The sequence below is a fragment of the Paenirhizobium cremeum genome, from assembly GCF_022884085.1.
Taxonomy (GTDB): domain Bacteria; phylum Pseudomonadota; class Alphaproteobacteria; order Rhizobiales; family Rhizobiaceae; genus Allorhizobium; species Allorhizobium cremeum.
Map to the genome: position 1 here is coordinate 161,565 of NZ_JAGGCS010000003.1, position 111,392 is coordinate 272,956.

The following is a 111,392-nucleotide window of genomic DNA, read 5'->3' on the forward strand; positions in this document are numbered from 1 at the left end:
GGGGAGGAGGTCCGGTGAGCGTCATTTTGAGCGACCAGCGACTGGGAGGAGGAGTGTCGCCGGTCAAATCGACGCTGTGCTGGGAGGAGGAGTGCACAGGTCGAAGCTATCTGGTGGATCATCCACCGAACGATCACGGAACCGTTTGATCCTTCGTGATCGTTGTTGATTATTATCTACCGCATAAGATTGGTTTTGTGCAGTGCGATATCTTCATGGAAGCCATGCATATCTTGCATGGACATTGCCTGACATGATCCGGCGTTTTGGTGATTGTCTTTCTCTCGGGCTCGGAACAGACTGTAGGAAAAGAACGGGAACCACTTTCCGGCCGCTTCTCGCTGGATGGTGACAACTGGGGGGATCGATGTATCGGGGACGGTTGACGCGGGATCTTGCGATCTGGGTGGACAAGGGAATGATTCCCTCCGCCACCGCCGAAGCCTTGCTGAAGGAACTCGATTCCCGCAAGTCCTCCTTCAGCGTCGGCGGTGTGCTGATGATTCTCGCGGCCGTGCTGATCGCCGCGTCGATCCTGCTTCTGATTGCCGCCAACTGGCAGGACATACCGCGTCTCACCAAGGTCTTCGGCGTCATTCTGCTGATATGGATTTTCTACCTTTCCGCGGCGCTCGCCTTCAGCCGTGGCGCGGACCGGTTCGGTGCTGCGCTGCTGGTTCTGGGGGCGGCGAGTTTCGGAGGAGCGATCGCACTCATCGGCCAGCTCTATCACCTTTCCGGCGACACGCTCGATGCCATGCTGCTGTGGTTTGCCATGACGGTGGCCTCGGCGGCGGCATTCCGCTCCGCGGCTCTCACCGTTTTCGCAGGCTTTTTGGCCTTTGTCGTTTTTGGCACCTATCTCGAGCAATATGAAGCGGAATGGAGGGGGGGCTATGCCTTCTGGCCGCCCGCCGCAGGCCTTGTACTGGCAGCGCTCGCTCAATGGAGCGGAGCCGAGCGGTCGCGGCATCTCATCTATATTCTTCTCCTGTCCTGGTGCGTGTGGCTCTATTCGCTTCATGCCGACCTGGCGGTGGCGCTTTTGTTCGTGGTTGTGGGTATGCTGGCCTTCCTGGCGGTGGCGCTGCCGCAGTCACCGGTTTCGGCCCTTGCCCGCCGGCGGGGCGCTTCCCCGGCCTTCTACAGCTTCGTGCTGACGTCGCTCGGCCTGGGCCTCCTGCATTTTCACTGGACGGAGGGCGGCGAACTGGCTCTGCTCGCCTTGCTGACTATCGGCACGACGCTGCTCGCCCTTTCGCTGGAAGGACGCGACAACGGCGCCGTTCGCTATCTCGCCTATGTTATCTTTGCGGCGGAGGTCCTTTACCTGTCGTTCGTGACCATCGATTCCATGCTCGGCACTTCCGCCTTCTTCCTGCTGGCGGGACTTGTCGTCGCCGCGCTGGCCTTCGTTGTGGTGAAGCTTGAAAAGCTCTTCGCCCGAAAGGATGGGGAGGTCGCCCGATGACCCGGATGTTCAGCCGTCCGCTTGTCCGTTATCTCGCGATAGCCGCGGTTCTCTCCCTTGTGCAGACGGCGGTGCTGGCTGCGATGATCGAGAAACGCGCTTCCGTCCTGCGTTCGGGAGCGGAGATCCTGCTGAAGACCGCGCCGGTCGATCCCCGCGATCTGCTGCGCGGCGATTACGTGGTCCTTTCCTATGATATTTCCACGATACCCCTCGCCTTGGTGAAGGGCGACAGGCCGGAACCCTATGACTGGGTGGAGATGAATGTTCGCCTCAAGCCTGGAGCCGATGGTTTCTGGGTGGTGGACGAGGCCTCCTTCGCAGAGTTGCCGCTCGTCGAAGGAACGGTTGTCATGCATACCCAGCCGTTCCAGACATACAGGCTGGCCGCTGACACCGAGGGAAGCCTGCGGGTCGATTACGGAATCGAGCGTTATTACGTGCCGGAAGGCGAGGGGCGGGCGATCGAGGAAGAACGCAACGAGGGCGCCGTCTCGGTTGCCGTGCGGGTCGGCGCGGACGGCCTTGGGCAGATCCGTGAATTGCGCATCGATGGCAAGTCGCTCTATGAAGAACCGCTCTACTGAGCCCTCGATCTGCGATTTGTCCGGTCCTGTTCGCGACAATGTTTGGCCGCCGCACCACCGGTGACTGCGGCTGATTCCCGTGGGAGCCGGGCTTTGCCTGTCATTTTTCCTTTGCGTGTATAAAAACGGGTGATATAGAGACGCGCGCTCCGGAGGGGCCATGCTGAGGGCAGCATGCGGTTCTCTTGGACGCGGGTATGGTGAAATTGGTAGACACGCCAGATTTAGGTTCTGGTGCCGCAAGGCGTGGGAGTTCAAGTCTCTCTACCCGCACCAGGTTTGCCGCGCGGGTAGATGCGGAACGGAAAGGTAGCCGTTCACGTCGCTCTCTGCGCCATATTGCCTGGCAGAATGCTTGAGGATTGCGTCGCAGCCACGCCCGGGAAATCTTTGAATTCCGGCGTCGTGCTCAGGGAAACAACCGGCTGTCCGAGCACGGCCGCCACGACATGAAGGTATGAACATGCAGGTTATCGAAACGCTCGCTGAAGGGCTGAAGCGCGAAATCAAGGTCGTCATTCCGGCAAAGGACATGGAAGCTCGCATGAACGAGCGCCTGGCCGAAGCCAAGGACAAGGTCCGCATCAACGGCTTCCGCCCGGGCAAGGTGCCGGTCGCACATCTGAAGAAGATGTACGGCAAGTCCATCATGGCTGACCTCGTCAACGAGATCCTCCGCGAGAAGCCGACCTCGATCCTTTCGGAACGCGGCGAAAAGTCGGCGACCCAGCCGGAAATCGCCATGACCGAGGACGAGGGCGAAGCCGAGAAGATCCTGACCGCCCAGGCCGACTTCGAATTCACCATGGCCTATGAAGTCCTGCCGCCGATCGAGCTGAAGCCGGTTTCCGGCATCAAGGTCGTGCGCGAAGTCGTCGACGTCTCCGAAGACGAAGTCAACGAACAGATCCTCAAGATCTCCGAAAGCGCCCGTTCCTTCGAAACCAAGAAGGGCAAGGCCGCTGACGGCGACCGCGTCACCATGGATTATGTCGGCAAGGTCGACGGCGTTGCCTTCGACGGCGGCACCGACTCTGACGCCGAACTGGTTCTCGGCTCCGGCCGTTTCATCCCGGGCTTCGAAGACCAGCTCGTCGGCGTCAAGGCCGGCGACGAAAAGACCATCACCGTGACCTTCCCGGAAGACTATCCGGCGAAGAACCTGGCCGGCAAGGAAGCCACCTTCGACGTCACCGTCAAGGAAGTCGCAGCGCCTGCCGCTGTCGAGATTAACGATGAACTGGCTTCCAAGCTCGGCATCGAATCGCTCGAAAAGCTCAAGGAAATCGTTCGCGGCCAGATCGAGAGCCAGTACGGCAACGTCACCCGTCAGAAGGTCAAGCGCCAGATCCTCGACCAGCTCGACGCCATGTACAAGTTCGACGCCCCGTCGAAGCTGGTGGATGCCGAGTTCGAAAACATCTGGCGCCAGATCAACACCGATCTCGCCCAGTCCGGCAAGACCTTCGAAGATGAAGACACGACCGAGGAAAAGGCGCGCGAGGAATATCGCACACTGGCCGAGCGTCGCGTTCGCCTCGGCCTCGTTCTCTCCGAAATCGGCGAGAAGGGCGGCGTAGAAGTCTCCGACGACGAAATGCAGCGGGCGCTCTTCGCCCAGCTCCAGCAGTTCCCGGGCCAGGAAAAGCAGATCCTCGACTTCTTCCGCAACACCCCCGGCGCTGCCGCTTCGCTGCGTGCCCCGCTGTTCGAGGAAAAGGTTATCGACAAGCTGCTGAGCGAAATCGACGTCACCGACAAGAAGGTCTCCAAGGAAGAGCTTCTGGCTGACGACGAAGCCGAGGAAGGCGACAAGCCGGCCAAGAAGGCTGCACCGAAGAAGAAGGCTGCTGCCAAGGCTGAAGACGCTGCCGAAGGCGAAGAAGCCGCTCCGAAGAAGAAGGCTGCTCCGAAGAAGAAGGCCGCCGAAGGCGACGCCGAATAATCTTCGAATTATCGAACGGACATGTGGAAAGGCCGCCCGGTGGGGCGGCTTTTTTCGTTGGAGGGCGGCTATGGAGCCGGATGCGGACTGTTCGACGTCAGGGTCTCGAAAGGAGAAGCGGACATCCAAGTATCTGCTGCTGCTGTCTGAGTTCAGCCCCCTAAGCGGCCATCCGCCGTCGGAGCAATAGCCGTAAAGTGTCGCAAATGTCGGTCGCGAAAGGCTGACTTTTGCACCGGACTTTCGCGACAGAAATATCCCTTGAGATTTAGCCGTTGGCCGATTAGGGCAAAACTTGGGATTTCTGCGACTGCATAGCCTCCACGAGCAGCCGAACGCCCAATGCGCCCATGACAGCACCCGCGACCCGGTCGATCCATGTTTTGGAATGGAGATAGACGGCGCGCGGCTTATTGGCAGAAAACGCAAGCGCGACGATCGCATACCACGACGCTTCGACAAAGAAGATCATCGGAGGAAGAGTGAACAGCAGCCATTGCGGCGGGGAAGCCGGCAGCATGGCAGCGAAAATGCTTCCATACACGATAGCAGTTTTCGGGTTGCTGATCTGCGTGGCGAACGCGAAGGTGAAGGATCGCAGCACCGATTTTCTCTCGGAGGTCGTCGCCATATCGACCGAAAGGGGCGCGCTCGCACCGCGCCAGATGCGGATGCCTAGATAGAGAAGGTAGGCCCCACCCATGAGCTTCAGGGTCATGTAGAGCCATTCGACCTGAAGCAACAGCGCGCTTAGTCCAGCGAGCGCCACGGCCCCGAACAAGGCCCCACCAAGCCCCATGCCGAGAGCGGCGGCAAGTCCGTCGAGTCTGGATGCGGTAACGGCGATTCTGGATACGAGAACGAAACTCGGACCGGGGCTGATGGCCCCAATCAGGAGAGCACCGAGAATCCCAAAGAAAACGGTTGTCTCAGGCATGGACATGCTCCTTTCGGTTTTGGAGGATGCCCAGGCGAGCGGCTTTGTGTCTCCGTGCTCCCCGATGGTGTCCCATCTGTATTCGCCAGTTACACGGACGAGCGCATGATCCTGTTTTTAGATTGGCTTGGCAAGTATACCGTTCTCACAAAATTCCCAATTAAAGCGACACTTGTTTTCCTAGTTTTTGCAACGTCGCCCAATAGCGCAAACCAGCCGCCAACTCACGCTTCCTTCTTCAACTCCCCCATCCGGTTCCATGCATCGAGCCCCGCGATCTTGTAGGCTTCGGCGAGCGTTGGATAGTTGAACGTATTCTCGACAAAATATTCGACGGTGCCCTTCAGGTTCAGCACCGCCTGGCCGATGTGCACGAGTTCGGTCGCTCCCTCACCGACGATGTGGACGCCGAGCAGGCGTCGGGTCTTCAGCGAGAAGATCATTTTCAGGAGGCCGCTGTCGAGCCCCATGATATGGCCGCGCGAGGTCTCGCGGAAATGGGCGATACCGCATTCGTAGGGAATGCCGCGCTGCTGGACTTCTTCCTCCGTCAGCCCGCAGGTCGAGATTTCGGGGACGGCATAGATGCCATAGGGAAAATATTGCGGCGGCTCCTGTGCCGGCGCGCCGACGGCATGGCGGGCGGCAATGCGGCCCTGTTCCATCGAGGTCGAGGCAAGGCTCGGAAAGCCGACCACGTCGCCGGCGGCATAGATACCGGGAACCGCGGTCTGGAAGGTCTCCGGATCGACCTTGATACGGCCGCGGCTGTCGGCCTCGAGGCCGCAGGCTTCAAGGTTGAGCAGATCGGTCGCACCGACCCGTCCCGCAGCGAAAAGCACCAGTTCCGCGGTGAGCACGCGACCGTTCTGCAGCATCACCCGACAGCGTCCGCTCGGCTCCTTCTCGACCTTTTCCACCGTCTGGCCGAAGATCAGTTTCATGTTGCGGTCACGCAGCTGATAGGAAAAATCCTCGACGATTTCCTTGTCGATGAAGTCCAGCATCGTATCACGCGGCTCGACGACCGTGACGGCCGTATCGAGCGCGCTGAAGATCGTCGCATATTCGATGCCGATGACGCCGGCGCCGATGACGACCATTGACCGCGGCAGTTCCTTGATTTCCAGAATTTCGTCGCTGTCGAGGATGTTCGTGCCGTCGAAGGGAATATGGGCTGGCCGGTAGGGCCGGGTGCCCACGGCAAGCAGCACGGCTTCCGTCTGCACACGCAGGACCTCGCCGTCCTCTTTTTCCACCTCAAGGGTCTTGGGGTCGATGAAGTGGGCCTTGCCCCGCAGCTGGCTGACGCGATTGCGGGCGAACTGATGTTCCAGGACGTCGACCTCGTGATCGAGGGTAATCAACAGGCGTCGGCGCAGATCCTCGGCGCGGATCTCCTGCTTGACGCGATAAGCGCGTCCATAGAAGCCACGCTCGCGCCAGCCGGTCAGGTTGAGGGCCGTCTCGCGCAGCGTCTTGGAAGGGATCGTGCCGGTATGGACGGAGACGCCGCCGACCCGCGTGCCCTTCTCGATGACCAGCACGCGCTTGCCGAGCTTGGCAGCCTGAATGGCGGCCCGCCGTCCGGCCGGTCCGCTGCCGACGACAACGAAGTCATAACTGTTCATCTGGTGTGTCCCTCAAGCCCCTGAAAGCGAATCGGAAACGGCAAATGCCGCATTGCAGCAGAAATTAGCAGGTCATTCTGACTGTTTCGTTATCGGCGCGGCCGCATGTCCTGCGAAGTCGCAAAGGCTCGCCGCACCGGATGAACTGTGCATAATGCCGGCTTCCCGAGAAGGCGATTCCATGGAACTGACCCAGAGCCGCACCGATCCCCTGTTCGACCGTGAAGGCGCGAAAAATCCGCTCACTGTCCTGAAGCAGGTCTATGGTTATCCCGCCTTCCGCGGCAGGCAGGCGGAGGTCGTCGCTCAGGTCGTCGCCGGCGGCGACGCGGTGGTGCTCTTTCCGACCGGCGCGGGAAAGTCCCTTTGTTATCAGATCCCGGCGCTTTGCCGCGATGGAGTGGGCATCGTCGTATCGCCGCTGATCGCCCTCATGCGAGATCAGGTGGAGGCGATGAAGCAGCTCGGCGTGCGCGCCGCAGCGCTGAATTCCTCCTTGGGCCGGGAGGAATTCGTCGATATCCGCCGGGCGCTTGTCCGCGGCGAAATCGACCTTCTCTACGTCACGCCGGAGCGGATCGTAACGCCGGCCTTCCGGGAGATGATCGGCGAGGCAAGCATTGCGCTGATCGCCATCGACGAAGCCCATTGCGTCTCCCAGTGGGGACATGATTTCCGCCCGGAATACCGGGAACTCGGCCGGCTCGCCGATGACTATCCCGGCGTGCCGCGCATGGCGCTGACGGCGACCGCCGATCCGCATACGCGCGATGACATCATCGCGAGGCTGGGGCTGGAAGCGGCCGCGGTCTTCACCACGTCCTTCGATCGTCCGAACATCGCCTACGAGATTGTCGAGCGCGATCAGCCGCGCCAGCAACTCCTCGGCTTCCTCGGGCGTCACAAGGGCGAGAGCGGCATTGTCTATTGCCTGTCGCGCGCCAAGGTCGAGGAAACCTCCGAATGGCTGAACACGCAAGGCCTGCGGTCGCTTCCTTATCATGCCGGCATGGAGCGCGAGCTTCGCGATGCCCATCAGGACGCTTTCCTGAAGGAGGAGGGGCTTTGCCTCGTGGCGACCGTCGCCTTCGGCATGGGCATCGACAAGCCGAATGTTCGTTATGTCGCCCATCTCGACCTGCCGGGCTCCGTCGAAGCCTATTATCAGGAAACCGGTCGCGCCGGCCGCGACGGCCTGCCATCGGAAGTCTGGATGGCCTACGGCATGGCCGATGTCATCCAGCGTGGCCGGATGATTGACGGCGGTAACGCCGGTGACGACATCAAGCGTGTCGAGCGGGCCAAGCTCAACGCGCTGCTCGCCATCTGCGAGACGGCCGGCTGCCGCAGACAGGCGATCCTAGCCCATTTCGGCGAGACGCATGCCGGCAATTGCGGCAATTGCGATACCTGCCTGAAACCGGTGGAGACCTGGGACGGAACGGAAGCGGCGATCAAGGCCCTGGCCGCCGTTTACCGTACAGGTGAGCGATTCGGTACCGGACACCTGATCGATGTGCTGACCGGCAACGAGAACGAGAGAACGATACGCTTCGGTCATGTCGATATGCCCGTGTTCGGTGCTGGGCGCGATCTTCCGACGAGAACCTGGCAGTCCGTCTACCGTCAGCTTCTGGCAGCCGGGCTCGTACGCATCGATCACGAGGCTTTCGGCGCACTGAAACTGGAGCCGGAGGCCCGCGCGGTCTTCCGGCACGAACGGCAGGTTCTGTTCCGCAAGGACCGTCCGACCAAGGGCAAGGCGGCAAAGAGCGCCGGCCTTCGCGCGGCCAATGCGAGGAATGCGCTCGAAGGGGCCGACATGGAGCTTTTCGAGGCGCTGCGCGCCACCCGTATGGAGATCGCCAAGGCGCTTTCCGTGCCGCCCTACGTCGTCTTCCCCGATACGACGCTTATTGCCTTTGCAACGGAACGCCCGACGAGCCGCGATGCGCTGCTCGGAATTTCGGGTGTCGGGCAGGCGAAGCTCGAACGATATGGCGACGATTTCCTCTCCGTCATCCGTTCGCATCAGCGCTAGGGAATTTTGTCCCCGGCACGCCGTGGCCGCGGTCAGATGAGCCGCAGCCCCTTGAGGCTCGCATGGCCGTCGCGGCCGATGATGATGTGATCGTGCACCGTAATCCCGAGCGGTTTCGCCGTGTCGATAATCATTTTCGTCATGTCGATATCGGCGCGCGACGGGGTCGGATCACCACTTGGATGATTGTGGACCAGGATAATGGCGGTTGCCGAAAGCTCCAGCGCCCTTTTCACCACCTCACGCGGATAGACGGGGGTGTGGTCGACGGTGCCGCGGCCCTGCACTTCGTCGGCAATCAGCGCATTGCGCTTGTCGAGGAAGAGGATGCGGAACTGTTCCGTCGTCTCGTAGGCCATGGCCGAGTGGCAATAGTCGATCACTGATGACCATGAGGCCAGAACCTGTTTGCCGCGCAATTCGCTTTTCAGCATGCGCTGCGCGACGGTGGCGATCAGCTTGAGGTCGTGCGCCACGGTCTCGCCGACGCCCTTGACCTCCTGCAGCAGGGCGGGCGGTGCACCGAGCACGCCGGCCAGCGAACCGAACCGGCCGATCAGTGCCTTGGCGATCGGTTTGGTATCGCGTCGCGGAATGAGCCGGAAGAGCAGCAGTTCGAGCATTTCGTAATCGGCAAGCGCGCCGTCGCCGCCATCGCGGAAACGCGCCCGGAGACGGTCGCGATGTCCGTGATAATGGGTTTCCGCCGTATCGACGACTTCGCTGACCGGCGCGCGCTTTTTGAGGTTGCCGGTCTTGGCCGTCTGCTCGGCGAAAAAGCCGCGCTCATCGGTGATCTCGGCCGTGTCCTCGTCCGCCCCGCTTTCTGTTGCGGCGGAGTTTTGGTTATCCGGCGGATCAGAAAGCGGCGGGCGGGTCATGGTCAGCCTTTGAGGGGCGGCAGGCCCGGGCGGTCGAGCCCGGCGGGTGAGAGCGTGAAGATTTCACAGCCCGTCGCCGTGACGCCGACGGCGTGTTCGTATTGCGCAGTGAGCGACCGGTCGCGCGTGACCGCCGTCCAGCCGTCGGCGAGCACTTTGACGTGCGGCCGGCCGAGATTGATCATCGGCTCGATGGTAAAGATCATGCCCTCCCGCAATTCCGGCCCCTCGTTGGAGCGGCCGTAATGCAGGATGTTGGGGCTGTCGTGGAAAAGCTTGCCGACGCCGTGGCCGCAGAAATCGCGCACCACAGAGCAGCGCTCTGCCTCGGCATAGGTCTGGATCGCCTCGCCGATGGCGCCGGTGCGCACACCCGGGCGAACGACGGCAATGCCGCGCATCAGGCATTCATAGGTGACTTCCAGCAGCCGCTCGGCCGCGCGCTTGATCTCACCGACGGGATACATGCGGCTTGAATCGCCATGCCAGCCATCGACGACATAGGTGACGTCGATGTTGACGATATCGCCTTCGCGCAGCGGCTTGTCGTTCGGAATGCCGTGGCAGACGACGTGGTTGATGGAGGTGCAGACGGACTTGGTGTAGCCCCGGTAGTTCAGCGTCGCCGGCAGGGCGCCGTTGTCCATTCCGAACTCGAAAACGAAACGGTCGATCGCATCGGTGGTGATGCCCGGCTTGACCATGCCGGCCAGCTCGTCCAGGCAGCGGGCCGTCACCTGGCATGCCTTGCGCATTCCTGCGAAGTCTTCCTGGTTGTAGAGCCTGATTGCCCCGGTATTCTTGAGCGGCGCGGTTGCCGCATCGACATAGGTCACCATGCACATGCTTTCGGTCTGGTCTGCGATTTCCGTTCAAGTCATAAAGCAGCAAGGACCGGTTCGTCTATCTCGATCAGTCCTGACGGCGTGATTTCCGCCGGCGAAACGGTACATTTTACCGCATAGGCCTCCACGCCGCAGCTGCTGGCCTCGGCAAAGGCTGCTGCATAGACAGGGTCGAGATCGCCGGAAAGCCGGAAGCGGTCGCAATCGCCGCGCTGGATGAGGAAGACCATGGCGGCCCGGTGGCCGGCCGCGACCATATCGGCCATTTCCCTGAGATGCTTGGCGCCGCGAGCGGTGACCGTATCCGGAAACTCGGCAAGCCGCGGACTTCGGGTAAAATGCACGTTCTTCACCTCGACATAAAGGTCCGGCCGACCGGGCCCGCTGAGCAGGATATCGATCCGCGAGTTCCGGCCATAGCGCTGCTCGCGCCGAAGGATCGGATAGCCGCTGAAATCTCCGACGATCCCTGCGAAAATGGCCTCCTCGGCAAGCCGGTTCGGCAGCGCCGTGTTGACCCCGACCGCCGCGCCATCCACCTCGACCAGCTCCATCGCATGGCGATATTTGCGGTTCGGGCTGTCATGCTCGGAGAGCCAGATGCGTGAACCGGGCGTCGTCAGGCCTAGCATCGAGCCGGTATTCGGGCAGAAACCGGTAATCTCCCGGCCGTCTTCAAGAACGGCATCGAACAGGAAGCGCTTGTATCGACGGATGAGACGGGCAGGGACTAGGGGCGGATCGAAGAGCATGGACAGGGTGTAGCCTGTCGCCGTGATCGCCGCAAATGGGGCGCCGATCTTTGTCGCTTGCCGCCTACTCCCGCCCATCATCCGGCAGTGCGGATTCTAGACCCGCGCCAGAACGTAGGTTCCGGGCGCATTGGCGATCGCGTTCAAAGCGCCACCGCCCGGCGTGCGGGCAGGGACGCGTTCGCTGTCCTGCGCTTCGATCCAGGCTTGCCAGTGGGGCCACCAGGAACCTGCGGTTTCCTTCGCCTTCGCGGCCCAATCCTCATAGCTGCCCACCGGGGCGCCGTTGGTCCAGTATTGGTATTTCGCCTTGTCCGGCGGATTGACGACGCCGGCGATATGGCCGGAACCGCTCAGTACGTATTCGACGGGACCGCCGAACAGCGCGCTGCCGACAAAGACCGACTTGGCCGGAGCGATGTGGTCCTCGCGGGTCGCCAGATTGTAGATCGGGATCGTCACGTCCTTCAGAGACACGGTCTTGCCGGCAAGTTGCATGCGGCCCTGGCTCAGATTGTTGTTGAGGTAGCAGTTGCGCAGGTAGAAGGAGTGGTTCGCCGCCGCCATGCGGGTGGAATCGGAATTCCAGTAGAGCAGGTCGAAGGGCATGGGGTCCTGGCCCTTCAGGTAGTTGTTGACGAAATACGGCCAGATGAGTTCGGAGGCGCGCAGCATGTTGAACGCCGCCGCCATCTTCGAGCCGTCGAGATAGCCGGTCTGGCGCATGCGCTCCTCCAGCCCGCCGATCTGCGTTTCGTCCACGAAGACCTTGAGATCGCCCGCATAGGTGAAATCGACCTGGGTGGTGAAAAAGGTCGCGCTGGCGATGCGGCGATCGCCTAGCTGGGCATGCAGCGCAAGGGTTGCGGCCAAAAGCGTACCGCCCACGCAATAGCCGATGGCGTTCACTTCCGTCTCGCCGGTTGCCTTTTCGACGGTGTCGAGCGCGAAGTCGATCCCTTCCTCGATATAGTCTCCCCAATCCTTGTCGGCATGGCGTTCGTCCGGATTGACCCAGGAGATCACGAAGACGGTGTGGCCCTGCGCCACGCACCATTTGATGAAGGATTTCTGTGGGTTGAGGTCGAGGATATAGAACTTGTTGATCCACGGCGGCACGATCAGCAGCGGTCGCTTGAGAACCGTTTCGGTCGATGGTTCATACTGGATGACCTCGCAGATGTCGCTCTGCGCGATCACCTTGCCGGGCGTCACCGCCATGTTCTCGCCGACAGCGAACTTGCTCGTGTCGGTGTGGCGCAACCGCAATTCGCCGCCTCCGGCGGCAATGTCCTCCGCCAGCATCTGCATGCCCCTGACCAGATTGGCGCCATGGCTTGCGACCGTCTCGCGATAGAGCTGCGGATTGGTGACGACGAAATTGGTGGGAGACAGCGCCGCCGTGATCTGGCGGACATAGAAGGCTGCCTTGTGGCGCGTGTGTTCGTCGAGCCCTTCCGCCTCGTTGACCAGCTTCTCCGCCCATTCACTCAGGATGACATAGGCCTGTCGCAGGAAATCGAAGAACGGGTTGCGTTGCCAGTCCTCGTCGGCGAATCGCTTGTCCTTGACGGGTGGTTCGGGCGGCAGGTCGCTTGCACTGCCGGAGAAGCGCGAAAGCGTGCGCGACCACATGGCGAAGACGCCAGCCATCAGGTGGGTCTGCGCCTCGAGCGTGCGCTTTGGGTCGGCCATCCAGTATTCGGTGACCTTCGACATGGTCTTGACGAGTTCGGCCATCGGTTCCGAAACCGGATCGACGATTTCGCCGCGTTCGCGCGGCGCAAGCCAGACGGAGGCAGCCTTGCCGAGATTTTCGAGCGCCCGGGCGACATTGACGGCAAGCGCTTCCGGGTCCTTGACGATATACGGTTCGATCAGCTTCGGATCGAAACCGGTCGCTCCCGGACCGTTCTGCTGCGCATCTTCGCGTTCGCTGCTCAAGCCGTCCTCCCCAGGATCGTTCTACCGGTGTCTTTTGTAATTGCGCATCCTGCCCGAAAACGACTACAAGTTCCAGCAATACGAAAGCCGGGCTGACATGCAATGCAATCCGGGCTTGCGGCTCTATAGAACCACGACTGTCAGCGGATAGCGATAATGATCGACGATACTTGGACAAACGGAATGGCAGCGCGTCTCGGGATCGGTGCCGCCGCCGCGATTCTGATGTTGTCCGGCTGCACCTCCACGAAAGAGCAGCCCGTCGCTGCATCGTCAACGCCGGCTTCTCTGGAGGTCACGGTCGATGATCCGGATGCGCCTGTTGGCCCGACGGTCTCCTCGACATCGCCCGACGGCTATCCGGATTTTTCCGGTTCCCTGACGGCCGCAAGCGTCCAGATGAGCAATGAGGAGGCCGGCGATCTCGAGCGAAAACTGTCGTCGCTTGGTGCCGCCCGCCGCTCCGGAGCGATCTCGGAAGCCGAATATCAGCGTCGCGTGCAGGAACTGCGCAAGCTCGCTGCCGAGCATGGCGCCGAAACCCAGGCCCAGATTACCAAATAGCGCTTGCGTTTGAGAGTGTTTTTAAGCAAAGCAACGCAGATGCGACCGGCACCGGTTTCCTGAAAGTTTGTCGGCGGTTTTGCGGATTTGCGCCATGATTTGCCGCTACCGCATTCCATGCATTACACTCGTCCTGTCCCGGTTTTGCGGTTCGTTGCGGGATGGGCGATAGCCAGAAGAACGAACGCGCCTGCCGCGGTAGAATCCGCGCGGTCCCCAGGGGTTGAAGATGGAAGAGTTTCACAAAGTCCGGCGTCTGCCGCCTTATGTTTTCGAACAGGTCAACCGTTTGAAGGCGAGCGCGCGAGCCGGTGGCGCCGATATCATCGATCTCGGCATGGGCAACCCCGATCTTCCGACTCCGAAGGCGATCGTCGACAAGCTTTGCGAAGTGGTCCAGGACCCGCGCACGCATCGTTACTCCTCCTCCAAGGGGATTCCCGGTCTGCGCCGCGCACAGGCAGCCTACTACGCCCGCCGATTCGGCGTGAAGCTCAACCCGGACACCCAGATCGTCGCCACGCTCGGGTCCAAGGAGGGCTTTGCCAACATGGCGCAGGCCATCACCGCGCCGGGCGACGTGGTGCTTTGCCCCAACCCGACCTATCCGATCCATGCTTTCGGTTTCCTCATGACGGGCGGCGTGATTCGTTCGATCTCGGTCGAGCCGGACGAGACCTTCTTCCCGCCGCTGGAACGGGCCGTGCGGCACTCGATCCCCAAGCCTTTGGCGCTGATCCTCAACTATCCGTCCAATCCGACGGCGCATGTTGCCTCGCTGGATTTCTACAAGGATGTCATCGCCTTCGCGAAGAAGCACGACATCATCGTCCTGTCGGATCTCGCCTATTCCGAAATCTACTTCGACGGTCCGCCGCCGCCGTCGGTGCTCGAGGTTCCCGGCGCGATGGATATCGCCGTCGAGTTCACCTCCATGTCGAAGACCTTCTCCATGCCCGGTTGGCGCATGGGCTTTGCCGTCGGCAACGAGCGCCTGATTTCGGCGTTGACCCGCGTGAAGTCCTATCTCGACTACGGCGCCTTCACCCCGATCCAGGTGGCCGCGACGCATGCGCTGAACGGCGATGGTTCCGACATCGCGGAAGTCCGCTCCGTCTACAAGCGCCGCCGCGACGTGCTGGTCGAAAGCTTCGGCAAGGCCGGCTTCGAGGTTCCGCCGCCGGCGGCCACCATGTTCGCCTGGGCGAAGATCCCGGAAAAGTTCCGCGCCATGGGCTCGCTCGAATTTTCCAAGCTGCTGGTGGAAAAGGCCGATATCGCGGTCGCTCCCGGCATCGGCTTCGGCGAGCAGGGCGATGATTACGTCCGTATCGCTCTGGTGGAGAACGAGCATCGCATCCGCCAGGCTGCGCGCAATCTCAAGCGCTTCCTCTCGACGGCCGACGATACCATGCATAATGTGATCTCTCTCAACGCCCACCGTTGATATCCCCGGGGCGGCCCGTTCGCGGCCGCCCGACCTCCGAATTCGAAATGTCAGGAAAGAACCATGGCTGATGCCCTGAAAATCGGCATTGCGGGTCTGGGTACCGTCGGTGCCTCGCTCGTCCGGATCATCCAGCAGCGCAGCAACGCGCTTGCGGTTGCCTGCGGTCGCGCGATCACGATCACGGCGGTTTCCGCCCGCAACCGCAACAAGGATCGCGGCGTCGATCTTTCCGGCATTGCCTGGTTCGATTACCCCGTTGATCTCGCCGAGAACGCCGATATCGACGTTTTCATCGAGCTGGTCGGTGGCGCCGACGGCGCGGCGGATCAGTCGGTGCGCGCAGCCCTTGCCCGTGGCGTGCATGTGGTGACGGCGAACAAGGCGCTACTCGCCCGCCATGGGGTGGAATTCGCGCGCCTCGCGGAAGAAAAAGGCCTGCTTATCAACTATGAAGCCGCGGTCGCTGGTGGCATTCCCGTCATCAAGGCCATGCGCGAGAGCCTGACCGGCAATAACTTCTCGCGCGTCTACGGCATCATGAACGGCACCTGCAACTACATCCTGACGCGGATGGAAAAGGAGGGGTTGTCCTTCGAGGACTGCCTGAAGGAAGCGCAGCGTCTGGGTTATGCGGAAGCCGATCCGACCTTCGACATCGAGGGCAACGACACCGCCCACAAACTCGCCATTCTTACCACGCTCGCTTTCGGTTCCGAGATCGCAGCCGACGATATCTATCTGGAAGGCATCAGCAACATCTCGATCGAGGATATCAATGCGGCGGCCGAACTCGGCTATCGCATCAAGTTGCTCGGTGTCGCACAGCGTACCGAAAGCGGCATCGAGCAGCGGGTGCACCCGACCATGGTGCCGCTGGATTCGGTGATTGCCCAGGTCGACGGCGTGACCAATGCCGTGGCGCTGGAATCCGACATCCTTGGCGAACTGTTGATGGTTGGCCCCGGTGCCGGCGGCAATGCGACGGCCTCCGCCGTTCTCGGCGATATCACCGATATCGCCAAGAGCCGGCCGGGCGCCCAGCAGGTGCCGGTGCTTGGCCGTCCCGCGGCGCTGCTTGAACCCTATCGTCAGGCGAAGATGAAGAGCCACGAAGGCGGCTATTTCATCCGGCTTTCGGTGGTGGATCGCGCCGGCGTCTTCGCGAGCATCGCCACCAAAATGGCGGAGAACGGTATCTCGCTGGAATCGATCGTGCAGCGGTCTCAGCATACGACCGCCGATGCACCAGTGACGATCGTGCTCGTAACCCATGCGACGATGGAGAATGCGGTGCGCAAGGCTGTTTCGGCCATCAAGCATGAAGGCTATCTGATCGGTGAGCCGCAGGTGATCCGTATCGAGCGGCCGAAGAGCGCCTGAGCGAACAACGGATTTTCCCCTGTGAGCGGCTGGAACGTTGCCCGTTGCGCCTGGCGCAACGGGAGAAAACGATCATGCCCATAAGTATGAATATTTACATATCATATATAGTGAATATGATCGTGGCATCGGATGGAATAATGCTATAAGTACCATCCATTGGTTGAGCTGGTTCTCGGGGGGAGGGCCCATATGTCATACGCAGGAATGCCGCCGCACACGCCGGCGATGTCTCGGAAGAACACCAAGCTTCAGGAAAAAAGACCGAATGAAGCTTTGATCGAGGATTGGCCGGACGATCCGCCTTCGGAAACGGATGATTTCGAGGGTAGCCGCAACTGGGCGATGATCCTTGTCTTTCTCGCCTTGTCGGTCCTTCCGGTAATCGGTCTCGCGCTCCTGCTGTTTTGAGGGGGAGGGCGAATCGGCATGAGGGCCCTTTCGGGAACCTTGGCGCTCGATGATGAAGAATTTCATGCTGCAACGCGATATAGGAGTTCGGTTTTTCTTCGAATTTCGCTGCAATGCAGTAATATTTTTGTCTTTTTGCAGTATAATTTGAATTTTCACGTGGATATGACCTGAACCCCCTCGCATATTCCTTCGAAGCAGCGTAGCTTTTATGCACACCGATGATTTAGGGGTCTTGGGAGGAGCCTTGAATGATCCGCATGAAAAAATCGGCACATTTGTCGCCGGTCAGGGGATACGATTCTGGCTGGCAGAGCGTTCAGATCGCGCCTTGGAGCGTCGGCGAAGTGAGACGCCTTCAGGACGATGACTTCGAGGGCATGCGCAACTGGGCGATGATTATTCTCTTCGTATCGTTGATGATGATCCCGTTTGCTTCTGTTGCCTGGCTTCTTTCCTGACAAACATCGCTGCGGGATTTTCCGCCTTTCGGGCCTGGGTTTATTCGCCTGGGCCCTATCGTCTGCGTGGAAGAAGTGCGTGGCGTTCGTATTCGGCCAGCGGAAGGGCTGTTCATTTGCCTTGGGACCTGTAGAAGAAGGACAGGTATATTGGGCATTTGAGGCATGGAAGAACCGGTAGATCCCGTCCCGCGCGCATTTTTGGGTGTAGAGCAGTCCGTTTCGGGTCAGCGCTGGGTTTCCCGCCTCGATCAGGCCGGGCAGAACAGGGCGCTTGCAATCAGCCAGCTTCACGGCCTTCCAGATCTTGTCTCCCGCGTGCTCGCCGGTCGGGGCGTGTCGGTCGAAGATGCCCCGGCCTTCCTCGATCCGACGATTCGCACGCTGATGCCCGACCCTCTGCGGCTCACCGACTGCGGCAGGGCGGCTGAACGCTTGGTGAAGGCGATCCGCGACGGCGAAAGGGTCGCCATCTTCGGCGACTACGATGTTGACGGCGCATCGTCATCAGCCTTGCTCCATCGCTTCCTCCACCACTTCGGCATCGAGGCGGAAATCTATATTCCAGACCGCATCTTTGAGGGATATGGACCCAATCCGACCGCGATCGGCCAGTTGATCGACAGGGGCGCGCAGCTCATCGTCACCGTCGATTGCGGCTCGACCAGCGTTGAGGCGCTGGCTGCCGCGGCAGATCGTGCCATGGACGTCGTGGTGATCGATCATCACCAGATGGGCCACGAGATGCCGCCCTGTCTCGCGCTGGTCAATCCGAATCGGGAGGACGATCTTTCCGGGCAGGGGCATCTCTGCGCCGCCGGTGTGGTTTTCCTCGTCCTCGTGGCGACACTGCGCATCCTGCGCGAAGCGGGGCACCCGAAGGCACGTTCGATCGATCTGCTCGGATGGCTCGATCTGGTGGCGCTCGCCACCGTTTGCGACGTCGTCCCGCTCAAGGGTCTGAACCGCGCCTATGTCGTGAAGGGGCTGATTGCCGCGCGACACCAGAACAATGCCGGTCTTGCCGCGCTGCTGCGCGTGGCGGGGATTGGCGGGCCAGTGACGCCTTACCACTTCGGTTTCCTGGTCGGGCCGAGAATCAATGCCGGCGGCCGGATAGGCGATGCCGCACTGGGAAGCCGCCTCCTCACTCTGGATGATGCTGCACAGGCCGACCAGATCGCCGAGAGGCTCGACGAACTCAATCGCGAGCGTCAGGCGATGGAGCAGGTGATGCTGGCGGAAGCCGAAGCGGAGGTACTTGCCGAATACGGAACTGGCGAATCGGCCTCCGTGATCGTTACCGCGAGGGATAATTGGCATCCGGGCATTGTCGGGCTTCTTGCAGCCCGACTCAAGGAGAAGTTCAGGCGGCCTGCCTTTGCCATCGCCTTCGACCCCTCGGGCCGGGGCACCGGCTCCGGTCGGTCGATCAACGGTTTCGACATGGGGCGAATGGTGCGTGCCGCCGTCGATGCCGGCCTGTTGCTCAAGGGCGGAGGCCACGCCATGGCCGCGGGACTGACCGTCGAGCGGGCAAATCTCGGGCGGCTGCGGACATTCTTCGAGGAAGCCTCGGCCGCGCAGGTGGCTTCGCTCTCCGCCAATCGCGCCCTGAAGATTGACGGGGCCCTCGGCGCCTCGGCTGCCACGGTTGCACTCATCGACCAGCTCGAATCGGCCGGTCCCTATGGTTCCGGTCATCCGCAGCCGGTATTCGCCATTCCCGCCCACAGGCTGAAGGACGCAAGGCCCGTCGGCACGACGCATGTGAAGATCACGATTGAAGCGCAGGACGGCTCCCGTCTGGACGGGATAGCCTTTCGCGCCGCAGAAACACCGCTCGGTGATTTCCTGCTCAATGGCCGGGGCGCGCAGATCCATGTCGCGGGGTCACTCAGTGCGGATCACTGGCAGGGCACAAGGCGCGTGCAGATGCGTATCCTCGATGCCGCGAAGGCACCCTAGCGAAAAAAGCTTTCGCCAGCCGCTACACGATCACGCAATAATCTCGGGGAAAGAAGAAGTGGCACGCCCTAGGGGAGTCGAACCCCTCTTCCCAGAATGAAAATCTGGTGTCCTAACCGATAGACGAAGGGCGCGTGCGCTTCGTGGCGCCCTTATAGTCAGGGCTTGAAAAACCCGCAAGCGGAATCTTGCTGTTTTTCCATTCTAATTTCGAAAAAATACCGATGCCGTGAACAACCGTCGAAACGGCGGCAGATGTCCGTTCCCCTGCCAAGAGACGGGCGTTCAGGTGCTCTCTCTGACCAGGATTTATCGGAAATTCGACGGTGAAAAAGAAACAGGAGTGGCACGCCCTAGGGGAGTCGAACCCCTCTTCCCAGAATGAAAATCTGGTGTCCTAACCGATAGACGAAGGGCGCGTGCGCTCCGTGGAGGCCCTTATAGTCAGGAGGATTTATTCCCGCAAGCGGCAAATTTCGATTTTTTGCAAAAAAATGACAGTCGCGGAACGCCTGTGGAAAATGAAGGGATAAATGAATAAAACCAGCATGTTGGCGAACGTGCTGGTTTCCTGCGGTCGGCATTGGCCGGGAAAATGGCCGGATCAGCGGTTCTCTGTCGAGGTCTCGGCGTCTGACTTGTTCTTCTTGCCGCCGGAGAGAAGTTCGGACAGCGAAGGCAGCCACCTGCGCTTTTTCTGCGGAGCTTCCGCGGTCGCCACGTCTTGGCCGTTCGCTTCGACGGGCTTGGCAGACGGCGAGCTTTCGGCTTCCTCCTCGGCGAGCGAAACCGGCTCGGCCGCATCGTACTTCGCCGGAGCCATCGGCTCCTGATAATCCGGCATGACGGCGGTTTCACGCATGGGCTCGACCGGCTCCGGCAGGTCGGCGCTGAACAGGCTCTTGCTCATCGGGCTGACGGCCCGGGAGGGCAGATCGGCGGGAACGATGCTGGACGAGGCGTTGCTGTTCGGGGAAAGCGACGCCATCTCCCCTCCGGTTGCTGGATTTTCCCCCGTCGGCAATTCCGGCATGGCTGCTTCGGGCGGTGGCGAAAAAATGCTGTTTCGGCCGGCCGACACGGTGGTTGGCTGCATGGTCAGCTCGCCGAGATCGGCCGGTGCCGCAACCTGCGGGGCGGGCTCGGCGGATGACGGCTCCTTTGCACGCGAAACGGCGGGGGACTTTTTGCCGCCCGGAACGCTGACGACGAGCGGATCGGTATAGGCGGAAGCGGCGGCGGGCAGGGCGCCCTTGTTCTTCCTGGGAACGGCGGGGGGCGCCTCCGGCGTGGCATCGCCGATTTCCATGCTTTCGACCAGTTGGCTGGTCTGGCATCCGGCGAGCGCCATCAGGCTGGCGCCGATGAGGAGAGAGCGGAGAGCAGGGTTTGCCCTTGCGAAGCGAAAAGCCATGCGCAGATACCTCTTGATCGGCTGCGCGGCGTCAAATGCGGTGTCCCGCTGTTAGTCCCGCCGCGTTCCGAGCGTGGCGCGCCGGATGTGGCGAACCATTCGAAACGCGACCCTAGGGCGATGAACTTGCGCGAGGCGGGTGCGATCTTACCAGGCACCGGTATTGGGCATGGAAAGCCAGGGTTCCATAGGAGGCAGGTTCTCACCCTTTTGCAGGATCTCGATGGAAATACCGTCGGGCGAGCGCACAAAAGCCATATGGCCGTCGCGCGGAGGCCGGTTGATCGTCACGCCTTTGTCCATCAGCTTCTGGCAGATCGCGTAGATGTCATCGACCTCATAGGCGAGATGACCGAAATTGCGTCCTCCGGTATAATCCTCGGTGTCCCAGTTATAGGTCAGCTCAAGGCAGGGCGCCATATGGCTCCGCACGGCATCCAGATCGTCGCGGGCGGCGAGGAAGACGAGCGTAAACCGGCCTTTCTCGTTTTCCATGCGACGGACCTCAACGAGTCCGAAAACGTTACAGTAGAAATCGAGGGATGCGTCCAGATCTTTGACGCGAACCATGGTGTGAAGATAACGCATGAAGCTTCTCCTGATGACTGTACGGGATATGGATCAGGCGACAGTTTCGAGCAAGCCTCATAGCCCAAAAAGCATCTGGGAATATCTGAATCTAGGACTTGCGTTGATCCATTGTGGGAATGTTAATCTGAACGTCAAGAATCGGTTAACTTTACGATGTGACGCGTTTTCGAGGGGCTAGGGAGATGGCGGACAGGATTTCACCGAAAGGGCTCGCGGATTTCGAAGAGCTGTCCGGCGAAGCCGTTGACCTGATCGAGATCACTGGCGTCGTCAAATGGTTCGATGTCGCGAAGGGATTCGGGTTCATCGTGCCGGATAACGGCATGCAGGATGTCCTGCTGCATGTGACCTGCCTGCGTCGCGACGGTTATCAGACGATCCTGGAAGGCACCCGCATCGTCGCGCTGATCCAGAAGCGCGATCGCGGCTACCAGGCGTTTCGCATCCTCTCCATGGATCAGTCGACGGCGGTTCATCCCTCGCAGCTGCCACCCGTGCGGACCCACGTTCAGGTAACGCCGACGAGCGGGCTCGAGCGCGTGCTGGTCAAGTGGTTCAACCGGACCAAGGGCTTTGGCTTCCTGACGCGCGGAGAGGGGACCGAGGACATTTTCGTGCACATGGAGACGCTGCGTCGTTTCGGCCTGACCGAGTTGCGGCCGGGACAGACCGTGCTCGTGCGTTATGGCAATGGTGACAAGGGATTGATGGCGGCTGAAATCCACCCCGACAATCCGGCGCCGGCTGCCCGTGCGCACTGAGGTCCGCGTGGCGATCGTCGAACTGGCAAAGAGCGCCTTTCTGGCGCTTTTTCTGTTTCTGGCGCTTGTACGGCCGGGTGCCGCCGACGACGTCCGTTTTGACAGGGGCCTGTTGCGGATCGAAACGCCTGAAGGCAAGACCCACGAGTTCAAGGTCGAACTGGCCCTCAGCCCGGAGCAGCGGGAGCATGGCCTGATGTATCGCGAGACGCTGGGCGACGACGAAGGCATGATCTTCGACTTCGGCCTGGAGCGGGACGTCATGATGTGGATGAAAAATACGCCGCTTTCGCTGGACATGCTGTTTATCGATGCCGCCGGAACGGTCCGCCGGGTGGCCGGCCGGGCCGTTCCCTATTCCGAATCAATCATTTCGTCCGGCGGGCCGGTGCGATACGTGTTGGAAATTCGGGGCGGCCGCGCCGCCGAACTGGGGATCGGCGCCGGAGCGCATGTCACCATTGCGGTCCCGTGAGCCGTCGCGCGACGCCTCTCGCCGGTGGCCTGGGGCATGATGCGAATACCGGTTTTTTACTGTTGCGGGTCAATGGTGAACCGTGTATTCCGGCTGTGATTGCTGGAACGGAGTGTAGCGCAGTCTGGTAGCGCATCTGGTTTGGGACCAGAGGGTCGGGAGTTCGAATCTCTCCACTCCGACCATTCAGAATTGGCCGCGGCTTTCCGGTTTGCGGCTGGTGCGACGATCAAACGACAGGGAGGGCTTCCTCCCGTCACTCTGGAGTTGGATGCGACCATGTCTGCGAAGATCTACCGCCCGGCAAAGACGGCAATGCAGTCCGGCAAGGCGAAGACCCATGTCTGGATCCTCGAGTTCGATCAGGCCAGCCCGCGCAAGATCGACCCCATCATGGGTTACACCAGCTCCGCCGACACGCGGCAGCAGGTGAAGCTCGTTTTCGATACGCTGGAGCAGGCGGAAGCTTATGCCAGGCGCGAGGGTATCGAATATCGCGTGCTTCAGCCGAAAGAACCGAAGCGCCAGTCCGTCTCCTATTCCGACAATTTCCGTTTCAACCGCCTGCAGCCCTGGACCCACTGACCGACCGCAGGCGACTGGGTGACATCGTCGTATCCCGCCCGCGACGACGGCGGACGGTTCGGCCCCTTAGCTCAGCTGGATAGAGCACCTGCCTTCTAAGCAGGTTGTCGTTGGTTCGAGTCCAACAGGGGTCGCCAAACTTCAAAGCGCATACCACCATTTCGGATTATCGGCCGATTCGATCTTCATCCAGACGAGATCGACCTCGTCGGCCCGTTTGACAGCATCGCTTCTATTGTCGAGAACGAGATCGCCGTTTCGGGTTCTGACGATGACGACTGCATGGCCCCGGCCATCGGGTGTAAGGCCGACGGCAAGACGGATCGCGCGGGCGGGCAGGCCGTGTTCAATGAGCTTTCTGCGTTTGGTCACCGCATAGTCCTCACAATCGCCTGCCCGAGGCGATAGGGTCCAGAGGTCTTGTCCGGGCCTGTCCCGGCGCGGGACAATCGCATGATTGACGCTTCTGTTGATCGCGGCAATGTCCGCTGCAATGTCGTCTCTCACCTCGCCGGCGCCGTGCTTCATGGCACATTCGCTCGGTGCCGCCAGGCAAAATCGCACAAAGGCGAAGGGGGCGAGCGCGGGGGCCTTTTCCTCAAGGAATGCGGGACGGTCGAGGCCACTGCCCTGCACAGCGCCGCCAGGCAATGCCGGCAGGATTGCCGTGGCCAGGACGAGGACGCAAAAGGACGCGGCACGCATGGCATGCCTCCCGAACTGGTCGAATCATCGGCGCGCAGCAAAAGGCCGCAGAACGGCGCTTCCTGCTTCGGCAGAATCATCTGGTGAAAACGGTGCGAAAGGACTCGAGTCGGCTGCGGACAGTATGTCCGGTCAGCGACTAAGCGGTCGTCTTTTCGATTTTGAGGTTTTTGCCTGGTCGTCTTTCCGGCTGAAGCTTATCCCTGGTAAGGAAAGGTTCTTTCTACCGTAGGCGACATCGCGAAAGTTACGCGACATCGGATTGGATCAGGCCACAGTTTTGTTTTTATTTGCATTTTGGCTCCTCCCCACCGCATGCGGTGAAAGGGAATTTGTGCATCTATTTTAGGCATTGTGAAGCCGCCCGATAGGGCTATCGAATGCGATAGCCCGTTCGATTGTTTAGCCGGCAAAATTGGTGGCCAATGTATTCAAAGGGTTAGTGCGGATTTAAGCCCGATGCGTCCACTCCACGCGTGTTCGACGTGAGCCTGGCGGAATCCGGTGGACGGCGGGACCGGTGAGAAAAGCTGTTCAGCAAGTATTTACCAATGCCGCGCACATCCTGAGACATGGTGCGCAAAAGCGTTGAGCGGTTTGCGGCCATGGCATGCGAAGGAACAGGGATCTAAAGCATAGGCCGCGCATCCGCCGGATCGCGACATGCTCTAGCAAGCGAAAGCGCCGCAGACGAGAGGCTTCCATGGCAGGCACGACCCAGACCAAACGCGCCCCGCGAAAACGCAAGAAAGCTGCAGGCAGGCAGAGTTCGGGAAGCCTCTGGCCCTGGCTCGCAGCCTTGCTCATCGTGGCGGGCGGCATCGCCGCCTATGATAATCGTGGGAAATTGCCGCCATCGGTGCTTGCCTATCTGTCCGGCAAGGAGAGGGCGCGTTCTTCCGCATCGCAGACCGAAGCCTCCGCAAAGCCGCTACGCAAGGAGGCACAGACGGCGATGCGCGCCGCGCCTCCTGCGGAAAGGCCGAGACAGGAGGCGAAGCGCGCCGACGGTCCGGTACCGCCGACCCCGGTTGGCGGCGCGACGGTCAGTCCGGTTTCGGCCAAACCCGCGGCTGCCGACATACCCCGGACGGAGACCGTTCTGCTCGGCAAGGGATTTTCGGGGAAGTTCTATTTCTGCGGAACGTCCGGCCTCGATAACTGCGTCGCCAGCGGCGACACCTTCTGGTACCGCAAGACCCGGATCGCGCTCGCCGATATCGTGGCGCCCGAAACCGAAAAGGCTAGGTGCCAACAGGAGCGAGAAAAGGGCTTTGCCGCCAAGGTGCGGCTGCGCGACCTGCTGAATGGCGGTGATCTCGAGTTCTCCACGCTCAAGGGACAGGATGTCGCCGAAACGCGGATCGTCGCCCGCAACGGTCGCTCGCTGGGATCGATTCTTGTGTCGGAGGGACTGGCGCGTCCGCGCATGGGCAAGCAGGAAACCTGGTGCCCGTAGGCCGCTCACCTGCCGAACGGCGAGCACGACATGCCAAAGCCCGCAGGTGCGGACCTGCGGGCTTTATCTTGCGAGCTGGACGGCAGCCACATGCAGCGGCTCTGCTTCCGGCTGGGTTCTTGTTGCACGCCTGCGGAGGTAAAACCGCAGCGTATCTTGCGCGTCGGCTTAGTGCAGGATCTGGCTGAGGAAGAGCCTGGTGCGTTCGTGCTGCGGATTGTCGAAGAACTCCGCCGGTGAATTCTGCTCGACGATCTGGCCCTGGTCCATGAAGATCACGCGGTTGGCGACCTGACGGGCAAAGCCCATTTCGTGCGTCACGCACAGCATGGTCATGCCTTCCTCGGCGAGCCCGACCATGGTGTCGAGCACTTCCTTGACCATTTCCGGGTCGAGCGCCGATGTCGGCTCGTCGAACAGCATGATCTTCGGCTTCATGCACAGCGCACGGGCGATCGCCACGCGCTGCTGCTGGCCCCCGGAAAGCTGGCCGGGATACTTGTGGGCCTGTTCCGGGATCTTGACCCGCTTGAGGAAATGCATCGCGACCTCCTCGGCCTCCTTCTTCGGCATCCTGCGCACCCAGATCGGCGCCAGCGTGCAATTTTCCAGAATGGTGAGATGCGGGAAGAGGTTGAAGTGCTGGAACACCATGCCGACCTCGCGGCGCACCTCGTCGATCTTCTTGAGGTCGTTGGTCAGTTCGGTGCCGTCAACGATGATGTGGCCGCTCTGGTGCTCTTCGAGGCGGTTGATGCAGCGGATCATCGTCGACTTACCCGAGCCCGAGGGGCCAGCGATGACGATACGCTCGCCCTTCATCACTTTGAGATTGATGTCGCGCAGTACGTGAAAATCGCCGTACCACTTGTTCATATTGATGATCTCGACCATCACATCGGTGTCGGAGACGGTCATCTTGGCGGGTTGCGTGTTAGCCATGTGTGTTTCCCTGAATTATCGTTTGTGGCCGGTGTCGAGGTGGCGCTCCATGAAGGCGGAGTAGCGCGACATGCCGAAGCAGAACAGCCAGAAGATGAAACCGGCGAAGATCAGGCCGGTGAGCGGCGTCACCGGTGTCAGCCAGCTTGCATCGCCGAAGCTTGCCTTCACGATGCCGAGCAGGTCGTACATGTTGATGATCGACACCAGCGACGTGTCCTTGAACATGCCGATGAAGGTGTTGACGATGCCTGGAATGACGAGTTTCATCGCCTGAGGCATGATGATGAAGGTCATCTTCTGGCCATAGCTGAGACCGAGCGAATCGGCGCCCTCATACTGACCCTTCGGTATCGCCTGCAGGCCGCCGCGGATCACTTCCGCCATATAGGCGGAGGCGAAGATGGATACGCCCACCAGCGCGCGCAGGAACTTGTCGATATTGTTGCCGGGCGCGAGGAACAGCGGCAGCAGCACGGAGGCCATGAACAGCACGGTAATCAACGGCACGCCGCGCACCAGTTCGATGAAGCCGATGCAGGCCGCCTTCACGATCGGCATTTTCGACCGGCGTCCGAGTGCCAGAAGGATACCTACGGGCAATGAGACGACGATGCCGACGAAAGACAGGATCAGCGTCACCATCAAGCCGCCCCACTGGGTCGTCTCGACATGGGAGAGGCCGAAATAGCCGCCGAGCAGCAGGACATAGGCAAGGATCGGCAGAGCCACCAACAGCAGGATCGCGTTCAGTCCCTTGCGGGGAAAGGACGGTATCAGCATCGTGGTCAGCAGTCCGACGAACAGGATGGCGATCAGGATCGGTCGCCACAGCTGGTCGCGCGGATAGGACCCCACCATGAACTGGGTGAACCAGTCGCCGACATAGGCCCAGCAGGCGCCGCTCCAGCCATCGGGCTGCGTGCCGCCCTGGGCGATTGTCGCGCAGGCCGCGCGGCCTTCACCGGTCCAGACCGCCGAGAGGAACAGCCAGTCCACGCTCGAGGCGAGGAACCATACGATCACGACACCGAACAGGACGCTCATCAGGCTGTCGAGCGGCGTGGCGAAGAGATTCTTGTGCAGCCAGCCGCCGACCGAACTGTCGCTGGTCGGGGCGGGAAGGGCCGGCAGGAAGTCCTGCCTTACGTAGGAAACGGAGTTCTTGTCCATCTCAGCGCTCCACCAGGGCCATTTTGGCGTTGAACCAGTTCATGAACAGGGAAGTCGCCAGGCTTATCGACACATAGATCGCCATCCAGATCGCGATGATCTCGATCGAGTGGCCGGACTGGTTGAGGATCGTGCCGCCGACCGCCACGAGATCGGCATAACCGATGGCGACCGCCAGCGAGGAATTCTTGGTCAGGTTGAGATATTGCGAGGTGAGCGGCGGAATGATGATGCGCAGCGCCTGCGGCAGGACGACGAGACGTGTCGTGAGGCGCGGGCGAATACCGAGAGCGGAGGCCGCCTCGTTCTGGCCCTTCGATACGCCCTTGATCCCTGCGCGCACGATCTCGGCGATAAAGGCCGCCGTATAGAAGGAAAGAGCAAGATAGAGCGACAGGAATTCCGGCCCGATCACGGTGCCGCCGCGCATGTTGAATTTTCCGAGCTCCGGAATGTCGAAGGTCACGGGAAAGCCGAGGACGGCAAAGACGACAAGCGGCAGGCCGACGATCAGCGCTATGTTGACCAGCAGGACCGGCGGGCGTCGGCCGGTCAGCAACTGCTGCTTGTTCGCCCATCTCGTGTAAGCGATGGCCGCAACGATACCGACAGCCAGGGCCGCGAGTATCATCCAGCCGCCTTCACCGAACATCGGTGCAGGCATGTAGATGCCGCGATTGCTGACGAAGATCGAGAGCGGCAGTTCAAGAGAGGCGCGGACGTCCGGAAGCAGCGACAGCACGCCCTTGTACCAGAAAAAGATAACCAGAAGGGGCGGGATGTTGCGAAAAACTTCCACATAGACGGTCGTCAGGCGGGCAATCAGCCAGTTGTGCGACAGGCGACCGATGCCGACGAGCAGGCCGATGATCGTGGCGGTAACGATACCGCAGCCGGCGACGATCAAAGTGTTGATGAAACCGACGAGCAATGCCCGGGCGTAAGATTCATCGCTCGAGTAGCTGATCGGGGTCTGCGCGATGTCGAAGCCCGCACGACCGTTGAGGAACTCGAAACCGGCCGTCATGTTGGCTTTTTCGAGGTTCGCTATTGCGTTCGAACCGGCAAACCAGAAAAGCCAGACGATCGCCAGCACCGTCAGCGCCTGATATACGAACTGCCGAACGGTCGGATTGTAAATGAAGGATTGTACCGGGCGGCCAGCGCCGTCTCCGTTCGTGGCGACCACTGCCATGCGTTATCCCCTATTGCGACCGTCTTCGGCCGTCTTCTCATTCGTTGTCGGTGGGAAGGCACCCGGAAGGCGCCTTCCCAAGTCTGCTTGGCGCTTAGCGGATCGGCGGGGCGTACTGCAGGCCGCCCTTGGTCCACAGGGAGTTCAGGCCGCGCTGGATCTTCAGGTTCGAGCCTTCGCCGACGTTGCGGTCGAAGCTTTCGCCATAGTTGCCCACCTGCTTCACGATGTTGTAGGCCCACTTTTCGTCAACGCCGAGGTCCTTGCCGATGGTCTGGTCCTTTTCGACGCCGAGGAAGCGCTTGATGTCCGGGTTGGCGGAGCTGGTCATCTCGTCGACGTTTGCCGAGGTGATGCCGAATTCCTCAGCCGCCACCATGGCGTAATGGGCCCAGGTCACGATATCCAGCCACTTCGAATCGTTCTGGCGGACGGCCGGACCGAGCGGCTCCTTGGAGATGATTTCCGGCAGGATGACGTGATCGGCCGGGTTCGACAGCGACAGGCGGATCGAATAGAGGCCCGACTGGTCGGTCGTATAGACGTCGCAACGGCCGGACTGATAGGCGGCGTCGACTTCTTCCTGCTTCTCGAACACGACCGGCTTGTATTCGAGGTTGTTGGATTTGAAGTAGTCGGCGAGGTTGAGCTCGGTGGTGGTGCCGGCCTGGACGCAGACCGCGGCGCCGGAAAGCTCGAGAGCGGACTTCACGTTCAGGCTCTTCGGAACCATGAAGCCCTGGCCGTCATAATAGTTCACCGCGCGGAAGTCGAAGCCGAGCTGCGAATCGCGGCTGATGGTCCAGGTGGTGTTGCGGGCAAGCATGTCGACTTCGCCGGACTGCAGCGCCGGGAAGCGGTCTTTCGCAGAAAGGGGCGTGTATTTGACCTTGGTAGCGTCGCCGAAGACGGCGGCTGCAACCGCGCGGCACAGGTCGACGTCGAGGCCGGTCCAGTTGCCCGAGGAGTCCTGCGCGCCGAAGCCGGCAAGATTCGAGCCGTTAACACCGCACTGGACGAAGCCTTTGGCCTTCACGTCGTCCAGAGTGCCGGCGTTCGCCGCCGCTGCGCCGAAACCGAAAACCGTGGCGCCGAGAACGGCGGACAGAATCGTCTTGTTCATTTTTCCCAACCCTTATCTTGTTGTCTTTTGACTCACAGCGAGTTGCGTACGGGTGCACAGTTATGCTCGCCGGTCCGCGAGCCTCCCGGAGCGGACGACTTATCACAGTCGTAAATGGGTGTGTGGTCAAGTCTTGATGATTGAAATCAGACATAAAAGCGGCAATTTGCTAAAACCGGTTGAAAATGAGGCAGATTTCGGTGCGCTGAGGCAGGGTCTTGAACAAAAAAACATCGGCCGCAAACGCTTTGGATTGCACTCTGTGCATATCGTCCGCCAGTCGCATCCCCCTTGACCGGCCAAATGCGGGCGGTCACAAATGACGGTCGAAAGACCCTCCTCAGCAAAGGTACCATCTCCCATGAAGAACCGGAAAGAAACGCTGGCCAAGGCCGGTACGGACACGAAGCTTTGCCATATCGGCAATGATCCGTCGGAGTTCTTCGGGTTCGTCAATCCGCCCGTGGTGCGCGCCTCGACGGTGTTGTTTCCCGACACCCGGACCATGGAAACGCGAGCGCAGAAATACACCTACGGTACCCGCGGCACCCCGACGACCGATGCCCTGTGCATGGCGATCGACGAACTCGAGGGTTCGGCCGGCACGATCCTCGTCCCGTCGGGTCTGGCTGCGATCACCGTTCCGTTTCTGGCTTTCCTGTCTGCCGGCGACCATGCCCTGATCGTCGATTCGGTCTATTCGCCCTGCCGCCACTTCTGCGACACCATGCTGGCACGCCTCGGCGTAAGCGTGGAATATTACGACCCTGCCATCGGGGCTGGCATCGAGGCCCTGATCAGACCCAACACCAGGCTCGTGCATACCGAGGCGCCGGGTTCGAACACCTTCGAAATGCAGGATATTCGCGTCATTGCCGATGTTGCCCACAAGCACGGTTGCGTGGTGACGATGGACAACACCTGGGCCACTCCCCTTTATTTTCGCCCGCTCGATTTCGGAGTCGACATCTCGATCCATGCGGCGACGAAATATCCTTCTGGCCACTCTGACGTGCTGTTCGGCACGGTCTCGGCCAACGAGGCCCATTGGCGCGCGCTTGACGATGCGAGGATTACCCTCGGCGTCTGTGTCTCACCGGATGATTCCTATCAGATCCTGCGGGGGCTGAGGACCATGGGCTTGCGTCTCGAGGCGCATCAGAAGAGCGCCCTTGCCGTGGCGCAGTGGCTGGAGGGCAGGGCGGATGTCGCCACCGTTCTGCATCCGGCCTTGCCGAGCTTTCCCGGGCACGAGATCTGGAAGCGCGACTTCAAGGGCGCAAGCGGCATCTTTTCCTTCGTCCTGGCGGTCGACGATCCGGCCCAGTTTAAACCCAAGGCGCGCGCCTTCCTGGACAGCCTCGATATTTTCGGTCTCGGCTATTCATGGGGCGGTTACGAGAGCCTTGCCGTCATGGTCAATCTCGACGACCGCAAGATCTGCAAGGCGCCGAAGGAGGGGCCTGTCATCCGCCTCCAGATCGGCCTGGAAAATGTCGAGGACATTATCGCGGATCTTGAGAAGGGCTTCGCCGCCGCAGCGGCGATCTGAGTTCAGCCTTTTGCCCGGTAGCCGTAGAGCCAGTCCATATCCGCGGCGAGGCTCTGCGGCCGGCGCAGCGACAGGACGATGTCGCGCGCGATGCGAACCGGACCGCGGGCGTGATAGGCGAATTTGTTGAACGCACCGCGATCCCTCACTCGGCCGGCGCGGGCCTTGCGATGGGTCTCGAAGGCGGCGAGGGCGTCCGGCAAGGCAGACTGACCGGAGACATGACCAGCGAGTTCGAACCCATCCTCGATGGCCATCACCGCACCCTGGGCAGAAAACGGCATCATCGCATGGGCGGCATCCCCGATCAGCACGGTATCGCGACCATTCTGCCAACGCCCGGCCGATGCTTCGTAGAGGGGCCAGAAGGTCGCCTGCTTCACACCCGCGAGAAGCGTAAGGATCGAAGAATTCCAGCCGGAAAACTGTGCCAGCAGCATGCCGCGCTGGACGTCGCTTCCCTGGGCCGCCCAGGTCTCGCCAGGGTTCATTCCGGCCGCGATGGCGACCAGATTGAAGCCGTCGATCTCTTTGAGTGGATAGCAGACCAGATGCGTCTTCGGGCCGAGGAAGGCGGTAACGCAACGCTCCCCGAGGAAGGCCGGCGCGCCGGCGCTTTCGATCGTCAGGCGCCAGGCGATATTGCCCGAAAAGCTTATTGTCGGGCCGCCTTCGATCAGTTTGCGCGCCGGCGACCATGCCCCGTCGGCGCCGACCACCAGATCCGGCCTTGTCCCGGTGATCGCCTCGACCGCCGAAGCCGTCGGGTGTTCAATGCGCTGGCCGAGTTGGAGCCTGCACAGGGAATTGCGGATGACCGCAGTCAGCAGTGCCTGTTGCAGCGTCGAGCGGTGAAGGACGCCATAGGGCGCTCCCCAGCGCTCGCGGGCGAAGCGGCCGACTGGAACGGCGGCAAGCGGCTTGAGTGTCGCGCCCGACGCGAGCCGAATCTCGTCCGGCTCGATCCAGTGACGTTCTAGATCCGCCAATACGCCGAGTTCGGCGAGAATGCGGGTGGCGTTGGGCGAAAGCTGGAGGCCGGCGCCCACCTCACCGAGTTGCGGGGCCTGTTCCAGGATATCGACATGGATGCCATGCCGTGCGAGCGAAAGCGCAGCAGTCAAGCCCGCCACGCCTGCTCCGATGATGGCGGCGGTCTTGATGGTCATGGAACTGGCCGATCAGGACGCCGCTCAGGCCGCCTTCACGTGATAGACGCAGCCCGGCGGGTTGGTCTGTTCCGCCTTGAGGGACGGGTTGTACTTGTAGAGCGTCGAGCAGTAGGAGCAGACTTTTTCGTCGTCATGCCCCATGTCGATGAAGATATGCGGATGGTCGAAGGGGGCCGATGCGCCCGTGCACATGAATTCCTTCACGCCGATCTCGATCACTGCGTGACCGCCGTCGTTCTGGAAATGGGGAATGCTGTGCCCGGCCATGTTTTTCTCCGCTATGCCATTCGAAAGTGCCCGGACATTATCTTCCTTCCTCGAAAAAGGGTAGAGCCAAACACGATGCGGAGTCACAGAAAAACACACAGAAAGGGGTTTGAGGACGCCGCCGCCTTCAATATTGTCTCCCCACGATACAGCCGACAGGAATGACCGATGAATCTCGATGCGCCTCCCTTCTCTTCCTTCATCCATGATGGTTTCCAACTGGCCTATTTCGACGAGGGAGATCCGACAGGTGAACCGGTGTTGCTGATTCACGGCTTCGCCTCGACGGCAAACGTCAATTGGGTCTATCCGGGATGGCTGAGGACCCTGGGCGAGGCCGGCTACCGCGTCATCGCCATCGACAATCGCGGCCATGGCGCAAGCGACCGGCCGCATGAGCCGGACGCCTACTACCCCTCGCTGATGGCGGGGGACGCAGCGGCTCTGCTGACCCATCTCGGTATAGAGCAGGCCCATGTCATGGGATATTCCATGGGCGCGCGCATTTCCGCCTTTCTGGCAATGGAGCATGCCGACCGCGTCCGCTCCCTCGTGTTCGGTGGCTTGGGGATCGGCCTTTGCGACGGTGTCGGCGACTGGGACCCGATCGCCGATGCTCTTTTGGCTCCATCGCTCGATGATGTGACCCATGAGCGTGGCCGTATGTTCCGCCAGTTCGCCGAACAGACCCATTCGGATCGTTTCGCGCTTGCCGCCTGCATCAGTACTTCACGGGAGTTGGTGAGCCGCGCGGATATCGCAAAGGTCGATGTCCCGGTCCTGATTGCCGTCGGGACGAAGGACGATATCGCAGGCTCGCCGCACGAACTGGCTGCCCTGATGCCCCATGCGCAGGCGATCGACATTCCGAACCGCGATCACATGCTCGCCGTCGGCGACCGGGTCTTCAAGAAGGCCGTGCTCGATTTCTATCGCGGGCTGAAGGCGTAGATCTTATTGCGGTGACGCCTCGCGCAGTGCCGCCATCGTCTTCGGTCCCGCGATACCGTCGGTGGCGAGACCCTGGCGAAGCTGGAATTCGATGACGGCGGCGCGGGTCGCCGGACCGAAGATGCCGTCCTCCTCGACGTCCAGACCGTAGAGACGGTTCAGTCGCTCCTGCACCCATTCGACGTCCGGACCGCGGTCGCCGAGTGCCAGCCTGTTCGCCTCCGCAGGCAATTCCGCCTTCTCGCCGAGGAGGCCGCCCTCATGCCACTCGAGCAACTGTTGACGGCAGATCTCGAAGTGCATGGCATCCTCGGTGCTGAATGCGGCACCCCAGAAGAAGCCATGGGCGTTCATGATGGGATGAATGGCGATCAGGCCCTTCTGCGCCTTGCCGTCGCCGCGTGAATCCAGCCTGCCTTCCAGCGTAAGGTCGATCGCACATCCCCAGGAATGGTTGCTGATCGAGGCTCTGCTGCCGCGCACATAGCGGCAGCAGAGCATGCCTGCATTGCCGAGCGCGGCATGGATGGCCGGTTGCTTCTGCCTGATATCCGCGAAGGCAAGCTTCAGACGCTCGACCACGGGCTTCAGGCCGGTCACGGAAAAGGGGCCGACATCCGCCGTGACGATGAGCCGGTTTATCCTGGGATTGGTGACCGGACGACAGGTCTGGTCATAATTGCCCCGCGGGCTTCCCAGCACGCGCAGCATGACACTGTTGGTCAGGGGGTGGAGATCGCCATTCAGTTTCTGGCGGTCTTTCAGGATCTCGGTTTCACTTATCCAACTCATTGTCATCCCCCGGTTGATGAGGAGATGATATGAATTCCATCTTAAATTGCAACAAACTGAAATGCAACCTAATAATGTAGACGGGTGTGCCGTTCAACGGCCGGAAAAGACCGGACGGCGCTTTTCGGCGAAGGCCGCCCGTCCCTCGGCATAGTCGGCACTGTCGAAGGTTGCCGCTCCGATGACCTCCGCTTCGCGCAGCAGGTCGTCATCATTGGTTGCGACGGCGCGCAGAGCGAGCTTGGACGCCTGCACGGAAAGCGGCGCATTGGCCGCGATGATTTCGGCGAGCGACAGCGCGGCTGCGTCGAGCGCCGCCGGTGCGGTGATCTCCAAAAGGAAGCCTGCCTCGCAAAGCTCGGAGGCCCCGACCGCAAGGCCGGTGAACAGCATTTTCCGCGCAAGCTGAGGACCGAGCGCATGGAAAAAATCCTGCACGGCGTCCGCCGGATAGGCAAGCCCGAGCCGGGCGGCAGGCACAGCAAAAGCGGCATCATCGGCGGCGATACGCAGGTCCGCCGCGGCCGCCAGCCCGAAACCTCCGCCGTAACAGATGCCGCGGATCGCGGCGATCACCGGAATACGGGCATTACGGATCGCAGAGAAGGCGGCGCTGTTGTCGCTCTCGTAAACCCGCGCCGTTGCCGTATCCTTGCGCACTGTCGGGAATTCGGAAATGTCGGCGCCGGCGCTGAAATCCTTCGTGCCGCCACCGGTCAGCATCACCACGCGCGCGCCTGCGTCGGAAACGAGCCAGTGCATCGCATCCGGAATGGCGCGCCACATGGCCGCGTTGATTACGTTTTTCCGCTCCGGATTGTCGATCGTCAGGATGCCCACGCCGTTCTGGCAGGTGGCGAGGATCTTGCCGGCGGCGAATTGGCTGGTGTGTTTCATTTCTCGGAGCCCATTTATGTTGAATCGAGGATGGACTATATAATGACGTTAGAAATGAAACGAGGAGACCGGCGATGGCCGCAAAGAGCGAATTCCTCAAGCGAGAGCATATCATGTCGATGGACCCGATCTGGGATAGTCTCCAGGGGGAGGCGCGCTCGGCCGCCGAGCACGACCCCCTGCTTGCGACTTTTCTCTATTCGACCATCCTCAATCATCGCTCGCTCGAAGATTGCGTCATCTACCGGATCTGCGAACGCCTCGATCACCCGGATATGCAGGCGATCCTGCTGCGCCAGGCCTTCGATGAGATGCTGCGCGACTGGCCGGAATGGGGCCAGATCGTGCGCGTCGACATTCAGGCTGTCTACGACCGCGACCCGGCCTGCACGCGCTTCATGGAGCCGGTCCTTTATTTCAAGGGCTTCCATGCCATCCAGACCCATCGCCTGGCCCATTGGCTGTGGAACCGAGGCCGGCGCGATTTCGCGCTCTATCTGCAGAGCCGTTCCTCCAGCGTCTTCCAGACCGATATCAATCCGGCCGCTCGCATCGGCAAGGGCATCTTCCTCGATCATGCGACCGGTCTCGTCGTCGGCGAAACGGCGCGTATCGGCGACAATGTATCGATCCTGCACGGCGTGACGCTCGGCGGCACCGGCAAGGAAGGCGCCGACCGTCATCCGAAGATCGGTGACGGCGTGATGATCGGAGCCGGAGCCAAGGTGCTCGGCAATATCGAGGTCGGCTGCTGCTCGCGCGTCGCTGCCGGCTCGGTCGTTCTGAAGCCTGTGCCGAAGGGATCGACGGTCGCCGGCGTTCCGGCCCGCGTGGTCGGGGAGGCGGGTTGCGCGGAGCCGGCCCGTTCCATGGACCAGATGCTCGCCGCAGACGACTGATTCATATCGGGCGCCGCCGGCCTGCGAGGTATCGCCGGCCGGTGGCGTTCATGCCGTTTGCGTCTTTACATCTGCTGACGGCACATGCGACAAGCGGGCCAAATTGAATCGACATGGAGAATTTCAGTGAAGCCCGAAGAAATCAAGAAACTCGACGCCTATTTCAAGCGGATGTTCGGTCCGAGCATTTCGGTCAAGGCGCGTCCGCGCAAGAACGATTCCGCCGAAGTCTATGCCGGCGAGGAGTTTCTGGGCGTGGTGTTCAAGGACGAGGAAGACGGCGATCTTTCCTATAATTTTTCGATGGCCATTCTCGACGTCGATCTCTAATCCGAGAGTTGCATAGAGACTGATATATGTTTTCCTTTTCAAGGAATGGGAGGTCGGCCGTGTTGCGGTCGGCTTTTTTGTTTTGGTCGCAATTGCAACCATAAGAGGATATTGCGGCGCACAAGACTACTTGACCAAATTTGTGCATCTGCTATCGTCCGCTGCATTCAAAAAGGGCACGAGCAGGAGGAATTGCACATGTTCAACTTCGATGAGGCCAATAAGAAGGGCAAGGAAGCCATGGATACCATGCTGAAAAATTATGCAGAAATCAGCAAGGGCTTTCAGGCGATCGCGACGGAAGCGTCCGAGTTCTCCAAGAAGTCCTTCCAGGACACGGCGGCCTTCATGGAATCGCTCGCTGGCGTAAAGAGCATCGAGAACGCGTTCGAGTTGCAGTCGAATTTCATGAAGTCCTCCTACGAGTCCTTCGTGGCCGAGGCAACCAAGATGAGCGAAATGTATGCCGATCTCGCCAAGACGGTCTACAAACCCTACGAATCGACCATCTCCAAGGCAACGTCTTCGACGCCGTACTCGGCTGCGGCCTGATCTCTTTCGAACAGTCCAGTTCCGGATTTTCGGACCGGCCGCACCTTGGTGCGGCCGGTCTTGCGCTTTTAAGGGGCTGATATACGCTTTGACTCTTTTCAGGCTTTTCGGTGCGTCGCCGCGATTCTGTTTGCAGTGAGCGTCGGGGGGCTTAAAATCACCGGAATATGAACTACCTTACTGTCCTGAGTGTTCGTCCGTCGCATTGCATCTTCGGCAAATCGGCCGGACAATGGAGAATGAACTGAAATGATCGCCAAGCCGGTCTTCATGCAGAGCAATGGGCGCGATGGGGACAATGCCAATCGTGGCACGTCCGTCATCACGCGCACAAAGCCCAAGACGAAGAAACCGAACCTGTATCGCGTCCTGCTGCTGAACGATGACTACACCCCGATGGAGTTCGTGATCCACATCCTGGAGCGCTTCTTCCAGAAGGACAGGGAAGCCGCCACCCGCATTATGCTGCATGTGCACAATCATGGTGTGGGGGAATGCGGTGTCTTCACCTACGAAGTCGCCGAAACCAAGGTAAGCCAGGTGATGGACTTCGCAAGACAGCATGAACACCCGCTGCAATGCGTCATGGAAAAGAAGTGAGGATCTGACGTGCCAACATTTTCTCCCAGCCTCGAAAAGGCGCTGCATCAGGCACTGACCTACGCCAACGAGCGGCACCATGAATACGCCACGCTCGAGCACCTGTTGCTTGCGCTGATCGATGATGCGGATGCGGCGGCCGTGATGGGCGCCTGCAATGTCAATCTGGATGTTCTGCGCAAGACCGTGATCGACTATGTCGACAATGAACTCGCCAATCTCGTCACCGGTTACGACGAGGATTCAAAGCCCACCTCCGGTTTCCAGAGGGTCATCCAGCGCGCCGTGATCCATGTGCAGTCGTCGGGTCGCGAAGAGGTGACCGGCGCCAACGTCCTCGTTGCGATCTTCGCCGAGCGGGAAAGCCATGCGGCCTTCTTTCTGCAGGAGCAGGAGATGACCCGCTATGACGCCGTCAACTACATCTCCCACGGGATTGGCAAGCGGCCGGGCTCGGCCCAGGTCCGTCCGCCGCGTGGTGCGGAAGAAGGCGACGGCGAAGCCAAGCAGGCCCGCGAGCAGGAAGAGGGGTCCGCAAAGACCAAGCAGGAAGCGCTCAAGGCTTACTGCGTGAACCTGAACGAGAAGGCCAAGAACGGGCGCATCGATCCGCTCATCGGCCGTAACGACGAGGTCAACCGGACGATCCAGGTGCTTTGCCGCCGCTCGAAGAACAATCCGCTCTATGTCGGCGATCCCGGCGTGGGCAAGACGGCGATTGCCGAAGGCCTGGCCAAGCGGATCGTCGAAGGAAAGGTTCCGGAGGCGCTGGCGGATGCGACCATCTTCTCGCTCGATATGGGCACGCTGCTTGCCGGCACCCGTTACCGCGGTGATTTCGAAGAACGCCTGAAGCAGGTCGTCAAGGAACTCGAGGACTATCCCGGTGCGGTGCTCTTCATCGACGAGATCCACACGGTGATCGGCGCGGGCGCCACCTCGGGCGGCGCGATGGATGCGTCCAACCTTCTGAAGCCGGCGCTGTCCTCGGGTGCGATCCGTTGCATCGGCTCGACCACCTATAAGGAATATCGCCAATTCTTCGAGAAGGATCGGGCGCTGGTTCGCCGCTTCCAGAAGATCGATGTCAACGAACCCTCGGTCGACGATGCCATCGAGATCATGAAGGGCCTCAAGCCCTATTTCGAGGACTATCACAAGCTTCGCTATACCAACGAGGCGATCAAGTCGGCCGTCGAGCTTTCGGCGCGCTACATCTCGGACCGCAAGCTGCCCGACAAGGCGATCGACGTGATCGACGAGACGGGGGCGGCCCAGATGCTTCTCCCCGCTTCCAAGCGCCGCAAGCTGATTACCGAAAAGGAGATCGAGGCAACGATCGCCACCATGGCCCGCATTCCCCCGAAGACGGTGTCCAAGGACGACGAGATGGTGCTCGCCAACCTCGAAAAGGAACTCCGTTCGGTCGTCTACGGCCAGGACAAGGCCATTGAGGCGCTTTCCACTTCGATCAAGCTGGCCCGTGCCGGCCTGCGCGAACCGAACAAACCGATCGGCTGCTATGTCTTCTCCGGTCCGACCGGCGTCGGCAAGACCGAGGTTGCCAAGCAGCTCGCCGCTTCGCTCGGCGTGGAACTGCTGCGCTTCGACATGTCGGAATATATGGAGCGGCACACGGTTTCGCGTCTGCTCGGCGCTCCTCCCGGTTATGTCGGCTTCGACCAGGGCGGTCTCTTGACCGACGGCGTCGACCAGCATCCGCATTCGGTCGTGCTGCTCGACGAAATCGAGAAGGCGCATCCGGACATCTACAACATTCTGTTGCAGGTGATGGACCACGGTTCGCTGACCGACCATAACGGCAAGAAGATCGACTTCCGCAACGTCATCCTGATTATGACGACAAATGCGGGCGCTTCCGAAATGGCGAAGTCGGCCATCGGTTTCGGTTCGTCCAAGCGGACCGGCGAGGATGAAGAGGCGCTGAACCGCCTGTTCACACCGGAGTTCCGCAACCGTCTCGATGCGACCATTCCGTTTGCCCCGTTGCCGACGGAAGTGATCCATCAGGTCGTGCAGAAATTCGTCATGCAGCTCGAAGCCCAGCTTTCCGAGCGCAACGTCACCTTCGACCTCGCGCCGGAAGCCATCGCATGGCTCGCTACGCGCGGTTACGACGAAAAGATGGGCGCCCGACCGCTGTCGCGGGTCATCCAGGAGCACATCAAGAAGCCGCTCGCCAACGAGATCCTGTTCGGCAAGCTCCGCAAGGGCGGGGTGGTCAAGGTCGGCGTCAAGAAAGGCGAAGATGGCTCCGAGATCCTCGACCTCGAGGCCGTTGCCGATGCCGCACCGGTAAAGCCGAAGCCTGAGGCCGAACTTGTCGAGGTCGCCGCGGAAGCTGCGGAAGCAGTGAAGAAGCCGCGCAAGGCCAAGGCAAAGGCCGAGAAGACGGAAGCTGTGGTTGAAGTGCCGCCGAAGCGTCGCAGTTCGGTGCCGAAAGTGCCCAAGAAAGGCTGAGGCCTCGGCATTGATCTGGCTTCGGATGATTTTATTGATGAAAGCCCCCGGATCGACGATCCGGGGGCTTCTTTTTCGGGTGATGACGATCGCGTGATCGGAGCACCTATCCTTTCGATGAGGTTGCGGCGGGTTGCGACCGCGCGTAGCCTTCAATGAAGTGCATGGCTTGAGACAGGCGATCTTGATGGATACGGATGCGGGCGACGATGCCCGGTTCACCGATGAGCAGCGGGAGTTGTGGGATCACGTTGCGGCCTTGTGGGAAGTTGCCCGGCGGCGGGAAACCGAGCCGGTTCGCAAGCTCCTGCATCGCGAATACTCCGGCTGGGTGACCGGCACCGATGCGCCCCATGACTACGAAGCGGCGATTGCCTCGGTCGGTCCCTATTCGCCGCGTGTCCTGCGGTACCGTCTGAAGCCCCTGAAGGTTACGGTCTTCGATCACGAGGTGGGTGTGGTCCATTACAGCTACGAGGCTGCGGTCGAGACACCGGACACCGGCGCAAAGTCCATTTCCGGCCGCTGGACGGAGGTCTACAAGAAGGACGGCGACCGATGGCTGATGATTTCGGTCAGCGGCGGGCCTGACGGTATGCGTTGAAACGCGGTCTGTCCCGCGGTCTTGCCGCGGGACCGGTGAACGGTGTAGGTCTGTTGCGCGTCTCCCGCGCCCTCCTGTTTCGCTTTGGCCTTTGTTGAATGATCCAGCCTCTTCCTCAATTCACCTCGCTGCGCTGGGCGGCAAAAGGGGCTGCGGGCATTTTCAGCCTGCCTGCGATCATCCTGATGACGTCCTTCGTCGGTTTCGCCGCCTTCGCGCTCGAATCGGGTATTTCCCGCGAGCAGGCGATGCTGATGACCCTGATGGTGTGGGCCTTGCCGGCGAAGATGATCCTCATCGGCATGATGGCGAGCGGGGCGAATATCCTGGCGATGTTTCTCGCCGTGTCCCTGTCTTCGATCCGCATGATGCCCATGGTCGCCTCGCTCGTTCCGGAGATGCGCAACGAGCGAACGCCGACCTGGCTGCTGCTCTTTCTCTCCCATTTTGTTGCGATTACCGCATGGGTCTTCGCCATGGGCACTTTGAAGAGTGTGCCGCGGGAAGCGCGCACCGCCTATTTCGCGGGCTTCGGTCTGACGCTGGTGCTGGTCAACACGATACTCGTGGGGTTGAGCTATGGTCTCGTGGCCGCATTTCCCCCACCCGTTGCCGGAGTATTGTTCTTTCTGACGCCGGTCTATTTCGTTGCGTCGATCTGGGCCTCGGCTCGCCATTCCGTGGTCAGGATCGCTTTTGTGGTCGGCGTTATCGGCGGTCCACTTCTGGCGCTTGTGGCGCCGGGCTTCGACATTCTGATCGTCGGTCTTGGAGGCGGTACCCTGGCCTATCTGCTCGACCGCCATGTGGTCCGCGCGAGGAAATTGCGCAACGAAGGAAGCGGGCCATGAGTGTCGGCGACTGGTGGCCCTATGTCGTGATTCTGGTTGCCGGCTGGTTGGCGACCGATATCTGGCGCTGGCTTGGCGTGGTGGCCGGGAACCGCCTGGCCGAGGGTTCGGAGGCGCTTTTGTGGGTGAGGGCGGTTGCCACCACTCTCGTCATGGCCGTCACCGCAAAGCTCATCGTCTTTCCGACCGGCAGTCTTGAGCACACGCCGCTATGGATGCGGCTGGGCGCAGCGGGCATCGGTTTTCTGGCCTTCCTGCTGGCGGGCGAGCGTGTCGTCGTCGGGGTCGTCGTGCCGCTTGCGCTGCTGGCGCTCGGAATCAGCCTCTATTGATAGGGCCGCCGCATGGACGGACTGCGATACCCACCGGGATTTCACGAAGAAAGCTGGCCTGAATTGCGGGTCTCCGAAAGCAGCCAGTCGCGCATGAGCACGGCCTCCTGTGTCGGTCGATCCGCCTCGAGGAGCCAGTAGTGCTTTTCCGTGTCGCTCGCGCGCTCGAAAAGGATCTGCAGTTCGCCACGTGCCAGTTCGTTGGCAATCAGTGCGCTCGGGCAGAGCGCCACCCCCAACCCCGAAGTCACCGAGCTGACAAGCAGGTTGAAGTCTGCGAACAGCGGACCGGATTCCGTCGGCGCCACGATACCCCCTTCGGTAAACCATCGCCGCCACGCCGCCTTGTCCTCGTCATGCAGCAGGTCCGCGCGGGCGAGATCGGCCGCATCGGGAAACGGGCCTTTCCGTTCGACATAGCTGCGCGCTGCGGTCGGGCGGGTCGCTGCGCTGAGGATCGGCAATGCTTCGGGAGATGGCCGGGCACCATGCCGGATCAGGAGGTCGGCCTTCGCCTCCGCGGGCGTTTCTGCGCCGGCGGAATAGCCGATCGTCACCTGTATGCCGGGATGCGCTGCCCGGAAGGCAGGAAGGCGAGGGGCGAGCCAGTGCGATACCACCGATGGCAGGCAGGCAAGGCGCACCTGCCGCGGCCGGCGCGCAGCGGCAAGTTGCTCCGCTGCGGCAGCAATCGCCCCGAGGCTTGCCGATACGGTGCCGCTGAAATCCCGCCCTTCCGGGGTGAGCCGGACACCGCGCGCGCTGCGTTCGAAAAGAGCGATCCCTAACCAGCCCTCCAGCGCCCTGACATGCTGGCTGACGGCTGCTGCCGTCATGCCGAGTTCGGCTGCGGCATGGCGGAAACTTTCCTTGCGGGCAGCGGCCTCGAAGGCGCGCAGACTGGGGAGCGGCGGGAGCTTCATACCTCCATGGCTAAGCCATGCTTGCTCTTGAGGCAAGAAGAAGCCGTCTTGCCAGAGCCCTTGCCGGCGTGCAGTTTCCGACGGACGATCATCCTCAACCCGCAGCAAGACGGAGGATTTCCATGAACATCAGGCCACAGATCGCCGCTCCCGCGGATGCCGCCGCACGGCGTGCCGTCAAACCCGTTGTCGTCTATCCCAACGGGACGTTGCCGACGCCGGATATGGCGCTGCTGAATGAGGCCCGGAGCAATCTCGAAAAGATCGACGAAGTCGTCGTCCCGCCACGTGACGGGCGGACGTTCAACGTGCCGAAGGGGCATTTCTTCCGGATCGTCAGCGTCGAGGGCGCGCAGGTCGGTGATCTCAACCTGTGGAACGCCAATGACCTTTCCGAACGGTTCTTCAGCGGCAAGACCCGTGCGCTGCATGCCACCCACGTCACGGTCGGCGACCGTCTGTGGAGTACGCTTCCCTATCTGCGGCCGATGGCGACGATCACCCATGATACGCTTTCCTGGTACGGCTTCGATGACGATGGCGGCGGCGTTCACGATGTTATCGGCACGCGCTGCGACCCCTATACCAACAGGCTGCTGTCCGGTGGCGACTATCACAATTGCTGTCATTCGAACCTGACACGAGCGCTTGCCGGCGCGCGGGGGCTGAGCTTCGCGGAGGCCGAGCCCCATGTGCACGACGTGCTCAACGTTTTCATGTGCACGGGCTTCACCCGCGATACCCACCAGTATTTCATGAAGGCGAGCCCGGTCCGGCCGGGTGATTTCATCGAATTCTTCGCGGAAATCGATCTTCTCGGCGGCCTGTCGGCCTGCCCGGGCGGCGATTGCAGTTCCGAGCATTCGAGCGATGTCGCCGCCTGCTATCCGTTGAAGGTGGAGATCTTCCGTCCTGATGCCGAGTTGCTGAAGAACTGGCCGTTCCCGGAGAGGAACGGCTATGTCAGCCCCGAAGCGTGAGGGGCGTTAGCCGATCAGCCAGAAGAAGCCGCCGCCGATGACGACAAAGGCGATGACGAGCCCGAGAAGCCGGCCGAGACCTTCGTTCGTATTCGTGTTGTGTCCGACGATGGCGTAGTAAAGATTGTCATTCATCTCGGTGCTCCTTCTGAAGATGCGGCGGCTGGCTTGCCGGTCAGCCAGTCGGATACCAAGTCGGCTGCGTTTCGCCGCATTGTATCGAGGTCGAGTTCAGAGTGCGGCCCTGATCTTCTCCGCATTGGCTTTCAGCACTTCGATATCCTCCATCTTGCCGGAATGCGGCTTGAGCGGCACGCCCTCATGACGCGGAATGACGTGGAAGTGCAGGTGGTAAACGGTCTGCCCGGCTGCCGGCTCGTTGAACTGGGCAACGAACACGCCATCGGCTTCGAAGGCTTCCTTGGCGGCGACCGCGAGTTTCTGCACCACCGGTATCAGCTTGGCGAGAACGGCCGGATCGGCATCGAGGATGTTGCGTGAGCCGACCTTGGGGATGACCAGCAGGTGACCGGTCGCCTGCGGCATCACATCCATGAAGGCGAGGGTGTCGTCGTCCTCGTAGAGCTTCACGGAGGGGATATCCCCTTTCAGGATCTTGGCGAAGATGTTGTTCGGATCGTAGGCCGGGCTGGTCATGGGTATCTCCTCGTTGTCGGCGCCACTTAATGCGATCACTCGCTTGGGATCAAGGATGGCTTCGGTCGCTCAGTCGTCCTCGCGCTGCTGCCTCTCGCCCTTGCGGAAAGGCGTGTGCTCGTCGAGATAGTCGCCGATCTGCGCGACCTCCCGTCGTTCGTGCTCCAGATAGTCGGAAACCGCGCGCCTCAGCCCCGCATGGGCGATGTAGTGAGCGGAATGGGTGGTCACCGGTTGGTAGCCGCGCGCGAGCTTGTGTTCGCCCTGCGCGCCGGCCTCCACCTTCTTCAGGCCTTTTGCCAGAGCGAAATCGATCGCCTGGTGATAGCAGACCTCGAAATGCAGGAAGGGGTGATCCTCGACACAGCCCCAATGGCGGCCGAACAGCGTATCGGCGCCGATGAAATTGATGGCGCCTGCAATATATCTGCCGTTGCGCTTTGCCATGACCAGCAGGATGTCGTCAGCCATCCGTTCGCCGATCAGCGAATAAAACAGCCGGGTCAGGTAAGGCTTGCCCCATTTGCGGCTGCCGGTATCCATGTAAAAGGCGAAGAACTGGTCCCAGATATCCTCGGTCAGATCCGATCCGGTCAGCCAGTCGATGGTGATGCCGTTTTCAAGCGCGGCGCGACGTTCCTTTTTCAGCGCCTTGCGCTTGCGGGAGGCGAGCGTTTCGAGAAACGCCTCGTGGTTGGCATAGCCGTCGTTGATGAAATGGAACTGCTGGTCCGTGCGGTGCAGGAAGCCTTCCGCTTCGAAGACCCGCATTTCATTGTCCGGCACAAAGGTCGCGTGCGCCGAGGAAACGCCGAGCTCGTCCGCGACCTGCCGCAATCCGCCGGCCAGAACGCCTTGAATGGCGCTGTCATCCTGACCGATGGCCGCCATCAGGCGCGGCCCTGTCGCGGGGGTGAAAGGAATGGCGCTTTGCAGTTTCGGATAGTATCGGCCGCCGGCGCGTTCAAAGGCATCCGCCCAGCCGTGGTCGAAGACGTATTCGCCCCGGCTGTGGCTTTTGAGGTAGCAGGGCACGGCGCCGATAAGTGCGCCATCGCCGTTTTCGAGGAGAAGGTGATGGCCGAGCCAGCCGGTCTGCGCTGCGGCCGATCCCGATTCCTCCAGAGCGGACAGGAAGGCATGGGAGTTGAAGGGATTATAGTCCTTCGATCCCCGCCGGGCGCCGCAGAGTTGCGCCCAGCGTTCCGGTGCGATCGCACAAAAGGATCTTTCGATCCGGATTGTCATGTCTCCTGTCATGCGTCTCCCGTCAGGCGGTCGCAACCGGCGTCTCGCGCGGATCGAAACCCTCGAAGGTCATCTGGTCCGCATACTTATAGGTATGCTCGCGCATGATTTCATCCCTGACCGTCCAGGTGATGACCGGAATGCCTTTTTCCCGGAGAGCCGTGACAAAGCTGTTCGGCAGGTGGGGCGCGCAGTAGGAGACGAAATCCAGCCCGAGTTGCATGGCCTCGTCATGCACGAAGAACCGTTCGGGATCAGCGCCTTCGGCAGTCAGGCCGACCGGGTAAGGGCAATCGAGGGACTTGAGGTTCTTCAGCAGCCAGTGGTCGAAGCTCATCAAGGCGACCTTGCCGTCATAGCCTTCCAGCACATCGAGCACGGCTTCCGCGAGGCCGTCATCCTCCTCGGCACTGATGCCCTTGAGTTCGATGACCAGCGGCACGCGCCCCTTGACGAGTGCGAGCATCTGTTTGAGCGTCGGAATGCGGTCCGCGGTGCCGCCGATCGAAAGCATGCCGAGTTCACCGGCTGTGCGTTCCCGCACTTCGCCCTTGAGCCCGCAGAGGCGCTGCAGGTCGTGGTCGTGAAAGACCATCGGCACGCTGTCGGAAGAAAGCTGAATGTCGCATTCGATGGCAAAGCCGGCGTCCACCGCACGCGAAAAGGCCGAGAGCGTATTCTCCCAGACCTGGTTGTTCATGTCGTGATAGCCGCGATGGGCGACCGGGCGCTCCTTGATCCAGTCTGCCGAGGTCACGCCTTGATCTCCAGGATCGCGTCGATCTCTACGGCGGCGTTGAGCGGCAGCGATGCCATGCCGACGGCTGCGCGGGCATGTTTTCCGGCCTCGCCGAGCACGTTTGCGATCAGGTTCGAAGCGCCGTTCATCACGAGGTGCTGCTCGGTGAAGTTAGGGGCCGAAGCAACGAAACCGTTGAGCTTGACGACGCGCGTGATCCGGGAGAGATCGCCGCCGAGTGCCGACCTGGCCTGGGCCAGGATGTTGATGGCGCAGAGTTCGGCTGCGCGCTGGGCGTCGGCAAGCGTCACATCGGTGCCGACGATGCCGGTCACCGCGAGCTTGCCGCCTTCGATCGGCAACTGGCCGGAGAGATAGAGAAGGTTGCCGCTGATGACATAAGGCACATAATTGGCGGCGGGGGCGGCTGCTTCCGGCAGCTGGATGCCCATGGCTGCCAGACGACCGTCGATGCTATCGGACATGTGTGTTTCCCGGATCTGTTAGTAAGTTGAAAAAGAATCCCGTGGTGACCAAAGCAGGTCTCGCTTTTGCCGGATCTGTTCTTATAACATCGCAAAAGAGTCCAACAGGAGGATATCGATGTTTCGTTCGTCATTTGCGGTTGCGTTGGCTGCCTTCGGTACGCTCAGCATGACGGGTGCATCGGCGAATGCTGCGGTTGCGGGCGGCCTTGTGCCGCATCGCGCAGTCTACGATATCGAACTGAAACAGGCGTCGGACCGCTCCGGCATCGAGGGCATGCGCGGCCGCATGGTCTACGAGTTCAGCGGTTCGGAATGCGCCGGCTACACGACGAATTTCCGCTTCGTTACCCGCATCGACACCGGAGAGCAGGTTCGCGTCACGGATCAGCAGAGCTTCACTTTCGAGGATCTCGTGAAGGGCAAGTTTCGTTTCGAGACGAAGTCCTTCACCGACGATCAGCTCGACAAGGATGTGAGCGGGGCGGCGGCCGACGAGGACGGCAAGGTGAAGATCGAGCTTTCGGAACCCGCCAAACGCGCGGTCGAACTGGCCGATAGCCGATTTCCGGCCGAGCACATGCTTGAAGTCATCGAGAATGCCCGCAAGGGTCGCACCTTCTTCGAGGCCCGCATATTCGACGGATCCGAGGATGGCGACAAAAGCTATCTGACCACCACGATTGTCGGTCCGGAGCGCAAGCCCGGCGAGGACGCGCAGAAGGACAAGACGTCCGAGGCGCTCGCCGGAACGGCCTACTGGCCAGTGTCCATCGCCTACTACGACGAGAAGGCCGTCGGCGACGTTCTCCCGATCTATACCCAGTCCTTCAAGCTCTACGAAAACGGCATCACGCAGGATCTGACGCTGGACTACGGCGATTTCATCCTGAGCGGCAAGCTGACGAAGCTTGAGGTGCTGGGATCGGGCGACTGCAAGGCCGATTGAGGTCCGCTCGACGGACGCTCCCTCGATTTTGTCACGCAATACTCTTGATTTCCAAGGGCAAGCCCTATATGGGCAGCTCCATTCCACACGCGAAGCTTGGGATCGACCGGGAGAAATCCGGCCGTTTCCGCCGGTGGCGTCGAAAAAGGGCGCTGTTTGTTTCGCGGGGGTTAAACCGGAAAAGGAGTAAAAGGCATGGCATTGCCCGACTTTAGCATGCGTCAGCTTCTGGAAGCTGGCGTTCACTTCGGCCACCAGACGCATCGCTGGAACCCGAAGATGAAGCCGTACATCTTCGGCGATCGTAACAACATCCACATCATCGACCTGGCTCAGACCGTTCCGATGCTGTCGCGCGCCCTTCAGGTCGTGTCCGACACCGTCGCCCGCGGCGGCCGCGTCCTGTTCGTTGGCACCAAGCGTCAGGCTTCCGAGCTGATCGCTGACTCGGCCAAGCGTTCGGCCCAGTACTACGTCAACTCCCGCTGGCTCGGCGGCATGATGACCAACTGGAAGACCATTTCGAACTCGATCCAGCGTCTGCGCAAGCTCGACGAGATCCTGTCTTCGGAACAGTCCGGCTACAACAAGAAAGAGCGCCTGAACCTCGAGCGCGAGCGTGAAAAGCTCGACAAGGCTCTTGGCGGTATCAAGGACATGGGCGGCACGCCGGACCTGATGTTCATCATCGACACCAACAAGGAAAAGATCGCGATCGACGAAGCCAAGCGCCTCGGTATCCCGGTCGTTGCGATCATCGACTCGAACTGCGATCCGGACCTGATCGACTACCCGATCCCGGGTAACGACGACGCTTCGCGCGCAATCTCGCTCTACTGCGACCTGATCGCCCGCGCCGCCATCGACGGCATCGCTCGTCAGCAGGGCGCTGCTGGCCGCGACATCGGCGCTTCCGCCGAAGTTCCGGTCGAGCCCGCTCTCGAAGACGAAGCCGGCGCCTGATTCGAAATGGCGGGTTTGCCCGCCATCGCAGTATAGTTGCAATCGGCCGCCACTCAGCCAATCGGGTTGGCGGCCGGTTCCGTTTTTGAAGGCCGGCCCGGCCGCGGGTGATAACCTCCAGCCGAGGCGAATTCGACGTGATGGTTCGGCTTCATCACGATGTCACACTTCCGGGTACAACTCGTGCCCCAAACAGGCGCCGGTCCCACGGCGTCGCGTGAAACGATAAGAGGCAAACAATGGCTGAAATCACTGCTGCACTGGTGAAGGAACTGCGCGAAAAGTCTGGCGCAGGCATGATGGATTGCAAGAAGGCTCTGACCGAAACCAACGGTGATATTGAAGCTGCAATCGACTGGCTGCGCGCCAAGGGTATCGCCAAGGCCGACAAGAAGTCTGGCCGTACCGCAGCCGAAGGCCTGGTCGGCATTGCCAGCGCCGGCCACAAGGCCGTCGTCGTCGAGCTCAACTCGGAAACCGACTTCGTCGCCCGCAACGATGCCTTCCAGGATCTCGTCCGCGGCATTGCCAGCGTCGCGCTGAACACCGACGGTTCCGTCGACGCCATCTCGGCCGCCACCTATCCGGCAACCGGCAAGTCCGTCGCTGACACGATCAAGGATGCGATCGCCACGATCGGCGAAAACATGACCCTGCGTCGCGCTGCCAAGCTCGAAGTCGAGCACGGCGTTGTTGCCACCTACGTTCACAACGCTGCCGGCGACGGTATCGGCAAGCTCGGCGTTCTCGTCGCCCTGAAGTCGGTCGGCGACAAGGAAGTGCTGACCTCGATCGGCCGTCAGGTTGCCATGCACATCGCCGCAACCAACCCGCTCGCCATCCGCGCCGAGGAAGTCGACGCAACCGTCGCCGAACGCGAACGCAACGTCTTCATCGAGCAGTCCCGCGCTTCCGGCAAGCCGGACAACATCATCGAGAAGATGGTCGAAGGCCGCATGCGCAAGTTCTTCGAAGAAGTTGCCCTCCTGTCGCAGGCCTTCGTCATCAACCCCGACGTCACCGTTGGCCAGGCTGTCAAGGACGCTGAAAAGCTCGCTGGCGCATCGATCGAAGTCGTCGGCATGGCCCGCCTGCTGCTCGGCGAAGGTGTCGAAAAGGAAGAGACCGACTTCGCTGCCGAAGTCGCTGCGGCCGCCAAGGGCTGATCTCCAGTTGGTCGGCAGACCATGTTAGGGAAAAAATCGGGCATCGCGTGACAACGCGATGCCCTTCGTGTATCCGGCATCAGACCAATCCCTAGGAGCCAGCATGTCTTCCAAGCCTATCTTCAAGCGTGTTCTTCTGAAGGCCTCCGGAGAAGCCCTGATGGGCAGCCAGGGCTTCGGCATCGACGTTGCGGTCGCCGATCGCATTGCTGCTGATATCGCCCAGGCGCGTTCCATGGGCGTCGAAGTCGGCGTGGTCGTCGGCGGCGGCAACATCTTCCGCGGCGTGGCCGTTGCGTCGAAGGGCGGCGACCGGGTGACCGGCGACCACATGGGCATGCTCGGCACCGTCATCAACGCCCTGGCGCTCGCCACCTCGCTGCGCAAGCTCGAAGTCGATACCGTCGTGCTGTCGGCCATTGCCATGCCGGAGATCTGCGAAAGCTTCTCCCAGCGCGGCGCGCTGCACCATCTCGCACAGGGGCGGGTGGTGATCTTCGCCGGCGGCACGGGCAACCCCTTCTTCACCACCGATTCGGCTGCTGCGCTGCGCGCCGCCGAGATGGGCGCCGAAGCGATTTTCAAGGGCACCCAGGTGGACGGCATTTATTCGGCCGATCCGAAAAAGGATCCCGCGGCGACCCGTTTCGACAAGCTCACCCACAGCGAGGTTCTCGAAAAGGGTCTCGCGGTCATGGACGTGGCCGCCGTCGCGCTTGCACGCGAGAACGCCATTCCGATCATCGTCTTCTCGATCCACGAGAAGGGTGGTTTCTGCGATATTCTGTCGGGCGCCGGTCGCATGACCATCGTCACGGATCATTGACATACGGCTTTCCTTCCCGGGAACGTCGAACGAAGAATAAAGGGAGTTCATCATGAGCGAAGGCATTGATCTCAACGACATCAAGCGCCGCATGGACGGCGCCATCAACGCGTTCAAGCACGATATAGCGTCGCTGCGCACCGGCCGCGCATCCGCCAACATTCTCGATCCGGTGACGGTCGAGGCCTACGGCTCGCGCATGCCGCTGAACCAGGTGGCGAACGTCACCGTTCCCGAGCCGCGCATGCTCAGCATTTCCGTCTGGGACAAGTCGATGGTGAACGCCGTCGACCGCGCCATTCGCGAAGCAAACCTCGGCCTGAACCCGATCATCGACGGCCAGAACCTGCGTATTCCGCTGCCGGAACTCAACGAGGAGCGCCGCAAGTCGCTGGTGAAGGTTGCCCATGACTATGCCGAAAAGGCCAAGGTGGCGATTCGCCATGTTCGCCGCGACGGCATGGACGGCCTTAAAAAGGCCGAGAAGGACGGTGTGATAGGGCAGGACGACAGCCGTGCACAGTCCGAGAAGGTGCAAAAGATGACCGATGACACGATTTCCGAAGTCGACCGCTTGCTCGTCGACAAGGAAAAGGAAATCATGCAGGTCTGATACGGTTCGCCGCCCCGTACGTGATGTTCAAACCGGAACCTTCAATGTCGAAAGCCGAAAACCGCCGCGCTCCCGAGCATGTCGCCATCATCATGGACGGCAACGGGCGTTGGGCAAATGCGCGTGGCCTGCCGCGTGCGGTCGGTCATCGCAAGGGTGTCGAAGCCGTGCGGGAAATCGTGCGCGCCGCCGCGGATGCGGGAATAGCCTATCTGACGCTGTTCGCCTTCTCGTCGGAGAACTGGCGCCGGCCCGAGGCCGAGGTCAACGATCTCTTCGGGCTGCTGAAGATGTTCATCCGCCGCGACCTCGCCGAACTCCATCGGGAGAACGTCCGCATCCGCATCATCGGTGATCGTGTCAACCTGCAGGGCGATATTCTTTCGCTGTTGCTGGAAGCGGAGGAGACGACGAAGGACAACAGCGCGCTTACGCTGGTGATCGCCTTCAACTACGGGGCGAGGGACGAGATGGCGCGCGCCATGGCGGCCATCGCGACGGACGTCGCGGCAGGTCTGCTGAAGGCTTCCGAAGTCAACAGCGCGCTGATCGACAGTCGTCTCGATACTGCGGGCATTCCCGATCCCGACCTGATTATCCGCACGAGCGGCGAGGAGCGCCTTTCGAACTTCCTGCTCTGGCAGGCTGCCTATTCGGAACTGATGTTCGTGCCGGAATACTGGCCTGATTTCAGCCGCGAGGTCTTCTTTGCCGCCCTGGAACGTTACGCCGCCCGTGACCGCCGCTTCGGCGGGCTTTCGGACAAGGCGGTAGCGCTCGGATCGTAGCCCAGCCGATGTCCCGGGAACTAACGCTCCGCATCTATTCGGCGATCGTTCTGGCCGCCATCGTGCTCACGGCCACCTGGATCGGCGGTTTTGCATTTCGCCTGCTTTCGGCGCTTATCGGCCTTCTCGTCTATTACGAATGGTCCAGAATGACACAGCTTGCCGAAAGCAGCATGCGGGGCCATGCCTTCGGCTGGTTTTCGCTTGTTGCCGTCAGCGCCAATATGCTGTTCGGCTCCGCGGACATGACTGTGCCGCTCTTCGCCGGGCTGGTGGTGACGGCCATTCTGCCTTCAATCGTCGGAAACTGGCGCTGGTGGCAGGCGGGCGGCATCTTCTATTCCGGCCTCAGCGCCATTTCGCTGGCCGCGATCCGGGGCGAGGATTCGGTTGGATTCGCCGCCATGCTCTTCGTCTTTGCGGTCGTATGGTCGACGGATATCCTCGCCTATTTCGTGGGGCGCGCCATCGGCGGGCCGAAGCTTGCGCCGAGGATTTCTCCCGGCAAGACCTGGTCCGGTGCGATTGGCGGCACGATTGCCGGCGTACTCGGCGGCTCCGCGGTGGCGCTTGCCTATTTCCAGTCGGTCGGCTTGTGGATTCCGGCCGTCGCCCTGCTGCTGTCGGTTGCGGGCCAGATCGGCGATCTCTTCGAGTCCTTCATCAAGCGCCGCTTCGGCGTGAAGGATTCGAGTCACCTCATTCCGGGCCATGGCGGTGTCATGGATCGGGTTGACGGACTTGTTTTTGCCTGTTTTGCGGCTTTCTTTCTTGCTGTAGGGTTCTCCACGGTCGGCGAAGGAGCGGTAACATCGCTCGGAGCGTTCCTGTTTGGTCTGTGATCGCAGCCGGAACGCCATGAACGGGATGGAATGATGGATCAGATTACCGCGTTTTTTGGCTTTCTCGTCGGCTATATCCTGCCTTACGTGATCGTTCTTTCCTTGCTCGTCTTCGTGCATGAACTCGGGCACTATCTCGCGGGACGCTGGTCCGGTATTCGCGTTCTCGCTTTCTCCGTCGGTTTCGGGCCTGAGCTGGTCGGCTTCACGGACGGCCACGGAACCCGCTGGAAAATTTCAGCTATCCCGCTCGGCGGCTATGTCCGCTTCTTCGGCGATGCGGATGCAGCAAGCCGTCCGGACGGCGAGGAAGTGAAAGAGCTGACGCCCGAGGAAAAGGAGCAGACGCTTGCGGGAGCCAAACTCTGGAAGAGGGCCGTCACGGTTGCCGCCGGCCCGATCGCCAATTTCGTCCTGGCAATTGCCATATTCGCCATCCTTTTCGGCACCATGGGCAAGCCCGTCGCCGACCCGGTTGTCGCGGAGGTCAAGGCTGACAGCGCGGCCGCCGAGGCGGGCGTGCAGCCAGGCGACGTGCTGGTCGCGCTCGACGGTGAAACAGTCGAGACCTTCGACGACGTTGTGCGCTACATCAGCATGCGACCCGAAATTCCCGTCGTCGTCACTGTGCGCAGGAACGGGAGTGAACTCGGCCTGAACATGACGCCGCGGCGGGTGGAAACCACCGACCGTTTCGGCAACAAGATGGAAGTCGGCCAGATCGGCATCGTCACCAACCAGCAGTCCGGCAATTTCCGTATCGTCGAACTGACCCCGGTGCAGGCTCTCGGCGAGGGCGTGCGCCAGACGTGGCATATCGTCACCGGCACCGTCGATTACATTTCGAATCTGATCGCCGGCCGCATGAATGCCGACCAGCTTGGCGGTCCGGTGCGGGTGGTTCAGGCCTCCGGTCAGATGGCGACGCTCGGCGTCGTCGCGCTTGTCAATCTGGCGGCCGTTCTGTCCGTTTCCCTTGGACTTCTGAATTTGATGCCAATTCCGGTCCTTGACGGCGGCCATCTCCTCCTCTACGCGCTTGAAGCGTTGCGCGGGAAACCGGTGGGGCCGAATGCACAGGAGATCGCGTTCCGGATCGGATTGGCGATGATCGTGTCTCTCATGGTCTTCGCCACCTGGAACGATATCAGCAGGTTGATCGGCTGAGGGTCGTCTTGCCAATTTTGGAAGGATTTGTTTACGATGTTTCAAACTGATAGTGGCGATTGGGCCACGCCTGCAAACGAAGTAAATAGAAATTAACGTCCGCCCTTGCTTGTAGGGTAAAACCCGGTAAAACCACACACGGGCCGGAGTCGGGTACGGCTGCGGGACAATGGAAGAAGGTTGAAAATACACATGAAGGCTGGTTCAAGATTTTTGAACGCAGTATCGGCGGTCGCGCTGTCTGCTGGTGTTGTTTCTTCGGGCGCGGGTGTAGCTGTCCTTGCATCGGCCATTGCAGCCGAGGCTGCCGTGATCCAGCGTATTGAGGTCAAGGGCACCCAGCGTGTCAGCCCCGAGGCCGTTCGCTCGAATATCTCGATCAAGCCCGGCCAGAGCTTCTCGAATGTGGATATCGACGAATCCGTCAAGCAGCTTTACGCGACGGGCTTTTTCTCCGACGTTCGCATTTCCGTTTCCGGCAGCACGCTGGTCGTCAGCGTCTCCGAGGCGCAGCTCATCAATCAGGTGGTTTTCAACGGCAACCGCAAGATCAAGGACGACAAGCTGCGCGGCTTCGTTCAGACGCAGCCGATGGGTCCCTACAGCGAAGCTCTGGTTGCTGCCGACATCTCGCGCATCAAGGAAGCCTATGCCGGCATCGGCCGCAGCGACGTCGAAGTGACGACGCAGGTGGTTCCGGTGGCTGAAGGCCGTGTCAACCTCGCTTTCGTCATCAACGAGGGTGAGCGTACCAAGATCTCCAAGATCAATTTCGTCGGCAACAACGCCTATGGCGACGGTCGCCTGGAGTCGGTCATCCAGACCAAGCAGTCCGGCATGCTGTCCTTCCTGACCCGCAAGGACGTCTATAACGAGGACAAGCTGCGCGCCGATGAGGAAGCGCTGCGCCAGTTCTACTACAACCACGGCTATGCCGACTTCCGTGTCGTTTCCTCTGACGTTTCCCTGAACGAGGCCGGCAACGAATACACCATCACGATCACCGTAGACGAAGGCGAGCGCTACAAGTTCGGCGACGTCAAGGTCGAGTCGACGGTTGAAGGTGTCGATGGCGCCGAACTGCAGGGGCTTCTCGAAAGCCGTGCAGGCAATACCTACAGCGCCAAGGACGTTCAAAAGTCCATGGAAGCGATTTCCCAGCGCGTTGCGGCCAAGGGCTATCCTTTCGCCCGCGTGGTTCCGCGCGGCGATCGCAACTTCGGAAACAACACCATCGGCGTTACTTATCTCGTCGATCAGGGTGAGCGCGCTTACGTCGAACGCATCGAGATCCGCGGCAATACCCGTACGCGTGACTACGTCATCCGTCGCGAGTTCGATATTTCCGAAGGCGATGCCTTCAACCAGGAAACCATCACGCGCGCGAAGCGTCGCCTCGAAGCGCTCGGTTATTTCACGACCGTGAATATCTCGACGCAGCAGGGCAGCGCTCCCGACCGCGTCGTACTCGTCGTGGATGTCGAGGATCAGCCGACCGGCTCGTTCGGTATCGGTGCCGGCTATTCGGTCGGTGGCGACGGTCTGGTGCTCGAAGCCTCGGTTGAAGAGAAGAACTTCCTGGGTCGCGGCCAGTTCATTCGTCTCGCCGTCGGTGGCGGTTTCGAAGACAGCCGTACCTATAACTTCTCCTTCACCGAACCGTATTTCCTCGGCTATCGCCTGGCTGCCGGTTTCGACCTGTTCAAGAGCCAGACGAGCAGCAACTCGGATTACGAATACGAGGAGCAGGGTGTAACCTTCCGCGTCACGGCGCCGATCACCGAAGATCTCGCCACGACCGTTCGTTATACCTACAAGGAAATCAAGTATAACGAAGATGGCGCATACGGTGCGGACGGCGTCCGTGGCGGCGGTGACGATACGCTTTCGGATCCGTATCTCGATCTGATCGAGGAAAGCCCGTGGCATCAGTCGATCATCGGTCATTCGATCGTTTACAACACGCTTGACGACCGCACGATGCCGCGCGAAGGCATCTACGCCAGCTTTACGCATGAATATGCGGGCCTGGGTGGGGATTCGGACTACTACAAGGTCTACGGCAAGATCCGTTACTTCCATCCGCTGTCGGACGAATTCGACATCATCGGCTCGGTATCGGCCAGCGCCGGCCATGTTGTCGCGACCGACGGGAAGCTCAATGTCTTCGATCAGTTCCAGATCGGCGGCAAGGAACTGCGCGGTTTCGATACCCAGGGCATCGGTGCCCGTGCGGGTGACGATGCGCTCGGCGGTACGACCTACTTCACCGCTTCGGCTGAGGCCAGCTTCCCGATGCCGTTCGTTCCGCAGGATCTCAACCTGCGCGGCGCGGTCTTCGCTGACGCCGGTACGCTTTACGGCAATGATGTCGATACCGGAAGCTCGACGGTCGTCGGTACCGATATGTCTCTGCGCGCCTCGGTTGGTGCCGGCATTGTCTGGCTGTCGCCCTTCGGGCCGCTGCGCTTCGACTATGCGGTTCCGGTCGCCAAGGAAGACTACGACGAGGTCCAGAACTTCCGCTTCAGCATGGCGAACCAGTTCTAAGGTCCGTAGCCCAGGGGCTGCTGACAGCATAACGTTCTGGGGCTTTGGCTGATGGAGCATAATCACTTCTTTCCGCCCCATGAGGGGATCACGCTTGCGTCGATCGCCGCTCATGTGGGGGCGGAACTGTTGGACCAGGGTGCGGGCGATCGGGTGATCCGGTCGGTCGCGCCAGTTAACCGTGCGCGTGCGGGTGACATCTGTTACATCCTGTCTCGTCGCAGCAAGGAAGAGCTGAAGACCTGCGAGGCTTCCGCGATCATCTGCGACAAGGCGCTACGGTCCCTTATTCCTGACCATATCCCGGTACTTCTGAGTTCGGCTCCGGCTATGGCTTTCGCCATGGCGGGCGGCCTGCTTTATCCGTCGGGTCTTCGGCCGGTGGCCACTGTGGATCAGGCAGAGGCGATTTCGCCGGCGGCTTTCGTCGACCCGTCGGCAAGGCTGGAAGCGGACGTGCGGATCGAGCCTATGGCGGTCATCGGTGCGGATGTCGAAATCGGCAGTGGCAGCCATATCGGCGCAGGTGCTGTGATCGGGCGTGGCGTCCGTATCGGCCGCAATTGCACCATTGCGTCGGGCGCAACCGTACAGACCGCTCTGATCGGCAACAATGTCATCATCCATAACGGCGCCCGTATCGGGCAGGATGGCTTCGGATATGCGCCCGGACCGCGCGGCATGATAAAGATCGTGCAGGTTGGCCGGGTCATCATTCAGGATCATGTCGAGATCGGTGCCAATACGACGATCGACCGCGGCACCATGGATGACACCGTGATCGGTGAGGGAACCAAGATCGATAACCTGGTGCAGATCGGGCACAATGTCCGCATCGGCCGCCATTGCGGCATCGTCAGCCAGGTGGGTATCGCCGGCAGCACGCGCATCGGCGATGGCGTGATGCTTGGCGGGGCCTGCGGGGTCAATGGCCACATCACTATTGGCGACGGTGCCCAGATTGCCGCGATGAGCGGCGTTCTTTCGGATGTGCCGCCGGGTGAACGTTACGGCGGGGTGCCGGCACGCCCCATGAAGGATTATCTTCGCGAAGTCGCCGAAATGCTCAGCCGCACGGATAGCCGCAACAAGGAAAAGGAGGGCAAGAATGACTGAAGGCGTGAAGACGGAACTGGGTTCGGCCGATGTCCTCCAGATCATGAAATTCCTGCCCCACCGCTATCCGTTCCTGCTGGTGGACAAAATCATCGAGATCGACGGCGATAATTCCGCGATCGGCATCAAGAACGTGACGGCCAACGAGCCGCATTTCACCGGACATTTTCCGGAAGCGCCGATCATGCCGGGTGTTCTGCTGATCGAAGGCATGGCCCAGACGGCCGGCGCGATCTGCGCGCGCAAGGAAGGGCAGGGTGGAAACCTCGTCTACTTCATGACGATCGACAACGCACGCTTCCGCAAGCCTGTGGTGCCGGGTGATCGCGTGGAGTACCATGTCGTGAAGCAGAAGCAGCGCGGCAACATCTGGAAGTTCCACTGCGACGCCAAGGTGGATGGTGCCCTGGTGGCGGAAGCCGATATCGGCGCGATGATTATGCGCAAGGATGACAAATGAGCATGATCGCCGCAAGCGCCAGCATTCATCCCCTTGCAGTCGTCGAAGAGGGAGCGGTGATCGGGGAGAACGTCCGGATCGGCCCTTTCTGTCATGTCGGCGCGAAGGTGAAGCTCGGCGATGGCTGCGAACTGATTTCCCATGCTTCGGTGACAGGCCTGACGACCATCGGCCGCAATGCGAGGATTTTCCCCTGTGCGGTGATCGGCGGGGAACCGCAGAGCATTCATCACGCCGGCGAGGAAACCACGCTGACGATCGGTGACAATTGCACGATGCGGGAAGGCGTGACGATGAACACCGGCACCGTCGAAGGCGGCGGCAAGACGGTGGTCGGCAACAACAACCTGTTCCTCGCCAATTCCCACGTGGCGCATGATTGCCAGCTCGGCGACAATATCATCCTGTCGAACAACGTGATGCTTGCGGGCCATGTGAAGGTTGAGGATCGCGTGATCCTCGGCGGCGGCTCGGCGGTGCACCAGTTCACCCGCATCGGCAGACAGGCATTCATCGGTGGTCTGTCCGCGGTGAGCTACGACGTCATTCCGTACGGCATGCTGAACGGAAATCCGGGTGTCCTCGGCGGCCTGAACGTCGTCGGCATGACACGCGCCGGCATCGAACGGTCGGTGATTCATCAGGTTCGCCGCGCCTTCAAGCAGATCTTCGAAGGCGAGGGCTCGGCGCGCATCAATGCGGAGGCCATTCGCGGGGAATACCTCGATTGCCCGCAGGTCATCGAAATCCTGGATTTCATTGCCGCCGAAAGCGACAGGGCGCTTTCTTCACCGTATCGCGGCAAGAGTTGATCCATGGCGCCGGACAAGGCAGCGACGGGTCGTCTGGCGATTGTCGCCGGAAGCGGTCTTTTGCCGCTCTACGTCGCCGAGGCGGCGCGACGGTCCGGTGAGGACCCCTTCATTCTGCGCCTGAAGGATGAGGCCGATCAGCAGTGGCAGGGTTTCGAGAACGCCGTTGTGGGCGTGGGCGATGTCGCCGGCCTTTCCGCACTTTTCCGTCGTCATGGGATCGGCCGTGTCGTGCTGTCCGGCGGCGTCAAGCGTCGGCCGGGCTTTCGTGAAATTCACGTCAACCTGAAGGCGCTGATGAAGTTGCCCATGGCGTTGAAAACGCTGCTTGCGGGCGGCGATGACGCAGTGCTCAAGATGGTGATTTCGCTGATCGAGGCCCAGGGATGCCATGTCATCGGCGTTCAGGACATAGCGCCCGATCTTCTTGCATCCACCGGTCCGCTGGGAGCGGTAGCGCCGACCGAAGACGATCTGCGTGACATTGCCAGGGGCGCCGAGGCAGCCGAAGCGCTCGGACGGCTCGACGTCGGACAGGGCGCCGTCACCGTCGGTGGACGTATCGTGGCGCTTGAAGGCGTCGAGGGAACCGATGCCATGCTCGGACGCGTTGCGCGGCTCAGGGGCGAAGGGCGGATTTCCCAACGTCGGAAAGGTGTGCTGGTCAAGCTGTGCAAGCCGCAGCAGGATCTTCGCGCCGACCTGCCGTCTATTGGCCGCTCGACCGTGGAGAATGCAAGGCGAGCGGGTCTTGCCGGCATCGCCGTCGAAGCCGGACGCGCGCTGGTGATCGAGCGCGAGGCGACGATCGCGGCCGCCAACGAGGCGGGTCTTTTTGTCATCGGCATTGATCGCGGCTTGCCGGGAGGCGTGATGTGAACGACCGTCCGCTGAAGATTGCCGTCATTGCCGGCGAAGTGTCCGGGGATCTTCTGGGGGCAGACCTGATCGCCGCCCTGAAGCTGCGTTACGGTGGGCGGGTCGAACTCATCGGCGTCGGTGGCGAGGCGCTGGAACGCGAGGGCTTGCACTCTCTCTTCGATTTCTCCGAGCTATCGGTGATGGGGATTTCCCAGGTGCTCGCGCGCCTGCCGCGATTTCTCTCGCTGATCCGTCGGACGGCGAGGGCCATCATCGAAGCCCGCCCCGACCTGCTGCTGATCGTGGACAGTCCCGACTTCACCCATCGCGTGGCGAAGAAGGTAAGGCAAGCTCTGCCGGACCTTCCGGTCGTGGATTATGTCTGCCCAAGCGTATGGGCATGGAAGGAATATCGCGCCAAGGCCATGCTCGATTATGTCGATGCGGTTCTGGCCGTTCTGCCTTTTGAGCCGGAGGTGATGCGGCGTCTCGGCGGTCCTGCCACCCATTTCGTGGGCCATCGTTTGACGACCAATGCAAGGCTGCTTGAGACTCGGGCTGCACGTGCGGGAAAGCTGCCGAAGCGGGCCGACGAACAGAAGACGATCCTGCTGCTTCCCGGTTCGCGCGGGGCTGAAATATCTGCGCTCCTGCCGATCTACGGGCAGGCGATGGTCGAATTCACCGAAAGGAACGGCCCCACGCGGTTTCTCTTGCCGACCGTCTCGCGTCAGGAGGCGCGTGTGCGCCAGATGATTGCCGATTGGGATCTGAGGCCCGAGATTCTGACCGGCGAGGACGCGAAATGGCAGGCCTTCGCTGAGGCGGATGCGGCAATTGCCGCATCCGGCACCGTGATCCTGGAACTGGCGCTTGCGACGGTGCCCATGGTGTCCACCTATAAGACCGATTGGCTGATGAAGCTCATCAGCCATCGCATCAAGATCTGGACGGGAGCGCTTCCCAACCTGATCGCCGACTATCCGATCGTGTCGGAATATCTGAACGACTACGTGCGACCCGGTAACCTTCTGCGCATGGCGGAAAGGCTTGCCGCCGATACGCTGGAGCGCCGCGCAATGCTGGCGGGTTTCGATCTCGTCTGGCAACGGCTGACGACGGAGCGACCGGCTGGTGACGAGGGCGCGCGGATCGTCCTCGATCTCTTGCGTGACAAGGGTGTTCTTCCCGGAAACGCCTGAGATATCTCCGTTCGAACCGATTGAGGACCTGCCGGCGGCTGACGTCTGCAGACCGGCAGGCCCCTCCGGACCGGAGACATGCGCACCGCCGGTCCGGAATCTGCGGATAGGTGGTTATTGTGTCCAGGACGCAAACGGGTCCGGCAGCTTGCTCCAAGCCGCCGGTGTAAAACCCTTGGCCGGTACGAGGCAGGCATCGAGTTCCGCCCGTATCCGGTGTTCGTCCATGGGGTCTGCGCCGATGAACACGATCTCCTGTCGGCGGTCGCCCCATTCCGGATCGAGATAGGGCGTCATGGCACGCTTGAAGCCCGGATCATCAGGCCAGCGTTCGCGCGGCACCGAAGCCCACCACAGACCCATGCGACCGGTCCGGACCAGGGCACCGGCCTGGCTGATCGCGCCGACATGATGCGGTCTCGTAGCCAGCCAGAAGAAACCCTTGGCGCGGATGACGCCCGGCCAGGCCCGGTCGATGAACGCCTGAAATTTCACCGGATCGAGCGGCTGGCGCGCCTTGTAGACGAAGGAGCGGATGCCGTATTCCTCCGTTTCCGGCACATGTCCCTTGAACCCGTTCAGTTCCTTGAACCAGAGAGGATGTGTCTCCGCCTTGTCGATGTCGAAGAGGCCGGTTCCGAGGATGTCGCGCGGTGCGACCACGCCGAAATCGGTTTCGATCACCCTGGCATCCGGGTTGAGGCCGGCAACGATCTTGAGCGCGGCGTCGCGCTGTTCCGGCGTCGCGGTGCCGATCTTGTTCAGCACGATGACGTCGGCGAACTCGATCTGTTCGACCAGCAGATCGACAAGGACGCGATTGTCGCCGGTGCCCGCGGTTTCACCACGGTCCGCAAGAAAATCGGAGGAGGAATAGTCGTTCAGCAGGTTTGCTGCGTCGACAACCGTCACCATGGTGTCGAGCCTTGCGATATCGGACAGGCTGCGCCCGTCGTCATCACGGAAATCGAAGGTCGTGGCGATCGGAAGCGGCTCCGCGATGCCGGTCGCTTCGATCAGCAGGTAATCGAAGCGGCCCTGCATCGCGAGATCCCGCACCTCGCGCAGCAGGTCATCGCGCAGCGTGCAACAGATGCAGCCATTGGTCATCTCGACCAGTTGTTCTTCCGTCCGGGAAAGTGCTGCATCTCCGTCACGCACCAGTGCCGCGTCGATATTCACCTCGCTCATGTCGTTGACGATCACCGCGACGCGAAGCCCGCTTCGATTGGAAAGAACGTGGTTGAGCACGGTCGTCTTGCCCGCTCCAAGGAAGCCGGAGAGAACCGTGACGGGCAATTTGTCCATGTGACAAACTCCATTATGTAATGTTATTACATGCGAGGTCCTAAAAAAGGCGGACCTGCGTCCGCCTTCCGTGGGGCCGCGTTCTACTGGGAAAGGCAGTCTGCCAGAGACTTTGCCATGCCGCGCAGCAGCGTCGGGTAAAGTTCGGGGCCTTCCGGGATAGCTCCGCCCTCGGGGTCCAGCGTCCCGCTCTTTGCGTCGGTTCCCTCGGTAACGACCTTAATCAGCTTCGGTTCGAACTGGGGTTCGGCGAAGACGCAGACAGCGCCGAGTTCCTTGACCTTGGCATGAATCTGGGAGACGCGCTCTGCCCCGGGCATCGTTTCCGGGCTGACGGTAATCGAGCCAGCGACCCGTACATGGTAGCGGTGCTCGAAATACTGATAGGCGTCGTGAAAGACGATGAAGGGCCTGTCGACAACCGGACCGACGGTTTCCGCGATTTCCTTGTCCAGCGCGGTGAGTTCGTCATCCAGCGCCTCGGCATTCGCCTTGTAGCGGGCGGCATTGGCCGGATCGGCCTCGATCAGCGTGGCTTCTATCGCGCCGGCCATCGCCTTGGCATTCATGGGATCGAGCCAGAGATGCATGTCGGTGCCGCCATGCTCGTCATGATGATGTTCATCGGCGTTTTCGGCTTCTGCTCCGTGATCGTCGTGGTGCTCGCCCTCGGCATGCTCGTCGTGTTCGTGTTCGCCATGATCGTGAGCTTCGAACGCGCCACCTTCCCGGAAGGGAAGCTTGGTGATGCCGGGGGCGTCCTCGAGTTCGACGACCTTTGCCTTGCCGGCCAACGCATCGAGCGGCTTTTCAAGAAAGGCCTCAAGCCCGGGGCCGACCCAGAAGACGACATCGGCATGTTCCAGTGCGCGGGCATTGGAGGGCTTCATGTTGTAGGTATGGGGCGATGCTGCGCCCTCGACGATCAGGCCCGGCTCCGCCACGCCTTTCATGATGGCCGCCACCAGCGAGTGGATCGGCTTGATCGAAACGACGACTTCCGGCGGCGCGGCAAAGGCGAACGTAGGCAGGAAAAGCAGGGCGGCCGTGGTGGTAAAAAGACCGGCGCGGGACTTGAGCATGGGGGTGTCTCCATCTTGAATGTGTAATGTAATATTATTACATTCATTGCGTAACGCTATAACGTGTGGCATAGCATCGCGCAACAACAAATTTTCGGGGTCACGATGTCCCAGCCAGAAACAGAGAACGATCAGCCGCTCGTCCTGCTCCAGGATGCCGGCATAAGGAGAAACGGACGCTGGCTTGTGCGTGGGGTCGAATTTTCCGTGCGGCGTGGAGAGATCGTTACGCTGATCGGACCGAACGGCTCGGGAAAGTCCACCAGCGCCAAGATGGCGATCGGTGTTTTGAAGCCGGACGAGGGCAGGGTGGAAAGAAAGCCCGGCCTTCGCGTCGGTTATGTACCGCAGAAGCTGGCTGTCGACTGGACCATGCCGCTCACCGTCAGGCGTCTGATGAGCCTCACCGGCCCCCTGTCGGAGACCGAGATATCGGCGGCTCTCGAGGCGGTGGGCATTGCCCATCTGGCCTCGGCGGAGGTGCAGCATCTATCGGGCGGTGAATTCCAGCGTGCCTTGCTTGCCCGCGCCATCGCCCGCAAGCCAAACCTGCTGGTGCTGGACGAACCTGTGCAGGGTGTGGACTTCTCCGGCGAAATTGCTCTTTACGATCTCATCACCTCGATCCGCAATTCGACCGGCTGCGGCATTCTGCTGATTTCTCATGACCTCCACGTCGTCATGGCCGAAACCGATACCGTCATCTGCCTCAACGGTCATGTCTGCTGTCGCGGAACGCCGGCAGCCGTCAGCCAGAGCCCGGAATACATGCGACTCTTCGGCGCCAATGCCGGCCGCACGCTCGCGGTTTACAGCCACGATCACGACCATACCCATCTACCGGACGGTCGTGTACTGCACAGCGACGGCACGGTCACCGAACATTGCCACCCCGGCGACGGCCACCATCACCATCATGACGAGGATCACCATCATCATGACCATGGCCACCATGAACATCGCCATGAGGACCACGCCCACACCCACGCGCATGACGAGAGCCGTCACGAGGCGGCAGGCCACGGAGCTCTTTTGACGGCAGCAGACAAGGACAGGGAGAGCAAGCATGTTCGATGATTTCTTCGTCCGTGCCCTGCTGGCGGGCATCGGGCTCGCTCTGACCACCGGTCCGCTCGGCTGCTTCGTCATCTGGCGCCGGATGGCCTATTTCGGCGACACCATGGCCCACTCGGCGCTTCTCGGTGTTGCTCTTTCCCTGCTGTTGTCGCTCAATCTGATGGTGAGCGTCTTCGTTGTCGCGTCGATGGTGTCGCTTCTGCTCCTGCTCCTGCAGCGCCGGCAGGCTCTTTCCGCCGATGCCCTTCTCGGAATCCTAAGCCATGCCACATTGGCGATCGGCCTCGTGATGGTAGCCTTCATGACCTGGGTGCGGATCGATCTGGTGGCCTTCCTGTTTGGCGATATTCTCGCGGTTAACCTGACGGATATCGTGGTCGTCTGGGTCGGCGGTCTGCTGGTTCTGGCCATGATCGCCTGGCTCTGGCGTCCGTTGCTCGCCGCCACCGTCAATGCTGAGCTGGCCGAAGCCGAGGGACTGCAGCCCGAACGGGCGCGCCTCGCCTTCATGCTGCTGATGGCGCTGGTGATCGCCATTGCGATGAAGATCGTCGGCATCATGCTGATTACGTCGCTGTTGATTATTCCGGCCGCTACCGCGCGTCGCTTCGCGACCACGCCGGAGGCCATGGCGGTCTTCGCCTCCCTGATCGGAGCTGTTGCCGTCGTCTTCGGCCTCTTCGGGTCGTTGACCTATGATACGCCCTCCGGTCCTTCGATCGTCGTGGCGGCTCTTGTACTCTTTCTCTTGAGTCTTCTGCCCCGGCCCGGCCGGGAGGGCGCAGAGGCAAACAGGTAGGGATCGGAACCATGACAACGCCACAACTGACGAAGAACCAATCGCTCGTTTTCGACGCGCTGACGGAATCGGTTGGACCGCTGTCAGCCTATGGAATTCTCGACCGCCTCCGCGACCATGGCTTCCGGGCCCCGCTGCAGGTCTACCGTGCCCTCGACAAGCTTGTCGAACTCGGTCTGGTACACCGCCTGGAGAGCATAAATTCCTTCGTCGTCTGCGCCCATCCGCAGCAGGATTGCTGCCATCACGGAACGGTCGCCTTCGCCATCTGCAACAAATGCGGACAGGTGAGTGAATTCCACGACCACGCCATCGATCATCGCTTGGCCGACTGGGCCAAGGGCCAGCGCTTCAAAGCTGAAAAGACGACAATTGAAATCCGCGGGCTGTGCAGCGAATGCGCCTGATCCCCGGGCTTTCAGCCGACATTAGATTGGCTTGAGGTCGCGGGCGAAGCGCTGCCAGTTGCGGACATAGTTTTCGGCCGAAAGCGCAAGCCTCGCTGCCGAGGCGTCGTCCAGCGTTCTGACGACCCGCGCGGGCGAGCCGACGATCAGCGAGTTGTCGGGGAACTCCTTGTTCTCGGTAATCAGCGCGTTGGCGCCGACGAGACAGTTATTGCCGATCTTTGCGCCGTTCAAAACGGTAGCGCCCATGCCGATCAGGGAGTTGTCGCCGATCGTGCAGCCATGGATGATGGCGTGGTGTCCGATCGTGCAGCCCTTGCCGATCGTCACGGGAAAGTGCGGGTCCGTATGGATCATCACGCCCTCCTGGATATTCGTGCGCTCACCGACGACGATCGGTTCGTTATCGCCTCTCAGCACGGCGCCGAACCAGATGCCGACATCCTCGCCGAGATCGACCTGCCCGATCACATGGGCGTCGGGAGCGATCCAGAAACGGCCCTCCGCAGGTGTCTTCGGGGAGAGGTTTCCGAGCGAATAAAGAGGCATGAAATCCAACCCGTCTGCCGATTGTCTTCAGCGCAGGCGCAGGAGAACGGGGAAGCGTCCCGCTTGCGAAGAAACGTGCAGGTGGATATTGGCTTCCGGCTGCGAATAGCGCCAGGCGCGCGCGCCGTGGCAGAGCAGCAGGCCGATCAGATCCTTGGTTCTGGAGCGTTTCCTGCTGAGTCCGATATCCGCCAGCCGGAATGCCGCTTCGTGCAAAGGATGCAGGCTGTAGTGCCCACCGCGGCTTTCATTGTCCTGGCCCGCCGCGAATTCGAAGTGATTTTCGTTCGATGCCATGTTCGTTACCTCGTACGCGATAAAAATCGAGGCTGGAAGCCGACCGTTACTGCATTGCAGCCCAGCAGCCGATACCCACCTTTTTCAAGCTCTTGCATGCGTTGACAGCTGTCTTCTGGTCGTCGAAGCCACCGAAGCGGGCACGGTAAAGCTGTTCCGAACCGCTATTGTAGGCGACGGTGAAAGGGGTGGCGGAACGCAATACCTTGCCGCCTTTATCCTGCGCCTTGCGCAGGAGTGACATGGCCTGTTCCCGATCCGGCGAAGTGCCGATCTGGATGACCCAACCGGACGAAGGCTGGGTGGAAGCCGTTGTGGTCTGATCGACGGCTACCGGCTTGGCGGCGGCCTGTGCGACGGATTCTTCTTCCACGGGCGTTTGCGGAGCCGCCGAGGCCTGCACATCCGGCATATAGGCCGGCGCGGGCTGCGGCACGGGAACGCTGGCGGAAAGCGGTCGCTCGGGAGCGCCGGTGGCGGCCTTCAACGCGGCAGCAGCGCCGTTATCGTTTGCCGGGGCGGCATAGGCCGAGGCGACCGCCCCGTTCTTGTAGCGGGCGTCAGGAAGCGGGCCTTCCGAGGGAAGGCGTGGTGCATTGGCGATGACGGCGGGCTCTTCGACGGCTGCGAGGGCGCTGGACGGCGCAACGGACGTGTTGACCTTGGCAATCAGGTCGCCGCCACCCGAACGAGACGCTTTCGGCATGTAGCGAAGAACGAGTTGTTTCATCGTTTCGTTGCGCTTTGCGCCGGAGGACGACCCCATCACGACCCCGACGATGGAACGTCCATCCGCCTGGGCGGAGGTTACGAGATTGTAGCCGGCAGCGCGTGTGTAGCCGGTCTTGATACCATCCACGCCGCGAACGACACCGAGCAGCCGATTGTGATTGCCGATCGTCTGCTTACCGAATTTGAAGCTGCGGGTGGAAAAATATCCGTAATACTGCGGAAAATGCTGACGAAGCGCGATGCCCAGGCGAGCCTGATCGCGAGCGGTCGTCATCTGCGCCGTATTCGGCAGGCCGTTGGCATTGCGGTAGGTGGTCTTGGTCATGCCGAGGCTGCGGGCCTTGGCGGTCATCATCTGGGCGAAACGGCTTTCCGACCCGCCGAGATATTCACCAAGCGCCGTGGCCATGTCGTTTGCCGAACGGGTTACGAGAGCGAGGATGGCCTGCTCGACGGTGACCGAACGGCCAGCGCCGACGCCGAGTTTGGAGGGAGGCTCTGCCGCAGCATTGGCCGATACCGGCACCTTGCTATTGAGACTGATGCGTCCCGCCTCGAGGGCTTCGAACGTCAGGTAAAGCGTCATCATCTTGGTGAGGGAAGCCGGATACCGAAGGCTGTCGGCATCTTCGCTGTAGAGCACCTTCCCGGTATTGGCGTCGACAACGATGCCGGCATATTTGGGCGCGGCGTTCGCCGGCTCGACATTCACACCAACTGCCGCCGCGAAAATCAGAGCCGCCGCCGCCAGCTTCTGCATCTTTTGCGCGAGGTTGAGACTTCCCATTCTATTCTGCACCGCAAGAACTCTTCACATGCTGATCATTTCGGATCCGGGCTCGCCCCCACGTGCCCAATTTCGGGAAGTCTACGGCCCCAGCCTTACCAAGAGGTTTATAATGAATCATTGGTTGCCGAATCCGGTCGCATTTTATGGGAGGGGATGTGTCGTCGGGTTTCCGAGCCGCGCCTCGACAAACTGGCGAATGGCGGAGTCCATCGCTTGCCAGTCCCGAAGCATGAGGCTGGAAAACCGATAGAGAACCGTCAGATCCCTGCCCACGTGAATGTCGCGCTGGCAGTCGCCGCTGGTTGCAAGCGCGGGTTCGCTCGGAAGCATGCAACGGACCGCATAGCCTGTGCCGTCGGGAAGGTTGGCGGTCAACAGAACCTCGTTGTCGTAGCCCGTGCCGTGGCGGAACCTGTGGAGCGTCAGACCGGCGGGGCCTTGCTGGGCCGGGCCTTCGAACAGAAGGCTGTAGATCGGTTCGATCCGGCCCGACATGTCCCGTGACATGGTGCTTTGCGACAGTTGCAGGAATAACAGTGTGTTACTGCTGTTGATGTCGTCAAAACGACGCCTGAGCTCCCGGCTGTAGCCGGTCATTTCGGGCCACAGCAGATGGAGGTCGAGGCGTTCGCTCTCGCCCTCCCGGCGTTGCTCGGCAAAACGGATGGTGTTGGCCTCGATCTGCAATTCATCCTGGCCGATGCCGATCGAAAGTCTGGATGTGCTATCGCTATGTCCGGCCAGCGCGATTTCCTCGCCGAGAGTTCGGCCAAAAACGTGAATCGCCAACGAGAGCGCGGCAAGCAGCGCGATCACTGACGTCGCAATCAGCAAAAAGCGATTCGAAATAAGCGGGCCATGGCCATGCGCATCGTCAGTCATATCGGCCATGCCCACCCCCTCGTTCGCTGCCGGCAGCGTTCCCGTCCCGTCGCCTCCGGCTCCCGGAGGGCAATTTCGGAATCCGTCGGTACTTCGGAGCTTCAAAGGTCGGAGAAGATGGTTAATCTGGCGTAAAGATGCGATGTTCCCGCTGCGGGAACGCCAGGCCTTTCCCGAAGAAAGTGAGCCGGTCCCGAATGAACGGGACCGGCTCGTTGGCTCCGGTCGGGGACGGGGTATGCGGGGGACAGACCGGGCCAGTAGCTTTGTCGAGGCGTTTCCAGGTGGCGGGGATCAGTTGGTTCCGACGCTGCCGACCGCAGGAGCGCGACCATCCTGGAGTTTGACCCAGCGGCCAGGATCATCCGTGGATTGCCGCTTGAGGTAGGTATACTCCGTGTCTGACCACAGCAGCACCTTGTTGCGCATGTTGTCGAGAATGAAGTCACCGTGGTCGGTGCGCACCGTGAGAACTGCGTGACCTTCGCCATTCGGCTGCAATACCACGGTGATCAGCAGGTCCGATGGCGAGAACCCCTTCTCCATCAGAAGCTTGCGCTTGAGGAGTACGAAATCCTCGCAATCGCCGACGGTGCGGGGATAGCTCCAGCGCTCCTCAACGCCGTAGATCTCCTGGTCCGTCATCGGCGTGATCGAACTGTTGACGGTATAGTTTACGTCGAGCAGGACTTTCCACCTGTCTTCGGTCAGCAGGGCAGGGCCGGCATCGCCGTCGACGGAGCGGCACTCGCTCGCATAAGACTTGCAGAATTCGTAATGGCCGATCGGCGGGTTCGCTTTCCCGACGATCTTCATGCTGGCAGGTACCGCGGCTGCGGGCGCAACAAGCGCTACGAGCAGCGCTGCGGTCAAGAGTCCAATCCCCAGAGTTTTCTTTTTTGTCATTGGTTGTCTCCCTGTGATGGAGCCAACATGACACGTATATTTTGATCTCTCGCAAAATGTCGAAGTAAAATACGAGGATGAATAGATTTAAACTTGCCTACAATGAGAATAAAACAAGTATAAAATAAAGATAAAACTCGATGAGTATTTTAGTAAAAATCTCGTCGAATTTTACCTTTTACAGGGGCGCGCTGCCATCCCGTCAAGAAGCGTTTGTGAGATAAAATATTGAAATATAAAAAGAAATATTCGATTTTCGATTCTTGTCTGAGGCGGGTGGCCAATGTCTTCGTTTTCCCGCCGCACTCGATTGGCTCGCAGGGTTGCGGCACGGGCGCAGGATCGGGAACGGCCAAACGTGACGGCGCAGGAGTTCAGCGTTTCAAATCGCTGTCGAAAAATTTCAAGAGGGAATTTATGGGGTCGCGTTTTCGCGTCCGATATCGATGGGCATGTGTCCGCTCCGACGGCATACGCGCCGTCGCGCGGTTAGCGATGAACGCAATCGTTCAAAGAAATTCGGTGAGGGCTTCGCGGGATTGCAGCGACAGGAACTCGATGGCGACGCCTTCGAGGAAATGGCGAACGATTCGGCCGCGCATGTTGCCGAGCTGGACGGCGGTGCCGATCGGCGGGCGAATATCGATGTCGATCGCCGCGCCGGACAGCGAGAGGTCCATCAGGCGGCAGGGGTAGCGGCGACCGTCCTCCAGCATGAGTTCTGCCACCGTGTTGCGCGGTGTCAGTCGGTCGTGGCGGCGGTCTTCCGGCAGGCCGAGTTCGTGCTTGTTGGCGATCCAGGTCAACTGGGCGGCAAGTTTCTCGCGCTTGCGACCCGTCGCGACGATGGACATGACGAAGCCGTCCTCGGTCAGTTTGGTGACGGTGCCTTCGATGCGTCCGAGGTGATCTATATAGGCAATGACCCGCTCATTTGCACGCGGTCTGCCGGCGCAGGCGAAGTTGACGTCGCCCGGGGACATGTCGATGACCTTGCAGACGTATTCCTCGTAATTGGCAAGCATCAGGCGTCCCTGCAGGTTCACCGCGACGCGCTGGAAGGCGCGCTGCTGTGCAGGGGGAGCCATGTTGCTGTTCTGCGTTGCCTGAAAGGAATACATGGATGAATGGTCTGAAATATTTCGCGACGATTAAATGCTTAGCGGCAAGCTGTTAACATAACGTTTTTTGATGATGCCGGCGGCGTTCTAAATTGGCCTGCATCTCCCGCGATTAAGGTTAATACTTCCTTTTCGTTGCGCGGCGCCGTGAGCTGTGGCAAATGGCTTACACGACGTTTCGAAGCAATATGCTTCAGCACCAACTGTCGGGTAGGGGTAGACCCTGGGGGACCCGAACAGCCGTCCGGTTCAGGCCGGACGGCTTTTTTTTGTCCATGCGCTGCGCTATGGCTCTCTGGTTTGGTGGATCTGAAGTTCGCCAGCTTGCAGAGGTGGAACCAGATGGACGAACGGACGCCGCAATCCGGAGAAGATCGAGACCCGACGGAAGCCGCCGGGGAACGGCGGCGGGAGCCTGTTTTCAACCTGCCGGCGGGAATTCTCGCCTTGTTGGCGCTGTTGGGGGCAATCTACTTCGTCCAGTCGGTTTTGTTGACGCCGGATATGGTGGACTGGATGACGGTCGAATTCGGTTTCACGCCGTTACGCTATGTCTATCCACTGTCCCAGCAGGGATATGAATGGCTCTGGACGCCCGTGACCTATTCGCTGCTCCATGGCGGTCTTGAGCATCTGGCGTTCAACGGCCTCTGGCTTGCGGCTTTCGGTACTCCGGTCCTGCGTCGCATCGGCCTGCCGCGATTCCTGATGCTGTGGGCCGTCTCCTCGGCCGCCGGTGCGGCCTTTCATGCCGCCTTCAACTGGGGCCAGCCGACCTTCCTGATCGGCGCCTCGGGAGCGGTCTCCGCTTTCATGGGGGCCGCCTGCCGATTCGCTTTCGGCGGCCGTGCTCGGGAGGCGGCCTCGCATCTGGGATATAATCCGCCGCGCCTGACGATCGTCGACGCCTTGAGGCAGAAAACGGTACGGGTCTTCATCCTGGTCTGGTTCGTCGGCAATCTCGTGATCGCGTTCGGTGTGCCGCTTTTCGGCGATATTGGCGCCGCCGTTGCATGGGATGCACATATCGGCGGCTTTCTTCTCGGTTTCCTGTGCTTCGGATTATTCGACCCCGTTTCCGACCCTCGACGGCGCGCGTGAGGTGAAGTTCCTCGCATATTGCAATCTCCTTGATTAACAGGCACCATTTCTCCAATCGGAACCGCAGGGAGTGTGCGGAGTTCGACCAGGACGCAATGACTGCGAAGGAGGAGAGCATGTCCGTATCCGTCAGGAGCATACTTGAGGTAAAGGGCCGCGATGTCGTGACCATCGGCCCGAACATGACTTTGGCCGAAGCTGCCCGCGTGCTTGAGGAAAACAAGATCGGCGCCGTCGTGGTCGTCGGCATGGAAGGCCGCATCGTCGGCATCTTCACGGAGCGCGACGTGGTGCGCGCCATCGCACGTTCTGCCGGCGAGGCGCTGACCAAACCGGTCTCGTCTGTGATGACCTCGAACGTTCATCGCTGCAACGAGCAGACGACCGTCAATGAACTGATGGAAATGATGTCGAGCCATCGTTTCCGCCACGTTCCTGTCGAGGAACAGGGCAGGCTCTGCGGCATCGTTTCGATCGGCGACGTCGTGAAATCGCGTATCCGGGAAGTCGAGCTGGAGGCCGAACAGATCAAGGCCTACATCGCCGGCTGAGGCAACCGGGCCAGGTGGCCGGCCGAAAGACAAATCGGCCGGCACGCGCCGTCAGCGGGTGAAGGTGTCCTGCAACCGCTTCAATTCGTTGATGCGCGATTTGGTTTCCTCATAGCCGCGCTCGATCGCCTCGCCGGCCCGATGGAACTCTGAGAGGCCGATATCGTTCAGCCGCGGGTGAAGCGCCAGATCCGGGGGATCGCCGGCGAGCCTTGCGCGCGAGATACGATCCTGGATGATGTTGAAGGCCTGGACCATCACGCCGGTCAGGCCGATCCGGTGATGATGTTTTGGCAGATCGGAGGCCTCGCCGACCTCGCTTGCCCGGTGCTTGACCACGGCTGAGCGACCGAACACGTCATAATGCAGGTTGGCCGCCACCACCAGCGGCTGTTCGTAGGCGCGGCAGACGGAGACGGGTACGGGATTGACCAGCGCGCCATCGATCAGAGTGCGGTTGTTGCAGTTGACGGGTTCGAAAATGCCCGGAAGCGCATAGGATGCCCTGAGCGCCGTGATGAGGTGGCCGCTTTCGATCCAGACCTCGTGACCGCTGTTGAGTTCGGCGGCGACCGCGACGAACGGCTTGGGCAGGTCTTCGATCATCAGGCCCTGCAGGTGCTCCTGCATTCGCTTGGTGAGGCGCATGCCGCCGAGAAGCCCGCCGCCGCCAATGGTGAGGTCGAGAAGGGAGGCGATCCGGCGCATGGTCAGCGAGCGGGCGAAGGCCTCGAGTTCGTCGAGTTTTCCAGCAAGATAGCAGCCCCCGACAAGCGCGCCGATCGATGTGCCGGCAATCATGCCGACTTCGATTTCAGCTTCGTCCAGGGCCCGGAGAACGCCGATATGTGCCCAGCCGCGTGCAGCCCCACCGCCAAGTGCCAGAGCAATTCTGGTCTTCTTCGGTTTCTCCGGCTCGAGGATCGGCGGTGTAATCGCAGTCGTGCCTCCGCCCAGGGCGGCACGTGCCGACGCATTACCCTTCAAATTCCAGTTCAGCATCTCCGCATATCCTCACGGCTGAACAACTCCCAATGCCCCATTAGGGCACCGGATGCTTACCAAATTGTTTCGAGGCGGAGCGGACGTGTGCGGAATTCGTTCCGTCACGCCTTTTTGTCCGGTCCGCCATAGATGGCATCGGGATCGAAATGACGGTGATTGTCGGTGACGTCGAGACACGGCGTACCGCCCGAGAGCGATACGCTGCGATAGAAGCAGGAGCGACGCCCCGTATGGCAGGTTGCGTCGTGGCCAGCCACCTCGACCTTCAGCCACACGGCGTCCTGGTCGCAATCGGTCCGGATTTCCCTTACGCTTTGCAGATTGCCGGAACTTTCGCCCTTTTTCCAGATCTTCCCGCGGGAGCGGCTGTAATAATGCGCGATGCCCGTTTCGAGCGTCAGCGCCAGCGCCTCGGCGTTCATATGGGCGACCATCAGGAGTTCGCCGTCGCGGGCGTCGGTGACGACGGCGGTCAGCAGGCCGTTATCGTCGAACTTCGGCGTGAAGCGCGTATCTTCCTCGAGCGCATGCTTGTCGGATGGCGGCGGATCGAAAGCGATCGTCATGATGCGGTCCTGGAACCCTGGAACGTGGGACGGAAGATGCGCCGCTCAGCGGCCGCGCACCATCGACATGAAGCGCGCCTGTTCGGCGGCATTGTCCTTGAAACGACCGGTGAAGGTGGTCGTGAGCGTGGTGGAACCGGACTTCTGCACGCCGCGCATGGCCATGCACATATGCTCGGCCTCGATGAAGACGGCGACGCCCTGAGGACGCAGGGTCTCTTCGATGGCATCGGCGATCTGCGCCGTCATCGCTTCCTGCGTCTGCAGCCGGCGGCCATAGACCTCGACGACGCGGGCGATCTTGGAAAGACCGAGCACACGCCCATCGGGCAGGTAGGCCACATGCGCCTTGCCGATCACCGGCAGCATGTGATGTTCGCAGTGCGAGAAGAACGGGATATCGCGCACCAGCACGATGTCGTTATAGCCGGCGACCTCCTCGAAGGTGGTGCCGAGCACCTCGTCGATATCGGCATCGTAGCCTGCGAACAGTTCGCGATAGGCTTTCACCACCCGTTTCGGCGTGTCAAGCAATCCCTCGCGGCTGGGATCATCGCCGACCCAGCGCAAGAGGGTGCGTACGGCTTCCTCGGCCTCTTCGCGGCTCGGGCGCTCGGTTTCGGGCGATAGCTTGTTGACGACGGCATCCATGCCCATGGTCTCCCGGTCCTTTGCGTTGCGGACCGCCTGTTTTGCTTTCTCTGCCTGTAAATGCGTAACTCGGTTCATCTTGGCAAGTCCGTTCTTCCAAATCCTGTCGGTCGGGCGGCCTTGCCCTTGTTTTGTTTGGACCGAATTCTCAACTCTCATATAATGACGATCGAGGCAGAGTGAAGGAACATCGGTGCAACACACTGTTGCGCAAATGCGGACAACGCTGTTGCTTCTTCGATCGTATAGCGGCTCAGGAGACCATAAAGACCCGCCATGGACGACATATATAATTCCAAGATTCTCGAATTCGCCGGAAATATCGTCCGTACCGGACGTCTGGAGGATGCCGACGCCGTTTCGGAAAAGCATTCGAAACTCTGCGGCTCCCGCGTCAAGGTCTATCTGAAGATGGAACGCGGTGTCGTGACCGACTTCTCCCATGAGGTGAAGGCCTGTGCGCTCGGTCAGGCGTCTTCCTCGATCATGGCCCGTCATGTCGTGGGGGCAACGGCCGAAGAAGTTCGCGCCGCCCGCGACGAGATGCTGGCGATGCTGAAGGATGGCGGCGAGGGTCCCTCCGGCCGCTTCGAGGATATGCGGTTCCTGAAGCCGGTCCGCGACTACAAGGCCCGCCATGCCTCCACCATGCTGACCTTCGAGGCCGTGGTGGATTGCATCGATCAGATCGAAGCCGGCACGGCGGCGACCGCGAAGGTAGGCTGACCTGATGTGCGACCATTCGGGCTGCGGCCATGATCGCCGACCGGCGGCGGCATCGCGTGGGCGAAATTATGCCGGCCCCTTTCGCAAGACGCCCGACCGGCTCTTGGGCATGGGGCTGATCCGGTTCTATCAGTTGACGCTTTCCGGCTTCATCGGCAATTCGTGCCGCCACATGCCGACCTGTTCGGAATACGGCTACGAGGCGATTGCACGACATGGTTTGTGGTCGGGCGGCTGGCTCACGCTTTTTCGCGTCGGCCGCTGCGGGCCGGGGGGCACCTGGGGTGTCGACCCTGTTCCGGAGAAGCTGCCCCGAGAGACGCGCTGGTGGGCGCCGTGGACCTTCTGGCGGATCGGTCGACGGCATGTCCGGGAGGAGCGTTAAGCATGCCGATGCCGATGGAATACCGACAGGCGTCACGCGATTTCGATGCCTTCATGGAAGACCTGCGCGATACCTCGATGCTGCAGACGACGCATCAGAGCTACACGATGCTGCAGGGGGTGTTTCAGGTCTTCCGCCGTCGGCTGACGACGAGGCAGGCTCTTGCCTTCGCCGACATGTTGCCACCGGTTCTTCGGGCGTTGTTCGTCAGCGACTGGGACGTCGAAGAGCCGCGCCTGCCGTTTGGCACGCTGCCGGAGATGACCCGCGAAGTCAAAGCGCTGCGTCCCGACCACAACTTCTCGACGGATACCGCGATCACCGACGTTGCCGCTGTGATGCGCCGCCATGTCGACCTCCCTGCGTTCGAGGCGGTGCTTGCGGAATTGCCGCCGGGGGCGAAGCAGTTCTGGACTGCGTGACGGGCCAACAAAACCTTTACTCACAGGCTGTTTCGGATTATCACGCGGCCCGTTGATAGCCGGCTGCGCCGGCCTTTTTTTACCACCCGCATTCGTTGGCGGGACTGGATAAGGAGCAAACCATGTCTGAATCCGTTTCTCTTACATTTCCCGATGGCTCCGTCCGTGCGTTTCCCGCCGGCACCACCGGCCGTGACGTCGCCGAATCGATCTCCAAGTCGCTCGCCAAGAAGGCTGTCGCCATCGCGCTCGACGGCACCTTGCGCGATCTTGCCGATCCGATCGAGAACGGCGCCATCGAGATCGTCACCCGTACCGATCCGCGCGCGCTCGAACTCATCCGCCACGATGCCGCGCATGTCATGGCCGAAGCCGTGCAGGAGCTCTGGCCCGGCACGCAGGTGACCATCGGCCCGGTGATCGAGAACGGCTTCTATTACGACTTCAAGCGCGTCCATCCGGATACCCGCGAGGACTGGCCGTTTACGCCGGAAGATCTTCCGAAGATCGAGAAGAAGATGAAGGAGATCATCCAGCGCAACGCCGCCTTCACCAAGGAGGTCTGGTCGCGCGAGAAGGCGAAGGATGTCTTCGCCGACAAGGGCGAGGCCTACAAGGTCGAATTGGTGGATGCGATCCCCGAAGACCAGGATGTGAAGATCTACAAGCAGGGCGAGTGGTTCGACCTTTGCCGCGGTCCGCACATGGCCTCCACCGGCCAGATCGGTACGGCCTTCAAGCTGATGAAGGTCGCGGGCGCTTACTGGCGCGGCGATTCCACGCGGCCGATGCTGACCCGCATCTACGGCACAGCCTGGGCAGAACAGGAGCAGTTGGACAATTACCTGCATGTTCTCGCTGAAGCCGAGAAGCGTGACCACCGCAAGATCGGCCGCGAGATGGACCTTTTCCATTTCCAGGAAGAAGGTCCGGGCGTGGTGTTCTGGCACGGCAAGGGCTGGCGCATGTTCCAGACCCTGACGGCCTATATGCGCCGTCGCCTGTCCGGTGCCTATCAGGAAGTCAACGCGCCGCAGGTGCTCGACAAGTCGCTGTGGGAAACCTCCGGTCACTGGGGCTGGTATCAGGAAAACATGTTTGCGGTGAAGTCCGCCCATGCTTTCACCAATGCCGATGACGAGGAAGCCGACCAGCGCGTCTTCGCACTGAAGCCGATGAACTGCCCGGGTCATGTCCAGATCTTCAAGCATGGCTTGAAGTCCTATCGCGATATGCCTGTTCGCCTTGCAGAATTCGGTCTTGTTCATCGCTATGAGGCCTCCGGCGCGCTTCACGGCCTGATGCGTGTGCGTGGCTTCACCCAGGACGATGCGCACGTCTTCTGCACCGAGGAGCAGATGGCGGCCGAATGCCTGCGCATCAACGACCTGATCCTGTCGGTCTATGAGGACTTCGGCTTTCAGGAAGTGGTGGTGAAGCTTTCGACCCGTCCGGAAAAGCGCGTCGGTTCCGACGAACTCTGGGACCGCGCCGAAACGGTGATGATGGGTGTGCTGAAGACCATCGAGGAACAGTCCGGCGGGCGCATCAAGACCGGAATCCTGCCGGGCGAGGGCGCTTTCTACGGTCCGAAGTTCGAATACACCCTGAAGGACGCCATCGGCCGTGACTGGCAGTGCGGCACCACACAGGTCGACTTCAACCTGCCGGAACGTTTCGGCGCCTTCTATATCGACCAGAGTTCCGAGAAAAAGCAGCCGGTGATGATCCACCGGGCGATCTGCGGCTCCATGGAGCGATTCCTCGGCATCCTGATCGAGAACTTCGCCGGTCATATGCCGCTGTGGTTCGCGCCGACGCAGGTAGTGGTCGCGACCATCACCTCGGAAGCTGATGGTTACGGACAGGAAGTGGCCGATGCGCTGCGCGATGCCGGTCTGCAGGTCGAAACCGACTTCCGCAACGAGAAGATCAACTACAAGGTCCGCGAGCATTCGGTGACCAAGGTTCCGGTGATTATCGTCTGCGGCAAGCGCGAGGCTGAGGAGCGCACGGTGAATATCCGCCGGCTGGGTTCCCAGGACCAGACCGCCATGTCGCTTGACGATGCGATCAAGGCACTGTCATTCGAGGCCATGGCGCCCGATCTGAAACGGAAGCTGGCGGGCAAGGCTGCCGCCTGATCGTGAATGTCTGACAGGGTCTTCGACAGGCCCTGTCAGATATCTGTCACATCGTTGTTATACGGCCTTTGGGAATATGTAACGCTGGTGAAGGGGACTACCTTGCGTTTCGATGAGCTTTCCTACGCCAATGAACGCGACCCGCGCCTGAAGCGCTGGTTTATCCGCTCGATCGAAGGATTGTCCGGTCGCGACCGCTACGCCCGTCTCTATGACATCTGGCGTTCCGATATCGTCGGCAAGACCGACCGCGTCTTCGGCAAGATGCTCGACCTCATCGACGTGAACCTGAACGTTGAGGGCCAGTGGCCGCCGGCAAGGCTCCCGGAAGGCCCGGTCGTCATCGTCGCGAACCATCCATTCGGCATCGGCGACGGCATCGCCATTCTGGCACTCGCCGAAGAACTCGGCCGTCCGTTCCGCGTGCTGATTAACAACGAATTGCTGAAGGTGCCGGAAATGGCGCCTTACTCCCTGCCGGTTTCCTTCGAGGAAACCAAGGAGGCGATGGCCATCAACATGAAGACGCGCCACGAGGCGGTCAGGCTCCTGAAGGAGGGCGTGACGGTGATCGTGTTTCCCGCCGGTGGCGTTGCGACCGCCCGTCGTGGATTCGGTCGCGCCGAAGACCTGCCCTGGAAGATCTTTCCGGCCAAGCTCATCCAGGCCGCCGGCGCCAATGTGATCCCGGTCTATTTCGAGGGGCAGAACGGCCGGCTCTTCCATCTGGCCAGCAAATTGTCGATGACGCTTCGGATTTCGCTGCTGATCCGGGAGTTCCGGCGTCTCTCTGGTTCGACCATCTCGGCCCGTGTCGGCGATCTCATAAGCTGGGACGAACTGCGCGCAACGCCCGATCGCAAGGATATCCTCGCAAGGCTCTACGGCGCGGTCTTCTCTATGGCGCCGGCGCGCCGCCGTGGCGTACTGCGAAAGGCCGGCTGAGCGCGCTCCGCGACCGGCTATTTCGTCAGCAGCAGTTCGACGTCGACGTTATGGCCCGCCTCGACGGTGAAGTCCTTCTGATAGATTTTGTCCTTGTTGCGGGCAATCGCGGTGTATTCGCCTTCCGCGAGCACCATCACCGGGAAGGCGCTGACGCTTTCGGCCACGATATCGCCGGAGGATGCCAGGATCGACCAGGCGGTATCGGCGATCGCTTCTCCGCCGGCTTCCGATACGAGTTTGAAGTTGATCTGCGCGGCGCGGTGCTGGATCGTCGCCTCGGTCAGCTTGCCCGCCTCGACCTTGATGTCGGCGCGCACCACGGCATTCACCGATCCGTATTCGGATACGACGTGGTAGGTACCGGAACCGAGCCGCACGATGGAATCGGGCTTGACATCCTCGACCACGAGACCGCGTTCGCCATCGGCCTGGACTTCTGCCGAGTAGATGTCGAATTTCAGTTCCTTGGCCGGGATACGGGTATCGGAGCCGGACACGGCGTTGAGCAGGACACCACCGGCATCGAGCACAAGAACCTGCTTGTCGACATTGCCTTCGCGCGGCACCGACAGCTTCTTCGTAACGCCTGCGCGACCGAAGGAGACGTTGACGAAATAATCGCCCGGTTCCAGCTGGAAATCGGCCGATCCGCCTTCGGCGCTGGCCAAAAGCGGCAGCTTGCCGTCGGCTCCGGGAATCGGGCTGAAGACACGCCATGACAGCCCCTGCTGCATGGGATCGCTGTCGCTGGTCAGCCTTGCTTCCAGCACCACGTTCTTCATTGTCGATTGCGCCGGCGCCGTCTGGCCGAGATTGGGCGAGAAAGCGTTCAGCTTTGGCATCTTGCTGGTGCCGTTGAGCTGCTTGAAAGCCTTGAAAGCGTCTTCACCGCGCGCCGGTGTCGTGGCAAAGAAAACTGCTGCCACGACAAACAACAAGCGGGCAGCGCAGGAATGGCCGGTCATGTATCGCACAATTGGTTGACTTCCTCTCCAATGACAGCAACTTCAATCCCAATGCGATGGCAATTTCAAGACGTGTCCGCCATCGAAGAAGCCGGAAAGTGCCCTTAAATGAAAAATGATATCAAACTCATCGACTATCTCGCCGTCCGCCGTTCCGTTCCGGCCTTCCAGATGAGCGAACCGGGACCGACGACTGCTGAGATCGAACGGATTCTGACGCTTGCCGTCCGCGTGCCCGATCATGGAAAGATCGCCCCATGGCGGTTCATCGTCTATCGCGGCGAGGAGCGCGTGCGCATCGGTGAAGCGCTTCTGGCGCTGGCGCTGGAAAAGAACCCCGACCTTTCCGAGGAAATGGTCACGGTGGAGCGCACCCGGTTCACGCGCGCGCCCGTCGTCATAGGCGTGGTCAGCAAAGCCGGCCCGCATGTGAAGATCCCCGAATGGGAGCAGCTCATGTCGGCCGGCGCCGTATGCCTCAATCTGTTGATGGCAGCCAACGCCGTCGGCTTTGTCTCCAATTGGCTGACCGAATGGTTTGCCTATGACGAGCGGGCCTATCCGCTGCTCGGCATCCAGCCGGGCGAGAAGGTCGCCGGCTTCATCCATGTCGGCTCCACGACCTTTCCGATCACCGAACGTCCTCGTCCGGCGCTCTCTGATGTGGTCACATGGGTAGGAGAGGGCGACTGATGTTCTACGAGACGGAAACCAATCGTCATGGCCTCGCTCATGACCCCTTCAAGGCGATTGTCGCGCCGCGTCCCATCGGCTGGATCGGCACGCTCGGGCGGGATGGTTCGACCAACCTCTCGCCCTATTCCTTCTTCAACGCCGTCAGCGACCGACCGAAGATCGTCATGTTTTCCTCGAGCGGCCGCAAGGATTCGCTGAGGAATGCGGAGGAGACCGGTGTCTTCACCGCAAGCTTCGCCGGCTTCGATCTGGTCGAAAAGCTGAACCTTTCCTCTGTCGTCGTTCCTTATGGCGTGAGCGAATTCGAGATCGCGGGTCTTACCCCGGTGGAGGGGCGGCTCGTTTCCGCCCCCTTCGTCGGCGAAGCCGTGGCCGCGCTCGAATGCCGGGTGACCGAAGTCCACACCCTGAAGACACTCGAGGGTACCGCCTCGGACAGTCATGCGGTGTTCGGCCAGGTGGTCGGCATTCACATCAACGAAAAGGTCATCAGAAACGGTCGGTTCGATGTTGCCCTTGCTCGGCCGGTGGCGCGCTTGGGTTACATGGATTTTGCCGAGCAGGCGCCGGTCTTCGAAATGTTCAGGCCCGAGGCGCCGAAGAAGCTCTAGCGAGCTTTTTTCGATGAATCGGCATCTCTGTCGCGGGTGGCCAGAATTGCGGAGATCTGATCGGGACGGGACGCGACGAGCGCCGCAAAACCGGCCCGGTGGGCATGGGCACAGCTCTCGGCAAGCGCATCGCCCGACAGTTCCGAATCCAGCCAGCCGAAGGCGGGAACTCCGGCATTGGCCGCTGCCAGCAGCGTAAGCTCGCCTGCAAGGTGCGACGCGCCGCCCGTTTCGCCGTTTTGCCTCAGAACCCGTGAGTTCCATCCCAGGCCCCTGAGGCGTAAAGTCCGTCCGGCAAAGCTTGCCGCATGCAGCAGGCCTGCCGGATTGTCCCCGATCACGGCCAGGATCAGCGTTTCGCCGATCGCGATCTGCCGCTTCGCTTCCTCTACCGCCAGCAATGCGTCGAGGCGCTGCAGATCCGGGCCGTCCCGCGCGCCCCCGAGCACAACGCCGCAAGGCTTCCCGTCCATCAGCCTTGCCAGCCGCGTTGCCAGGCGGTCGTGCTCGGGTTCATTTTCGAGATAGGCAAAACGACGGTAGGTCATGCCTTCGGGCGAAGGCATGAAAGCGTTGTTGTCATTCTCAATGAGGATCACGGCGTCGATGCCGGATATGGCGAGCCCGGCCTCGAATGGCTGAGAGACCACAAGCAGAGCCCGCAAGGGTACTCCCTTCAGAATGGCGTCTGCGTCGTTGGCCAGTGCGGCCTCCCGGTTAATGAACATGGTGAACCGAATGTTAAACCTTTTGCAGCTAACGTGGAACCGTAGCCAAGTGATCTTACGCGGCTTCTCAGGGCTTGGTTGGGTTTTGCAGTGATCGTTGCAGCTTTTCTTCGTTGGGTGGAAACGGCAAAAGCGGGGGACAGGGCTCGGGCGGCGAACGCATTGGCGCGGGCCTATCTTCGGTCTTCGATGGCGGCCCAGGAGCGGCAGGCGGCCCATATGGCGATGACCTGCCTGCTCGATGATCCGTCTCCGCGTGTGCGTCTGGCGCTTGCGGAAGGATTGGCCGATTCCGATGCTGCGCCGCGCGGTGTGATGATTTCCCTTGCCGAAGACCAGCCGGAAATAGCGGCCGTCGCAATCCTGCGTTCGCCGGTTCTGACCGATATGGATCTTGTCGATATCGCCGGGCGCGGCAATGCGGAGACCCGCGCGCTTGTCGCCGCCCGCCCTTCGTTGTCATGCGTCGTCGCTGCGGCTCTTGCCGAGATTGGCGATGCCGGCGAGGTCTGTGTGCTGCTTGAAAATCCAAGCGCCGGGATTTCTCGGCTGACGCTTCGACGGATCGCAGAGCGCCATGGCGCCGACGATGACGTCAGGGCTCTTCTTCTTCCGCGTACCGATCTTCCGGCGACCGTGCGCCAGATTCTGGTCGGCCATGTCACCGAGGCTCTGACGGGTTCCGACTTTGTCCGCGCCGCAATCGGCGCCCGGCGGGTCGAGCGGTTGGCCCGCGAGGCCGGCGCGGCGGCATCGATCGCCATTACCGGAACGGCTGCCCCGGAAGAGGTGCCGGCCCTGGTCGAACAACTGCGCGAAGCGGGTCGGTTGACGCCGGCTTTCCTGATGCATGCTCTCTGCGTCGGACGGACGGATTTCTTCGCCTCGGTCGTGGTTGCCCTTTCCGGCCTTGAAGAGCGTCGCGTACGGGCAATCCTTGCCACTGGACGCTTTCATGCCGTCCGGGCGTTGCTGGAAAGCATCGGCCTGGTTCGCGATATCAGCCCGCTTTTCGTCGATGCGATCATGCTGTGGCGCAACGCCGTCCTTTCGTCCCATGCCACGGAGATCGACAATATCGCGTCCCGGCTGATGGTCCGGCACCGCAGCGTCATGCACGACGCGCCGGCTGTGGCGGAACTTCTGGAAATGGTCGAGAAGCTTGCGATCTCGGAAGAGCGTCGCATCGCTCGTGACTATGCGAGCGGCATCGCCGTTGCAGCCTGATGCTGTCCCTCAGGGGACGATCTTCTTCGCAACCCAGGAATAGCCGTCCGCCACGACATGAAGCGGCGTTGCAAAGACCATTTTGATGTCCGACGTTGCCGGCAGCACGTTGCGGATTCTGGCGACCGCGCGGGCTGCAAGCGACTGGCGCTCCTCTTCGGGCAGCGACGCTGCCGGACCGGGCAGGGGAACCGCGTCACCCGCTGCAGGTCTTGCCGCTCCTTCCGGCGGTGTCTGCATTTCGGCCGCCTGCGTGTCCGGCGGCTGGCAGACAGCAACGACGGTCGGGTAGTTGATGCTGGAATATCCTTCGAGCACTCTTTCCGTCGCGGCATCGCAAAGTTCCACCGACACGAAATGCTGCTGGGCCGTAGCGACATAGTGGCATTCGTTGACGCTGTCGTCGCAGCCGAGGATGGTCATGACGATAAGGGCGGACTGCATCGGGACACCTTGTGCGGAGATGGCGGGGAAGCTGGACTGGCTTTCCTTGCTTTCAAGCAGAGGAATGCAGCCAAAGCAAGACGACACAGTGTGTCGTGGCGCAGCTCTTGACGGCGCCGGGTCATTTCGTCGAAGCTCCGGATGGAGAACCTGAGGAGACAGCCTTGCCCCTGACAATCAGCCGCGAGCCCGTTCGTCAGGCGGGCGTGATTGCCCTTTTGGAACAGTCGGATGCTTATATGGCGGCGCTCTATCCGGCCGACAGCAATCATCTTCTCGACCTCGCTTCCCTTGAAAAGCCGGAGGTGTCTTTCCTCGTTGCCCGGAACGATGGAGAGATTGTCGGATGCTGTGCTCTCGTGGAGGCGGGCGACGGCACTGCCGAAATCAAGCGCATGTTTGTGGCGCCCAATGCGCGGGGCCTTGCGATAGGGCGTCGCCTGATGGAAGCGCTGGAGGAGACCGCGCATGCCATGGGGCTTTCGGCCATCCGCCTTGAAACCGGAGTAAGCCAGCCGGAGGCCATCGGTCTTTATCGTCGCTTCGGCTTTGAGGACATTCCGCCCTTCGGCTCCTATCGTGCCGATCCCCTGAGCCTGTTCATGGAAAAGCGACTGCTCGGTTGAGTGTTCGGCCGGCGACACGGCAATTTAGCCGCCGGCGCTTCTCAATGCTCTTGGCGAGGTCGTGAAAATATGAAAAAGGAATTCAATATTTATCCTCCGGGTTCGGAGCCCCTTGTTTTTCAATTCCTTGCGGACTGACCATGCTGCGCAGATTCTTTGCATTTTATTGGCCTTACCGTGGCCTGTTCGTCCTTGATTTCGCTTGCGCGGTATTGTCCGGTCTGCTCGAACTGGGCTTTCCGATGGCGGTCAAGGCTTTCGTCGACGACCTGCTGCCGAGCGGTCAGTGGGGCCTCATCGTCGGTGCTTCCGCCGCGTTGCTGGCCATCTACATCCTCAATACCGCATTGATGGCGACGGTCACCTATTGGGGCCATATGCTCGGCATCAACATCGAGACGGACATGCGTCGCCTCGCTTTCAGCCATATCCAGAAGCTTTCGTTCCGTTATTTCGACAACGAAAAAACCGGTCATCTGGTCGGTCGGCTGACCAAGGACCTTGAGGAGATCGGCGAGGTCGCCCACCACGGACCGGAAGACCTGTTCATCGCGATTATGACTTTTGTCGGCGCTCTCCTGCTGATGCTGTCGATCAATGTCGAACTCGCGCTGCTGACGGCCGCGATTGTGCCGCTCACCGCATGGGTCACCAGCCGATACGGCGCGCGGATGACGGATAATTTCCGTTCGCTTTTCGGCAGGGTCGGCGATTTCAATACGCGTATCGAGGAGAATGTCGGTGGCATTCGCGTGGTGCAGGCCTTCGCCAATGAGGAGCACGAGCGCACGCTGTTCGAAAAGGACAACCAGAATTATCGCCGCACCAAGCTTGCCGCCTACCGGATCATGGCCGCCAGTACCTCGATGAGCTACATGAGCATGCGGCTGATCCAGATGGTGGTGATGATTACCGGCGCTTATTTCGTCCTGTCCGGCAGCCTCTCGAACGGCGGCTTCGTGAGTTTCCTGCTTCTGGTGGGCGTGTTCTTCCGGCCGGTAGAGAAAATCAACTCCGTCATCGAGACCTATCCCAAGGGCATTGCCGGTTTCCGTCGCTTTGTCGAACTCATCGACACGGAGCCGGATATCGCCGACGCGCTCGACGCCATCGAGGCGCCGCAGTTCCGGGGTGATATCGCCTTCCGGTCGGTCGGTTTCGGCTATATACCCGAAAAGCCGGTGCTGCGTGGCATCGATCTCGATATCAAGGCTGGCGAGACCATCGCTTTCGTCGGCCCGTCGGGAGCCGGCAAGACGACGCTCTGTTCCCTTTTGCCGCGCTTCTACGATGTCAATGCCGGCGCCATCACCATCGATGGCCACGATATCCGCAGCCTGACGCTCGCTTCGCTGCGCAGCCAGATCGGTATTGTCCAGCAGGATGTTTTTCTCTTCGGCGGTTCGGTCCGCGAGAACATCGCCTATGGCCGCCTCGGCGCTTCAGACGCGGAAATCATGGATGCAGCCCGCCGCGCCAAGCTCGACGGCGTCATCGCCGCGATGCCGCAGGGGCTCGACACAGTGATCGGAGAGCGTGGCGTCAAGCTGTCGGGAGGACAGAAGCAGCGCCTGGCGATTGCCCGCATGTTCCTGAAAAACCCGCCCATTCTCATTCTCGACGAGGCGACGTCGGCGCTCGATACCGAGACGGAGCGAGCCATTCAGCAGTCGCTTGGCGAGCTCTCCGAGGGGCGCACGACCCTGGTCATCGCCCACCGGCTGGCAACGATCCGAGATGCTTCCAGGATTGTCGTGGTGGATGCCAGCGGTATTGCGGAGATCGGCACCCATGCCGAACTGCTGCGCGCCGGTCGCGGCTACGCCCGGCTTTACGAGGCGCAGTTCGGGCAATTGGGCGCGGCGGAGTAAGCCACGGGCTTCCTTCGCCGGAGATTTTTGAAGAGAGCGACGTCGGATCTTTGCTTCCGGGTGGCCCCTGCATGCCCGGGAGACAGACGAAGCAGCATATGGCGACGGCAAGGAGAGCCGTTGGAAACCCGGTAAAGATGCCTGGGGAAGATCAGGGGGGCGCCGGTGCATTCCTATTTGGAACTGCCGCTCGGCTATCGCCATCCCGTTCACCGGCTGTCGCGGTCAGCCAGGAACAGGGTTGATCGCGATCCGCGCTCGTCTCAGATATCGAGGTTTTCCGCAAATGCGGCCCGTTCCTGGATAAAGCGGAAACGCGCTTCCGGCTTGGTACCCATCAGGGCGTCGACCGCGTCGCGCGTTCCTTCGAAGTCCACGTCATCGATCTCCACCCGGAGAAGCGTGCGTTTCGCGGGGTCCATCGTGGTTTCCTTGAGCTGGGCCGGCATCATTTCGCCCAGACCTTTGAAGCGACCGATCTCGACCTTCTTGCCTTTGAAAACCGTGTCCATCAACTCAGCCCGGTGGGCGTCGTCGCGGGCATAGATCGTCTTGGCGCCCTGTCGGATGACGTAGAGGGGAGGCACCGCAAGATAGAGATGGTTGCCGCGGATCAGTTCCGGCATTTCCTGGTAGAAGAAGGTAATCAGCAGAGAGGCGATGTGCGCGCCGTCAACGTCCGCATCGGTCATGACGATGATGCGTTCGTAGCGCAGGTCCTCCTCACGATATTTGGAGCGAGTACCGCAGCCGAGCGCCTGAATGAGATCGGCGATCTGCTGGTTCGCCATCAGCTTGTCGCGGCTGGCGCTGCCGACGTTGAGGATCTTGCCGCGCAGCGGCAGGATGGCCTGGTTGGCGCGGTTGCGCGCCTGCTTGGCCGAGCCGCCGGCCGAATCGCCTTCGACGATAAAGAGTTCGGCGCCTTCCGCCGTATTCTGCGCGCAGTCGGCCAGCTTGCCCGGCAGGCGCAGCTTGCGCACCGCCGTCTTGCGGTTCACTTCCTTTTCCTTGCGGCGGCGCAGGCGTTCTTCCGCCCGTTCGATCACCCAGTCGAGCAGCTTGGCCGCCTCGTTGGGGTTGTCGGCGAGATAATGGTCGAAGGGATCGCGCAAAGCGTTTTCGACAATGCGCTGTGCCTCGACGGTCGCGAGCTTGTCCTTGGTCTGGCCGACGAATTCCGGTTCGCGGATGAAGACCGACAGCATGCCGACGGCAGAGATCATCACGTCGTCGGTGGTGATCTGCTGGGCGCGCTTGTTCTGCGTCAGTTCGGCGTAGTTCTTGAGGCCCTTGGTCAGCGCTATGCGCAGACCGGCTTCATGGGTGCCGCCTTCGGGAGTCGGAATGGTATTGCAGTAGGAATGAACCTGCGGGTCGCCGCCATACCAGGTGACCGCCCATTCAAGCGCGCCGTGGCCGTTCGTCTTCTCCGTCTTGCCGGCGAAGATCTCGCGGGTAACGGTGAATTCCTTGCCGAGCGTTGCCGCGAGGTAATCCTTCAGGCCGCCGGGGAAATGGAAGACCGCTTTTTCCGGGATCTCCCCGCCAGCAGGCACCATTCCCGGATCGCAGGACCACCGTATCTCTACGCCGCCGAACAGATAGGCCTTCGAGCGCGCCATGCGGAAGATACGGGCAGGATCGAATTTCGCGTGGTCACCGAAGATCTGCGGGTCCGGATGAAAGCGCACGCGCGTGCCGCGGCGATTATGCACCTCGCCAAGCTCCTCGAGGCCTCCGAGCGGCACCCCGCGGGAGAAGCGCTGGCGGTAGAGCTTGCGGTTGCGGGCGACCTCGACCTCCAGCATGTCCGAAAGCGCGTTGACGACCGATACGCCGACGCCGTGCAGACCGCCGGATGTCTCATAGGCCTTGCCGTCGAACTTGCCGCCCGCATGCAGCTTCGTCATGATGACTTCGAGCGTCGATTTGCCCGGCACCTGCGGATGCAACTCCACCGGAATGCCGCGTCCATTGTCGGTGACCGTCAGAAAGCCTTCCGAATCTAGATAGACATCGATGAAATTGGCGTGGCCGGCCACCGCCTCGTCCATCGAGTTGTCGATGACTTCGGCAAACAGGTGGTGCAAGGCCTTCTCATCCGTGCCGCCGATATACATGCCCGGCCGCATGCGGACCGGTTCCAGCCCTTCTAGAACGCGGATCGAGGATGCGCCGTATTCGTCCGTTCCCGCGGACGGAGACGGGGCAGCAGGCACCGCAGCACGCGGCCGTTCGGCAGGCGAAATGGTAGCCGGGCTTTCGGGGGTCTCGGTCTTCTGCACAAGCGGCAGTCCGGCGAAGAGATCGTTGTCGTCCATGGCTTCGTTCGATAATCTGTCGGTTGCGTCGGCGTCAACGGCTGGGCCTTGCGCGCAACTTGCCTGAAACCCGCATCACTCTTGCGAATCGCCGGGATTTTGCCAGAAAGGCGAGGCAGGCGCGACTTTGCCTCGCAGGCTGCCGCGTGAAAATTCCTTTGAAGCATTGCGTGTCCGCCGCGGCGAAGGCAAGGCTCACCGGGCGAGGAGACGCATTCCCGATGCAAATGTCCACAGTTCATTTTCGCAGCGCCGCGCTCATCCTGTTGCTTCTGGCTTGCATGGTGACCGGTGAAACGCGCGCCGAGACGCTGGCCCCCTTCAAGGACGATCTGTTTTCCAGCCCGGCGATCATCGAGAGCCGGGATGGCGGCGATTTCGAAGTGGTCGATTATCAGGAGCTGCGTGATATCAATGGACGCGACCAGATACCCGAGCGCCGTGTAAAGTCGCGATATGTCGATCTCGCCGTCAAGCGCCAGCAGGTGAACGAGACGCTGGTTCTTCCGACCGGTCCTCTCGACGTGACCCGGGTCGGGGCAGCCCAGAATGCGGCCTTTTCGGTCATCTTCATCCATGGTCGTGGCGGCGACCGAAGGCTCGGCGCCAACGATTATTCCTTCGGCGGCAATTTCAACCGTCTCAAGAATTTGGCCGTGCGCAATGGCGGCGCCTACTACGCTCCCTCGGTACCGTCCTTCGATGCGGCCGGCGTGGCCGTGGTTTCCGCACTGATCGGCGATATCGCCGCCCGTTCTCCGGGACGGCCTATCGTGCTCGCCTGCGCCTCCATGGGCAGCTTCGTCTGCTGGGGCGTGACGCGGGACGCTGCGGCAGTCGAAAAGCTCGGCGGCATGGCGATCCTCGGCGGTGCGACCGATCCGGATTTTGCCGGGAGCGCCGCTTACAAGCGCAAGCTGCCGATTGCCTTCACCCATGGCAGCAGGGACAGCGTCTATGCCGCCGCCGATCAGATCGCGCTCTATGACCGGTTGCACAAGTCGGGCTATCCTGCCCGTTTCACCCTTTTCGAAACCGGCTCGCACGGCACGCCTGTGCGCATGAGCGACTGGCGGCAGATCATCAACTGGCTGTTGCAGAAGCGCTGAAAACGGCGATGAAAAGCAGAGTCTGCTAATAAATGCTGCAGATTTGAGCCTGATTTTCACCATATCGCCTGATTTCGCGGCGAATTTCCCAGCTCAAGCTTTTCTTTGCCCCCTTGATTTGCTAGGTCCGCGACAAGGAAAATGGGGTTGGATTATCGAGATGACACCGAATGTTCGTCCGCTTGTCGCGGGAAACTGGAAGATGAACGGTACGCGGGCCTCGCTCGACCAGATCAAGGCAATGGCCGAAGGCGTGATGTCGCCGCTCTCGGATAAAGTCGAGACATTGATCTGCCCGCCGGCGACCCTGCTTTACGTCGCGACCGCGCTCTGCACGGACAGCCCCTTGATGATCGGCGCGCAGGATTGCCACCAGAACCCTTCCGGGGCCCACACCGGCGATATTTCGGCTGAAATGATCGCTGATTGCTTCGGAACCCATGTGATTGTCGGTCATTCCGAGCGGCGTACCGATCATGCCGAAACCGACCATCTCGTCCGCGCCAAGGCTGAAGCCGCCTATGCGGCCGACCTGACCGCGATAATCTGCATTGGCGAGACCGCCGATGAGCGCAGATCGGGGCAGACCCTCGATATCCTGAAGCGGCAGTTGGCTGGCTCCGTGCCGGACGGAGCGACCGCCGCCAATACGGTCATTGCCTATGAACCCGTATGGGCGATCGGCACCGGGCTCACGCCGACCGTAAGCGATGTTGAGGAGGCCCATGCCTTCATGCGGGCCGAACTGGTCAAGCGTTTCCCCGACGAGGGCAAAGGCATGCGCATTCTTTATGGCGGTTCGGTGAAGCCGTCGAACGCCAAGGAGCTGATGGGGGTCGCCAATGTCGATGGCGCGCTGATCGGTGGCGCGAGCTTGAAGGCCGCCGATTTCCTCGCCATATACCGGGTCTATGAGGAACTCACCGCCTGAAAAACGGGCGAGGGGCTTTCATTGGCGATGTCTCTCGTGTAGAGAGCCGCCAAACATCGTAATTTGCCTGTCCAGGGCAGGATGGAAAATCCATGCAGACCGTATTGATTGTCATTCATCTCATGATCGTGCTGGCGCTTGTCGGCGTCGTGCTGATCCAGCGTTCCGAAGGCGGCGGCCTCGGAATCGGCGGCGGTTCCGGCTTCATGTCGGCGCGCGGCACCGCCAATGCACTAACCCGCACGACAGCGATTCTCGCTGCTCTTTTCTTTGCGACCTCGCTCGGTCTCGGCCTGCTCGCCCGCTTTGAATCGAAGCCGACCGATATTCTCGATCGCATTCAGTCCAGCCCGACGGCTCCCGGCGCAAGCGTACTCGACCAGCTTCCGGGCTCGGCTCCGGCTGCCAATCAGGCTCCCGCCGGTTCCACCGCTCCGGCTGCCGATGGCGCGGCCGCACCGGCTCCCGCGGCCCCCAAGGCCGATCCGAACGCCGTTCCGACGGGTAACTGATCGTCGGTTCTTCCATCACTCCGGCGGGCTTAACGGTCCGCCGGTTTTCTTTTGTGTATATTCCGCCCCACTTAATAAAAAAGTAGGGACTGGGCTCTTTTGGGCTGGCGGAATCAATTCTGAAAAGGTATCCGGTGACTCCCATGGCGCGATATGTATTCATCACTGGCGGCGTGGTTTCCTCTCTTGGCAAAGGAATTGCGGCCGCGGCACTCGGAGCATTGTTGCAGGCGCGGGGCTACCGCGTGCGCCTGCGCAAACTGGACCCCTATCTCAACGTCGACCCGGGCACCATGAGCCCGACGCAGCATGGCGAGGTCTTCGTGACGGATGACGGGGCCGAAACGGACCTCGATCTCGGACATTACGAACGCTTCACCGGCCGTTCGGCGACCAAGACCGACAACATCACCACCGGCCGCATCTACAAGAACATCATCGACAAGGAACGGCGTGGCGACTATCTCGGCGCGACCGTTCAGGTCATTCCGCACGTCACCAATGAAATCAAGGATTTCGTTGTCGAAGGCAATGAGGACTACGATTTCGTGATCTGCGAGATCGGCGGCACCGTCGGTGATATCGAGGCGATGCCGTTCATCGAGGCGATCCGTCAGCTCGGCAACGAACTGCCGCGCGGCACGGCTGTCTATGTCCACCTGACGCTGATGCCCTATATTCCGGCGGCAGGCGAGTTGAAGACCAAGCCGACCCAGCATTCCGTCAAGGAACTGCAGGCGCTCGGCATTCATCCGGATATTCTTTTGGTGCGCGCGGATCGCGAGATTCCGGAGGCGGAACGGCGCAAGCTGTCGCTGTTCTGCAACGTGCGTCCGTCCGCGGTCATTCAGGCGCTCGACGTCGCCAACATCTACGACGTGCCGATGGCCTACCACAAGGAAGGCCTCGACAATGAAGTGCTGGCCGCCTTCGGTATCGAACCCGCGCCGAAGCCGCGTCTCGAGGACTGGGAGAACGTCTGCAATCGTATCCGTACCCCCGAAGGGGAAGTGACGATTGCTATCGTCGGCAAGTATACCGGGCTGAAGGACGCCTACAAGTCGCTGATCGAAGCACTCTATCACGGCGGCATTGCCAACAGGGTCAAGGTCAAGCTCGAATGGATCGAGTCCGAGATATTCGAGAAGGAGGATCCGGCGCCTTATCTCGAAAAGGTCAATGGCATCCTGGTGCCTGGCGGTTTCGGTGAGCGCGGTTCCGAAGGCAAGATCCTTGCGGCCCAGTTCGCCCGTGAACGTAACGTGCCGTATTTCGGCATTTGTTTCGGCATGCAGATGGCTGTCGTGGAAGCCGCGCGCCATCTCGCCGGTATCGAGAAGGCATCTTCCACCGAATTCGGCCCGACCAAGGAGCCGGTTGTCGGCCTGATGACCGAATGGATGAAGGGTAACGAACTCGAGAAGCGTTCGGCCGCTGGCGACCTCGGCGGTACGATGCGCCTCGGCGCCTACAAGGCTTCCCTCAAGAAGGGCACCAAGATTTCCGAGATCTATGGCTCGACGGAAATTTCAGAACGCCATCGTCACCGCTACGAGGTGAATGTCGACTATAAGGACCGGCTGGAAAACTGCGGCCTCGTCTTCTCCGGCATGTCCCCCGATGGCCTGCTTCCGGAAACGATCGAGTATCCGGATCATCCCTGGTTCATCGGCGTGCAGTATCACCCGGAACTGAAGAGCCGTCCGCTCGATCCGCATCCGTTGTTTGCAAGCTTCGTCGGCGCTGCGGTGGAACAAAGCCGGCTCGTCTGATCGAGACCGACGGAATACGTATGTAAAACGGGAACCCGGCCTTGCGGCCGGGTTTTTCATTTTTCCGCAGGCCCGCCAAGCCCCGTGCAAGCCCCTCGAGTCACGATGAGAAAAACTTAAGGAGGTTTTTGATGCGTATTGGTGAATTGTCTTTATTTTCAACCCAGTATTCCACCGGTTCAACGAGCATTCCCCAAGGTGCCGCGGATACCGGCTTCTCCGCGCTGCTGGACGAGCGGACCTTCTCCGTCGGAGACGAGGACGCACTCGAAGCGCGCAAGGATGCGTACGAGGCTCAGCAGGAGGCGGAGAAGAGCGCGGCCCAGGACGACATCATATCGCAGTTCCTGGAATATTCGGACATGACGCTCGCAGAGAAGATCCGCGCCGCCTACCTCGATGACCACAATCTCACGGAAGAGCAGCTTGCGGCGATGCCGGAAGACGAGCGCAAGGCGATCGAGGACGAGATCCAGGAAGCGATAAAGAGTCAGCTCGGTATCGACCAGGATGGCGGCGCTTCGTCGGAAGAAACCGCCAGCGTCTGAAACGCCGGCCGTCGTTAGTTAGCCGGCGAAGGGACGAAGAAGCAGGATCGGGGTTTCGTCGCCGGCCTCAAGCGCCGGCGCTTCCGGTGGACGGACGATGAGACAGTCCGATTGCGCGAAGATCTTCATCATGGAAGAATCCTGCTTGCCGAAACACTGGACGACCAGCTTGCCATCGGCGCGCATCAGGCGTGCGCGAAGGTGATCCTGTCGTTTGTCGTTCGCCGGAAGACTGGATGCCGAAAGTGCGGTCGTATGCCGCTGCAGAGGAGTTCTTCCAGTCATTCGGGCGAGCAGCGGCTCAAGAAACAGCAGGGCGCAGACCATGCTGGACACAGGATTGCCGGGGAGTCCGAGCACACGCATTTCACCCAGACTGCCAACCATCAGCGGCTTTCCGGGCCGCATGGCGATCCGCCAGAAATCCAGTGTCATGCCGGCGTCGAGCAGCGTCGATTGCACCAGATCGTGATCGCCGACCGAGGCTCCGCCGAGCGTCACCAGAACATCCGCGCCGAGCGCCCTGGCTTTCTCGACCGCACGGGTGATCTCGCCGCGGTCATCGGCGACGATGCCGAGGTCCACGACCTCCGCGCCGTTGTCGCGGGCGAGCGCGGCAACACCGAAGCTGTTGGAACCGATGATCTGGCTGGCCGCAGGCGCTCTGCCGGGACGGACCAGTTCGTCGCCCGTCGCAAGGATCGCGACTTTCGGTCGTTCATAGACCGGCACTTCGGCGTGGTTCATCGCGGCGACGAGCGTCAGTCGCGCAAAATCAAGATGGGTCCCCGCCGTCAGGACGGTTTCTCCCTCCGCGAAATCCTGCCCACGCGGCCGCACGTGCCGGCCACGGGTCACGGGAAAGGTGGTGCGGATGCGACCTTCGCCGAGCTTTTCGGCATCTTCCTGCAGGAGAACCGAATCCGCGCCCGACGGAACCGGCGCGCCGGTGAAGATGCGGACCGTCTCTCCGAAGCCGACGGCGCCCTCGAAAGCATGGCCCGCCGCGGACGTCCCGATAAGATTTAACTCGGCGCCCGGACGTGGCGCATCCTCGGCGCGAAGCGCATAGCCGTCCATAGCCGACGCATTGAAAGGCGGCTGGGTCAGGCGCGCATGCAGGTCCGCAGCCAGAACCCGGCCGTTGGCCTGATCGAGCGGCACCATCTCCCCGCGGACAATAGGCTGCGTCGCCTCCAGAAGCCGCCGCTGGGCTTCTCCGACCGGAATAAGAGACATCTAGCCAGCCTCCGGATGACGGAAATGACCGGACTTCCCGCCGATTTTTTCGACCAGCCGGATACCACCGATCTCCATTGCCTTGTCGACCGCCTTTGCCATGTCGTAGATGGTCAGGCAGGCGATCGAGACGGCCGTCAGGGCCTCCATTTCGACGCCCGTCTTGCCGGTCAGCTTGGCCGTGGCCGTAACGCGCAGGCCGGGCAGGGCGGCGTCCTCGACAATCTCCACCGTCACCTTGCTGAGCATCAGCGGGTGGCAGAGCGGAATGAGGTTGGAGGTCTGCTTGGCGGCCATGATGCCCGCGATCCGAGCCGTCGCGATCACGTCGCCTTTCTTTGCATTGCCGCTCCGGATCGTTTCAAGCGTCTCGGCGGCCATCCGGACGTGCCCTTCGGCGGTCGCGACGCGAACCGTTTCGGCCTTGTCGCCGACATCCACCATATGCGCCTCGCCGGAGGCGGATATGTGGGTGAGACCGCTCATTCGGCTGCCATGATCCCGGCGTCGCCGGTCAGCAGCAGACGGGTCGCCGCCGTAACATCGTCCTTGCGCATCAGGCTTTCGCCGACGAGGAACGTGGTGATGCCAGAATTCTTCAGGCGTACGCAATCCTCATAGGTGAATATGCCGCTTTCGCCGACCAGCAGGCGTTCGGAGGGAACCATAGGCGCCAGCCTCTCGCTGACGGAGAGGCTGACCTCGAAGGTACGCAGGTTACGGTTGTTGATACCGATCATCGCCGAGGAGAGCTTGAGCGCGCGTTCGAGTTCCGCCTCGTCATGCACCTCGATCAAAACGTCCATGCCGACAGAGAAGGCCTCCTCCTCAAGTTCTTTCGCCTCGTCATCTGAAAGCGAAGCCATGATAAGAAGAATGCAATCGGCGCCATAAGCCCGCGCCTCATGGATCTGATAGGTGTCGAACATGAAATCCTTGCGCAAGGCCGGCAGCGAGCAGGCCTTGCGGGCGGCGACCAGATAATCGAGCGAACCCTGAAAGCTCGGCGTATCCGTCAGCACCGAAAGACAGGCGGCACCTCCGGCCTCATAGGCGGCGGCAAGCGCCGGCGGATCGAAATCCGGCCGGATAAGGCCCTTGGAAGGGCTGGCCTTCTTGATTTCGGCGATCAGTCCGAATTGTCCCGCGTCGCGACGGCTCTTGAGCGCGTTAAAAAATCCGCGTGGAGCAGGCTGCTCCGCCGCCCGTGCCTTGATCTCGGCGAGAGGAAAGGCCGTCTTTGCGGCGGCGATTTCCTCGCGCTTGTAGGCTTCGATGCGTTTCAGGATATCGGTCATGGCTCAAGCTTAGCCCTGTGCGGCGGAATTGGAAACCTCGATCAGTTTGTCGAGAGCGGCCGCCGCCGCCCCGGAATCGAGCGAGCGACTCGCGATTGCCATGCCCTCACGGACATTGTCCGTCTTTCCGGCGACGATCAACGAGGCGGCGGCGTTGCAGAGCGCGACATCGCGATAGGCGTTTTTCGCTCCATCGAGCACCTCCCGGAGAGCTGCCGCATTGACGGCGCCGTCGCCTCCACGGATCGCCTCCAACGACACGGTCGGAACGCCGAAATCGTCGGGTGTCAGTTCGAATGTGCTGATCTCGCCGTCCTTGAGGGCCGCGACCTGGGTCGGACCGGTTGTCGTCACCTCGTCGAGGCCGCTGCCGTGAACCACCCAGGCGCTGGTCAATCCGAGATCGCGCAGCGCCTCGGCGCCGGGCAGCAGCCATTCCGGCGAATAGACGCCGAACAACTGCCGCTTGACGTTTGCCGGGCTCGAAAGGGGGCCGACGATGTTGAAGATGGTGCGGGTGCCGAGCTCGACGCGCGCCGGCCCGACATGGCGCATGGCCGGATGATGGAGCTGGGCGAACATGAAGCCGATTCCCGCCTCCCGAATGCAGCGCGAGATGGTCTCGGGTTCGATGTCGAGCTTGACGCCAAGCTGCGAGAGAGCGTCGGCGGTTCCCGATTTCGAGCTCAGCGCCCTGTTGCCGTGCTTGGCGACCGGAACGCCGGTGCCCGCGACGATGAGGGATGCAAGAGTCGAGATGTTATAGGTGTTGGTTCCGTCACCGCCGGTGCCGACGATATCGATCGCGTCTTCCGGCGCCTCGACCGGAACCATCTTGGAGCGCATGATGGAGACTGCGCCGGCGATCTCGTCGACGGTCTCGCCGCGCACGCGCAATCCCATGAGAAAGCCGCCGATCTGGGCCATGCTGGCTTCGCCCGACATCATGACTTCGAAGGCGTCGCTCGCCTCTGCGCGCGTCAGTATCTGTCGTGCGGCGATCTTGGCGATGAAAGGCTTCAAACCGGACATGCTCTCTTTCCCTCTCCGCCTAGCGACGTACCATCGCCTGTTCGGCAAGGGTCTGGTTGATCGTGACGCCGTATTCCGTCTGCAGGCGGCTCACCATCTGGTCGAGGATGTCGTCACCGGCGGCCCGGGCGATCTCGGTAATCTGGGCGTCGTCATTGGCCAGAACATTGGATGATCCCTGGTCGCGGGACTCGTTGACCTTAAGCAGGATCTGGGTGGCAGGATCGCCTCCCGGCGCAGTGGCGACGGTTCCGACCGGCCCGCTGAATGCGGCAACGACCGCCGCCGGACCGAGCACCGGATCATCCGTCTGGCGCTGGATGCCGAGCTTCGTTTCCACGGCGAGGCCGAGTTCCGCTGCCACGTCCTCGAGCGTGCCGCCTTCAGCAACGCGCTGCTTCAGGCTTTCGGCCTTGGCGCCAAGCGCGATCTTCTGCTGCTCTGCGGTCCAATCGGCGATGGCCTTCTCGCGGACTTCGTCGAGCGCACGGTCGCGCTCCGGCGTGATGTCCTTTACCTCCAGCCATACATAGCCGTTATTTCCGATGTTCAGCGGCAGGGCCTCGACACCCACGTCCGTCTGGAAGACCTCGTCGAGAAGAGCCTGACGCTCGGGCAGGCCGGCAACCTCGTTGCCATTATCGTCCTTACCGGTGCGATCGATCGCCTTGACGGTCACGGCCTTGAGCTTCAGCTCGGCCGCGGCCTCGTCGAGCGGCATGCCGCCGGCCCGCAGGTCCTCGAAGCGGTCGTGCACGGTTGCGATGTCTTCGACGGCGGCGGCATCCGCCAGCGCTTCGCGGATCTCGTCACGAACCTCGTCGAGGCTGCGCGTGCGGCTTTCCTTGATATTGGTGATCCGAAGGATGACGGGACCAAGGGCGCCGTCGACGACCGGAGTGGTCGCGCCTTCCTTCGTGACGGCGAAGGCGGCATCGGCAAGAGCCGGGTCAGGCAGCTTGTCACGGGAAAAATCACCGAGCAGAACGTCGCTTGCGGTCTTGCCCTGATCGGCCACCAGCTGATCGAACGAGGTTCCGGACTTGAGTTCGGCTTCGGCAGCCTCCGCCATCTCACGGCTTTCGAAGGAAAGCTGCTCGATGGTGCGGGTTCCGGCGATCTCGTAACTGGCCTTCCGGCTCTCGTAGTCATGACGGATGGCCTCCTCGGTGATGGCCGCCTTGTCGGCAATGTCGGCCGGTTCGAGCTTCACGTAGGTAATGCTGCGATATTCCGGTGCCCGGTAGCGAGCCTTCACCGTGTCGAACCACGTCGAAAGAGCCTTGTCGTCCGGCGCCTTGACCGGATCGATATTGGCGTTCGTCAGCAGGATATAGGAGATGTCGCGGCTTTCGTAGCGATAGCTCTTGAGCGCATCGACGAGAACCTTGGGAGGGGTAAACCCGTCCGAGGTGGCCTCGACAATCTGGCTGCGGACCGCCACCTTGGAGCGCTCGCGGATATAGTCGTCCTCGCGCAGGCCGGCATTGCGCAGGCGGCTGGTGAAGAGCTGGCGATCGAACTGGCCGTTGTCCGACTTGAAGGCCGGGTCCTCGGCGATCAACTGCGCAAGCTTGTCTTCGGAGAGGCCGAGACGCATGTCCTGCGAGAGCTGATCGAGCGCTGCTCCGGCGGAAAGCTCAGCGAAGACCTGGTTTTCGACGCCCAGCGCGCGGGCCTGATCGCTGGTGAGCTGCACGCCGAAGCGGCGGCCGAGTTCGGCCAGTTTGCGCTGGTATGCGAAGCTGAATTCGTTTGCGGAGATCGTCTGGTCGCCAACGGTGACCACGGCGTTGCTCGCCGAGTTGAAGAGCGATGCTGAAATTCCCCAGACGCCAAAGGACACGACAAGCAGAAGCATCAACAATTTTGCGACCGCGGTATGGGCGGCTTTTCTCAGAACGGAGAGCATCGGGACTCAAACACCTCATTGCAGTTCTTCGCGGGCCCGCGAAGCGGAAAACGTTCCTTAAATCAAACCTGGGCGGAAATGAAGGCTAGATTGGCGAAAAGCCCTGCGGTTCTTCAACAATTGAGGGGGCATCGATTTCGGCTTTGCCCGAGAGGCGACGACATGTCGCTGTCACGCCTGCAATCGAAAGTATGTGCCCGTCATGCGCGCATCTGTAGTATGTGAATGAGTAAAGAGGCGGCAGAAAGAGGAAAAGACCGTGACGGTAGTCGACAACGGGATTCGAGCGGCGCCGGAACGGGGGCTGAGCCGTTCCGATGTCGAAGCCGCCCTCGAAAGATGGGGGGAGAACCGTCTGCCGGTCGTGCCTCCGCCATCCTTTCTGAAAATCCTGGTTCTGCAGTTTCTCAGCCCCTTCATCTACATTCTGATGGCTTCGGCGGCATTTTCCATGCTGCTCGGCGAAATGACCGATGCGCTGTTCATCGCCGTGGTACTGGTCATCAACGGCATCGTCGGCGCGATACAGGAATACTCCGCCGGCAAATCCGCCGAAGCCCTGCGGGCCCTCGAGCAGCCGCATGCCACCGTCGTGAGGGACGGAGCGCGCCAGGTGGTGGATGCCGCCGAACTCGTGCCCGGCGATCTCGTCATGCTCGAGTCCGGGGAACGCGTACCCGCCGATATCCGGCTGCATCGCGTCGAAGGCCTGCAATGCGACGAGGCTGCCCATACCGGTGAGTCGCGGCCGGTGAGCAAGGAAGTGGATGATCTCGTCTTCGCCGGCACCATTGTCACAAGGGGCAGGGCGCGCGGTATCGTCGTCGCGACCGGTGGCAGGACCGAACTCGGCCGCATCGCCGGCGCCATTCAGGAGCGTTCCACTGCCAAGCCGCCCCTTATGATCCGCATGGAAGATTTCACCCGCCTGATCGCCATAGCCGTCGGCGTGGCCATTGTCTTCCTCGTGGGGATCGGCCTGCTCAGGCAAATGCCGCTCGGCGATCTCCTTACGATGTCCATCGGACTTGCCGTGAGCGCCATTCCCGAGGGATTGCCGATCGCCATCACCGTCGCGCTTGCCATCAGCATGCGACGCATGGCGCGTGCCAATGTCATCGTCCGCAACCTGCCAGCCGTCGAGGCCCTGGGATCGTGCACGATGATCGCCACCGACAAGACCGGCACGCTTACGCTCAACGAGCTGACGGTTACCGACATCCGGCTGCCCGATGAGACGCACTGGCTGCTCGACGCTGAGGCTGATCCCGTTGCCGGCGGCATCCGTAGCCGGGATGGAGACCGGGACGGGCCAAGCCCGGCCGTTGCCCGACTCCTGCGGGCCGCTAGCCTGCCGAACGAGGCGGAGCTGCACCGCGGGGGCATCTTCGATCCGATGGGCGATACCGTCGACATCGCCCTGCTCGCAGCCGCGCACAAGGGGGGCGTGTCCCGTGCGGAGCTGTTGGAGACTTTCCCGCTGCACAGCCGCATACCCTATGAACCGGAACTGAAGTTTGCCGCGTCGTTTCACCATGGAGAGGATGCCTTGACGGTGTTCGTCAAGGGAGCGCCCGAGATGCTCATGGCAATGTCTGGAACCATGCAGGTCGGCGACGGCGCCGCACCGCTCGACCGCGAGCTTCTGCATGCCCAGGTTTCCGCGATGACGGGTGAGGGCCTTCGGGTTCTCGCCTTCGCCGAGGGCCGGATCGCGCACGACCCGGACGGGCATTATGATCGGCAGTTGCTGATCGATCTCAACTTTCTCGGGCTGGTCGGCATGCAGGACCCGATTCGCCCCGAAGTGCCGGCGGCCCTCGCCGCCTGCCGCACCGCGGGGATCGACGTTGCGGTCATTACCGGCGACGATCCCCGAACGGCCGCGGTGATTTCACGGCAGGCGGGACTGCATTTTTCCGACAGCGATATCGCAACCGGCGAGGCCGTCGCCGAGGCGTTGAGGGCAGGGGAAGATGCGCTGGATACCCTGACGCGGCATGTGCGGGTGTTTGCGAGGGTCAAGCCGGAACAGAAGCTTTCCATCGTTCGATCGCTTGTCCGCAATGGCCATTATGTTGCGGTGACCGGCGATGGGGTCAACGATTCTCCGGCGTTGAAACACGCCCATGTGGGGGTGGCGATGGGGCGCTCGGGGACGGATGTCGCCAAGGAAAGCGCCGATATCATCCTGACCGACGATAATTTTGCCTCGATCGTCGCCGGTATCCGCGAAGGCAGGGTTGCCTACAACAATATCCGCAAGGTGATTTTCATGCTGGTCTCGACCGGCGCCGCGGAGGTCCTGCTGTTCGTTCTGGCAATGCTGCTCGGATCGCCGATGCCGATGAGCGCTGTCCAGTTGCTCTGGCTCAATCTTGTGACCAACGGCGTTCAGGACGTGGCTCTGGTAACCGAACCTGCGGAAGGCGACGAGCTTTCGCAGCCCGTAAGGAGGCCGGGAGAACCGATCTTCAACCGCCTGATGATCCGCAGGATACTCGTCGCGACGCTGGTGATGGGTGGCGGCGGTTTTGCGGTTTTCCACTGGCTGTTGTCGAGCGGGCTGTCGCATGTGGCCGCGAGCAATCTACTGCTCCTGCTGTTCGTGCTATTCGAGAATTTCCAGTGCTTCAACAGCCGCTCGGAACGGCGCTCCGTCTTCCGTCAACCGATCGCCTCCAACCCCTATCTTCTGGCCGGCGTGCTGGGGTCCCAGGTGCTGCACATTGGCGCCATGTATGTGCCGGGACTGAATACACTTCTCGGCATTGCACCGATCGGGATCAGGGAGTGGTTGCTGATGCTCGCCCTGGCCTCGGTTCTGCTGCTGGTGAGCGAGGTCGGGAAGTGGCTCTATCGCCGGGATCGCTGAAGGCCTTAACGCGAAACGCCGGCGGATTTCCTCCGCCGGCGTTTCGATAACGGGAATGAATACCGATCAGCGCTTGGAGACCGGAACGTAATCGCGCTTCGGAGCCCCGGTGTAGAGCTGGCGCGGGCGGCCGATGCGCTGCTGCGGATCTTCGATCATCTCGTTCCACTGCGCGATCCAGCCGACGGTGCGGGCAAGCGCGAAGAGAACGGTGAACATGGTGGTGGGGAAGCCGAGCGCACGCAGCGTGATACCCGAGTAGAAGTCGACGTTCGGGTAAAGCTTCTTTTCCTTGAAGTATTCGTCGTTGAGCGCGATCTTCTCGAGTTCGAGAGCGACCTGCATCAGCGGATCGTCCGAATGGCCGGTTGCTTCCAGCACTTCGTACATGGTCTGCTGCATGATCTTGGCGCGCGGGTCGTAGTTCTTGTAGACGCGGTGACCGAAGCCCATCAGGCGGAACGGATCGTTCTTGTCCTTGGCGCGGGCGATATATTCCGGAATGCGGTCGACCGTGCCGATTTCCATCAGCATGTTGAGCGCGGCTTCGTTGGCGCCGCCATGGGCCGGGCCCCAGAGGCAGGCGATGCCGGCCGCGATGCAGGCGAACGGGTTGGCGCCGGAAGAGCCGGCGAGGCGGACCGTTGAGGTCGATGCGTTCTGCTCGTGGTCGGCATGCAGGATGAAGATGCGGTCCATGGCGCGGGCCAGAACCGGGTTCACCTTGTATTCTTCGCACGGCACGGCGAAGCACATGCGCAGGAAGTTGGAGGCGTAGTCGAGATCATTCTTCGGGTAAACGAAGGGCTGGCCGATGTGGTACTTGTAGGCCATGGCGGCGATCGTCGGCATCTTGGCGATCATGCGCAGCGATGCGACCATGCGCTGGTGCGGGTCGGTGATGTCGGTGGAATCGTGGTAGAAGGCGGACAGCGCGCCAACCGTACCGACCATGACGGCCATCGGATGGGCGTCGCGGCGATAACCGGAGAAGAACTTGCTCATCTGCTCATGCACCATGGTGTGGTGCGTGACGCGATAGTCGAAGTCTTTCTTCTGCGCGGCGGTCGGCAGTTCGCCGTAAAGGAGCAGATAGCAGACTTCCAGGAAGTCGCCTTTTTCGGCGAGCTGTTCGATCGGATAACCGCGGTGCAGCAAAACGCCTTCGTCACCGTCGATATAGGTGATCTTGGATTCGCAGGAGGCCGTCGAGGTGAAACCGGGGTCGTAGGTGAACATGCCGGTGTGTTTGTAAAGCGCGCCGATATCGACGACGTCCGGGCCGATCGTACCCGACTTGATAGCCAGTTCGGCCGACTTTTCCCCGAGTTTCAAAGAAGCGCTTTTGTCCGTCATGCTAATCCTCCGGAATTGGCGGGAGGCGCCCCGAGAGAGCGCCTTGGGTTTAAGCGTAGGGATGTAGCTATATGATACGGAAGCTAATGCCAAGCTAGTCGAAGGGCAAATTGTGCATCGCAAAAGCCTATAAAAGAGGCAGGTGTCGCATTTAATCGATTGAATAAACTTTCGGCCCTCATGCGCTTCCCCATGCACGCCATAATTGTTAATTTGCAATCGGGCATCCTTCTTCCTCCGGTCGACGAACGGACCGGTCGAAAACAGCGGAAGGCCGTTGGAAGCATTGGCCGGGGGGCTGGTTGGAAAAGGTCGCCGAGCACAAATTTGGAAATCCGGAGACAGCAGAGCGCCGTGTGTCGCTGCCTTCGGTTGCAGGCGGAAATCAGGCTGTCGGACGCCCGCTAAGACCGACGCGCAATGCTGCCCTGCAACTGGCGGAGGGCTCCGCACGGTTTTGGCAAGCCCTTCGGACGGCTTTGGCGCGGGAAGAGACCCGTGGTCACGTCTTCCATTTCGTGCCGGTTTTTCTGGGCGCTGGCGCCGCCGTCTGGTTCAGCCTTGCGGAGCCGCCCGGCGCCGTTGCCCTTTGCGTCCTTCTCGGTGTGCTTTCGGTTGCTGCATCGATCGCCCGCTATGGTCCTCCGTTGCCGGCCTATGGTTTGGGGGCAAGCGCGCTTTTCATTGCCGGCATGGCGCTGGCAAACCTCGAAACGTGGCGGCAGGAAACCGTCATTCTCGATACGCCGGTGACAACAATCGTCTCCGGTGTCGTCGAACGACGGGAGGCCGGTTCCAGAGGCGAATGGCGCTACATCCTGCGGGTGACGGGGACGAAGGATCCCCAGATCCGCCGGCCGCCGGAACGAGTCTCTCTTCTTGCACGAGGCAGGCACGCAGCCGCTCCCATCGGCGGCTATCTGTTCGGCAGGGCGCGCCTTTCACCGCCATCCGGCCCGGCTTTGCCGGGCCTCAACGATTTTGCTTTCGCGAGCTATTTCGACGGAGTCGGCGCTGTCGGTTTCTTTCTCGGGCCACCGACATCGCTGCCGACGGCCGACGATGGCGGAGAATGGTGGCTGTGCCTCGACAGGGCACTTTTTTCGCTCCGCGACGATATCTCGACACGCATCCGCAACGTCGTGCCGGGCGATGCCGGTGCGTTTGCCGCCTCCATCATCACCGGCGAGCGGCGTTCAATGTCCAAAGAAGCGACGGAGAGCCTGCGATTGTCGGGGCTTGCCCATATTACCGCGATCTCGGGTCTCAACATGGCGCTCGCTGCGGGGATCTTCTTCGTCGGCCTGCGCAAGCTCCTGAGCTTGCTTCCCGGCTTGTCCCAGTCCATGCCCATCAAAAAGCTTGCGGCCGGAGGTGCGCTTCTCGGCGCATTCGCTTATCTGCTGATCTCCGGCTATCAGGTCTCGGCGGTTCGCGCCTTCCTCATGACGGCGATCATGCTTGTCGCCGTTCTTTTCGACCGTCCCGCGATCAGCCTGAGAAACCTGGCACTGGCGGCGGTTGTGATCGTCGCGGTGACGCCCTCGGCGATCATGGGGCCGAGCTTCCAGATGTCCTTTGCCGCGACCGCCGCCCTGATCGCCGGTTACGCGGCATGGCGTGAGAAGCCGGCAAAGCGGTGGTTTCCCGAGTTCGCCTTTCCCGGCGCCATGGCGCTGAAATGGAGTTGGAGCGTGATTGCCGGCACGCTCCTGACCTCGCTGATCGGAGGTCTGTCGACCGCTGTCTTCGCCATAGCCCATTTTCACCGTCTGGCGCCCCACAGCCTCGAGGCTAATCTTGCCGCCATGCCCCTGATTTCGCTGATCGTCATGCCGGCCGGGCTTGTGGCGATGCTGCTGATGCCGTTCGGGTTGGATGCCCCGTTTCTTGTGGTGATGGGTGTCGGCCTCGACTGGGTGCTGATGATCGCGAGGGAGGTCGCTGGATGGGGAGAGGGCATCGGTTTCCCGCAGCCGCCCGGATGGTTTCTGCCGATGGCCTCCGCCGGCCTGCTTTTCCTGACGCTGCTGAGCAGTGTCTGGCGGCACATTGGGACGCTGCTGTTGATAGCGTCGGTATGGGGGCTTGTCGCCGGGCACGGCGGGATGCCACGGGCCGATCTTCTGGTCGCGGAGGATGGCCGGCTGGTCGGCCTTTTGCGTCCGCCGGCTTCAATCGCCACGAACCGACCGCGTCCGCCCTCTTTTGTCTTCGATCAGTGGAGCGCGGCCCGGCAATTGAAGGCGCACATCGCCCCGAACGCGATAGCCGCGCCCGCTCCGGAAAAGTCTCCCGGTCCCGACCGCAAGCAGCGAGCGCAGGCGGACCTCGACGCCGTGGCCGAACGCATGCGCAAAGCGCTGGCCGGCGCCGAAACCGGTCGTTTCGTCTGCGAGCCGAAGACATGGTGTGCGGCAAAGCTTGCAAACGGTTGGACCATCGCGACGGTCGAAGACGGTGCTCTTGCCGGCGAGGCCTGCGATATCGCCGACCTCGTGATTTCCGAGCGGCGGCTCGGATTTTCCGCCTGTCGCTCGGGAGCGGCCCTGATTGAGGCCGAAACCCTCAGGCGAACCGGTGCGGTGGAAATTCGCCTCGGTGACCGCATCAATCGGCAAATGAAGATCAATGCTTCTTTTGACGGACCGCCGCGTCCCTGGTCACAACATCGCTATTATGATTGGCGCAGCGGCACGTTTCCAGCGGTGCGAACGTCACTCGGGATCAGCCATCTGGACGCAACGGCCAAGTTCGAAGCGGAAAAGACCCCGGTTTCCGGATCTGGACCGGCTGTCAGTGATAACGACGAATAAGGCCGACCAGTTTGCCCTGGACCTTCACGCGGTCGGGTCCGAAGATACGTGTCTCGTAGGCCGGATTGGCGGCTTCGAGGGCAATCGAGGCGCCGCGACGACGGAAGCGCTTCAATGTCGCCTCCTCGTCATCGACCAGCGCGACGACGATGTCTCCGGGACTGGCCGTCGACGTATTGCGGATGATGACCGTGTCGCCGTCAAGAATGCCGGCTTCGATCATCGAATCGCCTTTTACCTCAAGCGCATAATGCTCGCCTGAGCCGAGCATCTCCGCCGGAACGGTAATGTCATGCGTGTTGTTCTGGATCGCGGAGATCGGCACGCCGGCAGCGATGCGGCCCATGACGGGCACATTGACGGAATTGGTGTTTTCCGCTGCGGGCCTGGCGGCGGCCACCGGCGCCGGCTTTCCAAGGCTGCCCTCGATGACGCTCGGCGAAAAGCCACGGCGGGGTTGAAGGCTTGGCGTATAGGCTTCAGGAAGCTTGATGACTTCCAGCGCGCGGGCACGGTTGGGCAGGCGGCGAATAAAACCGCGTTCCTCGAGTGCGGTAATCAGCCGGTGAATACCGGACTTGGAGGCAAGATCGAGCGCATCCTTCATCTCGTCGAAAGACGGAGGCACACCTGATTCCTTCATCCGCTCGTGAATGAACAGAAGCAGTTCCTGTTGCTTGCGCGTCAGCATGTTGCGGTGCCCCGATGAATGAAACAAATCCAGAACAGACACTATATGTTCCATTTGTGTTCCGCAAGTACCTAAATTTCCGTGAAGGAGTAATCAATGATCGTCATTTTTCTCCAGGCAAACGCAAGGCGGGCCCTCTGAGGCCGTGCCGGCTTGCCAATCTGGGGCAAAGCGCTAAAACCTGCGCCGGATGCAATGGCGAGCGAGGGGGCTCCGGAAATGTCCGATCTTGAGGAAAGCCTGCGGGCGCTCGACCATGTGGTATTGCCGGTTGCGGGGCTCGAAGAGGCGCGTGCACGTCTGAATAGCCTGGGTTTCACGGTTGCGGCCGAGGCGCGCCATCCGTTCGGCACCGAGAACGCCTGCGTGTTTTTTTCCGACGACACCTATCTGGAGCCGCTGGCGGTGGCGAGCCGCGAGGAATGCGAGGCCGCTGCCCGGGAAGGCAATGTTTTCGTCGCGCGCGATCAGGCATTTCGTTTCCGCCGCGGGGAGGGTGGCTCGGCGATCGTCGTCAAAAGCGGTGATGCCGCGGCAGACCACGAAAGATATTGCGAGGAAGGCTTTTCCGCCGGTGACATGCTGTATTTCGAACGGCCGCTGAAGCTGTCGGACGGCGCTGAAACGATGGCCGGCTTTCGCCTGGCCTTCGCGGCCGATCTCCGCTCGCCGGATTTCTTCCTGTTCGCCTGTCAGCGCGTCAACGCCTTGCCGGCCGATCGCGGCGGCCTGGAGCGTCACGACAACGGCGTGCTCGGCATCGCCGCCATCGTCCTGGGCGAGGAGAACCCTTCGGATTTCCAGTACATCCTTGAAACCGTGTTCCGCCAACGCGAAATAGAGGCGCATTCGTTCGGCATCGGCCTGCAGTCGGCCAATGCACGCATCGAGGCGCTGACCCCTGCGGGGTTGAGCGGCTACTACGGGATCTGTCCGGATCTGCGGGAAAGGGGTCTGATAATGGCCGCAATCGTCTTTAGGGTCGGCGATATGGGCGTGACAGAGCGGCTGCTCGCTGATAGGGGCATCGCATTCGTTCGCCATGGTGCGCGCCTCGTCGTGTCCCCGGTTGCGGGGCAGGGCGTTTCTTTTGTTTTCGAGGATATCGCATGAGCAATTCCACCAATTCCGAAGTCTTCGTGGGCGAGGGCGCTAATCGGGTGCTTTTTTCCAACAGTGCCCGCTTCGCTTTGATTGCCGGCCCCTGCCAGATGGAAAGCCGCGATCACGCCTTCATGATCGCCGGCGTGCTGAAGGAGCTTTGCGACAAGCTCGGCCTTGGTCTCGTCTACAAGTCGTCCTTCGACAAGGCGAACCGCACCTCTCTCTCCGGCAAGCGTGGTATCGGGCTTGAAAAGGCGCTGGATGTATTTGCCGACCTGAAGAGGGAATACGGCTTCCCCGTTATCACCGACATTCATACGGAGGAGCAGTGCGCAGAGGTCGCTCCGGTCGTCGACATGCTGCAGATCCCGGCCTTCCTGTGCCGCCAGACGGACCTGCTTGTCGCTGCCGCAAAGACCGGCCGCGTCATCAACGTCAAGAAGGGCCAGTTCCTCGCGCCCTGGGACATGAAGAATGTCCTTAACAAGATAACCACCAGCGGGAATCCTAATGTTCTGCTCTGCGAGCGTGGCGTTTCCTTCGGCTACAACACGCTGGTTTCCGATATGCGGGCGCTGCCGATCATGGCGGAAACCGGGGCTCCCGTCGTCTTCGACGCCACCCACTCGGTACAGCAGCCGGGCGGTCAGGGCGGATCGACCGGTGGCGACCGGCGTTTTGTCGAAACGCTGGCGCGCGCGGCGATTGCCGTCGGTATCGCCGGACTTTTCATCGAGACGCACGAGGACCCGGACAATGCGCCGTCCGATGGGCCGAACATGGTGAGGCTGGATGACATGCCGCGGCTTCTCGAAAAGCTTCTTGCTTTCGATGCCGTCGCGAAGAGCAACTGACGCTTTCCTGTTTGGCTGATAATGATGCGCCGGCTTCGAACGAGGCCGGCGCTCTGTTTTTCCATCGCGGTCGGGCCTTTGTCCGGCAAGCAACTTTAGCAGATGCCGCGCCGGCCGCGATGTCACACGCTTGCCATTGTATTTTCCCTTGCTTCGATTAAGAGAAGGCCATCCTTTTCTCTCGACTAAGAGCCATCAGGGAGCCAACATGACCGCCATTACCGACATCATCGGCCGCGAAATTCTCGACAGCCGCGGCAATCCGACCGTAGAGGTCGACGTCTATCTCGAAGACGGCAGCATGGGCCGCGCGGCGGTTCCGTCGGGTGCTTCGACCGGCGCGCATGAGGCCGTCGAACTGCGCGACGGCGGCAGCCGTTACCTGGGCAAGGGTGTCGAGAAGGCGGTCGATGCCGTCAACACCGAAATCTTCGATGCGATCGGCGGTCTCGATGCCGAGAACCAGATCCAGCTCGACCGGATCATGATCGAACTCGACGGCACGCCGAACAAGTCGCGCCTTGGCGCCAACGCCATCCTCGGCGTCTCGCTCGCCGTCGCCAAGGCAGCAGCCGAATCCTCTGGCCTGCCGCTTTATCGCTATGTCGGCGGTCCGAACGCCCATGTTCTGCCGGTTCCGATGATGAACATCATCAATGGCGGCGCGCATGCCGACAACCCGATCGACTTCCAGGAGTTCATGATTATGCCGGTTGGCGCGGATAACATCCGTGATGCCGTCCGCATGGGTTCCGAGGTCTTCCACACTCTGAAGAAGGAACTGGCCGCCCAGGGTCACAACACCAATGTCGGTGACGAAGGCGGTTTTGCTCCGGGTCTCGAAAGTGCGCCCGCCGCGCTCGACTTCATCATGAAGTCGATCGAAAAGGCCGGCTACCGTCCGGGCGAGGACATGTTCCTTGCGCTCGATTGCGCCTCCACCGAATTCTTCAAGGACGGCAAGTACGTTCTGGAAGGCGAAGGCCGCACCCTCGAGCCGGAAGCCATGGCCGACTACCTTGCCGAGCTTGCCGCCAAGTATCCGATCATCTCGATCGAAGACGGCATGGCTGAAGATGATTGGGCCGGCTGGAAGGCCCTGACCGACAAGATCGGCTCCAAGGTTCAGTTGGTCGGCGACGACCTGTTCGTTACCAACTCGGCCCGCCTGCGCGACGGCATCAAGATGGGTGTTGCCAACTCCATCCTCGTCAAGGTCAACCAGATCGGCTCGCTCTCCGAAACCCTCGACGCCGTCGAGACCGCACACAAGGCCCGCTATACCGCCGTCATGTCCCATCGTTCGGGCGAGACCGAGGATTCGACGATCGCCGACCTCGCCGTCGCCACCAACTGCGGCCAGATCAAGACCGGTTCGCTGGCGCGTTCCGACCGGCTCGCAAAGTACAACCAGCTGATCCGTATCGAGGAAGGCCTGGGCCCGCAGGCCCGTTATGCCGGCACCTCCATCCTTCGCGGCTGATCGTCCGATCCGACCATTGCAGCCCGTGCCCCGCAAGGGTGCGGGCTTTTTCGTTGGCGCGTTCTTTCGGTCAACGAACGGTTAAGTTCTGCTCGGTAATTTGAGCAGACGGTTTTGCGTTTCAGGGCATCGTGGGTATGTGGACCAGGCATCACAAGAAGAGAAAACTCGGACGTCTTGTTCTTCCCGCTGTCACTGTCGCCTTTCTCTCCTATTTCGGCTATCATTCCATCCATGGAGGCTTTGGTTTGCGTGCGGCCCAGGAATTCGAGCGCCAGCGCGTGGAGCGCAGCGCCGAGCTTGCCGAACTTGTCTCGCAGCGCAAGCGTCTTGAAAGGCAGGTGGAGCTGATGAGCGACGGCTCTCTTGAGCGCGACATGCTCGATGAGAAGGCGCGCTATCAGCTTAACATGTCTCGGCCCGACGAAATCGTCATTTTCAACAAGGCTCTTTGATTAACTTAAATCTGGTTAATCGAAAAATTCATAAAAAATTCATATGCTTGCGTTGAATGCGAGCCATGCAATTCTGGCATTGCGGTTGGGCCCTTTCTTGCTTATTCTGCCGCCAACCAAATTGACCATAACGCACGGGAGGGATG

Annotated in this window: 111 protein-coding genes, 5 tRNA genes and 1 riboswitch; of the genes, 69 read left to right on the top strand and 47 right to left on the bottom strand. The window is 61.2% G+C overall.

All coding sequences use genetic code 11. From position 1 onward, the window contains the following. The first annotated feature begins 367 nt into the window (after positions 1-367). From J5N58_RS07260 to tig, 4 genes are all read left to right on the top strand, one after another. On the top strand, positions 368-1,471 hold the full coding sequence (locus J5N58_RS07260; RefSeq protein ID WP_244710313.1) for a DUF2157 domain-containing protein: 1,104 nt from the start codon (positions 368-370) through the stop codon (positions 1,469-1,471). Next, positions 1,468-2,058: a GDYXXLXY domain-containing protein gene (locus tag J5N58_RS07265; RefSeq protein ID WP_244710315.1), complete on the top strand. Its 591-nt coding sequence runs from the start codon at positions 1,468-1,470 to the stop codon at positions 2,056-2,058. Before J5N58_RS07260 ends, J5N58_RS07265 begins: the two co-directional genes overlap by 4 nt. A gap of 191 nt (positions 2,059-2,249) precedes the next feature. Next, positions 2,250-2,334, top strand: a tRNA-Leu gene (locus J5N58_RS07270). Positions 2,335-2,521: 187 nt separating this feature from the next. Further along, complete coding sequence (tig, locus tag J5N58_RS07275; RefSeq protein WP_244710318.1) at positions 2,522-4,003, top strand: trigger factor; 1,482 nt, start codon at positions 2,522-2,524, stop codon at positions 4,001-4,003. A gap of 283 nt (positions 4,004-4,286) precedes the next feature. On the opposite strand, the gene J5N58_RS07280 is transcribed toward tig, so the two are convergent. Together J5N58_RS07280 and sthA are read right to left on the bottom strand one after the other, a co-directional pair. After that, positions 4,287-4,940 carry a LysE family translocator gene (locus tag J5N58_RS07280; RefSeq protein ID WP_113438279.1) on the bottom strand — a complete coding sequence of 218 codons (654 nt, stop codon included), beginning with the start codon at positions 4,938-4,940 and terminating at the stop codon, positions 4,287-4,289. A 21-nt stretch (positions 4,941-4,961) separates the two neighbouring features. After that, positions 4,962-5,043, bottom strand: a riboswitch (ZMP/ZTP riboswitch). A 121-nt stretch (positions 5,044-5,164) separates the two neighbouring features. Continuing rightward, a complete protein-coding gene (gene sthA, locus J5N58_RS07285) occupies positions 5,165-6,571 on the bottom strand; it encodes a Si-specific NAD(P)(+) transhydrogenase (RefSeq protein WP_112830187.1) in 1,407 nt (468 codons plus the stop codon). A 181-nt stretch (positions 6,572-6,752) separates the two neighbouring features. Between sthA and recQ the strand changes: the two genes are divergently transcribed. Continuing rightward, positions 6,753-8,612 carry a DNA helicase RecQ gene (recQ, locus tag J5N58_RS07290; protein ID WP_113448463.1) on the top strand — a complete coding sequence of 620 codons (1,860 nt, stop codon included), beginning with the start codon at positions 6,753-6,755 and terminating at the stop codon, positions 8,610-8,612. Between the two features lie 32 nt (positions 8,613-8,644). On the opposite strand, the gene radC is transcribed toward recQ, so the two are convergent. The 4 genes from radC to J5N58_RS07310 all read right to left on the bottom strand — a co-directional run bounded on the left by radC (position 8,645) and on the right by J5N58_RS07310 (position 13,034). After that, positions 8,645-9,493 carry a RadC family protein gene (radC, locus tag J5N58_RS07295; protein WP_113442856.1) on the bottom strand — a complete coding sequence of 283 codons (849 nt, stop codon included), beginning with the start codon at positions 9,491-9,493 and terminating at the stop codon, positions 8,645-8,647. 2 nt (positions 9,494-9,495) lie between these two features. Then, positions 9,496-10,332, bottom strand: a complete 837-nt coding sequence (gene map, locus J5N58_RS07300; protein WP_112830184.1) for a type I methionyl aminopeptidase — start codon at positions 10,330-10,332, stop codon at positions 9,496-9,498. Positions 10,333-10,370: 38 nt separating this feature from the next. Continuing rightward, positions 10,371-11,090: a DNA/RNA nuclease SfsA gene (sfsA, locus tag J5N58_RS07305; RefSeq protein WP_112830183.1), complete on the bottom strand. Its 720-nt coding sequence runs from the start codon at positions 11,088-11,090 to the stop codon at positions 10,371-10,373. Positions 11,091-11,186: 96 nt separating this feature from the next. Then, the gene (locus tag J5N58_RS07310; protein ID WP_113442855.1) at positions 11,187-13,034 is read right to left on the bottom strand and encodes a PHA/PHB synthase family protein; all 1,848 of its coding nucleotides are present in this window, start codon (positions 13,032-13,034) and stop codon (positions 11,187-11,189) included. Positions 13,035-13,190: 156 nt separating this feature from the next. Here J5N58_RS07310 and J5N58_RS07315 point away from each other — a divergent pair, with 156 nt between their 5' ends. The 6 genes from J5N58_RS07315 (at position 13,191) to recJ (ending at position 19,268) form a co-directional block, all read left to right on the top strand. Beyond that, positions 13,191-13,598, top strand: a complete 408-nt coding sequence (locus J5N58_RS07315) for an SHOCT domain-containing protein (RefSeq protein WP_112830181.1) — start codon at positions 13,191-13,193, stop codon at positions 13,596-13,598. A gap of 229 nt (positions 13,599-13,827) precedes the next feature. Then, positions 13,828-15,045, top strand: coding sequence for an LL-diaminopimelate aminotransferase (locus tag J5N58_RS07320; protein WP_112830180.1), 1,218 nt, complete (start codon positions 13,828-13,830; stop codon positions 15,043-15,045). A gap of 63 nt (positions 15,046-15,108) precedes the next feature. Then, complete coding sequence (locus tag J5N58_RS07325; RefSeq protein WP_113442854.1) at positions 15,109-16,428, top strand: homoserine dehydrogenase; 1,320 nt, start codon at positions 15,109-15,111, stop codon at positions 16,426-16,428. A 192-nt stretch (positions 16,429-16,620) separates the two neighbouring features. Then, entirely contained in the window at positions 16,621-16,839 is a 219-nt protein-coding gene (locus J5N58_RS07330; protein ID WP_162708302.1) for a hypothetical protein, read from the top strand. 251 nt (positions 16,840-17,090) lie between these two features. Continuing rightward, positions 17,091-17,300, top strand: a complete 210-nt coding sequence (locus J5N58_RS07335) for a hypothetical protein (RefSeq protein ID WP_112830177.1) — start codon at positions 17,091-17,093, stop codon at positions 17,298-17,300. A gap of 165 nt (positions 17,301-17,465) precedes the next feature. Beyond that, positions 17,466-19,268, top strand: coding sequence for a single-stranded-DNA-specific exonuclease RecJ (gene recJ / locus J5N58_RS07340; RefSeq protein ID WP_112830176.1), 1,803 nt, complete (start codon positions 17,466-17,468; stop codon positions 19,266-19,268). 59 nt (positions 19,269-19,327) lie between these two features. Here recJ and J5N58_RS07345 read toward each other — a convergent pair. From J5N58_RS07345 to gloA, 4 genes are all read right to left on the bottom strand, one after another. Next, positions 19,328-19,402: transfer RNA gene (locus tag J5N58_RS07345), tRNA-Glu, on the bottom strand. 210 nt (positions 19,403-19,612) lie between these two features. Next, positions 19,613-19,687, bottom strand: a tRNA-Glu gene (locus tag J5N58_RS07350). Between the two features lie 185 nt (positions 19,688-19,872). Beyond that, on the bottom strand, positions 19,873-20,682 hold the full coding sequence (locus J5N58_RS07355) for a hypothetical protein (RefSeq protein ID WP_244710321.1): 810 nt from the start codon (positions 20,680-20,682) through the stop codon (positions 19,873-19,875). Between the two features lie 147 nt (positions 20,683-20,829). Continuing rightward, positions 20,830-21,270, bottom strand: coding sequence for a lactoylglutathione lyase (gloA, locus tag J5N58_RS07360; protein ID WP_113442852.1), 441 nt, complete (start codon positions 21,268-21,270; stop codon positions 20,830-20,832). A gap of 185 nt (positions 21,271-21,455) precedes the next feature. Between gloA and J5N58_RS07365 the strand changes: the two genes are divergently transcribed. From J5N58_RS07365 to J5N58_RS07385, 5 genes are all read left to right on the top strand, one after another. Further along, a complete protein-coding gene (locus tag J5N58_RS07365) occupies positions 21,456-22,034 on the top strand; it encodes a cold-shock protein (protein ID WP_112830173.1) in 579 nt (192 codons plus the stop codon). Continuing rightward, on the top strand, positions 22,024-22,509 hold the full coding sequence (locus tag J5N58_RS07370) for a DUF192 domain-containing protein (RefSeq protein ID WP_112830172.1): 486 nt from the start codon (positions 22,024-22,026) through the stop codon (positions 22,507-22,509). Before J5N58_RS07365 ends, J5N58_RS07370 begins: the two co-directional genes overlap by 11 nt. Before the next feature lie 108 nt (positions 22,510-22,617). After that, positions 22,618-22,694, top strand: a tRNA-Pro gene (locus J5N58_RS07375). Between the two features lie 94 nt (positions 22,695-22,788). Beyond that, on the top strand, positions 22,789-23,094 hold the full coding sequence (locus J5N58_RS07380) for an ETC complex I subunit (protein ID WP_113339576.1): 306 nt from the start codon (positions 22,789-22,791) through the stop codon (positions 23,092-23,094). Positions 23,095-23,154: 60 nt separating this feature from the next. Beyond that, positions 23,155-23,231 (top strand) — tRNA-Arg (locus tag J5N58_RS07385). A gap of 4 nt (positions 23,232-23,235) precedes the next feature. On the opposite strand, the gene J5N58_RS07390 is transcribed toward J5N58_RS07385, so the two are convergent. Next, complete coding sequence (locus J5N58_RS07390) at positions 23,236-23,799, bottom strand: transglutaminase-like cysteine peptidase (RefSeq protein WP_113442851.1); 564 nt, start codon at positions 23,797-23,799, stop codon at positions 23,236-23,238. 703 nt (positions 23,800-24,502) lie between these two features. Between J5N58_RS07390 and J5N58_RS07395 the strand changes: the two genes are divergently transcribed. Then, entirely contained in the window at positions 24,503-25,258 is a 756-nt protein-coding gene (locus J5N58_RS07395) for a thermonuclease family protein (protein ID WP_113438268.1), read from the top strand. 168 nt (positions 25,259-25,426) lie between these two features. Here J5N58_RS07395 and J5N58_RS07400 read toward each other — a convergent pair whose 3' ends face one another. The 4 genes from J5N58_RS07400 to J5N58_RS07415 all read right to left on the bottom strand — a co-directional run bounded on the left by J5N58_RS07400 (position 25,427) and on the right by J5N58_RS07415 (position 29,691). Then, a complete protein-coding gene (locus J5N58_RS07400) occupies positions 25,427-26,200 on the bottom strand; it encodes an amino acid ABC transporter ATP-binding protein (protein WP_112830168.1) in 774 nt (257 codons plus the stop codon). A gap of 15 nt (positions 26,201-26,215) precedes the next feature. Continuing rightward, positions 26,216-27,373, bottom strand: coding sequence for an amino acid ABC transporter permease (locus tag J5N58_RS07405; RefSeq protein WP_112830167.1), 1,158 nt, complete (start codon positions 27,371-27,373; stop codon positions 26,216-26,218). Between the two features lies 1 nt (position 27,374). After that, complete coding sequence (locus J5N58_RS07410; protein WP_112830166.1) at positions 27,375-28,568, bottom strand: amino acid ABC transporter permease; 1,194 nt, start codon at positions 28,566-28,568, stop codon at positions 27,375-27,377. Between the two features lie 94 nt (positions 28,569-28,662). Continuing rightward, the gene (locus J5N58_RS07415) at positions 28,663-29,691 is read right to left on the bottom strand and encodes an amino acid ABC transporter substrate-binding protein (protein ID WP_112830165.1); all 1,029 of its coding nucleotides are present in this window, start codon (positions 29,689-29,691) and stop codon (positions 28,663-28,665) included. 136 nt (positions 29,692-29,827) lie between these two features. On the opposite strand from J5N58_RS07415, the gene J5N58_RS07420 reads away from it, so the two are divergent. Both J5N58_RS07420 and J5N58_RS07425 read left to right on the top strand, forming a co-directional pair. Beyond that, the gene (locus J5N58_RS07420) at positions 29,828-29,986 is read left to right on the top strand and encodes a hypothetical protein (protein WP_162748301.1); all 159 of its coding nucleotides are present in this window, start codon (positions 29,828-29,830) and stop codon (positions 29,984-29,986) included. 66 nt (positions 29,987-30,052) lie between these two features. Continuing rightward, positions 30,053-31,243: a cystathionine beta-lyase gene (locus J5N58_RS07425; protein WP_113442848.1), complete on the top strand. Its 1,191-nt coding sequence runs from the start codon at positions 30,053-30,055 to the stop codon at positions 31,241-31,243. Between the two features lie 2 nt (positions 31,244-31,245). Here the strand turns inward: J5N58_RS07425 and J5N58_RS07430 are convergent, their stop codons facing one another. Further along, on the bottom strand, positions 31,246-32,412 hold the full coding sequence (locus J5N58_RS07430; protein WP_112830163.1) for an FAD-dependent monooxygenase: 1,167 nt from the start codon (positions 32,410-32,412) through the stop codon (positions 31,246-31,248). A gap of 24 nt (positions 32,413-32,436) precedes the next feature. After that, positions 32,437-32,682 carry a zinc-finger domain-containing protein gene (locus J5N58_RS07435; RefSeq protein WP_112830162.1) on the bottom strand — a complete coding sequence of 82 codons (246 nt, stop codon included), beginning with the start codon at positions 32,680-32,682 and terminating at the stop codon, positions 32,437-32,439. Between the two features lie 168 nt (positions 32,683-32,850). On the opposite strand from J5N58_RS07435, the gene J5N58_RS07440 reads away from it, so the two are divergent. Further along, positions 32,851-33,633 carry an alpha/beta fold hydrolase gene (locus J5N58_RS07440; RefSeq protein ID WP_112830161.1) on the top strand — a complete coding sequence of 261 codons (783 nt, stop codon included), beginning with the start codon at positions 32,851-32,853 and terminating at the stop codon, positions 33,631-33,633. Positions 33,634-33,636: 3 nt separating this feature from the next. Here the strand turns inward: J5N58_RS07440 and J5N58_RS07445 are convergent, their stop codons facing one another. Together J5N58_RS07445 and J5N58_RS07450 are read right to left on the bottom strand one after the other, a co-directional pair. Further along, positions 33,637-34,425 (bottom strand): peptidoglycan-binding protein, encoded by a 789-nt coding sequence (locus J5N58_RS07445; protein WP_244710323.1) that lies wholly within the window; start codon positions 34,423-34,425, stop codon positions 33,637-33,639. Between the two features lie 93 nt (positions 34,426-34,518). Further along, positions 34,519-35,322, bottom strand: coding sequence for an enoyl-CoA hydratase-related protein (locus J5N58_RS07450; protein WP_113425741.1), 804 nt, complete (start codon positions 35,320-35,322; stop codon positions 34,519-34,521). Between the two features lie 74 nt (positions 35,323-35,396). Here J5N58_RS07450 and cysE point away from each other — a divergent pair, with 74 nt between their 5' ends. From cysE to J5N58_RS07490, 8 genes are all read left to right on the top strand, one after another. Next, positions 35,397-36,221, top strand: coding sequence for a serine O-acetyltransferase (cysE, locus tag J5N58_RS07455; protein ID WP_112830159.1), 825 nt, complete (start codon positions 35,397-35,399; stop codon positions 36,219-36,221). A 126-nt stretch (positions 36,222-36,347) separates the two neighbouring features. After that, positions 36,348-36,551 carry a DUF3126 family protein gene (locus tag J5N58_RS07460; RefSeq protein ID WP_112830158.1) on the top strand — a complete coding sequence of 68 codons (204 nt, stop codon included), beginning with the start codon at positions 36,348-36,350 and terminating at the stop codon, positions 36,549-36,551. Positions 36,552-36,749: 198 nt separating this feature from the next. Then, entirely contained in the window at positions 36,750-37,103 is a 354-nt protein-coding gene (locus tag J5N58_RS07465; protein ID WP_112830157.1) for a phasin family protein, read from the top strand. Between the two features lie 249 nt (positions 37,104-37,352). Further along, positions 37,353-37,703: an ATP-dependent Clp protease adapter ClpS gene (clpS, locus tag J5N58_RS07470; RefSeq protein ID WP_112830156.1), complete on the top strand. Its 351-nt coding sequence runs from the start codon at positions 37,353-37,355 to the stop codon at positions 37,701-37,703. Between the two features lie 9 nt (positions 37,704-37,712). Further along, entirely contained in the window at positions 37,713-40,184 is a 2,472-nt protein-coding gene (gene clpA / locus J5N58_RS07475; protein ID WP_113425743.1) for an ATP-dependent Clp protease ATP-binding subunit ClpA, read from the top strand. Between the two features lie 187 nt (positions 40,185-40,371). After that, on the top strand, positions 40,372-40,788 hold the full coding sequence (locus tag J5N58_RS07480) for a nuclear transport factor 2 family protein (protein WP_113442846.1): 417 nt from the start codon (positions 40,372-40,374) through the stop codon (positions 40,786-40,788). A gap of 98 nt (positions 40,789-40,886) precedes the next feature. Beyond that, complete coding sequence (locus tag J5N58_RS07485) at positions 40,887-41,639, top strand: AzlC family ABC transporter permease (RefSeq protein ID WP_113442845.1); 753 nt, start codon at positions 40,887-40,889, stop codon at positions 41,637-41,639. Then, entirely contained in the window at positions 41,636-41,971 is a 336-nt protein-coding gene (locus tag J5N58_RS07490; protein WP_113442844.1) for an AzlD domain-containing protein, read from the top strand. The genes J5N58_RS07485 and J5N58_RS07490 overlap by 4 nt, the downstream gene beginning before the upstream one ends. A 41-nt stretch (positions 41,972-42,012) precedes the next feature. Here J5N58_RS07490 and J5N58_RS07495 read toward each other — a convergent pair whose 3' ends face one another. Beyond that, complete coding sequence (locus J5N58_RS07495; protein WP_113442843.1) at positions 42,013-42,894, bottom strand: LysR substrate-binding domain-containing protein; 882 nt, start codon at positions 42,892-42,894, stop codon at positions 42,013-42,015. Between the two features lie 122 nt (positions 42,895-43,016). Between J5N58_RS07495 and J5N58_RS07500 the strand changes: the two genes are divergently transcribed. After that, positions 43,017-43,874, top strand: a complete 858-nt coding sequence (locus J5N58_RS07500) for an urea carboxylase-associated family protein (RefSeq protein WP_113442842.1) — start codon at positions 43,017-43,019, stop codon at positions 43,872-43,874. A gap of 6 nt (positions 43,875-43,880) precedes the next feature. Here the strand turns inward: J5N58_RS07500 and J5N58_RS25940 are convergent, their stop codons facing one another. The 5 genes from J5N58_RS25940 to J5N58_RS07520 all read right to left on the bottom strand — a co-directional run bounded on the left by J5N58_RS25940 (position 43,881) and on the right by J5N58_RS07520 (position 47,003). Further along, positions 43,881-44,009: a hypothetical protein gene (locus J5N58_RS25940; protein WP_280519995.1), complete on the bottom strand. Its 129-nt coding sequence runs from the start codon at positions 44,007-44,009 to the stop codon at positions 43,881-43,883. 96 nt (positions 44,010-44,105) lie between these two features. Next, a complete protein-coding gene (locus J5N58_RS07505; RefSeq protein ID WP_113339562.1) occupies positions 44,106-44,531 on the bottom strand; it encodes an HIT family protein in 426 nt (141 codons plus the stop codon). Between the two features lie 69 nt (positions 44,532-44,600). Further along, positions 44,601-45,791 carry a GNAT family N-acetyltransferase gene (locus tag J5N58_RS07510; RefSeq protein ID WP_244710325.1) on the bottom strand — a complete coding sequence of 397 codons (1,191 nt, stop codon included), beginning with the start codon at positions 45,789-45,791 and terminating at the stop codon, positions 44,601-44,603. Positions 45,792-45,801: 10 nt separating this feature from the next. Beyond that, the gene (locus J5N58_RS07515; protein ID WP_112830147.1) at positions 45,802-46,536 is read right to left on the bottom strand and encodes a glycerophosphodiester phosphodiesterase; all 735 of its coding nucleotides are present in this window, start codon (positions 46,534-46,536) and stop codon (positions 45,802-45,804) included. Then, the gene (locus J5N58_RS07520; protein WP_112830146.1) at positions 46,533-47,003 is read right to left on the bottom strand and encodes a RidA family protein; all 471 of its coding nucleotides are present in this window, start codon (positions 47,001-47,003) and stop codon (positions 46,533-46,535) included. The genes J5N58_RS07515 and J5N58_RS07520 overlap by 4 nt, the downstream gene beginning before the upstream one ends. Before the next feature lie 118 nt (positions 47,004-47,121). On the opposite strand from J5N58_RS07520, the gene J5N58_RS07525 reads away from it, so the two are divergent. The 14 genes from J5N58_RS07525 (at position 47,122) to lpxB (ending at position 61,318) form a co-directional block, all read left to right on the top strand. Beyond that, entirely contained in the window at positions 47,122-47,952 is an 831-nt protein-coding gene (locus J5N58_RS07525) for a cell envelope integrity EipB family protein (RefSeq protein ID WP_113425748.1), read from the top strand. A 195-nt stretch (positions 47,953-48,147) separates the two neighbouring features. Further along, positions 48,148-48,915 carry a 30S ribosomal protein S2 gene (rpsB, locus tag J5N58_RS07530; RefSeq protein WP_112830144.1) on the top strand — a complete coding sequence of 256 codons (768 nt, stop codon included), beginning with the start codon at positions 48,148-48,150 and terminating at the stop codon, positions 48,913-48,915. Positions 48,916-49,154: 239 nt separating this feature from the next. Beyond that, positions 49,155-50,081, top strand: coding sequence for a translation elongation factor Ts (gene tsf, locus J5N58_RS07535; protein WP_112830143.1), 927 nt, complete (start codon positions 49,155-49,157; stop codon positions 50,079-50,081). Between the two features lie 103 nt (positions 50,082-50,184). Then, positions 50,185-50,907 carry a UMP kinase gene (gene pyrH, locus J5N58_RS07540; RefSeq protein ID WP_112830142.1) on the top strand — a complete coding sequence of 241 codons (723 nt, stop codon included), beginning with the start codon at positions 50,185-50,187 and terminating at the stop codon, positions 50,905-50,907. Between the two features lie 52 nt (positions 50,908-50,959). Continuing rightward, the gene (gene frr / locus J5N58_RS07545; RefSeq protein ID WP_112830141.1) at positions 50,960-51,520 is read left to right on the top strand and encodes a ribosome recycling factor; all 561 of its coding nucleotides are present in this window, start codon (positions 50,960-50,962) and stop codon (positions 51,518-51,520) included. A gap of 44 nt (positions 51,521-51,564) precedes the next feature. Then, positions 51,565-52,308, top strand: coding sequence for an isoprenyl transferase (locus J5N58_RS07550; protein ID WP_113425749.1), 744 nt, complete (start codon positions 51,565-51,567; stop codon positions 52,306-52,308). 8 nt (positions 52,309-52,316) lie between these two features. Continuing rightward, positions 52,317-53,150 carry a phosphatidate cytidylyltransferase gene (locus tag J5N58_RS07555; protein WP_112830139.1) on the top strand — a complete coding sequence of 278 codons (834 nt, stop codon included), beginning with the start codon at positions 52,317-52,319 and terminating at the stop codon, positions 53,148-53,150. A 33-nt stretch (positions 53,151-53,183) separates the two neighbouring features. After that, on the top strand, positions 53,184-54,317 hold the full coding sequence (gene rseP / locus J5N58_RS07560; RefSeq protein WP_244710472.1) for an RIP metalloprotease RseP: 1,134 nt from the start codon (positions 53,184-53,186) through the stop codon (positions 54,315-54,317). Between the two features lie 192 nt (positions 54,318-54,509). Next, positions 54,510-56,867 (top strand): outer membrane protein assembly factor BamA, encoded by a 2,358-nt coding sequence (gene bamA, locus J5N58_RS07565; protein WP_113425750.1) that lies wholly within the window; start codon positions 54,510-54,512, stop codon positions 56,865-56,867. A gap of 51 nt (positions 56,868-56,918) precedes the next feature. Further along, positions 56,919-57,983 carry a UDP-3-O-(3-hydroxymyristoyl)glucosamine N-acyltransferase gene (lpxD, locus tag J5N58_RS07570; protein WP_112830137.1) on the top strand — a complete coding sequence of 355 codons (1,065 nt, stop codon included), beginning with the start codon at positions 56,919-56,921 and terminating at the stop codon, positions 57,981-57,983. Continuing rightward, the gene (gene fabZ, locus J5N58_RS07575) at positions 57,976-58,443 is read left to right on the top strand and encodes a 3-hydroxyacyl-ACP dehydratase FabZ (protein WP_112830136.1); all 468 of its coding nucleotides are present in this window, start codon (positions 57,976-57,978) and stop codon (positions 58,441-58,443) included. Before lpxD ends, fabZ begins: the two co-directional genes overlap by 8 nt. Further along, positions 58,440-59,255, top strand: a complete 816-nt coding sequence (gene lpxA / locus J5N58_RS07580) for an acyl-ACP--UDP-N-acetylglucosamine O-acyltransferase (protein ID WP_244710327.1) — start codon at positions 58,440-58,442, stop codon at positions 59,253-59,255. The genes fabZ and lpxA overlap by 4 nt, the downstream gene beginning before the upstream one ends. Before the next feature lie 3 nt (positions 59,256-59,258). Then, entirely contained in the window at positions 59,259-60,134 is an 876-nt protein-coding gene (locus J5N58_RS07585; RefSeq protein WP_112830135.1) for an LpxI family protein, read from the top strand. Beyond that, the gene (gene lpxB, locus J5N58_RS07590; protein WP_112830134.1) at positions 60,131-61,318 is read left to right on the top strand and encodes a lipid-A-disaccharide synthase; all 1,188 of its coding nucleotides are present in this window, start codon (positions 60,131-60,133) and stop codon (positions 61,316-61,318) included. The genes J5N58_RS07585 and lpxB overlap by 4 nt, the downstream gene beginning before the upstream one ends. 114 nt (positions 61,319-61,432) lie before the next feature. Here lpxB and J5N58_RS07595 read toward each other — a convergent pair whose 3' ends face one another. Continuing rightward, complete coding sequence (locus tag J5N58_RS07595; protein ID WP_113442839.1) at positions 61,433-62,626, bottom strand: GTP-binding protein; 1,194 nt, start codon at positions 62,624-62,626, stop codon at positions 61,433-61,435. A gap of 83 nt (positions 62,627-62,709) precedes the next feature. Further along, positions 62,710-63,708 carry a zinc ABC transporter substrate-binding protein ZnuA gene (gene znuA / locus J5N58_RS07600; RefSeq protein ID WP_112830132.1) on the bottom strand — a complete coding sequence of 333 codons (999 nt, stop codon included), beginning with the start codon at positions 63,706-63,708 and terminating at the stop codon, positions 62,710-62,712. A 105-nt stretch (positions 63,709-63,813) separates the two neighbouring features. Here znuA and J5N58_RS07605 point away from each other — a divergent pair, with 105 nt between their 5' ends. From J5N58_RS07605 to J5N58_RS07615, 3 genes are read left to right on the top strand one after another with little or no spacing between them, the layout of a single operon-like run. Continuing rightward, positions 63,814-64,785, top strand: a complete 972-nt coding sequence (locus J5N58_RS07605) for an ATP-binding cassette domain-containing protein (protein WP_113442838.1) — start codon at positions 63,814-63,816, stop codon at positions 64,783-64,785. Next, positions 64,775-65,584 (top strand): zinc ABC transporter permease subunit ZnuB, encoded by an 810-nt coding sequence (znuB, locus tag J5N58_RS07610; protein ID WP_112830130.1) that lies wholly within the window; start codon positions 64,775-64,777, stop codon positions 65,582-65,584. Before J5N58_RS07605 ends, znuB begins: the two co-directional genes overlap by 11 nt. A gap of 11 nt (positions 65,585-65,595) precedes the next feature. Next, entirely contained in the window at positions 65,596-65,991 is a 396-nt protein-coding gene (locus J5N58_RS07615; RefSeq protein WP_113339551.1) for a Fur family transcriptional regulator, read from the top strand. A gap of 21 nt (positions 65,992-66,012) precedes the next feature. Here the strand turns inward: J5N58_RS07615 and J5N58_RS07620 are convergent, their stop codons facing one another. The 6 genes from J5N58_RS07620 to J5N58_RS07645 form a co-directional block, all read right to left on the bottom strand. Then, positions 66,013-66,540: a gamma carbonic anhydrase family protein gene (locus J5N58_RS07620; protein ID WP_113442891.1), complete on the bottom strand. Its 528-nt coding sequence runs from the start codon at positions 66,538-66,540 to the stop codon at positions 66,013-66,015. 27 nt (positions 66,541-66,567) lie between these two features. Next, positions 66,568-66,837, bottom strand: a complete 270-nt coding sequence (locus tag J5N58_RS07625; protein WP_112830127.1) for a hypothetical protein — start codon at positions 66,835-66,837, stop codon at positions 66,568-66,570. 46 nt (positions 66,838-66,883) lie between these two features. After that, positions 66,884-68,356: a D-alanyl-D-alanine carboxypeptidase gene (locus J5N58_RS07630; protein WP_244710330.1), complete on the bottom strand. Its 1,473-nt coding sequence runs from the start codon at positions 68,354-68,356 to the stop codon at positions 66,884-66,886. 144 nt (positions 68,357-68,500) lie between these two features. Further along, positions 68,501-69,250, bottom strand: a complete 750-nt coding sequence (locus tag J5N58_RS07635; RefSeq protein WP_112830125.1) for a hypothetical protein — start codon at positions 69,248-69,250, stop codon at positions 68,501-68,503. Between the two features lie 285 nt (positions 69,251-69,535). Beyond that, entirely contained in the window at positions 69,536-70,147 is a 612-nt protein-coding gene (locus J5N58_RS07640; protein WP_112830124.1) for a transglutaminase-like cysteine peptidase, read from the bottom strand. Positions 70,148-70,656: 509 nt separating this feature from the next. Next, entirely contained in the window at positions 70,657-71,268 is a 612-nt protein-coding gene (locus J5N58_RS07645) for a PilZ domain-containing protein (RefSeq protein ID WP_112830123.1), read from the bottom strand. 342 nt (positions 71,269-71,610) lie between these two features. Here J5N58_RS07645 and J5N58_RS07650 point away from each other — a divergent pair, with 342 nt between their 5' ends. Both J5N58_RS07650 and J5N58_RS07655 read left to right on the top strand, forming a co-directional pair. Further along, positions 71,611-72,369: a rhomboid family intramembrane serine protease gene (locus J5N58_RS07650; RefSeq protein ID WP_112830122.1), complete on the top strand. Its 759-nt coding sequence runs from the start codon at positions 71,611-71,613 to the stop codon at positions 72,367-72,369. A gap of 116 nt (positions 72,370-72,485) precedes the next feature. Beyond that, a complete protein-coding gene (locus tag J5N58_RS07655) occupies positions 72,486-72,920 on the top strand; it encodes a CBS domain-containing protein (protein ID WP_113425761.1) in 435 nt (144 codons plus the stop codon). Between the two features lie 51 nt (positions 72,921-72,971). Here J5N58_RS07655 and J5N58_RS07660 read toward each other — a convergent pair whose 3' ends face one another. From J5N58_RS07660 to folE, 3 genes are all read right to left on the bottom strand, one after another. Further along, entirely contained in the window at positions 72,972-73,922 is a 951-nt protein-coding gene (locus J5N58_RS07660; RefSeq protein ID WP_112830120.1) for a patatin-like phospholipase family protein, read from the bottom strand. 104 nt (positions 73,923-74,026) lie between these two features. Next, a complete protein-coding gene (gene hisI, locus J5N58_RS07665; protein ID WP_112830119.1) occupies positions 74,027-74,491 on the bottom strand; it encodes a phosphoribosyl-AMP cyclohydrolase in 465 nt (154 codons plus the stop codon). Positions 74,492-74,536: 45 nt separating this feature from the next. Next, on the bottom strand, positions 74,537-75,142 hold the full coding sequence (gene folE, locus J5N58_RS07670; RefSeq protein ID WP_112830118.1) for a GTP cyclohydrolase I FolE: 606 nt from the start codon (positions 75,140-75,142) through the stop codon (positions 74,537-74,539). A gap of 276 nt (positions 75,143-75,418) precedes the next feature. On the opposite strand from folE, the gene J5N58_RS07675 reads away from it, so the two are divergent. The 5 genes from J5N58_RS07675 to J5N58_RS07695 all read left to right on the top strand — a co-directional run bounded on the left by J5N58_RS07675 (position 75,419) and on the right by J5N58_RS07695 (position 79,764). Beyond that, positions 75,419-75,868: an iron-sulfur cluster assembly scaffold protein gene (locus J5N58_RS07675; protein ID WP_112830117.1), complete on the top strand. Its 450-nt coding sequence runs from the start codon at positions 75,419-75,421 to the stop codon at positions 75,866-75,868. A gap of 4 nt (positions 75,869-75,872) precedes the next feature. After that, positions 75,873-76,253: a membrane protein insertion efficiency factor YidD gene (yidD, locus tag J5N58_RS07680; RefSeq protein WP_112830116.1), complete on the top strand. Its 381-nt coding sequence runs from the start codon at positions 75,873-75,875 to the stop codon at positions 76,251-76,253. A 2-nt stretch (positions 76,254-76,255) separates the two neighbouring features. Beyond that, complete coding sequence (locus J5N58_RS07685) at positions 76,256-76,675, top strand: DUF2267 domain-containing protein (protein WP_112830115.1); 420 nt, start codon at positions 76,256-76,258, stop codon at positions 76,673-76,675. A 122-nt stretch (positions 76,676-76,797) separates the two neighbouring features. Beyond that, positions 76,798-78,819 carry a threonine--tRNA ligase gene (thrS, locus tag J5N58_RS07690; RefSeq protein ID WP_112830114.1) on the top strand — a complete coding sequence of 674 codons (2,022 nt, stop codon included), beginning with the start codon at positions 76,798-76,800 and terminating at the stop codon, positions 78,817-78,819. Positions 78,820-78,921: 102 nt separating this feature from the next. Further along, positions 78,922-79,764, top strand: coding sequence for a lysophospholipid acyltransferase family protein (locus J5N58_RS07695; RefSeq protein WP_112830113.1), 843 nt, complete (start codon positions 78,922-78,924; stop codon positions 79,762-79,764). A gap of 17 nt (positions 79,765-79,781) precedes the next feature. Here J5N58_RS07695 and J5N58_RS07700 read toward each other — a convergent pair whose 3' ends face one another. Next, complete coding sequence (locus J5N58_RS07700; RefSeq protein ID WP_112830112.1) at positions 79,782-80,732, bottom strand: hypothetical protein; 951 nt, start codon at positions 80,730-80,732, stop codon at positions 79,782-79,784. Between the two features lie 108 nt (positions 80,733-80,840). Between J5N58_RS07700 and J5N58_RS07705 the strand changes: the two genes are divergently transcribed. After that, on the top strand, positions 80,841-81,425 hold the full coding sequence (locus tag J5N58_RS07705; RefSeq protein WP_113339544.1) for a nitroreductase family protein: 585 nt from the start codon (positions 80,841-80,843) through the stop codon (positions 81,423-81,425). Next, positions 81,425-82,039 (top strand): flavin reductase family protein, encoded by a 615-nt coding sequence (locus J5N58_RS07710; RefSeq protein ID WP_113442836.1) that lies wholly within the window; start codon positions 81,425-81,427, stop codon positions 82,037-82,039. The genes J5N58_RS07705 and J5N58_RS07710 overlap by 1 nt, the downstream gene beginning before the upstream one ends. Here the strand turns inward: J5N58_RS07710 and J5N58_RS07715 are convergent. Next, complete coding sequence (locus tag J5N58_RS07715; protein ID WP_162757371.1) at positions 82,036-82,704, bottom strand: hypothetical protein; 669 nt, start codon at positions 82,702-82,704, stop codon at positions 82,036-82,038. The two genes, J5N58_RS07710 and J5N58_RS07715, sit on opposite strands and share 4 nt — an antisense overlap. Positions 82,705-82,857: 153 nt before the next feature. Here J5N58_RS07715 and J5N58_RS07720 point away from each other — a divergent pair, with 153 nt between their 5' ends. Next, entirely contained in the window at positions 82,858-83,994 is a 1,137-nt protein-coding gene (locus J5N58_RS07720) for a DUF2336 domain-containing protein (RefSeq protein WP_113442890.1), read from the top strand. A gap of 9 nt (positions 83,995-84,003) precedes the next feature. On the opposite strand, the gene J5N58_RS07725 is transcribed toward J5N58_RS07720, so the two are convergent. Continuing rightward, on the bottom strand, positions 84,004-84,438 hold the full coding sequence (locus J5N58_RS07725) for a hypothetical protein (protein ID WP_113442834.1): 435 nt from the start codon (positions 84,436-84,438) through the stop codon (positions 84,004-84,006). Positions 84,439-84,602: 164 nt separating this feature from the next. Between J5N58_RS07725 and J5N58_RS07730 the strand changes: the two genes are divergently transcribed. Both J5N58_RS07730 and J5N58_RS07735 read left to right on the top strand, forming a co-directional pair. Next, complete coding sequence (locus J5N58_RS07730; RefSeq protein ID WP_244710332.1) at positions 84,603-85,064, top strand: GNAT family N-acetyltransferase; 462 nt, start codon at positions 84,603-84,605, stop codon at positions 85,062-85,064. 140 nt (positions 85,065-85,204) lie between these two features. After that, positions 85,205-86,935 carry an ABC transporter ATP-binding protein gene (locus tag J5N58_RS07735; protein WP_244710334.1) on the top strand — a complete coding sequence of 577 codons (1,731 nt, stop codon included), beginning with the start codon at positions 85,205-85,207 and terminating at the stop codon, positions 86,933-86,935. A gap of 263 nt (positions 86,936-87,198) precedes the next feature. On the opposite strand, the gene parE is transcribed toward J5N58_RS07735, so the two are convergent. Further along, positions 87,199-89,259, bottom strand: a complete 2,061-nt coding sequence (gene parE / locus J5N58_RS07740; protein ID WP_113442833.1) for a DNA topoisomerase IV subunit B — start codon at positions 89,257-89,259, stop codon at positions 87,199-87,201. 221 nt (positions 89,260-89,480) lie between these two features. Here parE and J5N58_RS07745 point away from each other — a divergent pair, with 221 nt between their 5' ends. From J5N58_RS07745 to J5N58_RS07765, 5 genes are all read left to right on the top strand, one after another. After that, entirely contained in the window at positions 89,481-90,368 is an 888-nt protein-coding gene (locus J5N58_RS07745; protein ID WP_113442832.1) for an alpha/beta hydrolase, read from the top strand. A 160-nt stretch (positions 90,369-90,528) separates the two neighbouring features. Continuing rightward, a complete protein-coding gene (tpiA, locus tag J5N58_RS07750) occupies positions 90,529-91,299 on the top strand; it encodes a triose-phosphate isomerase (RefSeq protein ID WP_112830104.1) in 771 nt (256 codons plus the stop codon). A gap of 92 nt (positions 91,300-91,391) precedes the next feature. Beyond that, entirely contained in the window at positions 91,392-91,811 is a 420-nt protein-coding gene (gene secG / locus J5N58_RS07755) for a preprotein translocase subunit SecG (protein WP_112830103.1), read from the top strand. Positions 91,812-91,945: 134 nt separating this feature from the next. Beyond that, positions 91,946-93,583, top strand: a complete 1,638-nt coding sequence (locus tag J5N58_RS07760; protein ID WP_162708298.1) for a CTP synthase — start codon at positions 91,946-91,948, stop codon at positions 93,581-93,583. Between the two features lie 131 nt (positions 93,584-93,714). Beyond that, positions 93,715-94,131: a hypothetical protein gene (locus J5N58_RS07765; protein ID WP_113467286.1), complete on the top strand. Its 417-nt coding sequence runs from the start codon at positions 93,715-93,717 to the stop codon at positions 94,129-94,131. Positions 94,132-94,149: 18 nt separating this feature from the next. Here the strand turns inward: J5N58_RS07765 and J5N58_RS07770 are convergent, their stop codons facing one another. The 5 genes from J5N58_RS07770 to J5N58_RS07790 are packed head-to-tail and all read right to left on the bottom strand — an operon-like array spanning position 94,150 to position 99,612. Then, a complete protein-coding gene (locus J5N58_RS07770) occupies positions 94,150-95,370 on the bottom strand; it encodes a molybdopterin molybdotransferase MoeA (RefSeq protein WP_113467287.1) in 1,221 nt (406 codons plus the stop codon). Then, positions 95,371-95,856, bottom strand: coding sequence for a cyclic pyranopterin monophosphate synthase MoaC (moaC, locus tag J5N58_RS07775; protein WP_113425770.1), 486 nt, complete (start codon positions 95,854-95,856; stop codon positions 95,371-95,373). Then, on the bottom strand, positions 95,853-96,668 hold the full coding sequence (trpC, locus tag J5N58_RS07780; RefSeq protein WP_244710338.1) for an indole-3-glycerol phosphate synthase TrpC: 816 nt from the start codon (positions 96,666-96,668) through the stop codon (positions 95,853-95,855). Before trpC ends, moaC begins: the two co-directional genes overlap by 4 nt. Before the next feature lie 9 nt (positions 96,669-96,677). Beyond that, positions 96,678-97,700: an anthranilate phosphoribosyltransferase gene (gene trpD / locus J5N58_RS07785; protein ID WP_244710340.1), complete on the bottom strand. Its 1,023-nt coding sequence runs from the start codon at positions 97,698-97,700 to the stop codon at positions 96,678-96,680. A 19-nt stretch (positions 97,701-97,719) separates the two neighbouring features. After that, positions 97,720-99,612 (bottom strand): peptidylprolyl isomerase, encoded by a 1,893-nt coding sequence (locus J5N58_RS07790; RefSeq protein ID WP_244710342.1) that lies wholly within the window; start codon positions 99,610-99,612, stop codon positions 97,720-97,722. Positions 99,613-99,871: 259 nt separating this feature from the next. Here J5N58_RS07790 and J5N58_RS07795 point away from each other — a divergent pair, with 259 nt between their 5' ends. Next, positions 99,872-102,487: a cation-translocating P-type ATPase gene (locus J5N58_RS07795; RefSeq protein WP_244710345.1), complete on the top strand. Its 2,616-nt coding sequence runs from the start codon at positions 99,872-99,874 to the stop codon at positions 102,485-102,487. Between the two features lie 66 nt (positions 102,488-102,553). Here the strand turns inward: J5N58_RS07795 and gltA are convergent, their stop codons facing one another. Then, positions 102,554-103,843 carry a citrate synthase gene (gene gltA, locus J5N58_RS07800; protein WP_112830095.1) on the bottom strand — a complete coding sequence of 430 codons (1,290 nt, stop codon included), beginning with the start codon at positions 103,841-103,843 and terminating at the stop codon, positions 102,554-102,556. Between the two features lie 479 nt (positions 103,844-104,322). On the opposite strand from gltA, the gene J5N58_RS07805 reads away from it, so the two are divergent. Next, complete coding sequence (locus J5N58_RS07805) at positions 104,323-106,659, top strand: ComEC/Rec2 family competence protein (RefSeq protein ID WP_244710347.1); 2,337 nt, start codon at positions 104,323-104,325, stop codon at positions 106,657-106,659. Here the strand turns inward: J5N58_RS07805 and lexA are convergent. Then, complete coding sequence (gene lexA / locus J5N58_RS07810) at positions 106,640-107,350, bottom strand: transcriptional repressor LexA (protein ID WP_112830290.1); 711 nt, start codon at positions 107,348-107,350, stop codon at positions 106,640-106,642. The genes J5N58_RS07805 and lexA overlap by 20 nt on opposite strands. A gap of 219 nt (positions 107,351-107,569) precedes the next feature. Here lexA and J5N58_RS07815 point away from each other — a divergent pair, with 219 nt between their 5' ends. The 4 genes from J5N58_RS07815 to J5N58_RS07830 all read left to right on the top strand — a co-directional run bounded on the left by J5N58_RS07815 (position 107,570) and on the right by J5N58_RS07830 (position 111,246). Beyond that, positions 107,570-108,463 carry a VOC family protein gene (locus J5N58_RS07815; protein WP_113442888.1) on the top strand — a complete coding sequence of 298 codons (894 nt, stop codon included), beginning with the start codon at positions 107,570-107,572 and terminating at the stop codon, positions 108,461-108,463. Further along, positions 108,460-109,308: a 3-deoxy-8-phosphooctulonate synthase gene (gene kdsA / locus J5N58_RS07820; RefSeq protein ID WP_112830093.1), complete on the top strand. Its 849-nt coding sequence runs from the start codon at positions 108,460-108,462 to the stop codon at positions 109,306-109,308. Before J5N58_RS07815 ends, kdsA begins: the two co-directional genes overlap by 4 nt. A 208-nt stretch (positions 109,309-109,516) precedes the next feature. Next, a complete protein-coding gene (eno, locus tag J5N58_RS07825) occupies positions 109,517-110,791 on the top strand; it encodes a phosphopyruvate hydratase (protein ID WP_112830092.1) in 1,275 nt (424 codons plus the stop codon). A gap of 137 nt (positions 110,792-110,928) precedes the next feature. Further along, positions 110,929-111,246, top strand: coding sequence for an FtsB family cell division protein (locus J5N58_RS07830; protein WP_112830091.1), 318 nt, complete (start codon positions 110,929-110,931; stop codon positions 111,244-111,246). The last annotated feature ends 146 nt before the right edge of the window (positions 111,247-111,392 follow it).

What these genes read in the sequence shown, in the direction of transcription:
- sfsA (WP_112830183.1), bottom strand. Translation starts at nt 11,090, where the DNA reads ATGCTCTTCGATCCGCCCCTAGTCCCTGCCCGTCTCATCCGTCGATAC.
- J5N58_RS07405 (WP_112830167.1), bottom strand. Translation starts at nt 27,373, where the DNA reads ATGGACAAGAACTCCGTTTCCTACGTAAGGCAGGACTTCCTGCCGGCC.
- J5N58_RS07745 (WP_113442832.1), top strand. Translation starts at nt 89,481, where the DNA reads ATGCAAATGTCCACAGTTCATTTTCGCAGCGCCGCGCTCATCCTGTTG.
- gloA (WP_113442852.1), bottom strand. Translation starts at nt 21,270, where the DNA reads ATGCGTTATCTTCACACCATGGTTCGCGTCAAAGATCTGGACGCATCC.
- lpxD (WP_112830137.1), top strand. Translation starts at nt 56,919, where the DNA reads ATGGAGCATAATCACTTCTTTCCGCCCCATGAGGGGATCACGCTTGCG.
- J5N58_RS07495 (WP_113442843.1), bottom strand. Translation starts at nt 42,894, where the DNA reads ATGAAGCTCCCGCCGCTCCCCAGTCTGCGCGCCTTCGAGGCCGCTGCC.
- J5N58_RS07640 (WP_112830124.1), bottom strand. Translation starts at nt 70,147, where the DNA reads ATGACAAAAAAGAAAACTCTGGGGATTGGACTCTTGACCGCAGCGCTG.
- kdsA (WP_112830093.1), top strand. Translation starts at nt 108,460, where the DNA reads ATGAGCAATTCCACCAATTCCGAAGTCTTCGTGGGCGAGGGCGCTAAT.
- J5N58_RS07830 (WP_112830091.1), top strand. Translation starts at nt 110,929, where the DNA reads ATGTGGACCAGGCATCACAAGAAGAGAAAACTCGGACGTCTTGTTCTT.
- J5N58_RS07585 (WP_112830135.1), top strand. Translation starts at nt 59,259, where the DNA reads ATGGCGCCGGACAAGGCAGCGACGGGTCGTCTGGCGATTGTCGCCGGA.
- J5N58_RS07525 (WP_113425748.1), top strand. Translation starts at nt 47,122, where the DNA reads ATGTTTCGTTCGTCATTTGCGGTTGCGTTGGCTGCCTTCGGTACGCTC.
- rpsB (WP_112830144.1), top strand. Translation starts at nt 48,148, where the DNA reads ATGGCATTGCCCGACTTTAGCATGCGTCAGCTTCTGGAAGCTGGCGTT.
- J5N58_RS07390 (WP_113442851.1), bottom strand. Translation starts at nt 23,799, where the DNA reads ATGCGTGCCGCGTCCTTTTGCGTCCTCGTCCTGGCCACGGCAATCCTG.
- J5N58_RS07625 (WP_112830127.1), bottom strand. Translation starts at nt 66,837, where the DNA reads ATGGCATCGAACGAAAATCACTTCGAATTCGCGGCGGGCCAGGACAAT.
- parE (WP_113442833.1), bottom strand. Translation starts at nt 89,259, where the DNA reads ATGGACGACAACGATCTCTTCGCCGGACTGCCGCTTGTGCAGAAGACC.
- J5N58_RS07635 (WP_112830125.1), bottom strand. Translation starts at nt 69,250, where the DNA reads ATGGCCGATATGACTGACGATGCGCATGGCCATGGCCCGCTTATTTCG.
- J5N58_RS07480 (WP_113442846.1), top strand. Translation starts at nt 40,372, where the DNA reads ATGGATACGGATGCGGGCGACGATGCCCGGTTCACCGATGAGCAGCGG.
- J5N58_RS07790 (WP_244710342.1), bottom strand. Translation starts at nt 99,612, where the DNA reads ATGCTCTCCGTTCTGAGAAAAGCCGCCCATACCGCGGTCGCAAAATTG.
- J5N58_RS07420 (WP_162748301.1), top strand. Translation starts at nt 29,828, where the DNA reads ATGATTGAAATCAGACATAAAAGCGGCAATTTGCTAAAACCGGTTGAA.
- eno (WP_112830092.1), top strand. Translation starts at nt 109,517, where the DNA reads ATGACCGCCATTACCGACATCATCGGCCGCGAAATTCTCGACAGCCGC.
- recQ (WP_113448463.1), top strand. Translation starts at nt 6,753, where the DNA reads ATGGAACTGACCCAGAGCCGCACCGATCCCCTGTTCGACCGTGAAGGC.
- J5N58_RS07355 (WP_244710321.1), bottom strand. Translation starts at nt 20,682, where the DNA reads ATGGCTTTTCGCTTCGCAAGGGCAAACCCTGCTCTCCGCTCTCTCCTC.
- J5N58_RS07510 (WP_244710325.1), bottom strand. Translation starts at nt 45,791, where the DNA reads ATGACAGGAGACATGACAATCCGGATCGAAAGATCCTTTTGTGCGATC.
- J5N58_RS07550 (WP_113425749.1), top strand. Translation starts at nt 51,565, where the DNA reads ATGTCGAAAGCCGAAAACCGCCGCGCTCCCGAGCATGTCGCCATCATC.
- J5N58_RS07500 (WP_113442842.1), top strand. Translation starts at nt 43,017, where the DNA reads ATGAACATCAGGCCACAGATCGCCGCTCCCGCGGATGCCGCCGCACGG.
- J5N58_RS07490 (WP_113442844.1), top strand. Translation starts at nt 41,636, where the DNA reads ATGAGTGTCGGCGACTGGTGGCCCTATGTCGTGATTCTGGTTGCCGGC.
- J5N58_RS07320 (WP_112830180.1), top strand. Translation starts at nt 13,828, where the DNA reads ATGGAAGAGTTTCACAAAGTCCGGCGTCTGCCGCCTTATGTTTTCGAA.
- J5N58_RS07725 (WP_113442834.1), bottom strand. Translation starts at nt 84,438, where the DNA reads ATGCAGTCCGCCCTTATCGTCATGACCATCCTCGGCTGCGACGACAGC.
- J5N58_RS07335 (WP_112830177.1), top strand. Translation starts at nt 17,091, where the DNA reads ATGATCCGCATGAAAAAATCGGCACATTTGTCGCCGGTCAGGGGATAC.
- hisI (WP_112830119.1), bottom strand. Translation starts at nt 74,491, where the DNA reads ATGACGATCGCTTTCGATCCGCCGCCATCCGACAAGCATGCGCTCGAG.
- J5N58_RS07440 (WP_112830161.1), top strand. Translation starts at nt 32,851, where the DNA reads ATGAATCTCGATGCGCCTCCCTTCTCTTCCTTCATCCATGATGGTTTC.
- J5N58_RS07465 (WP_112830157.1), top strand. Translation starts at nt 36,750, where the DNA reads ATGTTCAACTTCGATGAGGCCAATAAGAAGGGCAAGGAAGCCATGGAT.
- J5N58_RS25940 (WP_280519995.1), bottom strand. Translation starts at nt 44,009, where the DNA reads ATGAATGACAATCTTTACTACGCCATCGTCGGACACAACACGAATACG.
- J5N58_RS07415 (WP_112830165.1), bottom strand. Translation starts at nt 29,691, where the DNA reads ATGAACAAGACGATTCTGTCCGCCGTTCTCGGCGCCACGGTTTTCGGT.
- J5N58_RS07815 (WP_113442888.1), top strand. Translation starts at nt 107,570, where the DNA reads ATGTCCGATCTTGAGGAAAGCCTGCGGGCGCTCGACCATGTGGTATTG.
- J5N58_RS07330 (WP_162708302.1), top strand. Translation starts at nt 16,621, where the DNA reads ATGTCATACGCAGGAATGCCGCCGCACACGCCGGCGATGTCTCGGAAG.
- folE (WP_112830118.1), bottom strand. Translation starts at nt 75,142, where the DNA reads ATGGATGCCGTCGTCAACAAGCTATCGCCCGAAACCGAGCGCCCGAGC.
- J5N58_RS07430 (WP_112830163.1), bottom strand. Translation starts at nt 32,412, where the DNA reads ATGACCATCAAGACCGCCGCCATCATCGGAGCAGGCGTGGCGGGCTTG.
- J5N58_RS07485 (WP_113442845.1), top strand. Translation starts at nt 40,887, where the DNA reads ATGATCCAGCCTCTTCCTCAATTCACCTCGCTGCGCTGGGCGGCAAAA.
- J5N58_RS07705 (WP_113339544.1), top strand. Translation starts at nt 80,841, where the DNA reads ATGAAAAATGATATCAAACTCATCGACTATCTCGCCGTCCGCCGTTCC.
- pyrH (WP_112830142.1), top strand. Translation starts at nt 50,185, where the DNA reads ATGTCTTCCAAGCCTATCTTCAAGCGTGTTCTTCTGAAGGCCTCCGGA.
- J5N58_RS07765 (WP_113467286.1), top strand. Translation starts at nt 93,715, where the DNA reads ATGCGTATTGGTGAATTGTCTTTATTTTCAACCCAGTATTCCACCGGT.
- J5N58_RS07630 (WP_244710330.1), bottom strand. Translation starts at nt 68,356, where the DNA reads ATGGGAAGTCTCAACCTCGCGCAAAAGATGCAGAAGCTGGCGGCGGCG.
- J5N58_RS07425 (WP_113442848.1), top strand. Translation starts at nt 30,053, where the DNA reads ATGAAGAACCGGAAAGAAACGCTGGCCAAGGCCGGTACGGACACGAAG.
- J5N58_RS07520 (WP_112830146.1), bottom strand. Translation starts at nt 47,003, where the DNA reads ATGTCCGATAGCATCGACGGTCGTCTGGCAGCCATGGGCATCCAGCTG.
- rseP (WP_244710472.1), top strand. Translation starts at nt 53,184, where the DNA reads ATGGATCAGATTACCGCGTTTTTTGGCTTTCTCGTCGGCTATATCCTG.
- bamA (WP_113425750.1), top strand. Translation starts at nt 54,510, where the DNA reads ATGAAGGCTGGTTCAAGATTTTTGAACGCAGTATCGGCGGTCGCGCTG.
- J5N58_RS07645 (WP_112830123.1), bottom strand. Translation starts at nt 71,268, where the DNA reads ATGTATTCCTTTCAGGCAACGCAGAACAGCAACATGGCTCCCCCTGCA.
- tpiA (WP_112830104.1), top strand. Translation starts at nt 90,529, where the DNA reads ATGACACCGAATGTTCGTCCGCTTGTCGCGGGAAACTGGAAGATGAAC.
- J5N58_RS07395 (WP_113438268.1), top strand. Translation starts at nt 24,503, where the DNA reads ATGGCAGGCACGACCCAGACCAAACGCGCCCCGCGAAAACGCAAGAAA.
- J5N58_RS07675 (WP_112830117.1), top strand. Translation starts at nt 75,419, where the DNA reads ATGGACGACATATATAATTCCAAGATTCTCGAATTCGCCGGAAATATC.
- J5N58_RS07325 (WP_113442854.1), top strand. Translation starts at nt 15,109, where the DNA reads ATGGCTGATGCCCTGAAAATCGGCATTGCGGGTCTGGGTACCGTCGGT.
- tsf (WP_112830143.1), top strand. Translation starts at nt 49,155, where the DNA reads ATGGCTGAAATCACTGCTGCACTGGTGAAGGAACTGCGCGAAAAGTCT.
- thrS (WP_112830114.1), top strand. Translation starts at nt 76,798, where the DNA reads ATGTCTGAATCCGTTTCTCTTACATTTCCCGATGGCTCCGTCCGTGCG.
- J5N58_RS07710 (WP_113442836.1), top strand. Translation starts at nt 81,425, where the DNA reads ATGTTCTACGAGACGGAAACCAATCGTCATGGCCTCGCTCATGACCCC.
- J5N58_RS07505 (WP_113339562.1), bottom strand. Translation starts at nt 44,531, where the DNA reads ATGACCAGCCCGGCCTACGATCCGAACAACATCTTCGCCAAGATCCTG.
- gltA (WP_112830095.1), bottom strand. Translation starts at nt 103,843, where the DNA reads ATGACGGACAAAAGCGCTTCTTTGAAACTCGGGGAAAAGTCGGCCGAA.
- J5N58_RS07265 (WP_244710315.1), top strand. Translation starts at nt 1,468, where the DNA reads ATGACCCGGATGTTCAGCCGTCCGCTTGTCCGTTATCTCGCGATAGCC.
- lpxA (WP_244710327.1), top strand. Translation starts at nt 58,440, where the DNA reads ATGAGCATGATCGCCGCAAGCGCCAGCATTCATCCCCTTGCAGTCGTC.
- J5N58_RS07685 (WP_112830115.1), top strand. Translation starts at nt 76,256, where the DNA reads ATGCCGATGCCGATGGAATACCGACAGGCGTCACGCGATTTCGATGCC.
- J5N58_RS07605 (WP_113442838.1), top strand. Translation starts at nt 63,814, where the DNA reads ATGTCCCAGCCAGAAACAGAGAACGATCAGCCGCTCGTCCTGCTCCAG.
- recJ (WP_112830176.1), top strand. Translation starts at nt 17,466, where the DNA reads ATGGAAGAACCGGTAGATCCCGTCCCGCGCGCATTTTTGGGTGTAGAG.
- J5N58_RS07315 (WP_112830181.1), top strand. Translation starts at nt 13,191, where the DNA reads ATGATCGACGATACTTGGACAAACGGAATGGCAGCGCGTCTCGGGATC.
- J5N58_RS07450 (WP_113425741.1), bottom strand. Translation starts at nt 35,322, where the DNA reads ATGAAACACACCAGCCAATTCGCCGCCGGCAAGATCCTCGCCACCTGC.
- trpC (WP_244710338.1), bottom strand. Translation starts at nt 96,668, where the DNA reads ATGACCGATATCCTGAAACGCATCGAAGCCTACAAGCGCGAGGAAATC.
- frr (WP_112830141.1), top strand. Translation starts at nt 50,960, where the DNA reads ATGAGCGAAGGCATTGATCTCAACGACATCAAGCGCCGCATGGACGGC.
- J5N58_RS07620 (WP_113442891.1), bottom strand. Translation starts at nt 66,540, where the DNA reads ATGCCTCTTTATTCGCTCGGAAACCTCTCCCCGAAGACACCTGCGGAG.
- J5N58_RS07555 (WP_112830139.1), top strand. Translation starts at nt 52,317, where the DNA reads ATGTCCCGGGAACTAACGCTCCGCATCTATTCGGCGATCGTTCTGGCC.
- J5N58_RS07410 (WP_112830166.1), bottom strand. Translation starts at nt 28,568, where the DNA reads ATGGCAGTGGTCGCCACGAACGGAGACGGCGCTGGCCGCCCGGTACAA.
- lexA (WP_112830290.1), bottom strand. Translation starts at nt 107,350, where the DNA reads ATGCTGACGCGCAAGCAACAGGAACTGCTTCTGTTCATTCACGAGCGG.
- J5N58_RS07400 (WP_112830168.1), bottom strand. Translation starts at nt 26,200, where the DNA reads ATGGCTAACACGCAACCCGCCAAGATGACCGTCTCCGACACCGATGTG.
- znuB (WP_112830130.1), top strand. Translation starts at nt 64,775, where the DNA reads ATGTTCGATGATTTCTTCGTCCGTGCCCTGCTGGCGGGCATCGGGCTC.
- tig (WP_244710318.1), top strand. Translation starts at nt 2,522, where the DNA reads ATGCAGGTTATCGAAACGCTCGCTGAAGGGCTGAAGCGCGAAATCAAG.
- J5N58_RS07700 (WP_112830112.1), bottom strand. Translation starts at nt 80,732, where the DNA reads ATGACCGGCCATTCCTGCGCTGCCCGCTTGTTGTTTGTCGTGGCAGCA.
- J5N58_RS07615 (WP_113339551.1), top strand. Translation starts at nt 65,596, where the DNA reads ATGACAACGCCACAACTGACGAAGAACCAATCGCTCGTTTTCGACGCG.
- J5N58_RS07655 (WP_113425761.1), top strand. Translation starts at nt 72,486, where the DNA reads ATGTCCGTATCCGTCAGGAGCATACTTGAGGTAAAGGGCCGCGATGTC.
- J5N58_RS07280 (WP_113438279.1), bottom strand. Translation starts at nt 4,940, where the DNA reads ATGCCTGAGACAACCGTTTTCTTTGGGATTCTCGGTGCTCTCCTGATT.
- fabZ (WP_112830136.1), top strand. Translation starts at nt 57,976, where the DNA reads ATGACTGAAGGCGTGAAGACGGAACTGGGTTCGGCCGATGTCCTCCAG.
- J5N58_RS07380 (WP_113339576.1), top strand. Translation starts at nt 22,789, where the DNA reads ATGTCTGCGAAGATCTACCGCCCGGCAAAGACGGCAATGCAGTCCGGC.
- J5N58_RS07365 (WP_112830173.1), top strand. Translation starts at nt 21,456, where the DNA reads ATGGCGGACAGGATTTCACCGAAAGGGCTCGCGGATTTCGAAGAGCTG.
- J5N58_RS07435 (WP_112830162.1), bottom strand. Translation starts at nt 32,682, where the DNA reads ATGGCCGGGCACAGCATTCCCCATTTCCAGAACGACGGCGGTCACGCA.
- trpD (WP_244710340.1), bottom strand. Translation starts at nt 97,700, where the DNA reads ATGTCCGGTTTGAAGCCTTTCATCGCCAAGATCGCCGCACGACAGATA.
- secG (WP_112830103.1), top strand. Translation starts at nt 91,392, where the DNA reads ATGCAGACCGTATTGATTGTCATTCATCTCATGATCGTGCTGGCGCTT.
- J5N58_RS07660 (WP_112830120.1), bottom strand. Translation starts at nt 73,922, where the DNA reads ATGCTGAACTGGAATTTGAAGGGTAATGCGTCGGCACGTGCCGCCCTG.
- clpS (WP_112830156.1), top strand. Translation starts at nt 37,353, where the DNA reads ATGATCGCCAAGCCGGTCTTCATGCAGAGCAATGGGCGCGATGGGGAC.
- J5N58_RS07595 (WP_113442839.1), bottom strand. Translation starts at nt 62,626, where the DNA reads ATGGACAAATTGCCCGTCACGGTTCTCTCCGGCTTCCTTGGAGCGGGC.
- J5N58_RS07445 (WP_244710323.1), bottom strand. Translation starts at nt 34,425, where the DNA reads ATGAGTTGGATAAGTGAAACCGAGATCCTGAAAGACCGCCAGAAACTG.
- cysE (WP_112830159.1), top strand. Translation starts at nt 35,397, where the DNA reads ATGGCCGCAAAGAGCGAATTCCTCAAGCGAGAGCATATCATGTCGATG.
- J5N58_RS07260 (WP_244710313.1), top strand. Translation starts at nt 368, where the DNA reads ATGTATCGGGGACGGTTGACGCGGGATCTTGCGATCTGGGTGGACAAG.
- yidD (WP_112830116.1), top strand. Translation starts at nt 75,873, where the DNA reads ATGTGCGACCATTCGGGCTGCGGCCATGATCGCCGACCGGCGGCGGCA.
- moaC (WP_113425770.1), bottom strand. Translation starts at nt 95,856, where the DNA reads ATGAGCGGTCTCACCCACATATCCGCCTCCGGCGAGGCGCATATGGTG.
- znuA (WP_112830132.1), bottom strand. Translation starts at nt 63,708, where the DNA reads ATGCTCAAGTCCCGCGCCGGTCTTTTTACCACCACGGCCGCCCTGCTT.
- J5N58_RS07770 (WP_113467287.1), bottom strand. Translation starts at nt 95,370, where the DNA reads ATGTCTCTTATTCCGGTCGGAGAAGCCCAGCGGCGGCTTCTGGAGGCG.
- J5N58_RS07650 (WP_112830122.1), top strand. Translation starts at nt 71,611, where the DNA reads ATGGACGAACGGACGCCGCAATCCGGAGAAGATCGAGACCCGACGGAA.
- J5N58_RS07735 (WP_244710334.1), top strand. Translation starts at nt 85,205, where the DNA reads ATGCTGCGCAGATTCTTTGCATTTTATTGGCCTTACCGTGGCCTGTTC.
- map (WP_112830184.1), bottom strand. Translation starts at nt 10,332, where the DNA reads ATGGTGACCTATGTCGATGCGGCAACCGCGCCGCTCAAGAATACCGGG.
- sthA (WP_112830187.1), bottom strand. Translation starts at nt 6,571, where the DNA reads ATGAACAGTTATGACTTCGTTGTCGTCGGCAGCGGACCGGCCGGACGG.
- radC (WP_113442856.1), bottom strand. Translation starts at nt 9,493, where the DNA reads ATGACCCGCCCGCCGCTTTCTGATCCGCCGGATAACCAAAACTCCGCC.